The sequence below is a fragment of the Streptomyces neyagawaensis genome (assembly GCF_023516595.1).
In the GTDB taxonomy this organism is placed as follows: domain Bacteria; phylum Actinomycetota; class Actinomycetes; order Streptomycetales; family Streptomycetaceae; genus Streptomyces; species Streptomyces neyagawaensis.
Genome location: NZ_JAMGBG010000039.1, coordinates 56,290 through 171,632, shown reverse-complemented (window position 1 = coordinate 171,632; position 115,343 = coordinate 56,290). Strand labels below are relative to the sequence as shown.

Sequence of the window (115,343 nt, the reverse complement as noted above, 5' to 3'; positions counted from 1 at the left end):
GGCCGAGACGGCTCTGCAGTTCCTCGTTGGCGCGGGCGAGCTGCGCACGGGCCTCCTGGAGCCTGCGGGGCACATGGACGGCCCAGGAGGTGTCGCGGAAGAACCGCTTGATCTCGCCGACGATGTAGGGGACGGCGAAGGAGGTGAACTCGACCTCGCGGGACAGCTCGAACCGGTCGATCGCCTTGATCAGTCCGATCATGCCGACCTGGACGATGTCCTCCATCTCCTCAGGCCCGCGGCTGCGGAAACGCCCGGCCGCGTAGCGGACGAGGGACATGTTCATCTCGATCAGTGTGTTCCTGGCGTACTGGTACTCGGGGGTGCCCTCCTCCAGTACCGCCAGCTGATCGAAGAAGAGCTTCGACAGCTCTCGTGCGTCCTTCGGCGCGACCTTGGAAGGGTCCGCGATCTCCGGAACGTCCGCCGTCCGTCCAGTGGTCTGTACGGCCGTCGCCATCATCCGCCCCTCCCAGTCGATCGCCTTGTCCTCGCCGGCCCTTGGTCCGGCAAGCACGCGCATACCCCGGCCTCCGACGCGCATTCCTCCGACCTCAGAATTTTTTTCTCGGTCCGGTGCGGACGGGGAACCCGCGGGACGGTGGAGTCCTCCAGGTCAGACGGTGAAGCGGTCCGGGTCCGCGGCCCGCCCGTCGGCCGCCCAGGAGGCGGGCGGCTCGGCCGGCAGCTGTCCCGGCGCGAGCCACTCGTTCAGCTCCGCGTAGGACCGCTCGGTACAGGCGTCGACGCGTCGGCGGAGCATGTGCGGGCGCAGCTGACGCGGGTCGGTGACCCCCATGGCCGCCATGATCTGCAGGGCGCCGGCCACGGTGGCCTCCTGGTGGCGCCGGACGCGCGCCGTCCTGTCGGTGACGTCGAGGGCGCGGGCCCGGCGGGGTCCTGGGTCGTGACGCCCGTGGGGCAGGTGTTGGTGTGGCACCGCTGTGCCTGGACGCATCCGACGGCGAACATCATCGCCCGCGCGGCGTTGCCGTAGTCCGCGCCCTGGACCATGCGTTCGACCAGGTCGGTGCCGGTGGCGATCTTGCCGCTCGCGCCGATCCTGACCCGGTCGCGCAGGCCCACCCCGACGAGGGCGTTGTGCACGATGTGCACGCCCTCCGTCAGGGGGGTGCCGACATGGTCGACGAACTCCAGGGGCGCCGCGCCGGTCCCGCCCTCGGCGCCGTCGACCACGATGAAGTCGGGTGCCGTGCCCTCCTCCAGCATGGCCTTGCACACGGCCAGGAACTGCCGGCGTGAACCCTCGCACAGCTTGAACCCGGCGGGCTTGCCCCCGGACAGCTCACGCATACGGGCGATGAAGCGCACCAGTTCACGTGGCGTGGAGAACACGCGATGGTACGGCGGTGAGACGACCGTCCGCCCCACGGGCACGTCGCGGACCCGGGCGATCTCGGCGTTCACCTTGGCGCCCGGCAGCACCCCGCCGATACCGGGCTTGGCGCCCTGCGACAGCTTCAGGGACACGCACTTGACGTGGTCGTGGGCGGCCTTGTCGGCGAACTCGGCGGCGTCGAAACCGCCGTCCTCGGTGCGGCAGCCGAAGTAGCCGGTGCCGATCTCCCGGACGAGGTCGCCACCCGGACGCAGGTGGTACTCGGACAGGCCGCCCTCACCGGTGTCGTGGGCGAACCCGCCCGCCGCCGCGCCCCCGTTGAGCACGAGGACCGCGTTGGCGGACAGCGAGCCGAAGCTCATCGCCGACACGTTGAGCAGGGCCATGTCGTACGGGCGGCCGCAGTCGGGGCCGCCGATCCGTACGCGCGGCGGGTCGTCCGGCACCGGGCACGGCGCCATCGACGGGACCAGGAACTCGTGGCCGGGCCGGTACACGTCGCGTTCGGTGCCGAACGGCTCCTCCGCGTCGGTGCCCTTGGCCCTCTCGTAGACGATGCTGCGGACGTCCCGGTCGAAGGGGCGCCCGTCGAAGTTCCGCTCGACGAAGTACTGCTGGAGTTCCGGGCGTACGCGCTCCAGGAGGTAGCAGGCGTGGCCGAGGACGGGGTAGTCGCGCAGCACGGAGTGCCGGCGCTGGGTGAGGTCCCACGCGCCCAGCACACCCGTGCAGATGAGCGGGAACGCGGCGATCCACCAGCAGGGCGAGATCCCGACCGCCGCCGCCGTGGCCAGGCAGGCGGTCACCAGGGTCAGTACGACGATTCCGAGACGTGTCACGTCTGCCGCGTTGCCCGGTCGCCGGCGGCCATGCACGCGGCCGGGCGGGAACTGGTCGCTCCGGGTGAGGGACGGCGGCGGTTGCCGTGCCAGTCGAGCACCACGACCGTGGCGTCGTCCGTGAGGTTGCCCCGGCAGGCGTCGAGGACCGCGCCGGTCAGCCGGCGTACTACTTCTCTCGGGTGCAGGGCGCGGGTCTCGTGGACGAGGGCGATCAGGTCGACGGCCGCGGCGCCGCGGTCCTGCATGCCGTCGGTGAGCAGGATCAGCCGGTCCTTCGGGCGCAGGCGCAGCTCTTGGGCGCGGTAGGGGATGGGCGCGGCGACGCCGAACGGCAGGTTGACGGCGAGTGGGACCTCCTCGGCGGTGCCGTCGCGCAGCCGCAGGGGCCAGGGGTGGCCGGCGTTGACCAGTTCGCAGACGCCCGTGTCGAGGTCGACGCACAGCAACTGGCCGGTCGCCAGGCCGCAGTTGTGGCGCAGCAGTGCCTGGTGGGCCTGTTCGGCCTGCTTGACGGCGTCGCAGCCGCCACGACGCGCCCGCCGGAGCGCGCCGATCAGCAGGGTGGCCAGCAGGGCGGAGTCCGTGTCGTGGCCCATGGCGTCGGTGATGGACAGATGCAGGGTGTCGCGGTCGAGGGTGTAGTCGTAGGTGTCGCCGCCGATGTCGTCGGCCGGGACCAGCCCGGCGGCGAGGGTGAACTGGTCGGCCTCGCAGCAGGGCGCCGAGGGGAGCAGCTGGTGCTGGATCTCGGCGGCGAGGCTGGTCTCGGTGGTGCGCCGGCCCAGGTGGTAGAGATCGGTGAAGCGGCGGTCCGTGACGATGATGTAGGCGAGCGCGTGGGCCGCGTCGCGTACCTGGCGCAGCGCGGTGTCGTCGGCGGACTGGAGGGTCACTTCCAGCAGCCCGATGCAGTCGCCCCGGTTGGTGACCGGCGTGACGACGCGCAGTCCGTCCTGGCCGTCCGGCTCCACGTGTTGGCGCTGGCCGCGGAGCACGCCGTCGTAGACGCTGCCGTGCAGGGCGATCGGCTCGCTGTGGTCCGTGATGTCACCGCCGGGCGCGGCGAGGCGTACCAGCCGCCGGCCGATGAGGTCGGCGAACAGGAAGGAGACCCGCTCCGCACCGAACCGCTTCTGCAGATCGCGAGCCACCACGTCGACGGACTCCCCGGGCGGGGCCGCCTCCGCGGCGGCCAGCAACTCGCCCAGTTCAAGATCTCCACACTCCACGACAACCTCCTGTCGGTTGCCGCAACTTTTTCCCCGAGTTTGCGCGACATCACCCGATGTGCGACACGGCACGCGGTCCGAGGATCCGACGCGGCGCGGGATTCGAGCGGATTTTCACCTACGGAGTGTCACGGCCGGTGACGTCGGCGGCGGGGTCGTCGGGCAGGGCGATGCGGACGGTGATGCGCTTGCCGACCGGTTCGCGCCGCGCCTCGAAGCCGTGCGCGACGGCCATGACGATCTCCAGGCCGTGCTGCCCGACCCGGCCCGGGTCGGCGGCCCGGGCCACCGGGAGGACGGGATCGCTGTCCCAGACGGCCACCTCGACCATCGCGCCGGAGACACGCAGCTCCATCAGCACCGGACCGGGGGCGTATTTGCGCGCGTTGGTGACGAGTTCGCTGACCACCAGCTGGGTCAGTTCCATCGCGCGGGCGGACACCGGCACGCCGTGCTCGACCTGGACACGGGTGAGGAAGTCGACGGCGCTGTGCCGCGCCTGGGCGATGCAGGACCCGTCGCCGTCCAGGGCGACGGTGTCCTGGATCGGAGTGATGTCGGGCATCACACCGCCCTCGCCGTCAGGGACTGATTCCGCCGGGTCCACTTTGATCCCCCGTTCACCTGCCTGCGCGTACCCCGCACCATGACTCACATGCTCCCTGAGATCGACCCAGGCATTGAACACCTGTTCGCCGTACCATCGTGGCAGGGTGTCGAAGTACATCCTGTCGGAACCCCGAGCAGCCACCAGCCGAGCAGTCGAGGACACGAGCGGTGACAGACACCCATGGAGCAGCCCGTCCCGGTCGGCTGTCGATCGGTCTCACCTCCGTCGACGGCGTCCGGGTGGTGACGCTGCGCGGCGAGATCGACCATACGGTCAGGGAGCGGTTCACCGAAGCCCTGCTGCCCGACGGGGACGCGGGCGCGCGGACCGTGGTCGATCTCAGCGAGGTGACCTTCATGGACTCCAGCGGCGTCAACGTCCTCGTCGCCGCCCACCACGAGGTGAGCGGCGCACAGGGCTGGCTCCGCATCGCCGGCGCCCGGGACCCGGTGCGGCGGCTCCTGCACCTGGTCGCCCTGGACCAGGTCATCGCCTGTCATCCCACCGTCGAGGAGGCCCTCGCCGCGTGAGTCGCGGGTGCGTCCGGGACGACGGTCTGCCCCACGGGGCTGTGCCCTGGATGGCCAGGGGAAGGCGTTCGCTACCGCGAGCCTCCCTCCGGTCCCCGGCCGTTTCCGGGCTTCCGGCCCCAGGCGGTCAGCATGCCGGCCGAGAGCGCGGCGCATTCCTCGGAGCCCAGGTAGCGGACCGCCTCGTCGACGGCCGTGTCGTCGACGAGACCCGTGGCGAGCATCGCGGCTCTGCTCCGCTCCCACGTGTCCGCCCAGAAGCGGCTGATGGGGCTGCCCGGTAGCAAGGGCGGCACATGGATCTCGGCGGCCACGGGCCCGAGCCCCGCCTCCCGCAGCAGGTGCGGATACGACGGCACCCGCGAGACATCGGTCCCGATGGTGGCCCGCAGCCCCTGCCACATCGCCCGCATCACCCGGCTGTAGGGGGTGTCGGGCATCCGGTCGCCGGTCAGGTCGACCGCGTCGCTGAGGACCAGCACGCCACCCGGTTCGACGAGGTCGGCCAACGCCGGGATCAGGCGGTCGCGCTCGGGCAGGTGCATCAGTACGAAGCGCGCGTGGACGAGCCGGAACCGGCCGGACACGAAGTCGGGGGCGGTGATGTCGGCTTCCCGCACGTCGAGTCCCGGCACGGTACGGGCGCCGAGGAAACGGACGTCGCGGTCCACGGCGAGCACGCTCGCCACCCGGGCCTCCTCCAGGAGCCGCCGGGACACCGTGCCCGTGCCGGCGCCGACGTCCAGGCAGCGCCAGCCGGGGCCGACGCCGAGCGCCCGCAGCCGCGCCATGGTGATGTCGTCGTAGGCGAGCGCGCCGAAGTCGATGCGCTCGCCCTCGCCCGCCCGCCCCGGAGGGAAGACGGCCTCGCCGTAGCGGCCGGCGCCCGACAGCGGGTCGTCGCTGGGTTCCATGGTGCCGGGCCCCTTCGCACGGGAGGTGAGGACGTGCGGCCGTACCGAGGCCGCCGGTGCACCGATCCTCCCCGGGCGGCGGCGTGCGCGGCCGAGGCGCGCCCGCGCCTGAGCCGATCGGACCCGGACGGTGCCGGTCCCGCACCGTATGGAAATCGGTTGTACGGCGTGCGGGTCGGCGTCTAGGTTCTGCGGTCATCGACGTGTAGCTCAGCAGTAGAGCGCCGGGCTCGGGACCCGGAGGGCGCGGGGGCGGAACCTGCCACGTCGGCTTATGAACGACAACGCTGAGCAGCAGCACCTCATCGCGGCGCCGTCCTATGCGGCGGCCCAGCTGGCCAGGGCCTTCACCACCCGGCTGACCCACGAGGACGCCGACACCCGGCGCCGGGCCGAGGTGCGGGGGCAGCGCTGGCGGCAGGTCCTCGCGGGGATGGCCGCGGGCCGGCTGACGATCGGTTCACGCAACCCGGTCGCGGACCTCCCCGCCTGGGCGACCCCCGAGGTCGTGCGGGGCGGCTTCGCGACCGGGACCGCGAGCGCGGGCGGCCCGCTCCAGCCGTACGAGATCGAGGCCGCGCGGAGGTTCGGGGCGCCCGCCGAGCGGCGCGCGCTCTTCGCCCACTGCCTCACCGAGCCCGGACTGGCCTGGCTGTGGGGCCTGTTGGACAGCGGCCACTACGAGATCGGCGTCCCGGAGGAGGCGGCGCTGCTCACCATGGCGTGGCTGGTGCGGCACGAGGAAGTGGACGCGGCTCTCGACCTCGCGGCGGAACTGGAACCGTTCGCCGGCAGGCTGCGGTTCCTGCCCCGCCCGGCGGACGGCCCCGCACCGGACGCCACGGCGGTCCACCGGTACACCGTCTCCGACACCGTCGACACCCTGATCCGGCGGCGGCCAAACGCGGCCGTCGAGACCCAGCGCGAGGCGCTCGCCGTGTGGCAGCCGTTCGGCGACGAACTCCTCGCCCACTGGCTGCGCACCGCACAGGACGGCCGGGTCCTCGAAGCCACCCCGGACGATGACTGGCTGGCGGCCGGTGCGACGCTGCTCGACCGCTACCGGCGGCTCGCCGCGGAGCACACCCGCTGCACCAAGCACCGCAACGCCAAGTCGAACCTGGGCGTGCTGCGGGGCGCCCTGGAGGAGGTCGTCGCCGGTCGGCCGCTGGACGTGCGCAGGCTCGGCCTGCTGCGGCACGCGGTGGAGTCGATGGTGCGGCGACGCGGTCTGCCCGGGTCCCCCGCCCACACGGCGCTGCGCCGCGGCCAGGCGGGGCAGGCGGCCCTCCCCTCCCACCATGCCCTGGCCCAGTTGATGCTGCGCCGCCTCGCCGTACTCCCCCAGGACACCGGGGTCACCGATGTCGTCCCGCTCCTGCGCGCGGTGACCGAGGAGGAGGGCCGGGAGACGGGGCTGCCCGTCGGCGCCGCCGTGCCGCCCGTGATCGGCCGGGTCGTCGAGTCCGCGCTGAGTGCGCCGATCGGCACCCTCGTGGAGCGGGGCGTGGTCCCGTCCGCCGAGGTACTGGCCGAACTGGTACCGCAGTTGGTCGCGGCGACCACCGCGCGGTCGTACCGGGACGAGGCGCTGCGGGCGCTGATGACGGCGCACTACCGGGCGTTCCGCAACCGCCGCTCCCTGCTGCTGCTCAACCTGGAGCGGCAGGTGCGCGTGGAGGAACTGCCCTGGGTACGGGCGGTGTCGGGGCAGCGGTCCGCGGTGGTGGGCAGGGCGGACGGCGAGGGCACGCTCACCGTGCTGCGGCAGCTGGGCGAACTGGCCGTGCAGGCGTTCCCGGGGACCCTTCTGCCCAACCCCCTGGTCCGTGAGCTGGGTGAGCTGGGACGCGGGTGCGACCTGGGCGCCCCGTTCGTGGAGGAGTTGGCGGCGGACATCTTCATGGGGGCGTTCAGCCCGAAGTTCCTCACGGCGGCGCGGATCGCGGGCGACCTGCTGGGCGGGGGCTCGCTGTACGAGCGCTACTACGGCGTCGACTACGCGGCGATCCGCGATCTGGCGATCGCGGAGTCCGGCCCGGCCCCGGCCCGCTCCTCCGGCGCCCGAACGTCCCCCGGTTTCGCGCTCCTGTGCGCCGAGCGCGCGGGGACACCGCCCGGGTTCTGGTCGGTCGCCGCGAACGGCACGGTGATCGAGCAGGCGCAGATCCTCACCACGCACAACCTGGCCACGCTGGTCGGGCCGGTGGGCATCACCCCGCGGCCGGGCTGGGCCGACCTGGCGCGGCGCTGCTTCGTGACGGTGTGCCGGCTGACAGCGCGCGTCCATCACAATCCGCGCCCCCTGGGCACCCTCAAGGACGCGGCGTACGCCTGGCGCCAGATGCTGTTCCACCTGTCCCTCTGCCCGCCCGGGGAGCAGCGGCGGGTGATCGCCGGGCTGCCCGAGGAGACGACCCGTCACCCGGCCCATGTCGCGGCCCGGTTGGCACCGGCCCTGGCGGGCCTGACCCTGATCGCAGAGGGTGGCGCCTTCGACGCCGACGGGACGGCGGACGAGGGCCGGGCCCGACGCCTGCTGGGGTGGAGCGCCGATGGTCATTGGATGCGGAACGAGCCCCATACATAGGATGTCAATGAGTCAGCGGGCGGCGGAATAGGCGGCGTAGAGCACCAGTTGGGCTCAGCCATCCTCAATTTGCCTGTAACCATGGGATGTCATGGACGTAATCGCGTGGTATCCATACGTCCCATGAGACGGTCCTGGATTCTTCCCCTGATCACGCTGGTCGCCGCCACGTTCGGAGTGACAGCGGCGGGTGTGACCCCGGCCTCCGCCGCCCCGACCACCCCCTTGCGGGTCATGCCGTTGGGCGACTCCATCACCTGGGGCGTCGGAAGCAGTACGGGCAACGGCTACCGGGCCCCGTTGTGGAACAGGCTCGCCGCTGACGGCCACCCGCTGGACTTCGTGGGCACCGGGCGCGCCGGGTCGATGTCCGACCCCGACAACGAAGGCCACTCCGGATTCAAGATCCACCAGATCACCGCACTCACCGACGCCGCGCTGACCCGTTACCGCCCCAACGTCGTCACCCTGCACATCGGCACCAACGACCTCAACGAGAGCTACCAGGTCTCCACGGCCACGGCCCGACTGCGGTCGCTGGTCGACCGGATCACCGCCGCCGCCCCCGACGCGACCGTCCTCGTGGCCTCCCTGGTGGTGTCCACCAGCGGCTCGGAGGAGCAGTACCGGGCCGCGTACAACCAGGCCGTCCCCACGATCGTGCGGGACGCGCAGGCGGCGGGCAAGCACGTCGCGTACGTGGACATGAGCGCCCTCACCACGGCCGACCTGGTCGACGCCCTGCACCCCAACGACTCGGGCTACCAGAAGATGGCGGACGCCTTCCACCGCGGCGTGCGGACCGCGGACAGCGCCGGGTGGCTGAGGAACCCGGCTCCCGCGCCCGCGCGGGTGGAGTCGGGCATGGCCGGCAAGTGTCTCGACGTCAGCGGCGCGAGCACCGCCGACGGGACCGCCGTGCAGATCTGGAGCTGCGGCGGCGGCGCCAACCAGGTCTGGTCCGCGTACACCGACGGCACTCTGCGCTCCCTGGGCAAGTGCCTCGACGTGTCCGGCAGTGGGACGGCCAACGGCACCAAGGTGCAGCTGTGGACCTGCCACGGCGGCGCCAACCAGGTCTGGCAGCCCTACGACGGCGGCTACCGCAACCCCGCCTCCGGGCGCTGCCTGGACGTCCCGGGCTTCTCCACGACCGACGGCACCCAGCTCCACCTGTGGGACTGCCACGGCGGCAGCAACCAGAAGTGGACCACGCTGACCGCCGGCTGACCTTCCGTCGCACCGGCCGGACCGGGGTGGCGTACGCCCGGCACGCCACCCCGCCTCATCCGAACCGGCCTCCTCAGGGCCCGTCGTGGCCCGCGCCGGGAACCTCGATCGTCACGGGCCCCCGGGGTGGGGCCCGGCCCGCCGCCGTGGGCGGATGCCGTCACCGGACGTGCCGTGCGACGCCGGTCGCCTTCGCCATCAGCCACTCCAGCGGGCCGCGGGAGGCGTACCGCGACCAGACGGTCGCGAAGACCATCACCGCCGCGATGAAGCCGAGGAGGACGTGCAGCGGGGACCCCGGCAGTTCCTCGATGCCCAGGAGCTGGATGCCGACGATGTGGAGAACGTACGCCGTCAGCGACATCGAGCCGACCGCGACGACCGGCCGCGCCAGACGGCCCAGACGGGGAAAGGCGTCCATCGCGGACAGGCAGCCGGCCACGACGGCGATCGCCACCCCGGTGCTGGCGACGATCGACAGGGTCGTCTCACTGTGCGGGGAGGCGACCAGCAGCGCGTGGGCGCTGTCAAAGGGGTAGCCGCCCGTGTCGGACCACCACAGGTCACCGGGGTCACCGCCCCAGGTGGACGCGCCGATCGCCGCGTACGCGCCGGGCACGAGATGGATCGCCAGCCACGAGCCCCCGTAGCCGACGACCGCCAGCGCGACACCCGCCAGCGCAAGCCGTGCGCGGACGGCAGTGGCGGTGAGGTCGAGGCGGGCGACGGCCATACCGGCGATGACGAACGGAATCCAGGTCAGCGCGGGGTAGCTTCCGGTGAAGAGCAGCGAGACGGGCCCGTCGTAGCCGCCCTCCGGGCCGACCCCGCTGTCCAGGACCGTCTGCCGCAGCACGTACAACACCTGCGGCAGCACCAGCGCCGTGCCCGCCGCGATCACCGCGAGCGGACCCGCGCCGAGCCGGTACAGCGGCAGGACGAGGAGGAAGTACACGCCGTAGAAGGCGAGGATCACCTCGACCGGGGTGCCGGACATCGTCAGCGCCGTGCCCACGGCCAGCAGGATCACCGCCCGGATGACCACCTTGGCGACGGCCTGGCGGCCCGCCCGGCCCGTCTTCGGCACGCTGCGCCCAGTGATGAGCACGACGGCGAACCCGGCCAGGAACGCGAACAGGGCGGAGGAGCGGCCGTGGGCCAGCTCCATCAGGAAGCCGGTCACCCCGCCCTCACTGGGGTCGGGGCCGACATGGGCCGCGTACATGCCGAAGACGGCGAGGCCACGAGCCAGGTCCAGGCCGATCAGCCGGCCCACGCCGGGCGCACCGGGCTCGCCGCGCTCGCCGGGCGAGGGGTCGGCCGAGCGGGGTATCGGCGACGTGCCGTCTGCCGGGGGCGGCGTCATGCTCGGGGGCGGCTTGGTGGCTGAGTGCTGTGTCATGGCGCCAAGCCTGGAAAGAACGCGGGCCGTGGAGTATCCGGCGACCGGCCGTGCCACCCCTGCCGACCGGAGGGCGCTTCCCCACCGGTTGGCGGGAGGCGTCCTTCGTGAGAGTGACGAGGACATGACTCAGGAAGGCATGGAGCGACCGCCCGGTACACCGCTCCGCGGACCGCCCGACGCACCGCTCCGCACCACGGACCGCCGTCCGGCGGCCCGGCTCACTGCTCCTTCGGCGGAGCCGTGCTCTCCCGGAGGGTCAGGGTGGTCGCGAGCTCCAGTCCCACCTGCGGCACTTCCTCCCCGCGGCCGAGGGCGAGCGCCAGTTCCGTGGCGGCGGTCGCCATCTCGGCGAGGGGCTGGTGGACGGTGGTCAGGGGCGGATCCATCCATGCCACGGCCGGTACGTCGTCGAAGCCCACCACGCTGAGATCGTCCGGGATGCGCAACCCGAGTTCACGGGCGGCCTGGTAGACGCCGACCGCCTGCATGTCGTTCGCGGTGAACACGGCGGTGGGCCGGTCGGGCCGGGACAGCAACTCCCGTGCGGTCGTGTACCCGTGCTCACGGGTGAGCTGGGTCCTGACCACCAGGCGGGGTTCCGCCGGCAGGCCGGCCTCCGCGAGTGCGGACGTGTAGCCGGACAGCCGGGCGAGGCAGAAGGCGTGGTCGGGCCCACTGATCATCGCGATGCGCCGGTGTCCGAGTCCGATGAGGTGCCGGGTCGCGGCCTGACCGCCCCTCCAGTTCGTGGCGCCCACGAACGGCACGTCGTCGGGCAGTTCGTCGATCGGGTCAAAGACGACGAACGGAATGCCCCGCGCCCTCAGTTGCTCGCGCTCCGCCTCGGAGAGCTGGGCCACCGACAGGACGCAGCGGGGGCGTCGGCCGACGGTGTCGTCGATGGTCATGCCGGAGGTGTCATGGAGCCCGAACTCCGACACCAGCACACCGATCCGGTTCTTCCGGGCGACCCGTTCGACGCCGCGAATGATCTCCACGGCCCACATGCTCTCCAGTTCGCGGAACACCAGCTCCACGAGATTGCTGCGGTTCTTGGGCAGCTTGCGGTAGCCGTGCTGGTGGATCAGCTGCTCCACGCGGGCCCGTGTCTCGTCCGACACCCCGGACCGGCCGTTGAGCACCTTCGACACGGTGGGTACAGAGACGCCCGCGGACTCGGCGATGTACGCGATCGTCACCGATGCCGGTCCCTCGCCGCGCGCCCCGTGGTCCTCCGTCGAAGGTTGATCCGCTCGGTTGTCCGGCACGGTCGCCCTCTCCCCTCCCCTGGCCTGCTGCCCCGCCATTCTGGCACCTGGGGCCCGGGAACCGGCGATCGTCCGGCGCGCAGCGGCCGCGCCCCGCCGACGGCCGGCAGCCGGCAGCCGGCAGCCGACGGTCAGCGGCCGGCGGTCAACGGCCGGCGGTCAGCGGTCGAGGTGGAAGCGGACGGTGGTGCCGTCGGGTGCCGTGTGGAGGCGGACGAGGTCGGTGATGTGGTGGACCAGCAGCAGACCGCGTCCGCCCAGTTGGTCGCGTGCCGGGGGTCTGCGGCCGGCCAGGGGGTCGGTCAGCCGCCCGAAGTCGTGGACCTCGCAGACGATCTGCTCGCCCTCGGCCCAGATCCGCAGCGTCCCCGATCCACCGCCGTGCACCACGGAGTTGGTGGTCAGCTCCGCGACCGCCAGCGTCAGATCCTGCATCCGCGCCTCCGCCAGGCCGAGCCGGCGGGCCTCCCGCACCGCGAACGCGCGGGCCCACGGCAGCGCTTCCGCGTCGAACGGCAGAGCCGCCGCTCCGGGCGGGCCGGTGAGGGGCTCGTTGTAGCGGGCGACGACCTGCTCGGGCGCGTAGGCGGCGCTGGGCCGTTCGACACCGGAGTCGATGACGACGGGATGCGTGGCGCGGGCGTCGTCGAGCACCGCCGGGGTCAGGGCGTCCGCGTCGTACGGGCAGAGGATCGTCACCGCACGGCCCTCGAAGGCCGCGTTGATGAGGGCCTCGTGCTGGACGCACGCCGGGTACTCCGCCGCCGAGCGGCCGGCCCAGATCGGCTCCCCGATGATCCTCACCCGGCCGCCCGGGTGGGCGTCGGCGAAGGCACGCAGGACGCCGGGGATGATCCGCCCGGGGTTGCGGCCCGCCCGCGTCATGTCGAGGAACTCGACACCGGCGGCGTCGGCGCCCAGCCCGGCCTCGACGAGGGCGAGGCGGGGGCCCGGTACGGCGACCGCGACGGCCTCCCCGGCGGCCAGACCGTCCCGGAGGAACGGCACGGTGCCCGCCAGGTACTGCTCCTCACCGCGGTAGAACAGCGCCGGGTGCGCGAAAGGTCCTCTGTGGGCGGTCGTGGTCATCGCTCCGCCACCTCGATCGTCGCGAGGCCGGGCCAGAACAGCTCGAGGATGCGCGTCAGCTCCGGCGGCGGACGGTGCACGACGATACGGCCGGTGGTCAGTCGCTGCGCGGTGACCGCCAGCACCGCCGCGCCGCCCACGTCGATGGACATCAGCCCCGACAACTCCACGTGGGAGATGTCGCCATGGGTGCTCGCCACCTTCTTCAGGGCCTGTTCCCAGGATGAACGGGTGATCACGTTGATCTCTCCAGCGGCACGGATACCGGGGCGGCCGGACAGCGAACGGATCTCCAGCGCGGAGCCCCCGGGCCGCGGTGCCGGTGCCCTCTCGTCCTCGCCGTCGGCGGCATCCACGATCCCTCCCTGTGTCGGGTACCGGGGGGCGACGCTCCCCTGTCGCCGCTCACCGCGTCCCCGGAAACGACTGACCTCAAGACACGTCATCGTATAACCCGCCCGTCGGCCGGACCTGCTGGCGTGTCCGGCGTTTACGGGTGGGCTTTCGGGACAGTCCAGCGCCTGTCATGGACACAGGGGTTCGAGCGCCCGGTGGGACGGTCGACCGGCGGAGGGGGAACAACCGTGCTCCCGCACAGGACGGTGGCGCCGCTTACTCGGCGCCCTGACGGGCGTGGCCGTCGCGCTCGGACTCACCGCGGAGGTGGCGCAGCCCGCCGCGGCGGCCGACGGTACGCCCTGGGCCGTGACCGCCTACCACCACACCAGCGAGGCCGGTGACTGGATCGGACAGGGCTCCGCCGTCGCGTACACCCCGTCCACGGCGAGCATCACCGTCGAAAAGAGTCGGACCACGGTGCACCCACCGCTCCGCGCGAGTGCCGGCGCGCAGCTGGGCGAGCAGTTCGGCCGGAGCGCCCGGCGCTGGGGCGTACGGTGTGACGGGCGCGCGGTCTGACGTCACCAGCAGACCAGGCGTGATCAACGTGGTGAACGCGCTGCCGCAGGTCGCGGCGCCCGCCCTGCGCCGATCGTGACGTACCTAGGCGGCTACCGGGTGCTGCACCTGGTGGTGGCCGGGCGCAGTGATCGTCACAGGGCTCCGGCGTCCCGGGCCGTCCAGACGCTCGGGTAGATCGGCCGGAAGCCGAGCTCCCGGCGGATCCGCTGGTTGGACATGATCCCGAACCACGGGTCGGGGTCCGTGAGCTCCTGGAGCCCGGCGGGCGCCTCGACGCCGTTGAGCTGGTACAGCTCGACCGTCGTGACGGGGGCGTCATCGGCGATGTTGTAGATCCGGCCGGCGATGCCCGGCGCGTACAACAGACGCATCAGGCCCTGGGCGACGTCCGCGTGGTGGGCCATCTGCAGGCGCTGGTGCGGCGCCCAACGGGCGGCCCAATGCAAGGAGTTGGCGAGGTGCGGGTCGCCCTCGCCATAGACGAAGGGGAGCCGTCCGATGCGTACGTCCAGGCCCTCGAGGGCGAGCAGTTCGCGCTCGGCCTCGGCCTTGGACTCGGGGTAGGCGCCCCACATCTCGCCGCCCGGTCGGCTCTCGTCCGCCTCGGTCAGCGGGCGGCCCCGTCCGACGCCGTACACATTGCCCGTGCTGACCTGCACGAACCGCTCCACGCCGGAGGCCTGCGCGGCGCGGCCGAGGGCCACCGCGGCGTCCCGGTTGACGGCCCACGCCTCCTCGTCCGGCACCCCGCGGAAGGAGGCGGCGACGTTCACGACGGCGTCCACGCCGGCGAGCGCCTTGCCGAGTGTCTCCTCATCGCGCATGTCTCCTACGGCGACCTGGGCGCCCAGCTCCGCGAAGCGCTCGCCGCGGGCCGCGTCCCGCACCAGGACTCGCACCTGCTCGCCCGGCTGCCGCTGGACCAGCAGCCTCGGCACGAAGCGGCGTCCGATCTGTCCCGTCGTACCGGTCACCAAAGTCAGCATGATGTGCTCCTCACGCACTGTGTCGCTGTCGTCGGTGACCAGCCTCGGTGGACGCGGGGACGACCGGGAGAGACCTCCTCATCAGGGGATCGCAAGTCCCTGGATAAGCCGGCCGGCCTCCCGCACCCTGGAGAGGTGAACCGAGCCGACCTCGCCGACTTCCTGCGCCGCGCTCGCGCCCGCCTGGGCCCCTCCGACGTGGGTCTCACGGCCGGAGCCCGCCGCCGTACGCCGGGGCTGCGCCGCGAGGAGGTGGCCCAGCTGGCCGGCATGTCCGTGGACTACTACACGCGGCTGGAACAGTCCCGGGGCCCGCGCCCGTCCCGCCAGATGCTCACCGCGCTGGCCCGCGCCCTGCGCCTGACGGAGGACGAACGCGACCACCTCTTCCACCTCACCGGTGAAGAGCCGCCGCGCCGGGAGGCGACCAGCACGCACGTGCGCCCGGGCCTGCTCCTGGTGCTGGACCGGCTGCACGACACCCCGGCGATGGTGGTGACCGACTGCGGCGAGGTCCTGGCCCAGAACGCGCTGTCGCGGGCGCTGAGCGGAGACGTCCTCGCCCGCCCGCCCCGAGGACGCAACATGATCCGTCGCTTCTTCCTGGACCCGGCGGTCCAGGAGCTGTTCCCGCCCGAGGACCGCCCGGAGCGCGCCCGCGAGCAGGTCGCCGGCCTGCGAGCGGTGGCCTCGGCCCGCCCCACGGACCCCGAACCCGCCGCCCTCGTCGCCGAACTACGCGCCGCGAGCGAGGAATTCGCCCGCCTCTGGGACGAACACGAGGTCGCCGTACGCCGCGCCACCACAAAGCGCTTCCGGCACCCTGCGATCGGCATCCTCGAACTCGACTGCGAGGTCCTCCTCAACTCCGACCACAACCAGCAACTCGTCATCCACACGGCCCGCCCGGGCACGGAGTCGTCCGAGCGCTTGCAGTTGCTGCGGGTGGTGGGCTTGCAGGACCTGACGCCGACGAGCTCCTGACCGCGTGCGCGCGTTTTGACCGCGGGTACGGCCGAGACGCACGCCGACGCGCTGCGGGAGCTGTACCCGCGGGTCCGCCGACGACCGCGGTACGTCGCGGGTGCGCAACCGGCCGGCCGCGTGGCGGACCATCCGGTGCACAAGGACGTGTGATCATGCAGCCTGCGGACCTGGTGGCCGCGCCAGTCGGACCAGGATTCGTCCTCGTCCTTGGTGAGCGGATCATTGGTGAACCGCCCGCCGGCGCCGTCCTCGTAGGTGTACGAGGTGGTCAGATGCCGAGGAATCGTTCGCCTACTTGGAGGAGATCAGCGACCCCCTCACCCGTGACCAGGAGACCCAGCCCGACATGGCACCGGTCGGCGAAGCCGCGGACGGCATGCGGGCCGTACGCCTCGCCGGGGACCTGCGCCCCGACGTCGTCCTCATGGACGTCCGGAACCCCGGGACCGACGGGATCCAGGCAACCCGAAAGGTCATCCGGATCTCCCCGCAGAGCGAGAGGACTGCTCCTCACCACCTTCGACCTAGTCCACCCGGACGCCCACGACGCAGGTGTCGTCGTCCGTGTCCGACTTGCTGTAGGTGAGCAGGCGGTCCAGTTGCTGGTCGAGCGTGGGCGGGACCGTGCTCGCGGCCGTCAGCAGCTGGGCCAGGGACTCCTCCACGGAACGGTCACGGCGTTCGATCAGACCGTCCGTGTACATCAACAAGGTGTCGTCGACGGCCAGTTGGAGTTCGTGCTCCTCGTACGTCGCCTCGGGCACGGCGCCGAGCAGCAGGCCCTTGAGCAGGGGCAGCGGTGCCGCCTCGCCGTCGCGCACCAGGACGGGTGGCAGATGGCCGGCCCTCGCCCAGCGCAGGGTGCGGACCTCGGGGTCGTACAGGCCGCAGACCGCCGTGGCGGTGACGGCGCCGTTGAGATGGTGGGCCACCATGTTGAGCCAGGACAGCAGTTGGGCCGGTCCCGCTCCCGTCACGGCGAGGCCGCGCAGCGCGTTGCGCAGGACGACCATGCTGGTGGCCGCCTCGATGCCGTGTCCGGCGACGTCCCCCACGCACAGCAGCACCAGCCGGGACGGCAGCACGACCGCGTCGTACCAGTCGCCGCCGACCAGGTTCTGCGTCTCCGCGGGCCGGTAGCGGACGGCCACCCGCAGCCCGGGGGCCTCAAGGGGGGCCTGCGCGGGAGGCATGATCGCGTGCTGGAGCTGGAGGGTCAGCCGGTTGCGTTCGCTCGCCTGCTGCTCGGTGTGGGCGAGCTGGTCGCGGGTCGCGGCGAGGGCGACCTCCGTCCAGTGGTGGGCGGAGATGTCCTGGTAGGCGCCCCGTACGACGAACAGCCGGCCGTCGGAGTCGAGGACCGGTTCGGCCACCACGCGGATGTGCCGGGTGACTCCGTCGGGCCGCTGGAGCCGGAACGCCGTGGACGCGGGGCGGCGATGGTGCAGCAACGTGCGCAGGAACCTGCCGATGGCGACGGCGTCGTCGGGGTGGGCATGGGCGGGCAGCTCCTCCAGCGGGACCGGGCCGCCGACGGCGGGCTTGCCGTAGAGGCTGTAGAGCTGCCCGTTCCAGGTGATCTCGCCGGTGAGGAGGTTCTCCTCGAAGCCGCCGATGCGGCCGAGGCGCTGGGCGTGCTGGAGCAGACTCGCCAGACGGGCCGTCTCGTCCTCTATCCGCCAGATGAGCAGGACGCAGCCCCCGTGGCGGCTGATGTTGACGTCGGCGACCGCGGCCAGCGGCACGTCGTCCACGAGCGCGGTGAGCCGCATGCGGTGGGCGCGGAACGGCTCGCCCGTGGCGTAGACCCGTTCGACCTGGCCGAAGAGTTCGCTGTCCCCGGCGGCCATCGGGTAGGCCTCCAGCAGCAGGGCCCCGTTGACGACGCCGCGGGGCCGGCCGGCAGGGTCGAGGAAGCGCCGGTTGACGTGGTGGATGCGGAAGTCGACCAGTTCCCCGTCGGCGTCCAGGTGCGGGACGAGCACCAGCGCGGGGTCGTGGAGGCCGTCGGCCAGGTCCATCAGTTCGGCGACGGCCGGCAGGACGCCGGGCCGGGTGTCGCCGTCGGGCCGGCGCGGGACGTATGTCTCCAGCGTGTGTGCGCACAGCTCGGCCAGCGCCTCCACCTGGCGGACGATCTGCGGGGGCTGGGGCTCCAGCGGTGTGGGCCAGACGATCTCCAGCACACCGTGGATACGGCCGCCGGTGCCCGCGGGGAGGGCTACGCGGCCTCCGTCGGGGTGGTGGTGCCGGCCGATGGACGGCAGCCCGGTCTCCGACAGACAGCCGATCCACTGGCCCGTCCGCTCGCCGAGCCCGCGGCGTGCCACGGTCGCCACGCCCGGCGGCACATACCGCCAGCGGCCGGCCTCCGCCGCCGAGAACCCGGCGCTGCCCGCCAGGGTGAGGGAGCCGTCGGCGTCCAGCGCCCAGATGGCGACGGCCTCCGCGCCGAGCGGTGTCAGGGCGTGTTCGAGCAGGGAGTCGGCCACGGCCTGCGCGTCGTCCGCGGCCAGCGCCCCGCTCTCGGCGGTCCGCAGCCGTACGGCGAAGGAGTCGCGCCCCGCCTCGGTGGTGTCGTCGCGGTGCGCCGTGGTCGCGAGGAACGCGGTCGTCATCTCCGAGAGCCGGTCGCGCGAGGCCTGGTTGATGACCTCGACGGCGAACTCCAGGGGGGTCACGCCCGCCTGTTCGGTCAGTTCGGCGAGCTGCCGTGCCGCCTGGGCCGGCCCGCAGTGCAGGCGTTCGACGAGGATGCCCTTGGCCAGCTCGACCAGGGCGCGGCCGTCGGCTTCAGCCTGGGCGGCCTGCACCTCGCGGCGCAGGCGCTCGACGGTCGCGGCGAGCCGTCCGACCGGGGAGGACTGTCCTGTGCCGTCCTCTTCGCCTTCGCCCGGGCCGGTGACGGCCACCGCGTCACCGTCCGGGGCCGGGTCGGCGGGGGTCCGGGCGACGGTCGTCCCGGCGGTCCGGCCGACGGCGAGCAGATCGGTGCCCGCCGCCCGGTCGTCGGCTGACGGCTCGCTCGTCGGGGCGCCGAGGTCCGGCGGGTCTGTGGGCTGCTGGAGGTTGCTCACGGTTGGCCTGTTCCTGGGCTCGGGCGTCCGGGGACGCCAGGCGGTCGGCTGGTGCGCGCGGCGGGGCGGTTGCCCGTCACGTGGACAGCCAGCGTCGGACGCGGCCGATGAGGTCGTTGGTGTCGACGGGCTTGGTGACGTAGTCGTTGGCGCCCGACGCGAGACTCTTCTCCTGGTCGCCGGGCATGGCCTTGGCGGTGACGGCGATGATGGGCAGTTCGGCGTACCGGTCCATCGCGCGGATCTCCGCGGTCGCGGTGTACCCGTCCATCTCCGGCATCATCACGTCCATCAGGACGAGCGAGATCTCGGGGTGGGCGAGCAGCATCTCGATGCCCGTGCGGCCGTTGTCGGCGTGCAGGACCTGGAAGCCGTGCAGTTCGAGGACCCCGCTGAGGGCGAAGAGGTTGCGCGCGTCGTCGTCGACCACGAGCACGGTACGGCCGAGGAAGGCGTCGTCGACGACCTCGGCGGCCGGGCGCTGGAGGTCGTCGCCCCGGACCAGGGAGAGCACGTCGCCCGGCTCCTCGGCGGACAGGTGCAGGGTGATCCGTTCGCGCAGTTCGTCGAGGCTGGACAGGAAGTCCAGCGGGCGGCTCTCCGCGCGGGAGCGCAGCGTCTGCTCCTGCGCGAGGTCCACACGGTGTCCGGTGTGCACGAGGACGGGCACGCTGGCGAGCGCCGAGTCGCCCTCCATGGCCTCCAGCAGCCGGGCGCCCTCGCCGTCGGGCATGCCGAGTTCCAGGACGACGCAGTGGCAGGGGTCGGCGGCCAGGGTGCTCGCCGCTTCCTGCGCTCCCACCGCCGTGATGATGTCGATGGCGCCGAGCGGGTCGTCGGGGTCGGGCGCGATGTCCGCGACGGCGCGTTCGGCGACGAGGGTCAGCAGCCCGCGCGGCCGTTCCTCGACGACGAGGAGGCGCCGCCTGCGCCGTTCCGCCGTCACGGTGGGAGTGGTGTCCGGGCGGGTGGCCGGCGGGAGTTCGGCGGTGTCCGACTGCTCCACGGGCCGGGCGCCGCCCGCGAGCACGTCCTCGAAGTCGTCGCGCGCCACGGGGAGGTAGAGCGTGAAGGTGCTGCCCTGACCGGGTGTGCTGTCGACCGTGACGGCGCCGCCCAGCAGATGGGCGATCTCCCGGGTGATCGACAGGCCGAGACCGGTGCCGCCGTACTTGCGGCTGGTGGTGCCGTCGGCCTGCTGGAACGCGCCGAAGATCGCCTCCAGTTGCTGCTGGGGGATGCCGATGCCGGTGTCCTTCACCCGGAAGGCCACGACGGGGCCGCCGCGGAGGACGCCGAGGGGCACCTCCCGGTCGGCGGCGGGCTCGATGCGCAGTTCGACCCCGCCCTGTTCGGTGAACTTCACCGCGTTGGAGAGCAGGTTGCGCAGGATCTGCCGCAGCCGGGAGTCGTCGGTGAGCAGGTCGGCCGGTGTGCCGGGGGCGGTGGCCACCGTGAAGTCGAGGCTCTTCTGCGTCGTCATCGGCCGGAACGTCGCCTCGACGTACTCCAGCAGCTTGCGCAGCGGGACCCGTTCGGGGGTGACGTCCATCTTGCCGGCCTCGACCTTCGACAGGTCGAGGATGTCGTTGATCAGCTGGAGCAGGTCCGAGCCGGCCGAGTGGATGATGCCCGCGTACTCGACCTGCTTGGGGGTGAGGTTGCGGGAGGGGTTCTGTGCGAGCAGCTGGGCGAGGATCAGCAGGCTGTTGAGCGGGGTGCGCAGTTCGTGGCTCATGTTGGCCAGGAACTCCGACTTGTACTTGGACGCGAGCGCCAGTTCCTGGGCGCGGGTCTCCAGTTCCTGCCGGGCCTGTTCGATCTCCAGGTTCTTGGCCTCGATGTCGCGGTTCTGCGAGGCGAGCAGCGACGCCTTCTCCTCCAGTTCGGCGTTGGAGCGCTGGAGTTCGTCCTGCTGCACCTGCAGCTCGGCGGAGCGGGCCTGGAGTTCCGCGGTGAGCCGCTGGGACTCGTCCAGCAGTTCGTCGGTGCGGGCGTTGGCCACGATGGTGTTGAGGTTCACGCCGATGGTGGGCATCAGCTGGGCGAGGAAGTCCTGGTGGATCTGGGTGAAGCGGGTGACGGAGCCCAGTTCGATGACGCCGAGGACCTGGTCCTCGACCACGATGGGCAGCACCACCAGGGCGCTGGGCTCGGCCTGTCCGAGGCCGGAGGAGATGGTGACGTAGCCCGGCGGCAGTTCCTCGACGCTGATGGGCCGGCGGTTGCGCGCGGCCTGCCCGACGAGGGAGCGCCCGACGGGGATGCGGTCGGGCCGGTCGGTGTCGTCGGGGTAGCCGTACGAGCCGACGAGCCGCAGCTCGGGGCCGCGCTCGGTGTCCTCGGCGAGGTAGAAGGCGCCGTACTGCGCCGAGACCAGCGGCGAGAGTTCGTCCATGATGAGTTCGGCGACGACGGGCAGCTCGCGGTGGCCCTGCATGAGGCCGGAGATCCGGGCGAGGTTGGTCTTCAGCCAGTCCTGCTCCTGGTTGGCCCGCGTGGTCTCCCGCAGGGACTCCACCATGGAGTTGATGTTGTCCTTGAGGTCGGCGACCTCGCCCGACGCCTCGACCGTGATGGACCGGGTCAGGTCGCCCTCGGCGACGGCGCTGGTGACCTCGGCGATCGCGCGGACCTGGCGGGTGAGGTTCCCGGCGAGTTCGTTCACGTTCTCCGTCAGCCGCTTCCAGGTGCCCTCGACGCCCTCGACCTCGGCCTGCCCGCCGAGCCGGCCCTCGCTGCCGACCTCGCGGGCGACGCGGGTGACCTCGGCGGCGAACGACGACAGCTGGTCGACCATCGTGTTGATGGTGGTCTTCAGCTCCAGGATCTCCCCGCGCGCGTCGACATCGATCTTCTTCGACAGGTCGCCGTTGGCGACGGCGGTGGTCACGAGGGCGATGTTGCGGACCTGGCCGGTGAGGTTGTTGGCCATCGAGTTGACGTTGTCGGTGAGGTCCTTCCAGGTGCCGGCGACGTTCGGCACGTGCGCCTGGCCCCCGAGGCGTCCCTCGGTGCCGACCTCGCGCGCGACGCGGGTGACCTCGTCGGCGAACGCGGAGAGGGTGTCGACCATCGTGTTGATGACGTCCGCGAGGGCGGCGACCTCGCCCTTGGCCTCGACCGTGATCTTCTGCGAGAGGTCGCCGCGTGCGACGGCGGTGGCGACCTGGGCGATGGAGCGGACCTGGCCGGTCAGGTTGGACGCCATCACGTTGACGTTGTCCGTGAGGTCCTTCCAGGTCCCCGAGACGCCCCGGACGATCGCCTGGCCGCCGAGGTTGCCCTCGGTGCCGACCTCGCGGGCGACGCGGGTGACCTCGTCGGCGAACGCGGAGAGCTGGTCGACCATCGTGTTGATGGTGTTCTTCAGCTCCAGGATCTCCCCGCGCGCGTCCACGGTGATCTTCTGCGACAGATCGCCCTGTGCCACCGCGGTGGCGACCTGGGCGACGTTGCGGACCTGCGCGGTGAGGTTGCCCGCCATGAAGTTCACGGAGTCCGTGAGGTCACGCCAGGTGCCCTTGACGCCCTTGACGTCGGCCTGCCCGCCGAGGCGCCCCTCGGTTCCGACCTCGCGCGCGACGCGGGTCACCTCGTCGGCGAAGCCGGAGAGCTGGTCGACCATCGTGTTGATGGTGTTCTTCAGCTCCAGGATCTCGCCCCGCGCGTCCACGGTGATCTTCTGCGAGAGGTCGCCCTGGGCCACCGCCGTGGTCACCTGGGCGACGTTGCGGACCTGCGAGGTCAGGTTGCCCGCCATGAAGTTGACCGAGTCGGTCAGGTCGCGCCAGACGCCGGCGACACCGGGCACCTGGGCCTGGCCGCCGAGGCGGCCCTCGCTGCCGACCTCCCGGGCGACCCGGGTGACCTCGTCGGCGAACGACGACAGCTGGTCGACCATCGTGTTGACGGTCTCCTTCAGCTGGAGGATCTCGCCGCGCGCGGGAACGTCGATCTTCTGCGACAGGTCGCCCTTGGCGACCGCCGTCGCCACCTGGGCGATGTCGCGCACCTGGGTGGTCAGGTTGCCGGCCATGGCGTTGACCGAGTCGGTCAGGTCCGCCCAGGTGCCCGAGACCCCCGGCACCTCGGCCTGACCGCCGAGCGTGCCCTCGGTGCCGACCTCGCGCGCGACGCGGGTGACCTCCGAGGTGAACACGGACAGCTGGTCCACCATGCCGTTGAAGACCGTGGCGATGTCACCCAGCAGACCGTCGCCGTCGGACGGCAGCCGGGTGCCGAAGTCTCCGTCCCGTACGGCGGTCAGTCCGGCCAGCAACTGGCGCAGTTCCTGCTCGCCCGGGGCCCGGTCGGTGGCCTCGATCGTCTTGCCGCTCATGCGCACCCTCGTTCCGCTCCCCAAGAGCCCTCACCCCGAGGACTCGGAACCCGCGCCGGGCCCCTGGCGAGGCCCGCTCCTCCTCGGCATTTCCGCAGTTCACGGATGAGCCGGATGGGAAAATCCGGTGAAGGTTAACTCAATGGTCGCGCCACGGCCAAAGCCTCCTACGGAGATCTCGGCCGTCACGAAAAGACCCCGCACCGAGGGGCATACATCGAAGAACAAGGGGCACTCGGGGTGGTTAGGCCCGGCCGTCCGGTCGGCGCCATGGGCGCGCCGCCGGCGGCCTCGGGGCGCTATTTGACCGACCCGGCCATGACCCCCTGCACGAAGTGCCGCTGGAAGGCGAAGAACACGACCACCGGCACGATCAGCGACAGGAACGCGCCCGGCGCCAGCACGTCGATGTTGCTGCCGAACTGACGGATCTGCGACTGGAGCTCCACCGTCAGCGGCTGGGAGGCGCTGTCGGCGAACAGCAGCGCCACCAGCATGTCGTTCCACACCCACAGGAACTGGAAGATGGCGAGGCTCGCGATCGCCGGCCGTCCCACCGGCAGGACGAGCCGGGTGAAGATGCGCCATTCGGTTCCCCCGTCCATCCGGGCCGCCTCCAGCATCTCCTTCGGGATCTCCGCGAAGTAGTTGCGCAGCAGGAACACGGCGAACGGCAGCCCGTAGGAGACATGGAAGAGGACGACACCCGGGATCGTGCCGAACAGCCCGAGCTGGCCGAAGAGTTTCGCCACCGGCAGCAGACCGATCTGCACCGGCACCACCAGCAGAGCGACCACCAGCAGGAACAGCGTGTCACGGCCGGGGAAGTCCAGCCAGGCGAAGGCGTACCCGGCGAGCGCGGCGATCACCACCACGAGCACCGTCGTGGGGACGGAGATCAGCACGGTGTTCCAGAACGCCTTGGTGATGCCCGCGTTCTCCAGCAGCGCCGCGTAGTTGTCGAAGGACAGCTGCCCGGGACTGGTGAACGTCGTCCACCAGCCGCCCCTGGCGGTGTCCTCGGCGGACCGCAGGGACGACAGGAGCAGTCCGGCCAGCGGGGTGAGCCAGATCAGCCCGATGACCACCAGGAAGGCCTGGACCAGGCTGTTGCCCAGTCCGCGCCGGAGCGCGCCGAGATTCATCGCTGACTCCCTCGGAATCGACGGACGTTGAAGACCATGGCCGGGATCACCAGCAGCAGGAGCAGGACCCCGAGGGCGCTGCCCAGGCCCTGGTTGTTGCCGCCGCCGAAGGACACCAGCCACATCTGGGTGGCCAGCACGGTCGCGTCCTCCTGCACGGGTCCGGGCGCGATGATGTAGACGAGGTCGAACACCTTCATCACGTTGATGACGAGGGTGACGAAGACCACGGTCAGCACGGGCGCCAGCAGGGGCACGGTGATCCGCCGGAACACCTGCCACTCGTTGGCGCCGTCCATCCGCGCCGCCTCCAGCGTGTCCCGCGGCAGTGTGGACAGGCCCGCCCCGATGAGCACCATGGCGAAGCCGGTCCAGATCCACAGGTAGGCGCCGATGATCGCGGGGGTGACGAGCGCCGGGCCGAGCCAGGAGACGCCGTCGTAGGGCGGGGCGAAGTTGGAGCCGGGCAGCGCGACGGTGTACGTGCCGTCGGCGAGGCCGGCGAAGCGGAAGGAGCCGTCGGCCGCGGTGGTCGTGCTCGCGATGGTCTTCCCGTCGCGCACCGCCTGGACGGTCATCCGGGGCAGTCCGCTCTCCTCGGGGTCGACCCGGCCGGGCTCTCCGCCCCCGCCGCGGGTGAAGTCGAGGTAGACGACACCGCGCAGCTCGCCGGGGGCGGCCTCACGGGCGGCCGCCGTACGGGCCGGTCGGGCGCCCTCGGGCAGGTCCTTGGGCGCGACGCCGACCAGGCCGAGGGAGACCGTGTCGCCGGGTGACACCGTGGTGCTGGTGCGGTAGGAGCCGTCGGCGCCCGCGCTGAGGCCCTGTCCGTCACGGGCGCGGGCCGTCGGGTACGACGAGGAGCCCCGGAAGGCGTCGTGGACGCCGACCACCGCCGCGTTCAGGACGCCCTTGTCGGGGTCCTCGTCGTAGGCGAGCCGGAAGATGATGCCGGCGGCGAGGAAGGAGACGGCCATCGGCATGAAGAGGAGCAGCTTGAAGGCGGTGGCCCAGCGGACCTTCTCGACGAGCACCGCGAGGATCAGCCCGAGCCCGGTCAGCAGGGCCGGCGCCACGACGACCCAGATCGCGGTGTTGCGGACCGCCTTGAGGGTGGCCGGGTCGCGGAACATCTCGGTGTAGTTCTCGCCGCCGACGAACCGGGTGCCGCTGGCGTCGAAGAGGCTGCGGCCCACGGAGAACAGCACGGGGTAGACGACGAGCGCGCCGAGCAGGAGCAGGGCGGGGAAGACGAAGAGGAGGGCGACGATCCGGCCCCGCCGCCGGGCGCGCCGTTGACGCACGGCGGGCTCGGCGGCGGGGGGAACGGCCACCTTCGTGGCAGTGGCGGTCATCGCGGTCAGCCCTTGTACGCCTTGGCCGCGGCGGCCTCCAGCTGTGCGGCGGTCCCCTTCGGGTCGGACGGGTCGCGCAGGAAGTCCTGGAGGATCTTCCACTCGCCGGCGCCCTTGGTCCCGCCGAAGGCGGCCGGGGCCTGGTCGGACATGTCGAAGCGGACGGAGTCGCCAGCGGCTATGAGGGACTTGGCGGTGGTGCGGGTGACGTCGTCGCCGTAGGCGGCGGGGTCGACCTTCTTGTTCGGGGAGAGGAAGCCTCCGGCCTCCGCCCACACGGCGGCGGCCTCGGGCGTGGCCAGGTACTCCAGCAGGGCCATGCCGGCCTTGGTGTTCTTGCCGTCCTTGAGGACGACGGCCGCGTCACCGCCGCTGACCACGGGTGCCTTCCCGCCGCCGACCGGCGGGAAGGGGAAGAAGTTCGCGTCCTCGCCGATCTTCCGGCCGAACTGGTCCTTGGCGACGCCGGCGACGAAGTCGCCCTCGTAGACCATGCCGGCCTCGGGCTCGGGGCCGAAGACCTTCTCGACGGAGCCGGGGAAGTCGGTGTTGAGGGCGCCCTTCTGCCCGCCCTGGAGCAGCTGCTTGTCGCCGAACAGCTCGCCGAGCGTGGTGAGCGCGTCGACCACGCTGCCGTCCGTCCACTTCAGCTTGTGGGCGGCGAGGGCGTCGTACTTCTCGGGGCCGGCCTGGGAGAGGTAGACGTTCTCGAACCAGTCGGTGAGCGTCCAGCCGTCCTGGCCGGCGACGGAGAAGGCGGCGAGACCCGAGTCGGAGACGGTCCGCCCGGCCTTCAGCATGTCGTCGTAGGACTTCGGCGGCTTGACGCCGGCGGTGTCGAGGGCGTCGGGGCTGTACCAGACGGTCGACTTGTGGGCGGCCTTGAAGTACAGGCCGTAGAGGGTGCCGTCGACGCTGCCGTAGTCCTTCCAGACGGTGGCGTAGTTGGCGTCGACGGACTTGCGCGTGGTGCCGGACAGCGGCTTGAGCCAGCCGTTCTGTGCGAACTGCTGGAGCACGCCGACCTGCGGGACCATCACCACGTCGGGGGCGTTGCCGCCCTCGATCTTGCTGCCGACGACGGTGGAGACGTTGTCACCGGTGGAGACGAACTGGGTCTTGGCGCCGGTCTTCTCGGTGAAGGCGTCCAGCACCTTCTGGAAGTTCTTCTGCTCGCTGCCGGACCAGACGCCGGCGACGGTGACGGTCTGGCCGTTCAGCGCCTTGTCGCCGCCGCCCGCGGCGACGGGGCCGCCGCCTCCGCAGGCGGTGGCGCCGAGCGCCAGGGCTAGGGCGGTGCAGCCGGTGAGCAGGGTGGTACGTCGTCGCATCATCGTTGATGTCCCTTCGGAGCGGGGGAATGGACGGTGTGAGGGGTGTGGGGGCTCAGGAACCGGCGTCGTCGCCGATCCACCAGGCGGCCGTGGAGCCGGGGAGGACCCCGGCCGGGCAGGGGCCGCTGGACAGCAGGGGGGTGCCGGCGACGGGCGCGGGCGAGGGGGCGGTGCCGAAGTTGACGGCGCAGACCAGGCCGTCGCCGCGGACGAAGCCGAGGACGCCGGGCTGGGTGTCCAGCCAGCGCATGTCGCCCTCGCCGAGCTGGGGCAGGGCGGCGCGCAGCTGGAGTCCGTCGCGGTAGAGGTGCCAGAAGGAGCGGGTGTCGGCGAGCGCGCGGTCGGTGGCGTACTCGGCGAAGTACTCGGGCTGCGGCAGCCAGGGCTTGGCGCCCTCGACCCCGGAGGTGAAGCCGAACGGCGAGGCCTGGCCGGACCACGGCAGCGGCACCCGGCAGCCGTCGCGGATCCGGGCGCGGCTGCCGGTGCGGCGGAAGATCGGGTCGGTGAGCACGTCGTCGGGCAGGTCGACGACCTCGGGCAGGCCCAGCTCCTCGCCCTGGTAGATGTACGCGGCTCCAGGGAGCGCCAGCATCAGCAGGGCGGCGGCGCGGGCGCGGGCGGCGCCGAGGCCGCTGCCCTCGACGGGCTCTCCGTAGCGGGTGACCGTGCGGACCTGGTCGTGGTTGTTGAGGACCCAGGTGACGGTCGAGCCCGTTCCCGCGATGTCCTGCATGGCCTCTGTGATGACCTTGCGGAAGGCGTCGGCGTCCCAGGAGGCGCTCAGCAGGTCGAAGAAGAACGCCTGGTGGAGTTCGTCGGGGCGGACGTACAGGGCGTGCTCGCGTGCCGTGGGGACGGAGACCTCTCCGACGAGGAGCCGCTCACGGCCGTCCCGCTCGGTGTACTCCTCGCACACCGCCCGCCAGTGCCGCCACACGTCGTGGACCTCGGGCTGGTTCCAGGCGAGCGGGTTGACCGAGTCACGGGTGCGGGCGTCGGCCTCGGGGTCCGGCGAGTCCGGCAGCTCGGGGTGTTTGAAGAGGCCGGCGGCGACGTCGATGCGGAAGCCGTCGACGCCCCGGTCGAGCCAGAAGCGCAGGACGCGGTCGAAGTGGGCGCCGACCTCGGCGTCACGCCAGTTCCAGTCGGGCTGCTCGGGCGTGAACATGTGCAGGTACCACTGGCCGGGCCGGCCGTCGGCCTCGGTGACGCGGGACCAGGCGGGGCCGCCGAACATGGCGTGCCAGTTGTTGGGCGGCTCGGCTCCGTCCGCTCCCCGCCCGTCGGCGAAGTGGAAGCGGGCGCGGGCCTCGCTGCCCGGCGCGGAGGCCAGGGCCTCGCGGAACCACGGGTGATCGCTGGAGCAGTGGTTGGGCACGATGTCGAGGAGCACCTTGACGCCGAGCCGCCGGGCGGCGGCCACCAGCAGGTCGAACTCGGCGAGGTCGCCGAAGAGCGGGTCGACGTCGCAGTAGTCGGCGACGTCGTAGCCGTGGTCGTGCTGCGGGGAGGGATAGAAGGGGCTCAGCCAGATGCCGTCGACGCCCAGCTTCTTGAGGTACGGCAGTCCGGCCCGGACCCCGGCGAGATCGCCGACGCCGTCGCCGGTGCTGTCCAGGAAGCTGCGGACGTACACCTGGTAGATCACTGCGTCACGCCACCAGTGACGCGATTCGATGCGCTTGGAGCTCACCCCGTTGGCCTGTCTGTGCGAGCTGACGGTTATGCATGCATGTTATGTAGGCGTTTCACGGGGGTGTCAACGAATGAACAACAGGTATCTGGAAGCTGGGCCTTTATATACGGATATTCCATCCCAGACAGAGGCAGGTCGATACGCGGGCGTTACCTAACATGTAAGTAGGAAGGTGGTGTGCGACGGGGAGAGGGTCAGCCGCGGCGGGAGATGTCGGCCAGCTCCCGGGTGAGCCGGCGCACCGCGGCCTCGGGCGTCGAGTGGCCCGTCATCGCGTCGTGGACGACCGCCTGCACGACCATGCTGACCTGGTCGTAGCGCGGGCTCTTGGGGCGCGGCGCGGCCGCGAGAACGCTTCGGCGCAGCGTCGGCAGATAGGGGAACTCCCGGATCAGTTCCGGGTCCCGGTAGAGGTCCGCGCGCACGGGGGGCAGCGCACCCCGGGTGAGGACCTGCCGCTGGACACGCTCACTGGTGAGGTACGTGATCAGGCGTGCGGCGGTGTCGGCGTGATCGGCGTGCGCGTTGACGGCGAGGTTGGAGCCGCCGAGCACACTGGTGCCGGGCCCGTCGGGGCCGGGCAGCGGTGCGGCGCCGATCTTCCCGGCGACCGCGGAGCCGGGGGCGGAGGCGCCGACGTAGGCGTAGGGCCAGTTGCGCAGGAAGAGCAGCCGGCCGTCCTGGAAGGCCTGCTTGGACTCCTCCTCCTTGTACTCCAGCGCCTCCCGGGGTATCCACCCGTCGCGTACGCCGCGGGCGAGGAACCCGATGCCCTCGCGGGCCGCCGAGCCCACCGTGACGCGTTCGCCCTCGTCGCCGAGGATCGTGCCGCCCGCCGAGTAGACGGCCTCGGCCGCGTTGACGGTGAGGCCCTCGTAGGGCAGGAACTGGCCGGCGTAGCCGTCGAGGCCGTGCTCGGGAGCGATGGTCCGCGCGTAGTGCTCCAGCTCGGCCCAGGTGCGGGGCGGCGGGACGCCCTCCTCGGCGAGGACGTCCTTGCGGTAGAGGAGCAGACCGGCGTTGGTGACGTAGGGGACGGCGTAGAGGCGTCCGTCGTATGTCGCCGTGTCCACGACCGGCCGGAGGAAGCTGCCCAGCGGGAAGCGGTTGCGCGGCAGCGGGCGGATCCAGCCGGCGGCGGCGAACTCCGAGGTCCAGGTGACGTCGATGTTGAGCACGTCGAAACGGCCGCGGTCGCCGCCGCGCAGATCGGTGATCATCTGGGCGCGGGTCTCGTCCGCGGAGTCCGGCAGTTCGACGAGGGTGACCCGCTCCCCGGGGTGGGCGCGGTTCCAGCCCTCCAGGAGGGGGCCGAGGTAGCCGGTGAGGTCGCCCGCGGTGGCCAGGGTCAGCGGACCGCGGCCCCGGAGTCCGCCCTGGGCCTGCGCGCCGGAGGCGCCGTAACCGGCCAGGACGACCGCGAGAACAAGCAGGCCCCTACCGGCGGCGCGTATCCACCGCATAGGTTCCTCCCTGTGCACCCGGCACCGGGCACCTTCGCCCGGAGTCAGAGGCTATGTATACCCGTTAGGTATGGGCGATACTAGGGCCTGGAACACAATACGAGGCTGCGAGGAGGACAGCTCGAGTGCGCCTGCCCCTCCTGGCCTTGCTGGCGCGCGGCCCGGCCCACGGCTACGAGCTCAAGCAGGACCTTGAGCAACTCCTGGGTGCCGCGTACCCTCAGCCGAACATCGGCCAGATCTACGTCACCCTCGGCCGCCTCGAGAAGTCGGGTCTGATCGAGGGCGAGGAGGTCGAGCAGTCGAGCAGGCCCAACAAGAAGATCTACCGCCTCACCGCTGCCGGGCAGGAGGCGCTGAGCGCCTGGTACGAGGAGACGTCGGACGAGCCGCGGGTCCGGGACGAGTTCTTCATGAAGCTCGCGCTCGCCCCGCAGACCGGTCTCGCCGACCAGATCGTCCTGATCAACCGACAACGGCGCCACTACCTGAACACCATGCGCAATCTGTCGAAACTCGCCACGGCCGACCACCGGGACAACCGCATCGCCCAGCTGCTCATCGAGGGCGCGATGCTGCATCTCCAGGCCGATCTGGACTGGCTGGAGCGCTGCCAGGAGGAACTGGAGAAGCCGGAATGAGCGACGCGCACACTGCTGTGCTGCGGGCCGAGGGCCTCGTCAAGACCCACCGCGGGGAGGGCGCGCCCGCCCACGCCGTGCGCGGGGTGGACCTGTGTGTGCGGCGCGGCGAGTTCGTGGCCGTCACCGGCCCGTCCGGCGCGGGCAAGTCGACGCTGCTGCATCTGCTCGGCGGACTCCAGCGCCCGGACAGCGGCAGCATCTGGCTGGACGGCGAGCGCACGGACGCCTACAGCGAGGCCCGCTGGGCCGTGGAGCGCCGCCGCCGTATCGGCATCGTCTTCCAGTTCTTCAACCTGGTCTCCAATCTGTCGGTCGCGGACAACGTGGAACTCCCCGCGCTGCTGGCCGGGGTCCCCGCCAAGCGGGCCCGCGCCGAGCGGGCGGAGCTGCTGGCCGAGCTGGGGCTCGCCGGCAAGGAGCGCAGCATGCCGGGTGAGCTGTCGGGCGGCGAGCAGCAGCGCGTCGCACTGGCCCGCGCCCTGGTCAACCGCCCTCCCCTGCTGCTGGCCGACGAGCCCGCGGGCAGCCTGGACAGCAAGGGCACCCGTGAGGTGATGCGGCTGCTGTCGCGTTTCCACCAGCGCGGCCAGACGATCCTGCTCGTCACCCACGACGCCCGGCTGGCGAGCGCCGCGGACCGGGTGATCAGCTTCTTCGACGGCCGCATCGCCGACGACGTCGAGCTGGACGGCGCCCCGTCGCCCGGCGCGGGAGTGCCCGCCGTGCTGGAGCTGAGGGACTGACGGATGCGAGCCATGTTGCGCTGGGCGCACTCGGATCTGCGCAGCCACCGGGGCGAGGCACTGTTCCTGGTGCTGGCCACCGTCGGCATCGTGACGTCCCTGCTGCTGGCGACGGCGCTCTTCGGGTACGCGACGAACCCCTGGCAGCGTCTCTTCACACAGTCCCGCGGCGCCCATGTGTGGATCCACACCGCCCCCTCCGCCGAGGTGTCCGAGCTGGCCCGGCTGGCGGGCGTCGAGGCCGCGGCCGGCCCCTACCGGACCGCAGACACCACGGTCACCTCCCGCGGCACACGCGCCTCCGTCGAACTGCGCGGCACCTCCGAGCGGCCCGAGGTGGGCCGGCCGCTCCTCACCTCGGGCCGGTGGCTGGATCCCGGCCGCCCCGACGGTGTGGTGCTGGAGAGCAGCCTCGCCCGGACCCTGCTCGCCGGCCCCGGTGACGTGCTGTCCCTGCCCGGCGGCACCGGGAAACTGACCGTGCTGGGCGTCGCCGACAGCGCCGAGCCGCGCTACCGCAAGGGCGAGCGGCCGGGCCTGGTCTGGGCCCCGCCGGCCGCCCTGCCCCGCACCGCCGCCGAGCAGGGCCAGGTCATCGGGCTGCGCCTGACGGACCCCGACGACACCGACTACGCCGTCCAGCGGGCCGTCACCCTGCTCGGCGCCGGTGCCGTCAGCGAGGTCTCCGCCTGGCAGCAGGCGCGGGCCGAGGCGGAGGGCGACAACCGGCTGCTCGGTCTGGTGCTGGGGCTGTTCGGGCTGGGCGCGCTGGTCGCCGCCGGTCTGGCCGTGCACGGGGCGATCGGCACCCGTATCCGGGGTCATCTGCGGGACATCTCGATCCTGAAGGCGATCGGGTTCACGCCGGGCCAGGTGGTGCGGATCTTCCTGCTCCAGCATCTGGCGTACGCGCTGCTGGGTGCCGTGGTCGCGGCGACGCTCACCCAGGTGCTGGGCCCGCTGCTGCCCGGACGGCTCGGGGACGCGGTCGGCCTGTGGCAGGGCATGCCGGGGCACACCGCCGCCCTCGTCGCGGTGCCGGTGGGAGTGGTGCTGTTCATCGGGGCGACGACCGGGCTCGCGGCCTGGCGGGCGGGACGCGTGCCCCCGGTCCCGGTGCCGCGGACCGCCGTACCCGCCGGCGGACGACTGTCGGGGGTGGCGCGGCGGGCGCTCGGTCACGGGCTGCCGCCCGCGCTGGTCCTCGGCGGGCACCGCGCGTTCACCCGCCGCGCGCGGTCCCTGGCCACCATCGCCCGTCTCGCGCTGCCGCTGACGCTGATCGTGGTCGCGATGAGCGCGTGGACGACCATCGACCGCTTCCACAGCGAGCCGGAGCGGATGGGTCTGGCGGCCGCGCTCACCGTCCGCGCCGGCGACGGCCTCGGCGACGCGAAGGCTCGGGCGCTCCTCGCGCGCAACCCGGAGGTGGCCGCGGCGCATCCGGGTGTCGAGGTGGCGGCCCTGGTGGCGGGCCAGACGGCCACGATCGCGTTGCGGGGCCTCGGCACGGAGGCGGAGCCGTACCCGTTCACGCTGGCCGAGGGCCGTCCCGCCCGCGGTCCCGACGAGGCGGTGGCCGGGCAGGGGCTGCTCGACCTGCTGGACGTGGCGGTCGGCGACTGGGTGCGGCTGACCGTGGCCGGCCGGCCCCAGATCCTGCACATCGTGGGCCGCAGCATCGAGCCGGACAACGCGGGCCGGACCATCTCCACCTCGCTCGACACCCTGCGGGAGAACGACCCCGGGCTGCGGCCGACGCTCTACCAGGTACGGCTGCGCGACGGGGCGGATGCCCAGCGGGTGGCCGCCGAACTGACCGCGGCGGCCGGACCGGGTCGGCTGGACGTGCACACGGTGACGAACCCCGCCGACGGTCTGTCGCCGCTGCGCGGTGTCGTCGTGGGCCTGCTGGGGGTCCTCGCGCTCATCGGGCTCGTCGAGCTGCTGACAGTCATCGGCGGCACGGTCCGCGAGAGTGAACGGGATCTGCTGGCGTTGAAGGCGATCGGGCTGTCGCCGCGGCAGATCACCGGTATCACCGTCACCGCCACCGGGTGCACCGCCCTCGCCGCGACGGCGGTCGCCCTGGCGCTGGGACTGCCGCTCGCCCACTGGCTGATCGACGCGCAGGGCAGCTCCAGCGGCCTCGGGGCCGGGATCGCCCGGGGCCCCTCCCCCGCCGTTCTGTCGCTGTTCGGCGCGGCGGCGGTGCTGGGCGCCCTGGCACTCGCGGTCCTGCCCGCCCTCCGCGCCGCCCGCCGCCGCCTCGCGGACACGCTGGGCGCGGTGGCGTAGCGCGCGGGCTCCCGGCCGGGGGTCACCCGCCCGCGCGGCGGCCCGGTACGGGTTGCCGGGACCTCACCGGCCGACGGGGTCCGCGCTGTTGCCGTCGGTTCAGCCGGGGTCCGCGCTGCGCCGTCGGCTCGCGGGTGCGGCGATCTCACCCGTCGGCGGGATCCCCGCTGTTGCCGTCGGTTCAGCCGGGGTCCGCGCTGCGCCGTCGGCTCGCGGGTGCGGCGATCTCACCCGTCGGCGGGATCCCCGCTGTTGCCGTCGGTCCGCGGTGCGGCGGTCTCACCCGTCGGCGGGATCCGCGCTCTCCGGTCGGTCCGCGGGCCTCACCGGCCGGCGGGCGGTGTCCGTACGCTTCCGTCGGCTCGCGGGTGCGCGGGCCGCGAGGGCCTCCAGGAGGAGGTCAACGGCGTCCTCGAAGGCGCTGTCGGCCATGCCGGGCAGTGCGCCGCGCGCGGCGGTCAGCGCCGGGAACTCCTCGGGGTCGAGATCCTGGTAGACGTCGCGCCAGGCCCGCTGGTCGGCCTCCCGCTGCTGTCGGGGCAGCGCCGCGAACGCCGCGTCCGTGGCCGCGTGGCTGAGCACGGTGTCGATGAAGGCCAGGTAGAGCCGGACGGCCGTGGCGGTCTCGAAACCGGCGGACATCAGCAGGCCGATGCCGGTCTCCACGGCCCGGATCTCGTTCTTCCGCCGGGTCACCCGGTGGGCGGCCAGGGCTGCCGCCCTGGGATGCGCGAGATATCCGGCGCGGACCCGCAGGGCCGTCTCGCGCAGGGAGGCCACCCAGTCGCCGCCGGGCTCGAACCCGTCCATCGCGTCGCCGATGAGCCGGTCGGCGATGGCGAGCACCAGGTCGTCGGTGTCGTGGAAGTAGCGGTAGAGGGCGGAGGGGTCGCAGCCGAGGGCCGCACCGAGCCGCCGGACGCTCAGCGCCTCGGGCCCGTGCTCACCGATCAGCCGCAGAGCGGTCTCGACGATCAGGTCCTCTGAGAGCAGGACCCCGGAGCGGGTGGGTCGGCGGCGGCTGCGCTCCTGCGGGACACGGCTCGGCATGCCGGTCGTCCTCTCCACGGGGTCGGGCACGGTGTGCCCGCAGTGAACGGCCGTCGACCCCCTTATGTCAACAGCATTGACGCAAGAGGTCGGTCGGTTGTTCCATCGCATTCCCGCGCGGCCCTTCCTTCCTCCGTCTCCCTCCCGCGAGGAGCCTGCCATGTCATCCGTGCCGTCCCCGGCCTCCCCGCCCCGGCCCGTCCCGCCCCACTCCGGCGCCCCCGCCCCGGCACCCGCTCTGAAGCGTTCCCTCGGCGTCGTCGACGGTGTCGCCATCGCCGCCTCCAGCACCGCGGCCACCACCAGCATCGCCATCGGCATGGGCACGATCGGCTCCATCGTGGGCCTCCAAGCGCCCGCGCTCCTGCTGCTCGCGTTCCTGCCCGTGCTCGGCATCGCCACCGCCTACGCCCGGTTGAACCGTTCGGAGCCCAACTGCGGCAACGGCTATGTGTGGGTCGGCAAGTCCCTCGGACCGTGGCCGGGCTTCCTGACCGGCTGGGTCACCCTGGTCGGCTCGATCATCTTCTGCGCCTACACCAGCGCGATCATGGGTTCCGTCGTGCTGATCCTCGCGGGCAAGGCGGGGCTGCGGAGCGTCGCCGGGGTCGCTCTCGATCCCACGTCGACGGGGGTGACGACGGCGGTCGGGCTGGTCATCCTGCTCGCCCTCGCGGCCCTGGCCGTCACGGGGCTGCGCGCCGCGGCCCGCTTCCAGTTCGCCCTGCTCGTCTTCGAGTACGCGGTGCTGCTGGGGTTCTGCGGCTGGGCCCTGGTCACCGGCGGCCAGGACTTCTCCCTGTCCTGGTTCAATCCCCTCGAGATCCCCGACGGCACCGCCTTCGCCCAGGGGCTGGTCCTCGCGGTGTTCTTCTTCTGGGGCTGGGACGCGGCGTTCAGCGTCACCGAGGAGACGAAGAACCCGGGCGACTCGGCGCGCGGCGGCTTCATCGCGCTGTTCGCGATGCTGGGTCTGTTCCTCTTCGCCTCGGTCGCCTTCCAGCGGGAGATGAGCCTGGCCGAACTCATCCGCAACGGCCCACAGGCGCTGCCCTATCTGGGCGCCAGGCTCGCCGCCGAGCCGTGGGCCACGCTGCCCGTGCTGGCGTTGATGTTCTCCGCGATGGCCTCCGTCCAGGCCACCCTGATCCCGACGGCACGTGGGCTGCTCGCCATGGGCCGCGACCGGACCATGGGTCCCGTGTGGACCCGTGTCCACCCCCGGTACGGCACCCCGGCCGCCGCGACGGCCGTCGTCCTCGGCGTCGCCACCGTGATCGCGCTGCTCGCCGTGGCGATCCCCAAGCTGAGCGACATGCTCCTGGCCGCCGTCAACGCCAGCGGTCTGCTCGTCGCCCTGTACTACGGCCTCACCGCGCTCGCCTGCGCGGTCCGCTTCCGTTCCTCCCTGCGCTCGGGCCCGCGTGAGGCGCTGCTCGGCGTCGGGGTGCCCGCCGCGTCCGGGCTGGTCCTGCTCGGCCTCGGCTGCTACCTCGGGTCCTCGTACGTGACGATGAGCGACCACTTCGAACTCAGCCCGGACAACGGGTGGTTCATGTTCTCGCTGCCGGCCGCCATCGTCCTCGCCGGCCTCGCCATGGCCGCGGTCGCCAAGTACGTGCGCCGGTCGTCGTACTTCACCACCGGGCGCGGCACCGACGCCGAGGCGATCACCCTGCCCATGGACCGCCAGGCCGTCTGATCCCGGGTCCGTTGCCCCGCGCCTCCCCTCCCCTCCCCCCACACACACCTTCTCCTCCCCCCTCCCTGCTCCCCCTCCTGTTCCCCCTCGTTCACCTCGCCCGAACACCGTCGTCTCTCCTGGAGTTCCCGCCTTGTCGCAGTCCCGTGTCCCGGCCGCCGCCGATCTGGTCCTCACCGGCGGCCCCGTCCACACCGTCGACCCCGCCCGCAGCCGCGCCTCCGCGGTGGCCGTGCACGAGGGGCGGATCATTGCCGTCGGCCACGACGAGGTGCACGCCCTGATCGGGCCGCGCACGGAGGTCGTCGACCTCGCCGGGAAGCTGCTGCTGCCAGGCTTCCAGGACGCCCATGTGCACCCGCAGGGCGCGGGCCTGGAACTCGGCCTGTGCCATCTCGGCGACACCGTCGATCCCGCCGAGTATCTGCGCAGGATCGCGGAGTACGCCGACCGGCACCCGAACGCCGAGTGGATCACCGGCGGGGGCTGGTCGCTGGAGGCGTTCCCCGGCGGCGCCCCGACGGCGGCGGCCCTCGACGCGATCGTCCCCGACCGGCCGGTGTTCCTGCCCAACCGGGACCATCACGGCGCCTGGGTGAACAGTGTGGCGCTGGAGCGGGCCGGCATCGACGCCCGTACCCCGGACCCCGTCGACGGCCGGATCGAACGTGACGGCGACGGCCGGCCGACCGGCATGCTCCAGGAGGGTGCCGTCCACCTCGTGGGCCGGCTGGTGCCCGCCCCCACCGCGGAGGAGCAACTGGCCGCGCTGCTGCGGGCCCAGAGTGTGCTGCACTCCCACGGTGTCACCGCCTGGCAGGACGCGATCGTCGGCGCGTACGCCAACATGACGGACCCGGCGCCCTCGTACCGGACGGCTCTGGACCGGGGGCTCCTCACCGCCCGGGTGGTCGGCGCGCTGTGGTGGGACCGGGAGCGGGGTGCCGAGCAGATACCCGAACTCGTCGCGCGGCGGGAGGAGTTGAGCGGGGACCGGTTCCGCGCCGGCACGGTGAAGATCATGCAGGACGGCATCGCCGAGAACCACACGGCGGCCATGCTCGACCCGTACCTCACCGGCTGCGGCTGCGCGTCGGGCACCAGCGGCATCAGCTTCGTGGAACCCGGCGAACTCAAGAAGTACGTCACGGAACTCGACGCGCTCGACTTCCAGGTCCACTTCCACGCGCTCGGCGACCGCGCGGTGCGTGAGGCGCTCGACGCGGTGGAGGCCGCCCGGGCCGCCAACGGCAACCGGGACACCCGCCATCACCTGGCGCACCTCCAGGTCGTCCACCCCGACGACGTCCGGCGTTTCCGGGCGCTGGGCGCGGCCGGGAACCTGCAGATGCTGTGGGCCGCCCACGAACCGCAGATGGACGAACTCACCCTGCCGTTCCTGGGGGCCGAACGCGGTGCCCGCCAGTACCCGTTCGGGGATCTGCTGCGCGCGGGGGCGACCCTCGCCGCGGGCAGCGACTGGCCGGTCAGCAGCCCGGACCCGTTGCAGGCCGTCCATGTCGCCGTCAACCGCGTCTCCCCCGACGCGCCCGACGGCACGCCCGAGTTCCTGCCCGGGCAGCGTCTCGACCTGGGCACCGCCCTCGCCGCCTACACGGCGGGCAGCGCCCATGTGAACCACCTGGACACCCTCACCGGCAGCATCACCGTCGGCAAGGCAGCCGACCTGGTCGTCCTCGACCGGGACCCGTTCGCGGGCCCGCCGGAGGAGATCGCGGCCACCCGGGTCCTGGAGACGTTCGTGGACGGCCGCCGGGTCCACGCGGCGCCCGACGCCTGACGGCCGGCCGGGAACCGGGCTTCAGGGCATCGAACCGTCGGAGTTCCAGGCGATCATGAGAAAGACGGCGAAGGCGGCGAACACGGCGAGGAAGAGCACGGCACCGCAGGTGGTCGCGGCGAGCTTAGCCCGGGCCGGAGGCTTCGCCGTGGCGTGCTCCGGCCGCTCGGGCAGATAGTGCACGGTGACGATGTCGCCCTCGACGGTGGTCGAGGGACCGTCTTCCTCGTCGAAGCGGATGAGGCGCCCGTCGCGGGTGGTGAACTCGTAGACGTGGTGCAGCGTCGTATGCACCGTGTTGTTCCCGCCGCCGCTCGTCGTCGTGTAGGTCCTGACGCAGCGCGCCTGGGCGGTGATTCCTCTGGTCCAGGCGTCGTTGACGCGGCGGGAGCGGCGGACCAGAGCGACGGCCGCGCCCACCGCGAAGACGATCAGGAGGATGGGTACGAGGTTGAACAGAGCTTCCATGGGGTCCCCAGGAGGACGTACGCCGACTCGATGACGGGCATACGGGAACATACCGGGACGATTCATGAACACTTCCGCACACCGGCCGGGAAGCCGCCGTGTTCACCCGCCCATACACCCTGAGCGCGGTGACGGACCCGCGGCCCCGGCACCAACCAGCAGGCCAAGCGCGGCAGCCGACTCCGTGCCGCGGGCGCGCCCCGCTGCGTCGCCATGCCGTCCGTGGGCGGCGTGAGGATGAGCGGCGGGGATCCGCCGATCGGGTGCCATTGCCCCACGGGAGCCAGGGGCGGCATGGACACCATGCCAAGCGCAACGCCCCGACACCGACCATGAATTGGGGGCCGGGTCGGCGGGTCCGCGCAATTCCGCGCACGCGGCGTGCCGATGAGTTCCTCCAGGGTCAAAGGCCCCAAGGCGCCGGGACGGCCTCCGCACGTCCCGCGGAGTGCTGGAACGGTCCGGACCGAACCCTTCACCGGTCAGGCACACCCCATGCCCGCGCACCGCTTCGCGCACCGGCGGCACGGCGCCCGGCGCCGAGGAAGCGCAGGAGGCTCATGAGTACGGCTGTCGTGGTGGGCAGCGGGCCGAACGGTCTCGCCGCCGCGGTGTTCCTCGCCCGGGAGGGTGTCGAGGTCACCGTCCTGGAGGCCGCCGACACCATCGGGGGCGGCACCCGCACCAGCGAACCGACCCCGGGGCTGCTGCACGACCACTGCTCCGCCACGCACCCCATGGCCGTGGGCTCGCCGTTCCTGAGTGGCCTCGACCTCGGCAGGCACGGCCTCACCTGGTGTCTGCCGGAGATCGACTGCGCGCACCCGCCGGCCTCCGGCGCGGCCGGGGTCCTGCACCGCTCCGTGGAGGAGACGGCCGAAGGTCTCGGCGGTGCCGACGGACGCCGCTGGCTGAAGGTCTTCCGGCCGCTCGCGGACGGCTACGACGCGCTGGCCGAGGATCTGATGCGGCCTCTGCTCCATGTGCCGCGGCATCCGCTGCGCCTGGCCGCGTTCGGGCCGCGGGCCCTGCTGCCGGCGGCCGCTGTGGCCCGCCGGTGGCGGTCGGAGCCGGCCCGCGCTCTCTTCGCCGGGGTGGCCGCCCACGCGTCGAGTAGCCCGCGGGGAGGCTGCCGGTGAGACGCGGCGCCGGTGTGGGCCTCAGTCGGCCGGGCCCGGGAGGTGGTCGTCGGGGACGATGTGCACGGCGGCCTCCTCCGCGCCCGCCGCTCCGCCGTCGATGCCCTCGTCCTCGGCGACGAGTTCCTTCGTGGTGTCGGGGTGCGCGCCCTCGTCCGGTGCCACGAGGCGACCGGCACGGTCCGCGCCGGCCTCCGGGTCGACGGGTTCGCCCTCGCCGCCGGGAAGGTCGCCGACCCCGTCGCCGGGCGGGACCGTCACATCGGGGACCTCCTGACGCAGTCGTTCGTCGAGGGACTCGCCCTCGTGCTGCTCGGCGGCCGTGGTGCCGGTCTTGGAGACGCCCAGTGGCCTCTCGGGCGGGGAGTAGCCCTCGTCCAGCATGTCGTCGTAGGTGCGCTCGTCGACCGCGTCCTGGAGATCCAGCGGGGCGGCGTCCTCCTGCTCCTCGTTGCCGCCGGTGGGCTGGTAGGCGTCGGTCGCCGGGTTCTCTTCGCTCATGGTCGCCTCCCGTTGGCGGTGACTGGTTCCTGTCCCCGTGCGGAGTACCGAGGAGCGGCGGTGTGACACCCCCGTCTCAGCTGTTTGGCCGGGTGTACCGGGGAAACCCGGACCTCGTCCTCCCCGCCCCTCACGAGGATGAGGACGGCGGGTGAGGGAAGTGACAGGGCGAGCGGGAGGAGGGTCTGCCATGACGAGCCCTGACCCCGAGCCGAACCGGACCACCGGCCTCGAACCGGGTGGCGGAGTACCCCCGGGCGAGACGCCGCCCGCCGAGGGCGGGACCTCCGGCGTCGCCCGTCCCGACCCGCCCGCCGTGCGGCGCAAGGGATGGGGTGCCCTGCCTCTGGTCCTGATCATCCTGCTCGCGGCGGTGATCGCGATCGGTCTGATCGGCATGGCGGTATCACTGATCGTCCAGTGAGGCGCGGCCCGTTCCCGTCCGCGGCCCGCAACGTTTCCACGGGCCGCGGACGGGGACCCGCACGCTGTGGTGGCCTATGGAGCAGAGGAACGGGTGCGGATGCCCGTTCTGCGGGCCGGATGGTCGACGCAGGCATTCGTGCACTGGCCGTTCCGTCCCGACCAGGTACAGGCCCTCCTGCCGGAGGGCCTTGAGGTGGACACGTACGAGGACACAGCGTGGGTGAGTCTCACGCCGTTCGTCATGGCCGACGTCCGCACCCCCGGCCTGCCCGCGTCGGCACGGGGGCTCCCTACGTTCGCGGAGACCAATCTGCGGACCTATGTGCGGACGCCGGACGGGCGGGACGGGCTGTGGTTCCTCTCCATGGAGGTGGGCAGCCCGCTCATGCTGGCGGCCCGCGCCGTCGGCGCCCCGTACCGGCTGGGCCGGCTGCGGACCTCGCGGGACCTGACGGCCGTGTCGTACGCCGGTACCCGGTGGAGCGGCGGGGCCTCGTACCGTCTGGTGGTCCGGCCCGGTGAGCCGATCAGACCGGCCGAGCGGGACGTGTGGCTGACCTCGCGCTGGCGGGCGTACACCAGCCGGTTCGGCCGGATCTGGGAGACGCCCGTGGAGCACGAGCCGTGGCCGTTGTGCGAAGCCACCGTGGACGCGGTCGAGGAGACCCTCACGACGGCGGCGGGGCTTCCCGCGCCGGGCGCCGAGCCCCTCGCGCACTTCTCACCGGGGGTCAGGCACGTACGGCTCGGGATGTCCCGGCCCCGCCCCAGCACGGAGGACGCCGAGGGCCGCGGCACGCGCGAGCGGAGCCGGTGACCGTGCGCCGCCGTGGCTCCGGGCGGCTGGACTTCGCCTGGGGCTCCGGGCGGCTGGACTTCGGCTGGGGCTCCGGGCGGGTGGTCTTCGAAGGGTGGATCGCGGGCCTCGGCACGTCGTCAGGGACCCGTGTCGTGGTGGGGCTCTGGGAGGTGTCACCGTTCGGGCCGTTCGGGGACGTGATGGTCGAGCGGGCGGACGGACACCGGCTGCTGCTGGCGCCGACCCGGCGGACGGCGGACTTCATCGCCGGCACCTACCGCTTCGACGAGGTGCGGATCGTGCCGGTCGACGTGCGCCGCAGCCGGGAAGCCTGGACGGTCCGGGCCGGGCCGCTGGATCTGAGGTTCGCCCTCGGCCGGAGCGGTCCGCTGGGGCTGCTGCTGCGCGCCGTACCGGGCGCTCTTGCGCGGCGGCCGACGTGGAGCGCCCTGACCGACCTCCCCGCCCGGCTGCTGCTGCGGGGCGTGCGGACACGCGGCAGCGCCGGCTCGGGGCGCCGCGAGTGGTACGGCGCCAGGGATCTGCGGCCGGTCCGTACGCTGTCGGCGGCCTTCGCGGGGGACGACCTCGGGACACCGGCGCCCGTCGATCCCCCGGTGCGGTTCGGGTTCGGTTCGGTGCCCCGGAACTCCGGCGTCACCCGCGTCGTCACGACGGTGGCACCGGTCCGGGAGCGCCGACCGGCCCGCACCGACCTGCCCGCGCCGACCGGCGGACAGCCGGGGGCGGATGACGTGGGCCGGCTGTCCCCCGGAGGGCGACGCGGCGTTACCGGCGGCGCCGAGCGGGCACTCGCGCCGCATGAATCCAAGTCGCCCCCCGCTCGGGGACAGCTCGCTCGCGGCACTCGTCAAGGGATACAACTGGCTGCCCGACCTCAGGAGCCGCACCGCCGGACCGCTGGTGCGCGTCCGTGTCATGGGTCAGCACGCCGTCGCCCTGTGCGGCCCGGAAGCCGTGCGGTTCTTCTACGACGAACGCCATGTGGAACGCGCGACGGCGCTCCCCGGACCGGTGCTGAGCACCCTGTTCGGCCGCGGAGCCGTGCACACGCTGGACGGGACGGCCCACCGGGTCCGCAAGGACATGTTCCTGTCGCTGCTCACCGGCCGGGAGGCGGTCGCCGGCCTGGTGGACGAGGTCACGTCCGCCTGGGACGAGGCCGTGGACGCGTGGTCCGGGCAGCCGTCGGTGGTCCTGTTCGACGAGGCGAGCCGGGTCCTCACCCAGGGTGTCTGCCGGTGGGCCGGCATCCCCCTCGACGACGCCGGGGAGACGGCCCGCGACCTGGTCGCCATGGTCGACGGCTTCGCCACCGCCGGGCCCCGGCACTGGCGGGCCCGCCGCGCCCGGAGCCGCAGCGAGGCATGGCTCGCCCGCCTGGTGGAGGACGTACGGGAGGGTGCCGCCCCGGCGCCGGCCGGATCGCCGCTGGAGGCGGTGGCACGGCACCGGGACGCCGACGGCCGGACACTCGACCCGCACACCGCCGCGGTCGAACTGCTCAACGTCGTCCGCCCCACGGCCGCCGTGTGCTGGTTCGTCACCTACGCGGGACACGCGCTGCACTTCCGGCCGGAGATCCGCCAGCGCCTCGCCGAGGACGACCCCGCGTACGCCGTGGCGTTCGCCCACGAGCTGCGCCGCTTCTACCCGTTCGCGCCCTTCATCGGCGGGCGCGCCGTCGCCGACCTGGAGTGGCAGGGGGAACGGATCCCCGCGGGCACGCTGATCCTGCTCGACCTGTACGGGCAGAACCACGACCCCGACCTCTGGGACCGTCCCCTCGTCCTCGACCCCAGGCGCTTCCTGAAGGGGCCGCCCGACCGCGACACACTCGTCCCGCAGGGCGGCGGCGACCGCGCCACCGGTCACCGGTGCCCCGGTGAGGACGCCACGATCGCGCTGCTCGCGGCACTCGGGCCACGGCTGGCCCGGTTGGAGTACGACGTGTCGGCCCAGGACCTCAGGATCCCGCTGACCCGCATCCCGGCGCGGGTGCGCAGCGGCTTCGTGATGGAGCGCGTCCACGTACCGATGCGGCCCCTCGCCACGAGCCGGGCGGCGGGGTAGGGCGTCGTCGAGGACCTCGGAAGGAAGGGACGCAGGCCGATGATCACCGCGAGCCATGTGCGTGAACTGTTGGAGCGTGAGGACGACGCCACACTGGTGCTCTCGCGGGGACGCGCCGAGGTACTCTCCGCCCGGGAGCCGGCCGCGGCGGGCGAACAGGACGTCCTGCGGGTCATCTCCGGCGGCGAGTTGAGGGAACGCCTGGCGGCCGACCGGTCGGCGCCGGACGACCTCCACGCGGTGGCGGCGACGCTCGACGCGATCGTGACGGAGCAGGGCGGCTGAACGGAGCGCGGCGGCGACGGTGGGGACCCACCGGGGCGTAGACCCACCGGGGCGTCGCCGCACCTCGTGCCGGCCGCACCTCGTGCCGTGGGCCGGGAGCGGCGAACCCGCCGCTCCCGGCCCCCCGTGTGTCAGGCGGTCCGGCCGATCCGGCGGCCGGCGGCGGCCACCCCCGCTCCGACGAGCGCGACGGTGGCCGTGCGGCGCAGCGCGGTGCGGCGCCGGCCGCCCCAGCCGCCGTGCACCGCGCCCTCTCCGGATGCCGGGACGTGCAGCGCGCCGTGGGTGGCCGGGGCCGCCTCGTCGTGGGAGAGATGGGTCTTGTCGGTCTGCCGCGCCATCGCCCGCTCCGCGACGGCCGGAGACCTCCGCGCCTGCCGTACCAGGGCCTTGCCCGCAGGTCCGACGACGACCTCGCGCCGGGGGTGCCGGACCAGGTCGACGACGGCGTGGGCGACCCGCTCGGGGCTGTACACGGGCGGCATGGCGAGCACCCTGCGCCCGGTGAAGTTGGCCGCCTGCTCGAAGTGCGGGGTGTCGATGGTCGCCGGCATCACCGTGCACACGTGGATGCCTTTCACGCCCTCCACCCGCAGTTGCTGCCGCAGACTCGACCCGAGGCCCTGCACGGCGTGCTTCGACATGCTGTACGGGTGGCTGTACGGCTGGGCGACGGCGCCCGCCACGGACGAGATGTTGATCAGCGTGCCCCGGCCCTGCGCGCGCATCACCGGCAGCGCCGCCCGCGCCCCGTACACATAGCCCATCACGTTGACGTCGAGGACCTTGCGGAAGTCCTCGATCGGTACGTCCTCGAAGCGGCCGAAGGCGTTGACGGCCGCGTTGTTGACCCAGACGTCGATCCGGCCGAACTCCCGCACGGCACGCGCGGCCAGTTCCTCGACCGCGCCGACGTCCGTGGTGTCGGTCGGCACGACCAGGGTCCGGGCCCCGCGGTGCTTCCCGCACTCCTGTGCCGTCGCCTCCAGCGCCTCCTCGCGCCGCGCGGCCAGCACCACCGCGCACCCCTTGCGGGCGAACGCCTCGGCCGTGGCCCTGCCGATCCCGCTGGACGCCCCCGTCACCACCACCACGTGATCCCGCAGTCGCATCGCGTACCTCCTCGTACATCGCTGTATCCGGCTGTATGAGCTGTTCGGCTGTGTGCCGCTCTTCCGTATCCGGTGCAGCCGGCCGTCTCGGGCGGACGCGCCCTTCGTGGCCGCCGCCGGCGCACGGGTACCCGAAACCACGCGGTCACCTCCGCCGGCCGACGACCGGGCATGGCCGCCGCCGCGCCGGCCGCGCGCGGCAGCCGTCATCGCCGCCGCCCGGCTGATTCACGCCGGGGGCGGCCGGGTACCCGGCACGCTCACGCGCGGATCCCGCTGCGCCGAGACGGGTCTAGGTGGTGCCGCCATGACCGAGTACGAACGTTCCCGCACGATGCCCGCACAGCCCGAGCACGTGTTCGACCAGGCTGCCAATGTCGACCAGCTGGACGCCTGGTTGCCGGACGCCCTGCATGTGGAGGCCGCCGGTCTGCCCGCCGTCACCGTGCACGAGGACCGCACGGACGAGGACATGGCCGCGCTGCTGCGCGCCCGGCGCGAGCAGATGCGGCTGGAGTGGGGCACGCGGGGGCGGTCGAGCTACACGGGGTGGCTCCAGGTCGCCGGTATCGACGGCGGGGCGAGCGAGGTGACGGTCCATCTGTCCTTCTTCGACAACAGCCACGATCCGGGCGAGCAGGCCGTGGCCGACGCCCTCGACACCAGCCTGCGGCGCCTGGAGGAGCAGGTGCGGCTGCGCGTCGAGCACACGGCGGGCTGACACCGGGACACGGCCACAGCCCTCGCCCAAGCCATGCCCCCGCCCTCCCCGTCGACACGGCCCACCCCTCCCCGTCGACACGGCCCACCTCGCCCCGGCCCCCTACCCTGGACCCGCCCCGGGCCCCACCGCGGACCCGCCGCGGACCCGCCCCGGGCCCACCCTGACCCGCCCCGCCCCTCGCCGGAAACCCCGTCTCCACCCGTGGGTGGAGAGGACACCTCCACCCACGATCCTCCCTGCCTCCGATCCCCTGACCTGCGCTTCCGCCTAACTTGACGGGTACAGGACTTCCCCGTTCCCCGGAGGCGACCATGTCCGAGTCCGTCAACGCGCTGGTGATCGTCGCGGTCGTCGGGTGGGTGGTCGTACGGCAGTTCCTGGCGCAGCGGATCGACCTGGACCGGCGGTGGTGGGTGCTGCCCGTCGCGCTGGCCGTGCTGGCGGTGCGGGAACCGGGGCTGCTCGACGGACGGCATCCGGTCGCCGCCGCCACGCTGCTCGGCGCGGAGGTGGTGGTGGGGCTGCTGACGGGCCTCGGCTGGGCGGTGACCCCGCGTGTGTGGCGGGCCGCGGACGGCTCGGTGTGGGCCAAGGGCACCGGGGCCACCGCACTGGTGTGGCTCGGCGGGGTCGCCGCGCGGGCCGGGCTGTACGGCGCCGGGGCGGCGGCCGGCGTGGAGCAGGGCGGCGGCGCCCTGCTGCTCGGGCTCGCGGTGACCCTGCTGGCCCGCGGCGGGGTGCTCAAGTGGCGGGCCTGCGGCCTGGAGCCGACGTACCGTGATGCCGGCCGAGTCGTCATCTCCCCCGCCGCCGCCCGGAAGGACCGTGTGTGAGTCGTCGTACGACCTGGACGAGCTGGCCCTCTCGGGAGGCGCTCTCCCGGGAGGGCGCCACGCGGTACGGGCGGCTGCGCGCCTGGACCGGACGGGTCTTCGTGACCGGGCTGCTGCTGTGGCGCGGGATCTCGGAGCACCCGGTCCTGTCCTGGCGGACGCTGTTCGACGTGGTCGCCGTGATGGGCTGCGTGCTGGGTGTGTGGGCGTTCTTCCGGCTCACCCTCGCCCGGCGGGTGTGGACCTCCCTGCTGATACTCCTCGCGGCGGCGGGCCTCGCCGTGGCGGCGCGGGCCGTGGGCTTCGACGTGCTGGCGGTCGTCGTGTGGTGCGGTGTGGTCGTCGTGGCGCTGCGGCGGCTGCCGTGGGCCGCCGCGGTTCCCGTGGCCGCCGGTGCGCTCGCCGGCTACGCCGTGACGGCGGACGACCCATGGCCCACGACGGCCGCGACCGCGGCCGGGCTCTTCCTCCTCGGCCACGTCCTGCGCCTGGACGCCGAGGCGCGCGGGAACGCCCTGCGGCTCCGACTCCGTGAACGGGCCGCGCTGGAGGCCCAGGCGGAGGCCGCCGCCCTCACCGAACGGGCCAGGATCGCCCGCGAGATGCACGACGTCCTCGCCCACAGCCTCTCCGCCCAGTTGGTCCACCTGGAGGCGGCCCGGCTGCTGATCGAGCGTGACGCCGAGCGGGAGCGGATCCTCGAACGGGTCGTCGCCGCCCGGGCCATGGCCCGTGAGGGCCTGGCGGAGACCCGTCAGGCGCTGTCCGCGCTGCGGGGCGAGACGGCTCCGGTGGAGGAGTACCTGCGTGATCTGGCCGCCCTCACCGAGGCGACCGCCGTGGAGGTCGGCGGTGAACGCCGCGCGCTGTCGGCGGAGGCCGCGCAGACGGTGCGCCGGGTGGCCCAGGAGGCCCTGACCAATGTGCGCCGCCACGCGCCCGGCGCCCGGGTGCGGCTGCGGCTCGCCTACGAGGACGCGCATGTCGCCCTGGAGGTACGGGACTTCGGCGCCGTGCGCGATCCGGGCCGCGACGGCGGCGGTCCGGTCCCGGCCGGCTCCGGGTACGGTCTGATCGGGATGCGGGAGCGGGCCGAACTGCTCGGCGGCACCCTGGAGGCGGGACCGGACGAGGAGGGCTTCGTGGTGCGGCTGCGGGTGCCGGCGTGAACGAGGGGGCCGGGAACGCCAGAAGCAACGACGCGACGACGGGGAGCGGCCGGACGGCGCGGGTGGTGGTCGCCGACGACCAGACCGTGGTGCGCGAGGGCATCGTGATGATCCTCGGGCTGCTGCCCGGCATCGAGGTGGTCGGTTCGGCGGGCGACGGCGAGGAGGCCGTACGGCTCGTCGCCGAACTCGCCCCGGACGTCGTGCTGATGGATCTGCGCATGCCCCGCTGCGACGGCGTCGAGGCGACCCGTCGTGTCCGCGCCGACCACCCCGGTACCGAGGTCGTCGTGCTCACCACGTACGCCGACGACGACTGGCTCTTCCCGGCGCTGCGGGCCGGGGCGCGCGGCTATCTGACCAAGGACGCCGACGGCGACGAGATCGTACGGGCGGTCCATGCCGTACTGGACGGGGACGCCGGTCTGTCCCCACGGATCCAGCGGCGTCTGCTGGAGCAACTGGCCCACCCGGCGCCGGATCCTGCGCCCGCCGCGCTCCCCGACGGGCTGACCGCCCGTGAGGCCGAGGTGCTGGCCCGTATCGCCGACGGGCTCAGCAACACGGAGATCGCCCGCGCCCTCCATGTCTCCCCGGCCACCGTCAAGACGCACATCAACAACCTCTTCGCCAAGACGGGCGTCAAGGACCGGGCGCAGGCGGTGCGTTACGCGTACCAGAAGGGCCTGACGCGTCCGCCTCAGGCGTAGTCGGCGCCCGGCCGACTTCCGCCGGATGGGCGGACCGTCGCGGTGGTCCGGCGCGTGACGGATGTCGACCTGAGGGGTTGACGGGGTGGTGGGGGGCGGTCACCTTCGAAAGCACATGGCCTGGGAGCGCTCCCACACTCCGCACCCGTCCGTCCGCGTGTCGAAGGGATGTCACATGTACGTGTCTCGCCCCTTGCCCCCACCGTCCCACCTCTCCCGCAGGACCCTGGTCGCGGCCGCCGCCGCGGGGCTCGTCACCGCGGCCCTCCCCTCCCCCGCGCGGGCGGCCGCCGACGCACGGGCCGTGTTCCACACCGTGGGCCGGGTGAAGGAGGCCGCCGACGGGATGGTGCAGTACACCTGGCCCGGCGTGTACTTCGAGGCGCGGTTCCGGGGCACGGGCATCGGGATCGTCCTCGACGACACGAACAACGACTACGACGTCCGGATCGACGGGACGACCGCCGCGACGCTGGTCACGCCGGGCCGCACCGTGTCCTGGCTGCGCGGCCTGTCCGACACCGAGCACACGGTGCGGCTGGTCAAGCGCACGGAGAGCCCGTGGGCGGTGGGACGGTTCGGCGGGTTCACGGCGGCCCCAGGCGGGGCGATCCTCGGCGCGCCCCGGGCGCGGACCCGGCAGATCGAGTTCATCGGCGACTCGTTCACCGCCGGCTACGGCAATGTCTCGCAGACACGGGACTGTTCGGGCAACGGCGGCGTCAACCGGAACAGCAACGCCGATCTCGCGTTCGGCTCGCTGATCGCGCGCAGGCTCGACGCGGACCACCAGCTCAACGCGATCTCCGGTCGCGGCATGGTCCGCAACTACAACGGCGGCGACCCGGGCGTCAGCTACCGCACGTTCTACGAGCGGGCCCTGCTGAACGTGGACGGCGACGTGTGGAGCAAGCCCGACAGCTGGCGCCCCCAGGTCGTCGTGATCGGGCTCGGCATCAACGACTTCTCCACCCCCTTGCGTCCCGGTGAGCGCTGGGCCACCCAGGAGGCGCTGGTCGCCGACTACGAGAGCGCCTACCACGGGTTCCTGGACCGGCTGCGGGCGCGCTACGGCCCCGGCACGTTCCTGGTGGTGTCGGCCACCCGGCCGTTCGCCGACGCGACCACGAGGATCGTGCGGGAGCGCAACCGGCGGGGCGACGACCGGGTCCGCCACTTCTTCTTCGGCGACGCGGCCCTGGACCTCCTCGGCTGCGACTGGCACCCGTCGCTCAACGACCACCGGACCCTCGCGAACCTGCTCACCGAGTTCGTGGCGCGCCTTCCGCTGCGCTGGTAGCGGGCGGCCGGGCCCCTTCGCGGCCGGGGTTCACGCCGGCAGGGCCTGCCCCGGCCGCAGTGCGTCGAGGAGACCCGCGTGGTGGAGTCCGGCCACGGGGGCGAGGAGATCGGGGTGGCGCAGCAGCGCGGCGGCCCGGCGGTCCTGGACGTCCGGATCGAGCAGCCGGCGGAAGGCCACGGGGGAACCGGCGGTGTGGTGGGTGCCGGCGAGGGCGGTCACCGCGGCGCCGGCCAGGGCGGGGTCGGTGAGCAGGCAGGCCGCCCAGCTGGCGACGACCTCGTCCACCCAACTCCGCCAGGCGTGCTCGTCCTCCGCCGCGGGGTCCGTCTCGTCGGCCGTGTCATCGGCCGTCTCGTAGCCGGTGATCCAGTCGAGCCGGGCCGAGCCGCCGGGTCCGGACATGCCGACGAGGCCCGCGTCCATCGGCGTGGGGTAGCGCAGCCAGGCGGCCACGGTCACCGCCTGCCGGGCCTGGGCCTCGCAGAGGGCGGAGTCGATCGCGCCGCCGCCCGCCGGATAGGCGCGGGTCAGCCACTGGGCGGTCGCGGCGATGAGGGGGGAGAGATCTGCGTGCACTGGGCCGTCCGGGGTACTGGGGAGCGCGCACCGAAGAACGTAGCCGGGGAGCGCCGCGACGGAAATGGCGCAGGCCACGCAGCGGACGTGTCCTCGGCCACAGAGGCCGGCCCACCTGACCACCAAGGGATCAATACGTCGATACCGGACACGAAAGGGGTTCACTGGCCCCCTTCGGGCCCGCCCGCGGCAGACGGCCGGGACAGGCGGAAAGGAGCGAGTCATGGGACACGGCGGAAACGTCGTCGAGGAACTCAAGACCGACCACCGCGAGGTGGAGGAGCTCTTCGGCAAGATCGAACAGCTGCCCTCGGGGCACGCCAAACGCAAGGTGTACGCGGACCAGGTCACCATCGAGCTGATCCGGCACTCGGTCGCCGAGGAGGCGTACCTCTACCCTGCGGTCCGTGAGCACGTGCCCGACGGGGACGCGATCGCCGACCGTGAGCTGCAGGACCACGCCGAGGCCGAGCGCCTCATGAAGGACCTGGAGCGGTGCGAGGCCGACGACCCCGAGTTCGACCGGCTGATCACCCAGCTCATGACGGAGATCAGGAGCCATGTCCGGGACGAGGAGAGCAATCTCTTGCCCCGGATGACCCGGTCCTGTCCGGCGGAGATGCTGGACCGGCTGGGCGACAAGGTGCGGACGGCCAAGAAGACCGCGCCGACCCGGCCGCACCCGTCCGCGCCGGACAAGCCCCCGGCCAACAAGATGCTGGCGCCGGGCATGGGTTTCGTCGACCGGCTGCGCGACGCGATGACCGGCCGCGGCAAGGAGTCCTGAGGCACCGGACGGCGGCCGGTACGGACTCGGGGGCCCGGGGCGGATGTCCGCCCCGGGCCCCCTTGTCATCGGCCTGAGGCGATGCCGGCCATGGCCTCGACGGTCAGGTCGAGTTCGGCCTCGGTGTTGTAGTAGTGCGGGGAGAGGCGCACCAGCGGGTGGACACCCCGGTGTTCGGTGTCGAACTGGGTGTGCTCGGGGACGGTGTACGTGACGTTGATGCCGTGCCCCGCCAGGGTGGCGGCGACCTCGGCGGCGGGCACGCCGTCGACCTTGGCGGTCACGATGGCGCAGCGGTGCGCGCCGAGGTCGTGGGTGGTGACGCCGGGCAGGGCGTCGAGGCGGTCGCGCAGATACGCGCCGAGGGCGAGGGCCCGTTCGCCGATCCGGTCCAGGCCCAGGTCGAGGGCCTGGCGTACGGCGGATTCGAGGCCCAGCACATTGGCGTAGCCGGTCTCCCAGCTCTCGAAGCGCCGGGCGCCCGGCTGCCAGGTGAAGCCCCGCTCGCCGTCCCAGGTGGCGGCCTGGATCTCGATGACGTGCGGCTCCAGGTACTCCAGTGCCTCGGGCCGCACCCACAGGAAGCCGGTGCCGCGCGGACCGCGCAGGAACTTGCGGCCGGTGGCGGTGAGCAGGTCGCAGCCGATCTCGGTGACGTCGACCGGGAACTGCCCCACGGACTGGGTCGCGTCGAGCAGGAACGGCACCCCGGCGGCACGGGTGATCCGGCCGATCTCGGCGGCCGGGTTGATCAGGCCGCCGCTGGTCGGCACATGGGTGACGCCGACGAGCCTGGTCCGCTCGTCGATGAGGTCGGCGAGGGCGGCCGTGTCGAGCTGCCCGTGCTCGTCGTCGGGGACGACGACGATCTCCGCGCCGGTGCGGCGGGCGATCTGGAGGTAGGCGAGGACGCTGCTGCCGTACTCGTCGCGGCCGGTGAGGATGCGGTCCCCGGGCTTGAACGTCAGGGAGTAGAAGGCGGCGTTCCAGGCATGGGTGGAGTTGTCGAAGAGGGCGACCTCCTCGGGCCGCCCTCCCAGCAGTCGGGCGATGTGGGTGTAGGTGGCGTCGATCCGTTCCCTCTCCCGTGCCGCGGCCTCGTAGCCGCCGATGGCGGCCTCGAGTTCCAGGTGGGAGGTGACGGCCGTCAGGGTCTGCCGGGAGAGCAGGCCGGCTCCGGCGTTGTTGAGGTGGATCCGGTGGGCGGTGCCCGGGGTGTCCCGGCGCAGTGCGTCGACATCCATGGGGCCCATCCTTCCCGGCCGTCACCGCCGGGTGAACTCTGCGCGCCCCGGTTCCTGGACCGGTCGTTGTCACCCGGGGAGCAACTCCGGGCCCGGGGGACTCAACTCCCGCAAACGAAACGGCGATCACGCCGGACCTCCGCCGTCGCGCTGCCATATTCGGAAGCCACTTCGGAGGTGGCTGTGACGCTAGAGGTGACGACATCCCGGACGAGGCGGCCCGCGGAACGCACGCCGACCCGCCTGCCCGAACCCACCGCCGGCCCGGTCGGCGTCCCCACCGCCGGCCCGGTCGGCGTCCCCACCGTCGGGCGGGTCCCGGACCGCACCGCAGACCGTGTGCGCGAGCTGGCGGAGCGCCGGGCGCTGGCGACGGCTCCGGGCGGGCCCAGGAGACGCGGTGAGTACGGCGCCCGGGAGCGGATCGATCTGCTGCTGGACGCGGGCTCGTTCACCGAGACCGGCCTGTTCGTACGGGCTCGGCCCACCGGCGACGGCGCCCACCGCCCCCACGGTGACGGGGTGGTCACCGGGCACGGCACGATCGACGGCCGCCCGGTCTGTGTGTTCGCCCAGGACTCGACGGTGTTCGGCGGCAGCATGGGCGAGGCGTTCGGGGAGAAGACCCTCGCCCTGATGGACCTCGCCCTGAAGACGGGCTGCCCGGTCGTCGGGCTCAACGACGGCGGCGGCGCCCGCATCCAGGAGGGCGTCACCTCGCTCGCCCTCTACGCCGAGCTGGTCCGCCGCAACGTACGGGCGTCCGGGGTGATCCCGCAGATCTCGGTCGTCCTCGGGCCGTGTGCGGGCGGGGCCGCCTACTCCCCCGCGATCACCGACTTCACGGTGATGGTGGACGGCGCCTCGCACATGTTCGTCACCGGGCCCGACGTCATCGAGACCGTCACCGGTGAACGCACCAGCGCCGAGGAACTGGGGGGCGCCCGCACCAGCAACACCGTGAACGGCAACGCCCACTTCCTGGCCGCCGGCGAGGTGGACGCCCTCGACACCGTACGGGACCTGCTGTCGTACCTGCCCGCCAACAACCTGGAGCGGCCTCCGCGGTACGCGCCGGGGGCCGCGCCCGACGGGGCGGTCCTGGACACGGTGGTGCCGGACCGGCTCGGGCAGGCCTACGACATGCGGGACGTGCTCCGCGCGGTCGTCGACGACGGTGAACTGCTGGAGGTGCAGGAGCTGTTCGCGCCGAACATCGTCTGCGCCCTCGCGCTCGTCGAGGGCGCCCCCGTCGGGGTGGTCGCGAACCAGCCGCTGCACGCCGCCGGGGTCCTCGACATCGACGCCTCCGAGAAGGCGGCGCGGTTCGTGCGGTTCTGCGACGCGTTCGGCATGCCGCTGCTGACCTTCGCCGACGTCCCCGGCTATCTCTCCGGCGTCCGGCAGGAGCAGGCGGGCATCATCCGCCGGGGCGCCAAACTGCTGTACGCGTACGCCGAGGCGACCGTCCCGAAGGTCACGGTGGTGGTGCGCAAGGCGTACGGCGGCGGCTACGCGGTGATGGGCTCCAAGCACCTCGGCGCCGACATCAACCTGGCCTGGCCCACCGCGCGCATCGCCGTCATGGGCGCCGAGGGCGCGGTGGGCGTCCTGCACCGCCGTGAACTCGCCGCGTCGGCCGACCCGGAGGCGCTGCGGGCCCGCCTCGTCGCCGCGTACGAGACGACGCACGGCACGCCGTACCTCGCCGCCGAGCGGGGGTACGTCGACGCCGTCATCGCTCCCCGCGACACCCGCTCCCACATCTGCCGCGCGCTGCGCGCCCTCGGCGGCAAACGTGCCGCGACGCCCGAGCGGCGCCACGGCAACATCCCCCTCTGACCGGCCCGTCCGCCCCCGCAAGCACCGCCCCGCGACGTGAGGAGCCACGCCCGATGGACAGCCGCCGTCCCCCGTCCGCACCCCCGATCCGGAGTCTGCCGGAGTACGTGGGGCACTGGGCCACGACCACTCCCGACCGTCGGGCGTTCACGTTCGTCGACCATCCGGCCCCGCACTCACGGGGCGTCCACCGCACGCTGACCTGGCGGCGGCTGGACCTGCGGGTGCGGGCGGTGGCCGCCCGGCTCGCCGAGGAGGCCGCGCCCGGGGAGCGGGTCGCGGTGCTGTGCCCGCAGGGGACGGACTACGTCACCGCGTTCCTCGCGGCGCTCACCGCCGGGCTGGTCGCCGTACCGCTGTACCCGCCCGGTCTGCCCGGCCACGGCGACCGGCTCGCTGCCGTGCTGGCCGACGCGGACCCGGCCGTCGTCGTGACGACGGGCCGTCTCCGGGACGAGGTACGGGAGTTCCGCGGCGACCGGGCCCCGCGGATCGTCGCCGCCGATCAGGTGCCCGACGCCGCCGCCGGCGGGTGGCGGCCCGAGCCGCCGGACCCCACGGCGGTCGCGTACCTCCAGTACACCTCCGGCTCGACCCGCACCCCGGCCGGTGTGGAGATCACCCATGCCAATGTCGTCGCCAACGCCCGCCAGGCGCTCACCGCCTACGGGGCCGACGCCCAGCCGGTGACCTGTGTGGGCTGGCTGCCGCTGTACCACGACATGGGGCTCGTGCTGAGTGTCGCGGCGCCGGTGGTGCGGGGGGTGCTGTCGGTGCTCATGGACCCGGTGGCGTTCCTGCACGAGCCCGTGCGCTGGCTGCGGTTGCTCGCCGCGCATCCGCGGGCGCTGAGCGCGGCCCCCAACTTCGCCTACGACTACTGCGCGTCGGCCGTCACCGAGGCGCAGAAGGCGGGGCTGCGGCTGGACGGGGTGGCCGCGCTGATCAACGGCAGCGAGCCGGTGCGGCCCGGTACGGCCGACCGTTTCCACGCCGCGTTCGCCGCGCAGGGGCTCCCGGCCGGGACGCACTGCCCGTCGTACGGGCTGGCCGAGGCGACCGTCTTCGTCAGCGCGGCCCGGCCGGGCGAGCCGGTGCGCGGTATCGCGCTCGACCGTGACGCCCTCGCCACCGGCAAGGCGCTGCCCGCCCGGCCCGACGATCCGCGGGCGGTGCTGCTGGCCGGCTGCGGCACCCCGGCGGGCCAGCGGGTCCGGATCGCCGACCCGGTGTCCCGTACCGCGCTGGCGGAGGGGGAGATCGGCGAGATCTGGGTGCGGGGCCCCAACGTGGGGCGCGGCTACCGGAACCAGGAGCGGCAGACGCGGCGGGTGTTCGGCGCCCTGTTCGCCGACTCCGCCGACGGTCCCGGCGCATGGCTGCGCACCGGTGATCTGGGGACGGTCCTGGACGGGCAGTTGGTCGTCACCGGGCGGCTGAAGGACCTCATCGTCGTCGACGGCCGCAACCACTACCCGCAGGACGTGGAGGCCACCGCCCAGGACGCGCACCCGGCGCTGCGACGCGACCGGCTCGCCGCCCTCGGTGTCCCCGGCGACGCGGGCGAGCGGGTGGTGGTCGTCGCGGAGCACGTCCGGACCACGACCCTCGCCGACCTGGACGTCCCGGCCGTGACCCGCGCGGTGCGCGCCGCCGTCTCCGCCCGCCACGGGCTGCGCCTCGCCGACGTCGTGCTGGTGCCGCCGGGCACCGTGCCCCGAACGTCCAGCGGCAAGGTGGCGCGGGCCCGCACCCGCGAGCGGTATCTGGCGGGTGCCTGGGCGGAGGTCTCCCCGTGAGGGCCGTCCGGGACGTCGACGAGGGCGAGTTGCGGCGGCTGGTCGCCGAGCGGGTGGCCGCCTGGACCGGTGCGGCCGCGGCGGACGTACCGATGGACCGGCCGCTCGCCGACCTCGGCATGTCCTCACGGGACGCGGTCGTCCTCGCCGGGGACCTGTCGCGGGCGACGGGCCGGGACCTGCCGGTCACCCTGGTCTGGGAGGCGTCGACCGGCGACGCCCTGGTGGCCCGGCTGTGCGGTACGGCGACGGGGGTAAGGCCGCCGGTCGTACGAGCCCCGGTGCCGGCCGCGCCGGGCGAGCCGATCGCGGTCGTCGGGGTGGGCTGCCGGCTGCCGGGCGGTGTGCGCGGGCCCGGCGACTACTGGCGGCTGCTGACCGAGGGCGTCGACACGGTCCGCCGGGTCCCGGAGGACCGCTGGCGTGACTTCACCGCGTTCCCGCCCGCCGACGCCCAGCCGTACGGCGGGTTCCTCGACGACATCGCCGGGTTCGACGCGGACTTCTTCCGGATCACCCCGCGCGAGGCGGCGGTCATGGACCCGCAGCAGCGGATCCTCCTGGAGGTCGTCCAGGAGACCCTCGACCACGCCGCCGTCCCGGCCGCGTCCCTCGCGGGCACCGCCACCGGGGTCTTCGTCGGGATCTCCGCGCCCGAGTACGGGCAGCTGACCGGCGCCGACCCGGCGGCCGTCGACCCCTGGGCGCCGGCGGGCGGGGCGCTGAGCGTCGCGGCGGGCCGGCTCGCGTACGTCCTCGACACCCGTGGGCCCAGCATGGCCGTCGACACGGCCTGTTCGTCGTCGCTGGTCGCCGTGCACCACGCGTGTGTCAGCCTGCGCACCGGCGAGAGCGACACGGCGATCGCCGCCGGGGTGAACCTGCTGCTGTCCCCCGCGGTCACCGTCGCCTTCCGGCGGGCGGGCGCCCTCGCGCCGGACGGGCGCTGCAAGCCGTTCTCGACGGCGGCCGACGGCATCGGGCGCGGCGAGGGATGCGCCGCCGTGCTGCTGAAACGGCTGTCCGACGCCGAACGGGACGGCGACCGCGTCCTCGCCGTCATCCGCGCCACCGCCGTCAACTCCGACGGCCGCTCCAACGGCCTGCTGGCGCCCAACCCGGCCGCCCAACGGGACCTGCTGGCCACCGCGTACGCGCGCGCCGGCCTCGCCCCGGCGCGCGTCGACCATGTCGAGGCGCACGGCACCGGCACCCCGCTCGGCGACCCGATCGAGGCGGGCGCGCTCGCCGCGGTGCTCGGCGCGGACCGTGACCCCGACCAGCCGCTGCTCCTGGGCTCCGTCAAGGGCAACCTCGGGCATCTGGAGTCGGCCGCCGGGATCGCCGGCCTGGTGAAGACCGTGCTCGCCCTGCACCACGACCTCGTCCCGCCGTCGCTGCACTGTCTCGCCGAGGGCAGTTCCCTCGACGACGTACGGCTGCGGGTCGTGACCGAGCCCGAGCCGTGGCCCCGGTACGGCGGTACGGCCACCGCGGGGGTGTCGGGGTTCGGGTTCGGCGGCACCAACGCCCATGCCGTGCTGGAGGAGTGGCGGCCCGGCGCGCTGCTGCCGCCCCCGGCCGACGCGCCGACGGCCCGCCTCCACGTCCTCTCCGACACCGACCCCGCGCGCCTGCGGGACACGGCGGCCCGGCTCGCCGACTGGCTCGGGACGCCCGAGGGCGACGCCACACACCTGGCGGACGTGGCCCGCACACTCGCCGGACGCGCCGGCCGGGGGCCCGTCCGCGCCGCGATCGTCGCCCGCGACCGGAACGAACTGGTGGACGGCCTGCGGACGTTGGAGCAGGGGCGGCCCCGCCCGCAGGTCGTGACGGGCGACCGTGACCTCGTCGGGCGTGGACCGGTGTGGGTGTTCTCCGGGTACGGCAGTCAGTGGGCCGGGATGGGGCGCCGGCTGCTGGCGGAGGAGCCCGCCTTCGCGACCGCCGTGGAGAAACTCGACGGACAACTCGCCCCGGAGTGCGGCCTGTCCCTCCACGACCACCTCGCCTCCGGTGACCCGCTCGATCGCCTGGACGTCGCCCAACCCGTGTTGTTCGGTCTTCAGCTGGCGCTCGCGGAGCTGTGGCGCGCGTACGGCGTCGAACCGGTCGCCGTCATCGGCCACTCCCTGGGCGAGGTGGCCGCCGCGGTGTGCGCGGGGGCGCTGGACGTGGCGGACGCGGCCCGCGTGGTCGCCGTACGGGCCCGGCTGCTCGGCGGACTGCACGGCGGGGCCATGGCGGTCACCGACCTCGCCGACGACGAACTCGACGCGCTGGAGCGGGACTTCCCCGGCGTCCATGTCGCCGTGCACTCCTCGCCCACGCAGAAGGTGGTCACGGGCGAGGACGCGGCGGTGGCCCGGCTCGTCCGGTCCCTGGAACGGGAGGGGCGCGCCGTACGGGCCATGCGGGTGACCGGGGCCGGGCACTCCCCCCAAGTGGAGCCGCTGCTACCCGAGTTGACGGACGCCTTGGCCGACATCCGGGGCGGGCGGCCCCTGATCCCCGTCCACTCCACCGTCCTCGACGACCCGCGCGGCGACTGCCGCTTCGACGCCGCGCACTGGGCGGCCAACCTGCGGCGCCCGGTCCGGCTCGACCGCGCCGTCGCCTCCGCCGCCGCCGACGGCCACACGGCGTTCGTCGAGATCTCCCCGCACCCGGTCCTCACCGGAGCCCTCACCGACACCGCGCCGGGGGCCCTGGCCGTGGGCTCCCTCCACCGCGACGCCGACGGCTCCGCCGGTTTCCTCGCCCGTCTGGCCACGCTGCACACAGCCGGCCTGCGCCTACCGCTGCCACCGGGCCGGGTCACCGACCTCCCGGGGCCACGCTGGCGCCATGTACGGCACTGGTGGACTGACGGACGGGGCGGGAGCGGCGCGGCCGGGCCGAGCGGGGGGTCGGCGGACTCCACACCGACGGCTGCCGGGTGTGCGGAGAAAATGCCCGGCGCGAGGGCGATACGTGTCGGCGAGGAGGCGCGGGGCGCAGACAAGGTGGGCAACACGGAGGAGGCGGGTGGCGGGGAAGAAGTGGGCGGCGCTGTGGAGGCGCGGGGCGCGGAGGGCGCCTCGGTCGTCGCTCGGCTGTGCCACCACATCTCCGTCGTGACGGGACACCCGCCGACCCGTGTCACACCGGCCACCGCCTTCGCCGACCTCGGCCTCGACTCCTTGATGGCCGTCCGCATCCGGGCCGGCCTGCAACGCGACTTCGGCAGGGAACTGCCCCTGCGGGACCTGCTGGGCGCCGCGACTGTCGAGGAGACGGCGGTACGCATCCAACGGGCCCTGACCGGGACCGAAGAGGCCGGGGCGGTGCCGCACCCGGCCCTCATCGGGGCGCCGACGCCTCCGCCGCCACCCGCAGAAGGGCCGCTCTTCACCGCACCGGGGGCGCTGAAGGCTCCGCGTCCGGCCGTACCGGCGACTCACCGGCCGGACGGGCAACCGACGCCGCAGCCCACCCGACCAACACCGCAGCCCGCCCAACCGGTGCCGTCGGTCGTCGCGATGGCCGCCGGGCAACCGCGTCAGGCGGCCCCGGCGGCCGGCTGCGGCCTTCCCTCCCCCACCCGGCCGACCGTCGTCGCGGGCGTCCCCATCCGGGCCCTTCACCGCACCGGCTCCCGGCCGCCGCTGTTCCTCGTCCACGCCGCCGGCGGCACCACCGACGTCTACCGGGGGCTCGCCGAGCGGCTCGGCGCGGTGCGGCCGGTGTACGGGCTGGAGCGGATCGAGGAGGCGCGGACGGTGGTCGAGAAGGCGCGCCGTTACGTCGAGGCGGTGACGGCCGTGCAGCCCGACGGGCCCTGCCTGCTGGGCGGTTGGTCGTTCGGCGGCTTCGTCGCCCAGGAGGCCGCCCGGCAGCTGACGGCCTCCGGCCGGGACGTCGGGCTGGTCGCGCTCATCGACTCCGTACGCCCCCTCCCGGAACCGCTCGGGCAGACACCCGCCGACCGGGTCCGCAGCCACTTCGCCGGCTTCGCCCGGCATGTCGCCGAGACGTACGGGGTGCGGCTGCGGCTGCCGTACGACGAGTTGGCGGCGACGGACGACGACGGTGAGCGCGTCGACACCGTGCTGCGGGCGCTGCGCGAGTCCGCCGACGTGCCCTCGGCCGCCCTGGAGCACCAGCGCGCCTCCTACCTGGACCTGCGGATCGGGGAGGCACACCGGCCGGGCCGCCACGACGGGCGGGTGGTGCTGTACCGGGCCACCGAACCCGCCCCGCACACCGTGCGCGACCCCGCGTACGAGCGGGACGACGAGGCGCTCGGCTGGGACGAGGTGTGCCCGCGGCTCAAGGTCGTCCCCGTCGCGGGCCACCACCTGTCGCTGCTGGACCCGCCGTACGTCGACGAGATCGCCGCCCATCTGCGGCGCGAACTCGACGAGGAGACCCGCTGATCCCGAACGAGGAGAGCCGCCATGCCCCACCATGACACCGGGACACCCCCACAACCCGCCGGAGCCCCGCCCCGGGCGACCGCCGTCCCCGACCGGGCCCCGGGCCGCGCGCCCAGCCGCGCCCCCGACCGCTCCGCCGCACCGTCCCGCCGTGCCGTGACCCGAGCGTCCGCCGCCGGCGGTCTGGCCGCCCTCCTCGGCGCGGCGGGCACGGCCACCGCCGAGGCCGCCACGGGCCGTTCGGCCGGCAGCCACGCCACCACCGCCCGCGCCGCCGCCCGAGTCACCTCCCCCACCCCCACCCCGCGAACCGTCACCACCTCCTCCGGAGCGGCCGCCACCCGCCTCGGCCCCCGCACCCTCGACGTCTCGCTGCCCTCCGCCGCGCTCGGCCGCAGCGCGCCGGTGCGGCTGATCCTGCCGTCCTCGTTCGGTACGAGGCCCGACCGGACGTACCCCGTGCTGTACCTTCTGCACGGCGCCCACGACGACTACACGTCCTGGACCCGGGAGACGGACATCGAGGCGTTCACGGCGGGCCGGGAGCTGATCGTGGCGATGCCGGACGCGGGGCCCACCGGCATCCCGACGGCTTGGCGCAGCGGCGCCGATTACGAGAGGTTCCAGCTGGTCGAGGTGCCGGCGCTGCTGGCCCGTGACTACCGGGCCTCCGGTGTCCGTGTCGTCGCCGGGGTCTCGACCGGCGGTTACGGGGCGATGGCGCACGCGGCCCGGCATCCGGGGATGTTCACCGCGGCGGCGTCCTACAGCGGCATCCTCGACACGACGGCCCCCGGTGTGCCCACGCTGATGGACGCCATCGTGGCCCGCGAGAACCTGGCGCCCCTGTCCCTGTGGGGCAACCCCTTCCTGAACGCGCTGACCTGGCGGGACTTCAACCCGCGCTCCCGTGCGGCGGGGCTGCGGGGCACCGCCCTGTATGTGTCGGGCGGCAGTGGGGTGGTCGGCGGCGTCGGCGACTGGCTGCCGGAGGCGCTGGAGAGCGCGCTGTGGCCGTCCGCGCACGCCTTCACCGACACGCTCGCCCGGCTCAGGGTCCCGGTGACGACCCACTTCTACGCGGGAGGAGGGCACAGCTGGGCCTACTGGAAGCGGGAGTTCACCGCGTCGTGGCCGATGCTCGCCGGTGCGCTGGGGGTGCCGGCGTGAGGGCGGTGCCGTCGGGGCACGGAACGGAGCGCAGGGGACATCCGTCCAACCCGGGACTTGTCCCTCGCCCCACGGGCACCGGCCCGCGAGTGAGCCGCTTCCGGGTGAAAGGAGGGCCGGCCGTGGCTGCCCCCACCCCGCCGCACGGCCCCGCCGCCACCCCCGTACCCCCCGATCTGGCCACACTGCTGCGCGACCACTTGGAGGCCGTCGCCGACGAGGTGGAGGCGGAGGTGCGCAGACAGGTCCCGGAGTACGCCCGGCCGGCGGACGGGACGCACCGCGCGCACCTCAGGGCGGGTGTCGTGCAGGCGCTGACCCTGTTCGTCGACCACATCGCCGATCCCCTCGGCCAGGGGGCGGCGATCACCGCGACGTACTACGAACTGGGGCGCGGCGAGGCGCTGGAGGGCCGCGGTCTGGAGGCGTTGCAGTCCGCGCTGCGGGTCGGCGGTCTGCACGCGTGGCGGCTGATGGGCCGTACGGCGGAGAACCTGGGCCTGGACTCGGGGGTCGTGGCGGCGCTGGGCGAGCTGGCGTTCCGGACCGTGCACGAGGTCGCCGAGGCGGCCGCCGCCGGTTACGCGGAAGCCCGGCCGCACAGCGCGGAGGAGGTGGAGCGGCGCCGCAAGCGGCTGCTCGACCTGCTGCTGGGCGGGGGCCCAGTGTCACCGGAGGCCGTGCAGGACCTGGCGCACGGGGCCCGCTGGTCGGTGCCGCGGCAGGTCGCCGTGGTGGCACTCGCGGCGACCCCGGAGCAGCGGGAGGCGGACCGTCCGCTGGCGGCGGCCGGGGCGCTGGTCGACATGGATTCCCGGCCGCCCCGCATGCTGGTGCCCGACCCGGACGGTTCCGGACGCTTCGGGGGGCGGGCGTTCACCCTGGCGCTGCGCGGCAGGCCGGCGGCGATCGGTCCGACGGTGCCCGTGACGGAGGCCGCCCGTTCGCTGCACTGCGCGACCCGGGCCCTCGGTCTGATGGGGCGCGGCATCCTGCCCCGGCAGGGCGTGGTGCGCTGCGCCGACCATCTGTCGACGCTGCTGCTGTACGGCGACGAGGCGATGCTCGGGCACCTGCGGGCGCGAGCGCTGGCCCCGCTGGACACGGTGTCGGAGGGGCAGCGCTCACGGCTCGCGGAGACGCTGCTCGCGTGGCTGCTCGGCGGCAGCAACGTGCCCGAGGTCGCCGCCCGTCTCCACATCCACCCGCAGACGGTCCGCTACCGCCTGCGGCAGCTGGAGAAGCTCTTCGGTGACGCCCTGCACGACCCCGACGCGCGGCTGGATCTCATCCTGGCCCTGCGCGCCGAGTCGCTCGGCGACCAGGACGCCACAGCCGCGCCATGACCGCGGCGACGCCCGCGGCCCGCGCTCGTATGCGACCGCACTCACCGTGCCACAAAAAGCCGGGGAAATTCTGAATTCCCGGCCATAACAGAGGAACTGGCAGAGCGAATACGTTCGGGGACGTCCTTTCCCACGGCGCGTAAAGCGCCCCACCCGCAAAGGATCCCCATGCGTATCCGCTTGTGTCTCGCCGCGCTCTCACTCGTCGGCGGGGCCGGACTCGTCACCCTCTCGGCACCCGCGGCGACGGCCGCGGCCTGCACGGACCTCGATGTCGTGTCAGCACGCGGCACGTTCGAGCCGGGCACGCTCGGCTTCATCGTCGGCGACCCGGTGTATTCCGCGCTGCGGCAGAAAATCAGCGGCAAAAGCCTCTCCAGCTACAAGGTGAACTATCCCGCCGACCTTTCCCCCACGTCGGCCGCACAGGGCAACGCGGATCTGGTGAACCACGTGAGGAGTCAGGCCGCCTCCTGCCCGAATCAGCGTTTCGTTCTCGTCGGCTATTCGCAGGGCGCGAACGTCGTCGACAATTCGATCGGGATCAGCAGTGCCGGCGCGGTCGTCGGAAGTCCCATCGTGGCCACCATCCCGGCCGCGCTCGAACCGAGGGTGGCGGCGGTGCTGTTGTTCGGCAACCCGATCCGGGCCATCGGCAAGAGCGTCACCGGCGTCTACCAGAGCCGCACCATCGACTTCTGCGCCGCCGGCGACCCGATCTGCGAGAGCGGCGGCGGTGACGTGGGCGCACACCTGAGCTACCGGAACAACGCCGACGCGGCGGCCGCCTTCGCCGCGGGCAGGGTCTGAGACCGCCTCCGGCCCGGTTCCCCGCGTCCGGGCCGGACGGGCGGCCGTACGGGCCGTACCGGCCGGTGACAGGGCAAAGGGCCCGGGAGGAGCTTCCTCCCGGGCCCTCCTCCCATGCCGGCGACGCGTAGTTGGGCTCGCGGGCGAACGCCGCGAGGCTCGTGGAAACGGGTTCGGGCCGCCGCCCGTCGTTCTGGACGGGCGCGACGGTCAGGACGTCGAGGTGCTGGTAGCCGGGCGCGATGACGGGGTCGAGGTCGGCGGGGACGCGGCCCGCGAGGAGTCCGTCGCCGGCGAGGACGGTGAGGGTCGGGTCGGCGGTGAGACCGTCGGGGTGGACGATCAGCCGCTCCACCTGGGGCGAGCCGGAGAGTTGGAGGTCGGTGACCAGCTTGGTGGGGAAGTACTGCTCAATGAAGTCCAGCGGCTGCTCGGCCAGGCTGCGGGCGAGTTCCTGGATGTCGGTGACCTCCTTGCCGGCGTCGGTGAACGGCGTTCCGTCGGCGGACCGGTATCCGGGGTCGTCGGGGTCGCCGACCCGGTCGTCATTGCGCCAGGTGTAGAGGGGCCCGCCGGGACGGTCGGGGATGGCCTTGTACTCGCCGCCGAACAGGCCCGGTCGGCTCGCACCGCCGTTGGCCACGGGGAAGCTCTTGTCGACGACGGGGCCGCCGTCGAAGAAGCCGACGCTGCTCCGGAGGAAGGCGAGTGGTACGGAGTGGTCGTCCATCAGGGCGCCGAGGACCGCCTGGTTGGTGAGCCGGAAGTCCCGCACGGCGGGCGTGCCGGTGAGGAAGGCGGCGGTGTCGCTGCGACTCGTGTTCATGGGTGGGACGGTAGGACCGCGAGTACCTTCCGCCCCGCCCGTGCTCACAAGAACGCAGCGGCCGGTGGCGCCTTTGTCGTCCGGCACCAGCTCCCGCCACGCCGCGGTTCCGTCGGCTCGTTCAATGCCGCCCTCCGTCTTGACGTGTTCATTTCCGTCATCAAGCATGCCCAGAGCGCGATTCCTTCTGATCGGTTCTGTTCAGCTCTGTGTTCTGGAAGGGAGTGCCGTGTCCCAACGGCATCGCATCGTCCGGGCCTTGGCGCCCATGCTTCCCCTGGTGCTGGGCGCGGGCCTGGTGGCCGCGCCGCCGGTGGTCGCGGACACACCGGCCCCGGCGGCGCGGAGCGGAGTCACGGTACGGATCGATCCCTCGTACCGGCAGCAGGAGTTCGAGGGCTGGGGCACGAGCCTCGTCTGGTTCGCCAACGCGACGGGCCGCTATCCGGAGCCCATCCGAAGACGACTCGTGGACATGCTGTTCGACGACGACGGACTCGCCCTCAACATCGCGCGCTACAACATCGGCGGCGGCAACGCCCCGGACGTCCGCAAGGACTACATGAAGACGGGCGCGACCATGGAGGGCTTCTGGAAGGCCCCCGAGGGAACCACCCGGCAGGACATGGAGTGGTGGGACCCCGTGAACCCCGACCACTGGAACTGGGACGCCGACGCCGGCCAGCGCTGGTGGGTGGACCAGGTCAAGGACAAGGTCACCAAGTGGGAGGCGTTCAGCAACTCCCCGCCCTGGTTCCAGACCGTCAGCGGCTATGTCTCCGGCGGCTTCGACGCGAACACGGACCAGATCCGCGCGGACCGCGTCGACGAGTTCGCCGCCTATCTCGTGCGCGTCACGGAGGAGTTGGAGAAGGCGCACGGCATCGACTTCGACACGATCGCCCCCCTCAACGAGCCCAACACCAACTACTGGGGCACCCAGATCGGCGCGAACGGCCAGCCCACCGGAGGCCGCCAGGAGGGAGCGCACGCGGGCCCGGCGCTCCAGCAGAAGGTCGTCCGCGCGCTCGACAAGGCGCTCGACGGGGCGAGGACCGACGCCGAGATCTCGGCGATGGACGAGACCAACCCCACGATCTTCACCCAGAACTGGAACGCCTACGACGCCTCCACGCGGGCGGCCCTCCCCCAACTGAACGTGCACACCTACGGCACCGGGATGCGCACCAGCGCCCGCGACATCGCCAAGGGCGCCGACAAGAAGCTCTGGATGAGCGAGGTCGAGGGCACCTGGGGGACGGGCACCGACTTCACGGGCATGGAGCCGGGGCTCGGCATCGCCACGCGCATGGTCGACGACATGCGGGAACTGGAGCCGTCCGCCTGGGTGTTCTGGCAGCCGATCGAGGACGCGATCCCGCAGGCCGCGGCGGGCAAGAACTGGGGCAGCGTCCACGTCCCGTTCAACTGCACCGCCGACGACACCCTGGAGACCTGCCCGATCCGGGCCAACTCCAAGTTCCACACCATCCGCAACTTCACCCATCACATCCGCCCCGGCGACCGGTTCGTCAAGGTCGACGACCCGTCGAGCGTCGCCGCGGTGAAGAAGTCCGGCCGTGCGGCGACCGTGGTCCACGTCAACAGCGGCACCACCGGCCGCTCCGTCACCCTCGACCTCTCACGCTTCGGCACGGTCTCCCCCGGAGCCACCGTCACGCCCGTGGTGACCAGCGCCGACGGCGCTCTCGTGCACGGCACCCCGGCCGGGGTGACCGACCGTTCGGCGACGCTCGACGTCCCCGCCAAGTCGGTGACCACGTTCCTGGTCAAGGGCGTCAGCGGGGTGGCGAAGGACGCCGCCCTGGTGCGGCCCGGTCATGTCTACCGGCTCCAGGGCGCCCAGAGCGGCAGGTCGCTGACCGCGTCGCAGGACGGCACCGGCGTCGTCCAGCGCACGAACGACCCCGGCAGCGCTCGGCAGTTGTGGTCGGTGCGGCAGCTGACGCCGGGCACCGGCAACCGTGAGCGGTACACCCTCGTCAACGCCGCCACCGGCACGCGCCTCGCCGTGCGCGACAACCAGGCCGTGCTGGAGGACACGGCGGCCGGCGAGGTCCCCGACGCCGCTCAGTGGATCATGTCGACGACCGGCGACGGCACCTGGACCTTCGTCAACGCCGCCACCGGCCGTCTGATCGACGTCACGGGTCAGTCGTCCGCGGACGGCGCCAAGGTGTCGACGTACACACCGACCTCGGCGGCCAACCAGCGCTGGGCCGTGACCGACGAGACGGTGCTGCGCACCGAGCGGGCCGAGGTGTTCACCGTGCCGGGGCTGCGGCCGACGATGCCGGAGACGGTGACGCCGGTGTTCCGGGACGGTGCCCGCGGCTCCCTGCCGGTGGTGTGGGACCTGCCCTCGGACCGGCGCTGGAAGAAGCCCGGCACGGTGCGCGTCGAGGGCGAGGCGACCGACGCGCTGGGCCGCACGCTCCGGGCGAAGGCGCTCGTCACCGTCGACACGATCGCCTCGACACTGCCGGGCCGCGCCAAGACCCATGCCGGCGGTACGCCGGAACTCCCGGCCACGGTCATCGGCGTAGGCCGGCACGACGGCCGCACCCGTCTCCCCGTGACCTGGGAGGAGGCCCCCGCCGGGGCCTACGCCAAGGCCGGTGTCGTGACGCTCTCCGGTACCGCCCGGGTCGTCGGCGGCGATGAGGTCGACGCGACCGTGCGCGTCCAGGTCACCGAGGCCACGCAGACCAACATCGCTCCCGACCCCGAGGTCTCCGTCGACGCCACGTTCACCGAGAGCGGCTACTCGGCGGAGCGGCTGCGCAACGGCGACCGGTCCGAGAAGGCCTGGTCCAACTGGAGATCGGGCACCAAGAACCCCTCCGACACCCTCACCTTCACCCTGCCGAGGACCCACGACCTGACGCGCGTCGTCGCCCACTTCCACCGCGACGGCGGCAACGTCTCCTTCCCGGAGAGCCTCAAGGTCCAGGTGCGCGCCTCCTCCGACGGGCCCTGGACCGACGCGAGCGACTCAGTCCCGGTCGGCACCGAGGGCACCCCGGTGATCGACGTGCCCCTGGACGCGGGACCGGCCACCGCCGTCCGCGTGGTCATGACGGCCCGCCCGGGCGGCTACATCACGATGAGCGAGATCGAGGTGTACGCCAAGGGCCCCGGCCGCTCCGCGGACCCCGCCGCGGCCTCGATCGAGGTGGCGGGCGAGCCGATCGCGCCCTTCGACCCGGACACGACGGCCTACCGCGTCACCACGGCCCACCCGCACCGGGCGGTGGTCACGGCCACGGCCCGCGACCCGTACGCGACCGTCACCGTGGACCGCACGGGCACGGGCGACCGGACGTCGGCCGTCGTCACGGTGACCTCCGAGGACGGCTCCCGGACCCGCGGGTACCGGATCGACCTCGTACGCCGCTGAGGCCCACCCCCCGCAAGGGGCCGCGTCGACCGGACCGCTCGCCACCTTCCCGCCCGCCCCCTCGTGGACGACGGGCGGGAAGATGTCGCAGCGCCCAGTGGGACTCCTCTAGCGGGACTCCTCCAGGAAGGTGCGGGCCACGTCGCCGGCGCGGGTGAACCAGTCGGTGAGCACGGCGAGTTCGTCGGGGGTGTAGCCGCCGAAGAGTTCCGCGAGACGCTCGTAGAACGGGCCGTAGAGGGTCATCGCCTGCTCGACGGCGGTCGGCTGGGCGACCACCAGGACGCGGCGCCGGTCGGCCGGGTCCGGCTTGCGGGCGACGAATCCCCGGCCCTCCAGGCGGTTGAGGACGCCGGTGATCGCACCGGTCGTGACATGCGCACGAGTGGCCAGGTCACCGGCGGTGACCGGGGTGTTCCCGGCCTCCAGGACATAGGCGAAGCAGACCAGGTCGGTGACGCTCAGGCCGAACCGGCGCGCGAACTCCTGCTGTCCCACGATCATCGTCGCGATCATGCGGTCCATGGCCCCGATGGCGTCCGGGACGGTGGGGTGACGCTCGGCCTCCATTGAAATGTGCCTCCGGGACAGGCTAGATTCCTTAGCTACTAAGACATTACCGTCCGGCGCCGTAGGCGTGGCCACGGCGCGCCGTGGCGCGCCCCGGCGCGCGAGGGGAGCAGACACATGAGTCTCTACGACGAGGGCCACACCGTGGCCGGCTGGACGGGTACCGCGATCGGCACGGCCGGTTCCGTGGCGCTCGGCATGGGTGTCTGCGGCTGGGCTCCGGGCATCCCTCTGGGCATCGCCGTCTCGGTCGCCGCGCTCCTGGTCACCTGGGTCCTGCACCTCGCGGGCTGGGGCAAGCCGCCGGGGCCGCGGCCGAGGGACCAGTGGGCTCTCGGCGTCCGTGACCGCTCCGTCCGCGGCGGCCACCCGGGCTGCCTCGGCTGCCGTATGGCCGGCCGCCGGGGCCTTCGGACGGCCGGCCTCCCCGAGCCCGCCACGTCGAGCACGGCCGCGTCGGCCGCCACCGGCACGGCCGCGGTCTCCACGGCCGACTCGTCATCCTGAACCACCCCGGTCACGGCCTCCGGGGGTTCGACTGTGGTCGGCACCGGTAGCGCAGGCCCTTGCCCACGATCCGGAACCGCTCACGGCCTGCCACCGAGAACGGCTCGGGCAGGTCGAACGCCTAACGCGGCTCCGGGTCCAGCGCGGACGTGACCAGCGGGATCCGGCAGCGGCCGCCCCGCGCGCGACTGCGGGCGGCCTCCACCTCGGACGGCCGAGCGTGAACTCCACGCGCGCGTGCCCCGACCGCCGGCGCACCTCCGCGCAGTGCCGCTGGAGCCACATCCGCGCCGCGACCTCGCCGACCAGGCCGGCCCTCCGCCGGCCCGAATTGTCAGAGGTCGTTGCTAATGGCGTGCGACACAAGCTGTTTGACGAGACGTCATCTCACCGGCCACCACACGATCACCATCAGGTCATCTGTCCCGGACTATTGACTCGCATCACCACAGTGGCGATTCTCGTCACATCGCTTGTGCCAGCCATGACAAAACCGGGCCATGGCGTCGTGGTGTGCGCGCGTCCCGCAGGGTCTGGCCGATCGACCGCGCTTCCCTCGACCAAGGACGTGACCGATGACCTGGACCCGACGCGCCCACCACAGACGCAGACCCCTCATGGTGCTGACGCTGTTCCTGACCGCGATGGGCATGCTGCTCAGCCCGTCGGCCAGTTCGGCGGCCACCGGCGACTGGTGGCAGCCCACCGCGCGGCCGACGCCCGACTCCCAGATCAACGTCACGGGCGAACCGTTCAAGGGCACGAACGCGGCGGGCGAGGTGCGCGGCTTCGTGGACGCGCACAACCACCTGTTCTCCAACGAGGCGTTCGGCGGTCGGCTGATCTGCGGCAAGGTCTTCTCGACGTCCGGCATCGCCGACGCCCTGAAGGACTGTCCCGAGCACTACCCCGACGGCACCCTCGCGATCTTCGACTACATCACCCACGGCGGCGACGGCAAGCACGACCCGGTCGGCTACCCGACGTTCAAGGACTGGCCGGCCTACGACTCGATGACCCACCAGGCCAACTACTACGCCTGGGTCGAGCGCGCCTGGCGCAGCGGTCAGCGCGTCCTCGTCAACGACCTCGTCACCAACGGGATGATCTGCTCGGTCTACCCGTTCAAGGACCGAAGCTGCGACGAGATGACCTCGATCCGGCTCCAGGCGAAGCTGAGCTACGACCTCCAGGCCTACATCGACGCCCAGTACGGCGGCACCGGCAAGGGCTGGTTCCGGATCGTCACGGACAGCGCACAGGCCCGTGAGGTCGTCGCGCAGGGCAAGCTGGCGGTCGTGCTGGGCGTCGAGACGTCCGAGCCGTTCGGCTGCAAGCAGATCCTCGACATCCCACAGTGCAGCAAGTCGGACATCGACAAGGGCCTCGACGAGCTGTACGACCTGGGTGTGCGCAGCATGTTCCTGTGCCACAAGTTCGACAACGCGCTGTGCGGCGTCCGCTTCGACGAGCACGGTCTCGGCACCGCCATCAACGTCGGCCAGTTCCTGTCGACCGGCACGTTCTGGCAGACCGAGAAGTGCAAGGGCCCGCAGAAGGACAACCCGATCGGCGACGCCGCGTCGAAGGCCGAGGCGGACCTGCCCTCGGGCACCGAGGTCCCGGAGTACGACGACAACGCCCAGTGCAACGTGCGCGGCCTCACCGACCTCGGTGAGTACGCCCTGCGCGGCATCATGAAGCGCAAGATGATGGTCGAGATCGACCACATGAGCGTCAAGGCCACCGGCCGCGTCCTCGACATCTTCGAGGCCGAGTCGTACCCGGGCGTGCTGTCCTCGCACAGCTGGATGGACCTGAACTGGACCGAGCGGGTCTACTCCCTCGGCGGTTTCGTCGCCCAGTACATGCACGGCTCGGAGGAGTTCAGCGAGGAGGCCGCGCGCACGGACGCCCTGCGGGCCAAGTACGACGTGGGGTACGGCTTCGGCACCGACTTCAACGGCATCGGCGACCACCCCGCGCCGCGCGGCGCGAACGCCTCGAACCCCGTGAAGTACCCCTTCAAGAGCGCCGACGGCGGCTCGACCATCGACAAGCAGACCACCGGGCAGCGCACCTTCGACTTCAACACCGACGGCGCCGCCCACGTCGGCATGGTCCCGGACTGGATCGAGGACATCCGGCTCGTCGGCGGCAAGGGCGTCGTGGACGACCTGTTCCGGGGGGCCGAGTCGTACCTCGACACCTGGGGCGCGTCCGAGGCGCACAAGGCGGGCGTGAACCTCGCCAAGGGCGCCACGGCCACGGCGAGCGCGTCGGAGTCGAACCCCTTCACCAGCTACCAGCCCGGCCGGGCCGTGGACGGTGACGGCGGCACCCGCTGGGCGAGCGACTGGAACGACGACCAGTGGTGGAAGGTGGACCTCGGCTCCACCCACACCGTCAAGCGGGTCACCCTCGACTGGGAGCGCGCCTACGGCCGGTCGTACCGGATCGACGTCTCCACCGACGGCTCGAACTGGAAGACCGTGTGGTCCACGACCTCGGGTGACGGCGGCCTCGACACGGCCACGTTCTCCGCGGTCCCCGCCCGCTATGTTCGAATGCAGGGGGTCGACCGGGGCACCGACTGGGGCTACTCGCTCTACGAGGTCGGCGTCCACGGCGGCTGACCGCACGCACGGGGGAAAGGGAACCACATGGCACGCCTGCCGTCGGCCGAACGCCGCAGACAGCTGACCGAAGCGGCGATCCGCGCGATGACCCGGGACGGCGTCCCCAGGACGACGACCCGGTCCATCGCGGCCGAGGCAGGCGTGTCCCTGAGCGTCTTCCACTACTGCTTCGCCTCGAAGCAGGAGCTGATCGAGTCCGTCATCACCACCATCACCGGCCACTACGTGGCGCTGGTGCGGGAGGCGATCCGTCCTCGGGAGACGCTCAGGGAGACCGTCCGGGCCGGTTTCCAGGCGTACTGGGACCATGTGTCCGCCCACCCGGGCGAGCACATGCTCACCTACGAGCTGACCCAGTACGCCCTGCGGGAGCCCGGGTTCGAGCACCTGGCGCGGCGCCAGTACGAGATGTACTGCGACACGTACACCGAACTGATCGACCACCTGCGCCGCACGATGGACTTCGAACTGACCGTCCCCGTCCCGGTCCTGGCCCGCTATCTGGCCGCCATGACGGACGGCCTCACCCTCAACTTCCTGGTCCTGGGCGACGACACGACCTGGACGAACATCCTGGACACCATCACCGACCACGTCTCCGGCCTCGTCCGCGAGAAGGCCCGACCCTGAGGGGCCGCCGCGCATTTTTGCCCAACCCCTGCACGGATAGCCTGATTTGGATAGAATGACCTGATCGACATGGCCGTCGTCCAAGGGGGAGCGCACATGGCCGGTCAGTTCGAGTATCGCCAGACGGGGAGCCGCACCACGTGGCGACAGTCGGCGGAGCGCACACCCACCTCACCCCAGGCCAGGGCCACCGAGCGCACACCCACCTCACCCCAGGCCAGGGCGACCGAGCGCACACCCACCTCGACCTACCCGGCGGCCCCCGTCGTGCCACCGGCGGAGCCGACCCAGCTCCACCACCACTTCGTCGTCTTCAAGAAGGCCGTCTCGGGTAGTCAGATCGCCGTCAACAACGGGAGCGTCCACCAGCATCAGGTGATCCATCAGGTCGTCCAGGCTCCGAACGTCACCCCGGACCAGGTGCGGGCCGTGGCGGACGCCGTCGGTGCGCTGGTGGTCGGTGCGCGGACGCTCGACCCCGTGCGGCAGGCCGCGCGGGAGCTCACGGCGGAGCTGGACCGGCCCGTGCCGGACCTGGACCGGCTGCGGCGGGCCATCACGCGCTTCGTCGCCGTGACCGTGGCCGCACTGGACTCGACCGGTGGCGGTCGCGCCTCCCGGACCAGGGCGCTGGCGAACGTCCTGCGCCCGCTGCTGCCCGCCGCCTCCGCGGAGGGCGGCCTCCATGGCTGACGCAGGCGGGCCGGTGTTCCACGGGCCGGTGCACAACAGCCAGATCGCCTGGGGGAGCCAGGAGGTCACACAGACCCAGCACATCGCCGCGGGACCGGCCGCCCTCGACGACCTCCAGGCTGCCGTGCGAACCCTCCTGGACAGGATCGGCGAACTCGGCCTCTCCCCGGCGGACGCCGTGACCCTGCGCGCGGACGCGGGCGAACTGCTGGACGAGGCCGCGGCCGACGAGCCCGACCCGGGCCGCCTGCGCCGGCTCCACGCACGCGTCAGGGCGGTGCTCGCCGCCCTCGCGACGGGAGCGGTCACCGGCGCGGGCGCGGGCGCCGCCCAACTCGCCCAGAGCATGCTCGTCGACGTGCAGCGGGCCCTCCCCTAGCCCGCGCGGCCGCCGACGGCCGACCGCCGCAGACGTCCCGTGGCCGCCCTCGTTCAGCGGGCCGACGTCGCGATCAGTTGGTCCAGGAGGCCGATCAACACGTCTCGGCAGGAGGCGCGTTCGCGGGCGTCGAAGAGGAGGACCGGGGTGTGCTCGGGCAGGGCCAGCGCTTCGCGGATCTCGTCCGGTTCGTAGGGGTGCTCGCCGTAGAAACCGTTGACGCCGATGACGAAGGGGATCTTCCGGCGTTCGAAGAAGTCGATCGCCGCGAAGCTCGACTCCGGTCTGCGGACGTCCACGAGGACCACCGCACCGAGCGCGCCGATCGCCAGGTCGTTCCACATGAACCAGAACCGCTGCTGCCCGGGCGTACCGAACAGATACAGCACGAGGTCGTCCCCGATGCTGATCCGCCCGAAGTCCAGGGCGACCGTGGTGGCCTGCTTGTCGGGGATGCCGTCGAGGTCGTCGACGCCGAGTCCCGCCGTGGTGAGGGGTTCCTCGGTGCGCAGCGGGACGATCTCGCTGACCGACCCGACCATGGTCGTCTTGCCGACGCCGAATCCGCCGGCGATGAGTATCTTCACCGCGTCGGGAGCCGGCATCCCCTGTGGGGTGGGGTCAGAGGCGGCCAAGGCCGTCCCTCACTTTCTTCAGCAGGTCCAGGTCGGGAGTGCGGGAGATCAGCCGCGGCTGCCGTACGGTGATCCGGCCCGCCTCCAGCAGGTCGCAGAGCATGATCGCCACCACGCTCACCGGAAGGTCGAGCCCGGTGGCCAGCTCCGCCACCACGATCGGCTTGGCGCAGAGTCTGAGAATCCGGGTGTGCTCGGGCTGCGGCCGGGCCGCGCCGACGGGCTGCGGGTCCACCGCCGTCACCGTGGTGAGGAGGGTGAAGTCGCTCCGACTCGGTCTGGTCCGGCCGCCGGTCAGGGTGAACGGGCGGACCAGCCGGCCCGCCGCGTCGCCTCCGTTCACCTCACTCGCCGCTGTCCGCGACGACCACGCCCGCGCGCGGGGCCGCGCTGAGGTGCTCGCCGATCTTCTTCACCAGCATGTTCATCTGATACGCCACCACTCCGACGTCCGCGCCCTGCCGGGTGAGGACGGCGAGGTTGGCGCCGGGCCCGGCGTTGGTGAGGATGAGGAAGGCGTTGCCCATCTCTATGAGCAGCTGACGCACGGGACCGCCGCGGAAGTCCATGCTGACGCCCTTGCTGAGGCTCATCAGCCCGGAAGCGGTCGCCGCCAGCCGCTCGGCGTCGTCGCGCAGGAACGCGGTGGACTTGCTGACGACCAGCCCGTCCTCGGAGAGCACGACGGCGTGGTCGACCTCGGCGACCCGGTCCACCAGTCCGGTGAGCAGCTGGTCGAGCTGGCTGTGGGTGGCGGGGATGGGGCGTGTCATCTGTGTGTCCTTCATGAGCGGGCTGCGACGGGGGAGTCGATGGGGACGTCAGGTGCCGGAGGCGGGGATCCGGTCTCCCGGGTCGACGGAAGCGGAATCCTCCCCCAGTACGTACTCGGGTTCCGCCTCGTCGTCACGTGCCTGAAGTGTTCCGCGCTGGAAACCGGCGAGCGAGGAGGCGGCTCGCTCGGCCGTGAAGTCGTCGCCGTCGCCGTCGGGGCAGGGCGCCGTCTCCTCCTTCAGCTCGGCCGCCAGGCTGGTCTGCGGCACCCGCCGGGGCAGCGGGATCCGGCCGCCGTTCGTCCGGGCCGAGGACTCGCGGGCCGCGCTCCTGGTGCCGTTCGCGGCCGGGGCCCCGGGGGTCCGGGTGGGCGCGGCGGGACGGTCCTCCGGCTCTGGCTCGGGCTCGGTCCGTACGGGTTCGGGCTCGGCGGCGGCGACCCGCCGGGCCACGAGGGAGGACCGCACGGGCGGCTCGTCCTCGTCGGTGCCGTCCCTCTCGGGTTCGGGGGCCTCGTGGACGACGATGTCGTGCGGGATCAGCACGATCGCGGTGGTGCCCCCGTACGGCGAGGCCCGCAGGGTGACGGCGATGCCGTGCCGGGTGGCGAGCCGGGCGATGACGAACATGCCGAGCCGGAGGTCGTCGGCGAGGGCCACCACGTCGAACTGCGGGGGCACCGCCAGCTGGGCGTTGAACGCCTCGTAGTCCTCCTCGGACATGCCGAGCCCGCGGTCCTCGACCTCCAGGACGAGGCCCTTCGCCACGATCGCGGCGCGCACGCTCACGGGGCTGGGGGCCGGCGAGTACGAGGTGGCGTTGTCGATCAGCTCGGCGAGGAGGTGGATCACGTCGGCCACGGCCGGCGGGGCGATCCACACGTCGTCCTCGGTGTGCACCTCGACGCGCTGGTACTGGGCGACCTCGCCGACGGCGCTGCGCAGGATGTCGATCAGCGCGACGGGCTCGGTCCAGGTACGGCCGGGCCGCTCACCGCTGATGATGACGAGGTTCTCCTCGTATCGGCGCAGCTGGCTCGCGGTGGAGTCCAGCTCGTACAGGCCCTTGAGGATCTCCGGGTCCTGGTGCTGGCGCTCCAGCTTGTCGAGCTTGGTGAGCTGGAGGTTGACCAGGTTCTGGCTCTGCCGGGCGATGCCGAGGATGACGCGCTGGAAGCCGCGCCGGGTGTCGGCGAGTTCGACGGCGGTGTGCACGGCGGTGCGCTGGGCGGCGTTGAACGCCTTGGCGACCTGGCCGAGCTCGTCGGTGCCGTAGTCCAGCGGGGCCGCCGCCGTGTCGACGTCGACCTTCTCGCCGCGCTCCAGGCGGGCGACGACGTCGGGCAGCCGCTCCTGGGCGAGGCTGAGCGTGGCGGTCCTCAGGCCGCGCAGCCGCAGCGACAGGGAACGGGTGATGCGCCACGACATCACGACGCACAGCAGCAGCGCGGCGAGCCCGGCGGCGCTGAGCGAGCCGGCCTTGATGAGCAGTCCACGGGCCTCCTCGCCACTGCGGTCCAGCAGGGCGCTGGTCTGCTCCCGGATCAGCTTCTCGTACTGGAGGGAGAGGCTGTTCATGGTGGTGTCCCAGCGGTCCTGGGAGTCGGGCAGCGCGGTCCTGTGGTTCTTGCCGGTGGCGTGGGCGGAGAGGATCTGGTCCTCCACCGCCAGGAGGTTCTGCCAGTCCTTGTCCTGGACGATGCGCTCGACCTCGCTCTTCACCTCCCCTTCGAGGGAGGGCACGAGCTGGTTGTCGACCAGCCAGCGCCGGGCGTTGACCACCTGCGCGAAACGCTCACGGGAGGCGTCGTCGAGTTCCCCGGCGGGCCAGTTCAGGGTGAGGAGGGCGTCCTCCTGGGAGACCAGCTCCGCGGCCTGTTCGAGGGTGACGAGCGGGCCGGCCTGGGAGGTGAGGTCGCCGTCGTCGACCTGGGACAGCTCCTGGAAGGCGTGGATCTGGCCGTCGATGATCTCGGTGTACTGGTCCAGGATCTGCTCGGGGGTGATGTCGGTGGGGTTGTCCACCTGGCCCCGGTAGTACTCCAGGCTGCCGGAGCCGGCCATCACCGAGTACAGCCGCTCGCCGACGCGGTCGGGGGCGTCCTCGATGGCGTCCGCCTTCGCGGCGAGCCGGGTGACCGCCGCGTCCGTCTTCCCGCGCTGTTCCTCCAGGGCCGCCCTGGAGCTGCCGGGGGCGGCCATGTAGGCGGCGGAGAGGACCCGCTCCCGCTGGAGGGCCAGGGTGGCCTCGGTGCCCATGGCGCCGGTGGACTTGCTCAGCCCCGTCTGTGCCCGCAGCCGCAGCCCCTCGGAGAACATCTGCGTCGTCGTCATGGCCCAGCTCGCGGTGAGCGTGACGCTGGGTATGAGAGCCAGCAGGATCAGCGAGAGACGTATGGAGCCGAGACGGCGCCGGGCGCCGGTCCTTGAGGGCATCGTCGTCCTTGGGCGGTTGCGGGGAGCGGAAGGGGTTCGGGGGCGGGCCTTCGGCGGCCGAGGGTGGTGGGTGGTCACCCGTCAGCACGGTGCACAGGGGATGCGCAGGATGTTATCCGCACAAGTGAACGCGTGCGTCCGGGGAGGTCGAAAGCTTGGTGCCGCCGTTACCGGACCGTTCCGGATGGTTGGGATCCGTGGTGAACCCGTGTCCGAACGGAGGGTTCCGTTTGGTGTTCGCGGCGGCCGCGTGAGGGCTGTGCGCCCGGTGTGCGGGCGTGCCGTTCGTATCGTGTCCGGGCGGGGCGTCGGCATCGCGTCAGCGGGTGCCGTTCGCGGCGAATTTCTCGATCCCGGCGATGTTCTTCCTGGTCACGAAGGCGGGGCCGGTGAGCACCGGCTCCACACCGCCGCCGCTGATGTTGCCGTTGGTGCGGTAGAGCCAGAGCCCGTCGACCGCGAGGTAGCCCTGGAGGTAGGGCTGCTGGTCCACGGCGAACTGCACGGCACCGCTCCTGACGGCCTTCACCAGGTCCGCGTTGAGGTCGAAGGTGGCGACGTCGGCCCGGCCCCCGGCGTCCTTGACGGACTCGACGGCGGCGAGCGCGTACTGCGCCCCGAGGGTCACGACCTCGTCGATCGAGCGGTCCTGGCGGAGCCTCGCGGCGATCACGCCGGTCACCTGGTCCATGTCGGCGCCGTCGACGTAGAGGTTCTCGGTCTGTCCGCCGAAGGTCTTGCGGACGCCGGCGCAGCGGGCCTCCAGGGCGACGTTGCCGCGTTCGTGGATGACGCAGACGGCGTGCCGGGCGCCACGGGCGTCCAGTTCCTTGCCGAGCGCCCGTCCGGCGACGGACTCGTCCTGGCCGTAGAAGCCCAGCAGGCCCTGTGACCGCCAGGCGTCGATACCGGAGTTGAGGGCGACGACGGGGATGCCGGCCGCGCGGGCCTCGGCGACCGCGCCGCGCATGGCCCCGGGTTTGGCGAGGGTCACCGCGATGCCGTCGACCTTGTCGGCTATCGCGTTCCGCACCAGCTTCGCCTGGCCCGCGGCGTCGGGGTCGCTGACGAAGGTCAGGTCGATGCCGTCCTTGGCCGCCGCGGCCTCCGCTCCCTTGCGCACCCGGTCCCAGAAGGCGTCCCCCTCCGCCCCGTGGGTGATGAGGGCGACCTTCATCCCGCTTCCGCCCGACCCGCCCGACGCCCCGTCACCCTCGTCGGAGTCGGCGCCCGTGAGGACGGAGCATCCGGCGACGGTGAGACAGACGGCGGCGGCGAGGGCCGCGGCGCGGAACAGGAGGGAGGAACGGCGGGCGGCGGGGGCTGGGTTCATGAGGGTGCGGCACCTCGCTGTGCGGCCAAGGCGGGACGTCGGGGGGCGAAAACGCCGCGATCACCGCGCTGACGTGCGGTGACTGGCTGACTTTCGCTGGGCGGAGCCAATCGCGTGTGACGCCCGGTAGTCAAGTGACCAACGAAATCGATGTATTGCTGTGACAGGTCGGACGCGACCGGTGCACACGTGTCACCCATCGGGAATCCCGCAAATCCGGCACCGCTCGGATCCGGCCAACTTCCCATCCTGTCGAGGAGGAGTGACGGGGCCGCGCGCAACGTCCTCGCAACCTGACGGGGCGTTGACTGCGGCCATGGATGTGGTCCCGCGTGTAGAGCTGACCCCCGCGGCCGCCGACCTGCTCCGGCGGCTGCGGGTGGCCCACGGCCCGCTGATGTTCCACCAGTCGGGCGGCTGCTGCGACGGCAGCGCCCCCATGTGCTACCCCGACGGCGAGTTCCGTACGGGCGACTCGGACGTCCTCCTCGCGGAACTGGAGGTCGACGGCGTCGACGAGGCGGTGGGCTTCTGGATGTCCCGCGGTCAGTACGAGGTGTGGAGCCACACCCGGCTCATCGTCGACGTCGTCCCCGGCCGGGGCAGCGGCTTCTCCCTGGAGGCACCCGAAGGAGTGCGTTTCCTGATCCGTTCCCGCGTCGTCGGCCCGGAGCCGCCGCCCGGCCGGTAGTCGTCTGGTGCACTTCCCCTGGGTCCTGGGACGGTTGACGAGACATCAGGGGGCACCGTGACACGTCGTGGCGGACGGTTCAGGGCGGTACTGACGGTTCTCTCGGCGTGGAGTGTGCTCACCGGCGCGGCCCTCGTGGGCGCGGCGCCGGTCACCGCCGCGCCCCGGGCCGCCGACCTCGCGCCGGGCGTCGCGTACATCGAGTTCGATGTGACGGGCGCGCAGGGTGTGGCGCACGCCCATGTGCTGAGCGTCGACCTGCGCGATCGCCGGGTGGGTGTCGGCCTGCTGTACCCGGGCGCGGTTGCCGCACGGCAGACGGTGTCCCGGATGGCGACCGCCGCGGGTGCCGTGGCCGGGGTGAACGGCGACTTCTTCAACATCACCGAGGTCCAGCACCCGGGTGTCACGGCCACGGGCGCCTCCGTGGGCCCGGCGATCGCCCGCGGACAAGCCCTGAAGGCCGCCGTACCGGACGGCCAGCGCTTCGGCCCTGCCCTGCCGCCCGGCACCAGCACCAAGGACGTGCTCGGCGTGACGGCCGACGGCGTGGCCCGCCTCGACAGCATCGCCCTCGACGGTTCCGTCACCACCGCCGGGGACGTCCTCCCGCTCGGCGGCCTCAACCAGTACGCCCTGCCGGTCGGTTCCGTCGGCGCGTTCACCTCCGACTGGGGCACCGTCTCCCGGATGCGGGCCGTGTGCGGCACCGACACCGACCGGGCGGCACCGTGCAGCACCGACGTCCACGAGGTGCTGGTCGCCGACGGCCGGGTGGTCTCCGTCGCGCCCGCGCCCGGCGGCGGTGCCGTCGCGCCCGGCGCCACGGTCCTCGTCGGCCGTGAGGCGGGCGCCCGGTGGCTGCGCAAGCTCTCCCCCGGCGACCCGGTCCAGGTGCGCCACCGCCTGGTGGCGGCGACGACGGGCACCGCCTACGCCTTCGCGCTCGGCGGCTACCCGGTCCTGCGGTCGGGCCGGCCGCTGCCGGGCCTCGACGACACGGTCTCGGCGGTGCGCACGGCCGCCGGTGTCGCCGAGGACGGCCACCGGCTGCTGCTGCTCGCCCTGGACGGCGCCCCCGCCCACCGGTCCGGCCTCACCATCGCCGAGGTCGCGGAGGTGATGCGGGGACTGGGCTCGGACGACGCGTTCAGCCTGGACGGCGGCGGCTCCTCCACCCTGGTCGCCCGTGCCGCCGGCGAGAGCGCCGTGACCGTACGGAACCACCCCAGCGCCGGCGAGGAACGACCCGTGCCGAACGGGATCGGGGTGTTCACCCAGCCGTGACGGCGGAGGAACGGGTGGGGGCCCGGCTCAGGGTTTGAGGCTGCTGACGATGTCCGCCGTGGCCGTGATGCCGTTGTGGATGGTCGGCGCGAGGCTCGTGCTCGCCATGGAGAACCCGAGCAGCACACAGACGGCGGCGTGCGAGAGCTTCAGCGCGCCGTTGCGCATGAAGACCACCGCCAGGATCACGAGCAGCAGCACCACAGAGATGGAAATGGCCATCGTCAACCTCCTCCGCCACGTCCACTTCGCGGCATTCGGCCGCAAGTGTGGCGTAGCGGAGGGTTGGTCCGTGCGGCTGACGTGTCCGCCGAACGTGTGGTGTCGGCCGTGTCGCGCCCCCGTGGCCCGGGCGCGGTCCGAACGACGGGCCCTACAGAGCCCGGTGGGTGTCCAGGAAGGCTTCGAGGCCCGCGAGGTCGTCGGTGTTGAGGTGGTCCACGCCCGCGGCGAGGAGTTCGCCCCAGACCGCGTCCCGGTCCGGACCCGCGACGTCGGGCGTGGCCCAGAACCGGACCCGCTGTCCGCGCCCGTGCGCCGTGGAGACGAGGGCGCGCAGCTTGGTCCGCTCGGCCTTCGGGAACGAACCGGCGCCCCGCCAGGTGAAGTTCAGCGACCAGTTGTCGGAGATCAACGGGATGAGGGAGGCGGGCGCGGGTGTCGCGCCCACCAGGTCGGCGAGCCGCCCGTCGTAGAAGGCGTGCCGCACGGTCTGCGCCTCCATGGGGACGCGGGCGGCCCGGTCCCCGGAGATCACGGCCGTCACCGGTCCGGGATGCACCCGGCCGTGCGCGTAGGTCGTGAAGAGATGCCGGTGGCGCCGCAGTTGCCGGTCGAGTTCCCGATAGGTCGCGGCGCCCTCGGTCTTGATGTCGATGAGGAGTTGCAGTGGCCCGCGGTGTCCCCGGTACACGGAGCCGTGGTGGGCGCGGACCCGGGCGGCGAGCGGCGCCAGGTAGAGGGATTCCAGGGTGCGGGCGGGGTCGAGGTCCTCGGGGTCGTGGGCGACGAGGAGTCGGCCGTCGACGAGGAAGATGTCGGCCTCGACGCTGCCGAAGCGGTGGTCGAGGGCGTCGAGGAGGGGGCGCGGGTGCTCGTAGTCGTTGTGCGCGTGGGCCCGCCACAGCGGTCGGGGGCGGCGCCGGCGGTCCTCCGCCGCGAGGGCCTCGGCGGCGGGGAGGGCGAGTGGTCCGGCGAGGGCGGCGCCGAGGGTGGTGAGGGCTCTGCGGCGGGTGGTGAGGGCCATGCTCTGCCTCCCTTGAGGTGGCGTACGGGACCCCAGCGAGTATGGGGTCCCTTACCGCGCAAAGAGCATGTACGGGCCAGGAGTTGGCCGGACCGCCGTCGTGTGTTCACCCCGTCCGTGCGGGGCGCGCGGAAAAGCCCGCCCCAGGTGGGACGGGCTCTCCGCGCTCTTCCGCGCGCTTCCGCGTGCTTCCACGTGCTGCCGCGTGCATCCGCTTGCTGCCGTGGCGCCTTCCGTCGATGGCTGACCGGGGCCGGCGGCGGCTGACGGCGGCTCAGGGGGCGCGCAGGTCGACCAGTTCGGCCAGTGCCTCCCGGTGGGCGCCCGCGGTGCCGTACGCGATCGCGTCGGCCTTGGCCCGCTTGAGATACAGGTGGACCGGGTGCTCCCAGGTCATGCCGATGCCGCCGTGGAGTTGCAGCGCCTCCTCGGCCGCGTGGACGGCCACGGGCGCGGCGAACGCCTGGGCGACGGCCACCGCCACGTCGATGTCGTCGCTGCCGGTGGCGAGCGCGTCGGCCGCGTTGCGGGCGGCCGCCCGCAGGTTGACGACCTCCAGCCACAGCTGCGCCAGCCGGTGCTTGAGCGCCTGGAAGCCACCGACGGGCCGGTTGAACTGCTTGCGTTCCTTGAGGTACCGGACCGTCTCGGTCAGCGTCCAGTCGGCGAGCCCGAGCTGCTCGGAGGCAAGCAGCCCGGCCCCGGCGCGCAGGGCCCGGCGTACGGCGGGCTCGGCGTCGCCGAGGAGGCGGCCGGGCGCCCCGTCGAGGGCGACCGTCGCCAGGGGCCGGGTCAGGTCCAGGGACGGCTGCGGGGTGACGGTCGCGGCGGAGGCGTCGACCGCGTACAGCCCGCCGTCGTCGGCGGGGACGAGCAGCACGTCGGCGACGGCCGCGTCCGCGATGCCGGTCAGCTCGCCGTGCAGGGCGCCGCCCTCGAACCGTACGACCTTGTAGGCACCGCCGGCGGGGACGTTCAGCGCGACCGCGAGGGCGCCGATCCTGCGGCCGGAGGCCAGTTCGGCGAGCAGGTCGTCGGCGGCGCAGGCCAGCAGGGCCTCGGTGGCGACGACGGCGCTCGTGAGGTACGGCAGGGGGGCGACGGCACGCCCCAGCTCCTCCAGGACGACGGCGGCCTCGCGGTGGGTGGCGCCCTGGCCGCCCCGGTCCTCGGGCACGAGGAGTCCGGCGAGGCCCATGCCCTCGGCGAGCGCCTTCCAGGCCGCCGTGTCGTGCGGGGCGTCCGTCTCGACGCGGGCGATGACACCGGCCGCGTCGCAGTGGTCGGCGAGCAGGTCGCGGACGGCCGCGCGGAGGGCCTCTTCCTCCTCCGTGTACAGAAGGTCGGTCATCGGGCGAGGTCCTTCCAGGCGACGTCCTTGTCGGTGCGCGGCTCCGAGGGCAGGCCCAGGACGCGCTCGGCGACGATGTTCAGCAGGACCTCGGTGGTCCCGCCCTCGATGCTGTTGCCCTTGGAGCGGAGGTAGCGGTAGCCGGCGTCGCGGCCGACGAAGTCGACCAGCTCGGGGCGGCGCATGGTCCAGTCGTCGTACAGCAGGCCCTCCTCGCCGCGGAGTTCGACTTCCAGGCCGCTGATCTCCTGGTTGAGGCGGGCGAAGGCGAGCTTCATGCCGGCGCCCTCGGGGCCGGGCTGACCGGCGACCAGCTGCTGGCGCAGCCGCTCGGCGGTGAGGCGGGCGGCCTCGGCCTCGACCCACAGCTTGAGCAGCCGCTGGTGGAGGTCGTGGGTGCGCAGTTCGGGGCGTTCGCGCCATGTCTTGGAGACGGGGCCGATCATGCCGCCCTCGCGGGGCAGCCGCATACCGCCGATGGCGACGCGTTCGTTGTTGAGGGTGGTCTGGGCGACCTTCCAGCCGTCGCCGACGTCGCCGAGGCGGCGGGAGTCGGGGATGCGGACGTCGGTGATGAAGACCTCGTTGAACTCGGCCTCGCCGGTGATCTGCCGCAGCGGCCGGACCTCGATGCCGGGGTCGGTCATGTCGCAGATGAAGTAGGTGATGCCCCGGTGCTTGGGCACGTCCGGGTCGGTGCGGGCGATGAGGATGGCCCAGCGGGCGACATGGGCGCTGGACGTCCACACCTTCTGCCCGTTGACGACCCAGTCTCCCCCGTCCTCGCGGACGGCGCGGGTGCCGAGCGCGGCGAGGTCGGATCCGGCGCCGGGCTCGCTGAACAGCTGGCACCAGACCTCCTCCCCGGTCCACAGGGGCCGCAGATAGCGCCGCTTCTGCTCCTCGGTGCCGTAGGCGAGGATCGTGGGCGCGGCCATGCCGAGGCCGATGCCGATCCGCCGGGGGTCGTTGTCGGGGGCGCCCTCCGCCGCCAGGTCCGCGTCCACGACGGCCTGGAGGGAGCGGGGGGCGCCGAGGCCGCCGAGGCCCTCCGGGTAGTGCACCCAGGCGAGCCCGGCGTCGAAGCGGGCGCGCAGGAAGTCCAACCGGTCGGTGGTGGCGGGCGGGTGCGCGGCCAGCAACTCGGCGGTGCGGCGCCTCAGTTCGGCTGCGTCGGTCATGCGGCGGCTCCGTTCTCCGGTGCGGGCACCACGACGACCCGGCCGGTGGTGACACCGTCCGCGACGCGCTGGACGGCGGCCGCGGCCCCGTCGAGCGGCACCCGCTCGCTCACCAGGGGCTTGACGACGCCACGCGCCGCCAGTTCGGTGAGCTGTTCGTGGCAGTGCTGGACCAGCTTCGGGTTCTTGGTGTTGTACAGGCCCCAGTGCAGGCCGAGGATCGAGTAGTTCTTGACGAGGGCGTGGTTGAGGCCGGGGCTCGGGATGGTGCCACTGGCGAAGCCGACGACCACGATCCGGCCCTCGAAGGCGACGACCTTGGTCGACTGCGTGTAGGCCTCGCCGCCCACCGGGTCGTAGATCACGTCGGCACCCCGGCCCCCGGTGGCGTCCTTCACGGCGGAGACGACGTCCTCGCTGCGCCGGTCCACCACCACGTCGCAGCCCAGCTCCCGGGCGACGGCGGCCTTGTCGGCGCCGCCGACGACCCCGATGACCGTGGCGCCGGCCGCCTTCCCGAGCTGCACGGCCGCGCTGCCGACCCCTCCTGCGGCAGCGTGGACGAGCAGGGTCTCCCCCGCTTCGAGGCGGGCCCGGCGGTGGAGGCCGAACCAGCCCGTCTGGTAGCCGATGTGCAGGGCGGCGGCCTCCGCGTCGTCCAGCGCGTCGGGCGCCGGCAGCAGGGCCGCGGCGTCCGCCACGGCGTACTCGGCGAAACCGCCGTACGGCAGCGCCGGGGTGGCGATGACCCGGCGGCCGTCCTCGGTCTCGCCACAGATCTCCACGCCGGGCGTGAACGGCAGCGGCGGACGGACCTGGTAGTGGCCGCGGGCCATCAGGACGTCCGGGAAGTTGATGTTCGCTGCGCGCACCTTCAGCAGGACCTGGCCGTCGCCGGGCGTGGGCCGCTCCACGTCCTGGAGCCGCATCACCTCGCTCGGCTCGCCGTTCTCGTGCACTTGCCATGCCTGCATGCGGTGCCTCCACGGGACAGCTTCGTCGGACCGGGGTCGACTGACATCCGCATACTAAGCGGTCGCTTGCCCTCCGGGGAACAGTCGGCGGACAGTAGCGTGCGTCACGGGCGGGCGGGCTTGGCCCGGACGTGCATCCGCTCCCCCTGCGGCCCGAACAGGCTGAGGAACTCCGCGGGCGCCTCGCCCGCCGCCCCGAACCAGTGGGGCACCCGGGTGTCGAACTCGGCGGCCTCCCCGGCGGTCAGCACCACGTCGTGCTCGCCGAGCACCACCCGGAGCTTCCCCGAGAGCACGTACAGCCACTCGTACCCCTCATGGGTGCGGGGGTCGGGGACCTGGGGCCCCTCCGGCTCGACGCGCACCTTGAAGGCCTGGAGGCCGCCCGGCTGGCGGGTGAGCGGCCAGTACGTGCGCCCGTGCCGCACGATCGGCTTGGACCGGACCCGCGGATCACCGACGGGCGGCTCCCCGATCAGTTCGTCGAGCGGGACCTGGTGGGCCCGCGCGATCGGCAGCAGCAGCTCCAGGCTGGGCTTGCGCAGCCCCGACTCCAGCCGGGAGAGGGTGCTCACGGAGATCCCGGTCGCCTCCGACAGGGCCGCGAGCGTCACCTCGCGCTCCTTCCGCAGGGCCCGCAGTCTCGGCCCGACCCCGGCGAGCACCTCGTCCGTGCCGCTCGCCCCGTCACTCTTCTCGCTCATGCGGCCATTGCAGTTTCAGCAAAGGGGTTTGTCAATGCAGCAGCTCTCGGGGGACCTTCTCCGTGGAGGTGGTCACCATGACCCAGCAGTACGAAGTGATCGTGATCGGCGGCGGCGCGGCCGGACTGTCCGCGGCCCTGGTCCTCGGCCGGGCCCGCCGCCGGACCCTGGTCGTCGACGCCGGGGAGCCCCGCAACGCGCCCGCCGCCCACATGCAGGGCTACCTCTCGCGGGACGGCATGCCGCCGCAGGAGTTCCTCGCCGTGGGCCGTGAGGAGATCGCCCGGTACGGCGTCGACCTCGTCCGGGGCCGGGCGGTCGACGTCACCCGCGACGAGGACGCGGACGACGCCGCCTTCGCGGTGACCCTGACCGACGGCCGGACCTTCCACGCCCGGCGCCTGGTCGTCGCCACCGGCCTCCAGGACGAACTCCCGCCGATCCCCGGCCTCGCCGAGCGCTTCGGACGGGACGTGCTGCACTGCCCGTACTGCCACGGCTGGGAGGTGCGGGACCAGGCGTTCGGCGTGCTGGCCACGACCCCCATGAGCGTGCACCAGGCCCTGATGGTCTCCCAGTGGTCCAAGGACGTCACCCTGTTCCTGCACACCGTCCCCGAGACCGACCTCTCCGACGACGACCTCCGCCGGCTCGCCGCGGCCGGTGTCCAGGTCGTCCCCGGCGAGGTGGCGACACTGCTGACCGAGGCCGACCGCCTCACCGGCGTCCGCCTCACCGACGGCACCACCCACCCCCGCCAGGTCCTCTTCGCCGCCCCCCGCCCCCTCCCCCAGACCGCCCTCCTCGAACACCTGGGCGCCGACCTCCACGAGACCCCCTTCGGCTCCTACCCCGTGGTCGACGCGACCGGCCAGACCTCGATCCCCGGCATCTGGGCGGCGGGCAACGCCATGGCCTTCTCCGAACAGGTCATCAACGCGGCCTCCTCCGGCTACCGGGCGGGAGCCACGATCAACGGAGACCTCCTGATGACGGACCTGGACAGGCAGAGTCCGGCGTAAGTGACAAGGCCCCTCGGGGTGGCTGAGCGGGCAACCCGCAGGGCCATCGCGGGCCGCACCGCGAACGACGGACCGCAGCCCTCTCCCTCAGGGGCGCGGGGAACTGCGCGAACGATCGGCCCGAAGGGCCATCGAGGGGCGCGGGGAACTGCGCGACCAGCCCCCACCCACCCGCACCCGCCGTCGCACCCCCGCGCCCCCACCCAGTAGGCACCCGCCCAAACTCCGTAGGACCATGGCTGCATGCTGTTCGCCCAGCTAGCCCACCTGTCCCACCAGGTAGCCGCCACCTCGGCCCGCTCCCGCAAGACCGCTCTGCTCGCCGAGCTGTTCCGGGAGGCGGACGCCGAGGACGTGCCGATCGTCATCCCGTACCTCGCGGGACGTCTCCCCCAGGGCCGTCTCGGCATCGGCTGGAAGGTCCTCGACCAGGACATCGCCCCCGCCGCCGAGCCCACTCTGGCCGTACGCGACGTCGACGCCCGTCTCACGGAGATCGGCGGCGTCACGGGCACCGGCTCGCAGGCGGAACGCCGGCGCCTCGTGGGCGAGTTGCTCGCCGCGGCCACCGATGTCGAGCAGCGCTTTCTGTTCGGGCTGCTCACGGGCGAGGTCCGGCAGGGCGCGCTGGACGCGGTGGCCGTCGAGGGCCTGGCCTCGGCGACGGGCGCGCCCCCCGCCGACGTCCGCCGGGCGGTGATGCTCGCCGGCTCGCTCCAGACGGTGGCGCAGGGGCTGCTCGCGGACGGCCCGTCGGCCCTGGAGAGGTTCCGGCTCACGGTGGGGCGGCCCGTCCTGCCGATGCTGGCGCACAGCGCCTCCTCGGTCGCGGGGGCCGTGGAGAAGCTGGGCGCCTGTGCGGTCGAGGAGAAGCTGGACGGCATCCGCGTCCAGGTCCACCGTGACGGCCCCGACGTACGCCTGTACACGCGGACCCTCGACGACATCACCGACCGCCTCCCCGAACTGACGGCGGCGGCGCTGGAGTTGCGGGGCGAGCGGTTCATCCTCGACGGGGAGGTGATCGCGTTCGACGAGGCGGGGCGGCCGCGTTCCTTCCAGGAGACCGCCGGGCGGGTCGGTTCGCGGCTGGACGTGGCGACGGCGGCCGAGCAGGTGCCGGTGTCGCCGGTCTTCTTCGACGCGCTCTCCATGGACGGCCGGGACCTCCTCGACCTGCCGTTCACCGAACGCCACACCGAGCTGGCCCGGCTCGTGCCGGAGCCGATGCGGGTCCGGCGCACCCTCGTGCACGGCCCCGACGACCTCGCCGAGGCGGAGCGCTTCCTCGCGGACACGCTCGCGCGGGGCCACGAAGGGGTCGTGCTGAAGGGCCTGGACGCCGCCTACAGCGCGGGGCGCCGCGGTGCCTCCTGGCTGAAGGTGAAGCCCGTGCACACCCTCGACCTGGTGGTGCTGGCCGCCGAGTGGGGCCACGGGCGGCGCACCGGCAAGCTCTCCAACCTCCACCTCGGCGCGCGCACCGCCGACGGCGGCTTCGCGATGCTCGGCAAGACCTTCAAGGGCATGACGGACGCGATGCTGACCTGGCAGACCGAGCGGCTGCGGGAGTTGGCCGTCGAGGAGAAACGCTGGGGTGTGACCGTCCGCCCCGAACTCGTCGTCGAGATCGCCTACGACGGCCTGCAGCGCTCGACCCGCTATCCGGCCGGTGTCACCCTCCGTTTCGCGCGCGTGATCCGCTATCGCAAGGACAAGACCCCCGCCGAAGCCGATACGGTCGAGACCCTGCTCGCCGCACACCCGGAGGTCACCCGGTGACGACGCCCAAGCGCAGTGCCGGTCTGCTGCTGTACCGCCGCACCGAGCGCGGCGTCGAGGTGCTGCTGGGCCACATGGGCGGCCCGTACTTCGAGCGCAAGGACGCGGGCGCGTGGTCGGTGCCGAAGGGCGAGTACGAACCCGACGAGCCCGCCTGGGAGGCGGCGCGCCGCGAGTTCCGTGAGGAGCTGGGGCTGGAGCCGCCCGACGGGGAGGCCGTACCCCTGGGCGAGGTGCGGCAGACCAACGGCAAGATCGTCACGGTGTGGGCGATCGAGGCCGACCTGGACCCGGCGACCGTGGTGCCGGGGACGTTCCGGATGGAGTGGCCGCCGAGGTCGGGGCGGATCCAGGAGTTCCCCGAACTGGACCGGGTGGAGTGGTGTGACCTGGAGCGGGCCCGCGCGGTGCTCGTGAAGGCGCAGACCGAGTTTCTCGACCGGCTCTCTGAGCACTCGGGCTGAGCCCGCGTTGCGGCGCGCGTCGCCGCGCGGGAAGGTCGAGGGACAGCCCACGCAGGAGGTCAGGCATGCCCATCGCGACGGTGAATCCGGCGAACGGCGAGACGCTCAAGACGTACGAGGCCCTGGGCGAGGAGGAGATCGAGCGTCGGCTCGCGACGGCCGACCGCACGTTCCACACGTACCGGACGACGTCGTTCGCGGAACGCGCCCGACTGCTCCGCGGGGCCGCCGACCTCCTGGAGGAGGACGCGGAGGACGTCGCCCGCGTCATGACGACCGAGATGGGCAAGCCGGTCAAGCAGGCCCGCGCCGAGGTGGCCAAGTGCGCGAAGGCGATGCGCTGGTTCGCCGAGCACGCGGAGGTCCTGCTCACCGATGTGGAGCCCTCCGACGCGGACGTGAAGGACTCCGGTGCCTCCCGCGTCCTGGTCCGCTACCGCCCGCTCGGCCCGGTCCTCGCGGTGATGCCGTGGAACTTCCCGCTGTGGCAGGTGATCCGCTTCGCCGCGCCCGCCCTGATGGCCGGCAACGTGGGTCTGCTCAAGCACGCCTCGAACGTGCCGCAGACCGCCCTCTACCTGGAGGACCTGTTCCGCCGGGCCGGCTTCCCCGAGGGCTGCTTCCAGACCCTGCTCATCAGGTCCGGCGCCGTCGAGGGCGTCCTGCGCGACCCCCGGGTCCGGGCGGCCACCCTGACCGGCAGCGAACCCGCGGGCCGGTCCGTGGCCTCCGTCTGCGGTGACGAGATCAAGAAGACGGTGCTGGAGCTGGGCGGCAGCGACCCGTACATCGTGATGCCGTCCGCGGACGTCGACCGCGCGGCGCGCACCGCGGTGACGGCGCGTGCGCAGAACGCCGGTCAGTCCTGTATCGCCGCCAAGCGGTTCATCGTGCACGCCGATGTGTACGACGCCTTCACCGAGCGTTTCGTCGAGGGCATGAGGGCGCTGAAGGTCGGCGACCCGCTGGACGAGGACACCGATGTCGGGCCGCTCTCCAGCGAGCAGGGCCGCGAGGACCTGGAGGGCCTGGTCGACGAGGCCGTGGAGAGCGGTGCCACGGTGCTGTGCGGCGCGGAGCGCCCGGACGGGCCCGGCTGGTACTACCCGCCGACCGTCCTCGCCGACATCACCCCCGAGATGCGCGTCCACCGCGAGGAGACCTTCGGTCCGGTCGCCACCCTGTACCGGGTCGCCGACCTCGACGAAGCGATCGCAATCGCCAACGACACGCCCTTCGGACTCAGCTCGAACGTATGGACACAGGACGCGGCCGAGGTCGACCACTGTGTGCGGGACCTCGAGGCGGGAGGGGTCTTCGTCAACGGAATGACCGCCTCACACCCGGCTTTCCCGTTCGGCGGGGTCAAGCGGTCGGGTTACGGACGTGAGCTGTCCGGACACGGAATCCGGGAGTTCTGCAACATCACCACCGTGTGGCACGGGGCGTGAGCGTTCCGCGGTTACCATCCCCGTTGTGAACCGCGAAGTGACTCTGCCTCTGATCGTCGACGACCGCGGGACCCTTCAGGTGGCCGCCGCCGATGTCAGCAAGCTGCTGCGAACGGTGGGCGGACGGTGGCTGCACCTGGTGGAGGCGGGCGCGGACGATCTGGACGAGGACACGGTGGCCGCGCTGACGATCGAGCTGGCGAAGCTGGCCGACCGTATCGACGTGGCGTGCATCGCGCACAGCAGTGGTGCCGTGTCCGGCTGAGCCGGCCCCCTTCCGCCCCTGTCACAGGCGGGCGAGTGTGCTCCAGAACATGGATTCGTAGCTCTGCAGCAGTCGGCCGTGGCGCTGGGCGAGCCTCTCGTCGAGCCGGCCCGCTTCCCGGCCCTCCTCCACGGCCGTCCGTGCGCTCTTGTCCAGGTCGGGGGACGGCTCGGCGAAGAAGTCGAAGAACGCGCACGTCTCGTCGGTGAGGTCGTAGTGGTGGCGCAGGGCTCGCGCGATCGTGGCGCAGTAGCCGCCCCAGGAGGCGAAGTTGGCGGTCAGGGCGAGGACCGCGTCGGCCGGCGCGGCCTCCAGCGCCAGGCGTGCGACGTACGACGGGTAGGCCTGGCAGCCCGGCAGCGGTTCATGGGCCGCGGCCCGTTCCTCGTCCACGCCGCAGGCCCGCGCGAACACCGTGAGGTGGCCGGCCGCGACGGCCTCGCCGTCCGCGAGCAGCCGGAAGAACGCGGCGCTCGCGGGGGCCTCGGTCGCCGCCCGCTGGGCCAGACGGGCGAAGGAGCGGTGGTCGGAGGCGATCACCAGGTGCTGTTCCATGGCCAGCACGGCGAGGGTGGCACGGTCGGCCGTCCCGGCGGCGATGAGCGGCAGCAGGGGGTTGTCGTCGGGGGCCGGGGCCAGTTTCGCGGTGAGGGTGTCCAGCAGGTGCCCTGCCGTGCGCGTCATGGCGTACTCCCGTCGGTTCCGGCGGTGGCGCTGTGCCTCTTCGACCATGGCACGGCCGCCCGGTCCGGAGTAGGGGGCGGTGCTCCGTGCGGCTTCGCCGGTCCGGAGTAGTCCGGCGCGAGATCGCCGGGCCGACGGGTGATCGTGGGTACTCCACCGCATCACCGCGTGCCCGGGCCGAGGGCCCCTTCCGGACAGCGAAAGCAGGCGTTCCCCATGCGTGGCGACACATGACGACGAGCGAAGAGACCCTGGGCGCCCCGCCGGTACGGCACTGGCCCGTCCTGAGGCTGAGCGGGGTCGACTTCGACCCCGTGCTGGCAGAGCTGATGCGGGAGGGCCCGATCAACCGGATCCAGCTGCCCAACGGCGAGGGCTGGGCATGGCTGCTGACCCGTCACGACGACGTACGGCTGGTGACGGACGACCCCCGGTTCAGCCGAGCGGAGGTGGCCGGCCGTCAGGTCACCCGGTGGGAGCCGCACTTCGCCCCGCGGCCCGGTGCGATGACCTTGGCCGACACGCCGGACCACGCCCGGCTGCGCCGTGCGCTCGCCCCGGCCTTCGACGCCCCGGGCATCGCCCGACTGCGGGCGACGGCGCGGCGGAAGCTGGAGGCGACGGTGGACGCGATGCTGCGCGACGGCCCGCCCGCGGACCTCGTCGCGCGGGTGCTGGAGCCGTTCGCGGTCACTGTGGTCTGCGACCTGATGGGGGTCCCCGAGGCGGACCGCGAGGAGATGCGGGTACGGAACCGGCGGATCCTGTCCCTGACGGACGGTGCCGAGGCCGGTGAACGGGCCGAGCGGGACATGAGGGCGTACTTCGCGACGGCCGTCACCGAGCACCGGGACTCCGGCGGGGAGGACGTCGTCTCCCTGCTCGGCGCGGCCGTGGGCCGGGGGGACATCACCCAGGAGGAGGCGTCGGCGCTGGCCGTTTCCCTGCAGATCGGCGGTGAGGCCCTCATCCACAACACGGGTCGGATGTGTTTCGTCCTGCTGAGCCGCCCCGACCTGCTCGCCCGGCTGCGCGAGGAGCCCGGGCTGCGGCCGCGCGCCGTCGAGGAACTGCTGCGGTACGTCCCGCACCGCAACGCCGTCGGCCTGTCCCGGATCGCTCTGGAGGACGTGGTCCTCCACGGTGTCCGCATCCGGGCCGGCGAGCCGGTCTATGTGTCGTACCTGGCCGCCAACCGTGACCCGGAGGTCTTCCCCGACCCCGAGCGCATCGACTTCGACCGCGACCCGAACCCCCATCTGGCCTTCGGGCACGGCGCCCATGCGTGCGTGGGCGCCGGCCTGGCCCGGCTGGAGGCCGAACTGGTCGTGGACGCGCTCCTGGACCGGGTGCCGGGCCTGCGGCCGGCGGTGCCGCCCGCCGAGGTCCGCTGGCGGCGCGGCGCCCTGATCCGCGGCCCCGAGGCCCTCCCGGTCACCTGGTGACCGTCACCCCGGGAGCGCGGCGCGTCTCATCGGTCCCGGGGTGCTATCGGATGGACATCCCCGAGACGGTGCGGGCGATCACCAGCCGCTGGATCTCGCTCGTCCCCTCGAAGATCGTGTAGATGGCTGCGTCCCGGTGCATGCGCTCCACCGGGTACTCGCGGGTGTAGCCGTTGCCGCCGAGGATCTGCAGGGCCTGCGCCGTCACCTTCTTCGCCGTCTCGCTCGCGAACAGCTTCGACTGCGAGCCCTCGGCGGCGGTGAACGGCTTGCCGTTGATCGCCATCCAGGAGGCCCGCCACACCAGCAGCCGGGCCGCGTCCACGGACGTCCGCATGTCCGCCAGCTGGAACGCGACGCCCTGGTTGTCGATGATCGGCCGCCCGAACTGCTCACGGGTCTTGGCGTACTCCAGAGCGACCTCGTAGGCGGCGCGGGCGGTGCCCACGGCCATCGCCCCGACGGCGGGCCGGCTCGCCTCGAACGTGGCCATCGCCGCGTTCTTCACCCGCTCGCCGCCGGCCTTGGCCCGCTCGCGGGCCCGCGCCAGGCGCTCGTCGAGCTTCTCCTTGCCGCCGAGGAGGCAGGAGCCGGGGACGCGCACGTCCTCCAGGACGACCTCGGCGGTGTGGGAGGCACGGATGCCGTGCTTCTTGAACTTCTGGCCCTGGGACAGGCCGGGCGTGTTCGGCGGGACGATGAAGGACGCGTGGCCCTTGGAGCCGAGTTCGGCGTCGACCACGGCCACCACGACGTGGACGTTGGCGATGCCGCCGTTGGTCGCCCAGGTCTTCGTGCCGTTGAGGACCCACTCGTCCTTGGCCTCGTCGTAGACCGCGCGGGTGCGCATGGAGGCGACGTCGGAGCCGGCGTCGGGCTCGGAGGAGCAGAAGGCGGCCACCTTGACGTCGTTGGCGTCGCCGTACATCTGGGGGATCCAGGTGCCGATCTGCTCCTCGGTGCCGTTGGCGAGGACGCCGACCGCCGCGAGGCCGGTGCCGACGATGGAGAGCGCGATGCCGGCGTCACCCCAGAACAGTTCCTCCATGGCCATGGGGATGCCGAGGCCGGTGGGGTCGAAGTACTGCTGGGCGTAGAAGTCGAGGGAGTAGATGCCGACCTTGGCGGCCTCCTGGATGACCGGCCAGGGCGTCTCCTCGCGCTCGTCCCACTCGGCGGCCGCGGGCCGGATCACATCGGCGGCGAATCCGTGCAGCCAGTCGCGGACCTCTCGCTGTTCCTCGTTGAGTTCCATCGTGAACTCGGCCATGACGCCTCCAGCACTGCACTAAGATGTTACCTGCGGTAACGCGAGTCTGTTACCGGTCGGTAGGAAAAGTCAACTCCCGGGTCGCCCTCGGTAGCCCGTTCGATCGTGACGTGTCCGTCAGTGCTACTTTGCGCAGGCGTCACCGAAATCTGTACTGGGGGAGAGACATGGACACCACGCAGTCGACCGACCAGGAACGGTCCGCCGACCGCCGTCGGCGCGAGCTGCTGGAGGCCGCGGACCGTGTGGTGCTCCGCGACGGCCCCGGGGCGTCGATGAACGCCATCGCCGCCGAGGCGGGCATCACCAAACCCATCCTTTACCGCCACTTCGGCGACAAGGGCGGACTCTACGCCGCGCTCGCCCAGCGTCACACCGATGCCCTCCTGGACTCCCTGCGGGCCGCCCTGGACGCCCCGGCGGAGCGCCGGGAACGCGTCGAGGCGACCCTCGACACCTATCTCGCGGCCATCGAGGCCCGCCCTCAGGTCTACCGCTTCCTGATGCATCCCGCCGAGGGCGGCCAGCCGGGGGGCGACCAGGGCTTCGACGTCGGCAAGCTCTCCGCGCCCCTGCTGCGGCGCATGGGCGAGGAACTGGGCACGGTCATAGAAGAGCGCCTCGACCTCGGCCCGGACAGCCGCCGGCTCGCACGGATCTGGGGCCATGGCATCGTGGGCATGATGCACGCCGCGGGCGACTGGTGGCTCGGCGAACGCCCCTGCACCAGGGCCGAGTTGGTCCGCAGCATGGCCGACCTCCTGTGGGGCCGCCTGGCGGCCGCGGGCGACAGGGTGGGCGGCCCGGGCTTCTGACCCCGGCCGCTTCGGAACCGGCGTGGGGCGCCGCGCGACCAGCGACGACGCACCCGCGCCCTGGCCCGCGCCCCCGCCCGCGCCCGCGCCCGCAGGCATGTCAGCCGCCCCACGGCGCCTTGGCGATCTTCCGCCGCACCACGGAACGGCGCCACCCCGAGAGGTGGTCCACATACACCCGGCCGTCGAGGTGATCGCACTCGTGCTGGAGGCACCGCGCGAAGAACCCGGTCCCCGGCACCCGTACACGGTCCCCGTCGACCGTGTACCCCTCCACCACGGCCTCGTCGTACCGTTCCACCCCCGCCTCCAGCCCCGGCAGCGACAGACAGCCCTCCGGCCCGCGCAGCAGGATCCCGTCCGCCGACACCAGCCGCGGGTTCACCACATGGCCGAGGTGGCGCTCGTCCTCGTCGTCCGGGCAGTCGTACACGAACACCCTCAGCGCCCGGCCCACCTGGTTCGCGGCCAGACCCACGCCGCGCGCCGCGTACATCGTCGCGAACATGTCCTCCACGAGCCGCTCGAGTTCGGGACCGAACTCCGTGACTTCCTCACACGGGGCGTGCAGGACGGGGTCCCCGAGCAGTGTGATGGGGAGAACGCGCCCTCGGGCGCCGGGAATCGAGCCGCTTCGCATGGGCGCAAGAGTACGTTCGGACCCGATATCGCCGGTCCCGTAGGTGCTACCGGCCCGGCGAGATTCGGGCGCGTGAGTGGATCTCGATAGGCTTTGGTCCACACGTTGCCGGGACTGGGCGCGGCGCTGTACGCAAGGAGGATCGAGAACTGATGGCAGGCAACTCGGACCCGCTGACGCCGCGGGCCAAGCTGGCCGTGACGGCGGGCAAGGCGGTCGCGGCGGCATCTCGTGCCGCGGGACGCGGTAGCGGATCGGTGATCGGCGGCCGGGTGGCCCTCAAACTCGACCCCGATCTGCTCGCACGACTGGCGCAGAACCTGGACGTCGTCCTGGTCTCCGCCACCAACGGCAAGACGACCACGACCCGGCTGATCGCTGAGGCGCTGCGCGCCGCGGGCCCCGTCGTGTCGAACGCGCTGGGCGCGAACATGCCCGCGGGCATCACCTCGGCGCTCGCCGGCAACTCCGACTCCAAGTTCGGTGTCATCGAGGTCGACGAGAAGTACCTCGCCGGTGTGGCACGGGACACGGACCCCAAGTGCATCGCGCTGCTCAACCTCTCGCGCGACCAGCTGGACCGGGCCGCCGAGACCCGCATGATGGCGGAGGCCTGGCGCGAGGGCCTGGCCGGCACCAAGTCCGTCGTCGTCGCCAACTGCGACGACCCGCTGGTGGTGTGGGCGGCGTCGTCCTCCCCCAACGTGGTCTGGGTCGCCGTCGGCCAGATGTGGAAGGACGACGCCTGGTCGTGCCCGGCGTGCGGCGGTGTGATGCAGCGCCCGGGCGACGACTGGTTCTGCGGTGAGTGCGGTTTCCGCCGGCCCACCCCGAGCTGGGCGCTCTCCGGCGACCACGTCCTCGACCCGCACGGCTCGGCCTGGCCGATCCACCTCCAGCTGCCGGGCCGCGCCAACAAGGCGAACGCCGCCTCGTCGGCCGCCGTCGCCGCGGTCTTCGGGGTTCCCCCGCAGGTCGCCCTGGAACGGATGTACCAGGTACAGGCCGTCGCCGGACGCTATGACGTGGTGCAGTTCATGCAGCGCGATCTGCGGCTGCTGCTCGCCAAGAACCCGGCGGGCTGGCTGGAGACGTTCTCGCTGATCGACCCGCCGCCGTCGCCGGTGATCCTGTCGGTGAACGCGCGCGGCGCCGACGGCACCGACACCTCCTGGCTGTGGGACGTCGACTACACGCGGCTGACCGGTCACCCGATCTTCGTGCTGGGCGACCGGAAGCTCGACCTCGCGGTGCGTCTGGAAGTGGCGAACCAGCACTTCCAGGTGTGCGACAGCCTCGACCAGGCGGTGCAGATGTGTCCGCCGGGCCGGATCGAGGTCATCGCGAACTACACCGCGTTCCAGGACCTTCGCCGCCGCGTCGGCAACTGACCACGAGGACTCGAGGGGAACTCATGAGTGACAACAGCCTGCGGGTCGTCTGGGTCTACCCGGACCTGCTCAGCACGTACGGCGACCAGGGCAACGTGCTGGTCGTGGAGCGCCGGGCGCGTCAGCGCGGCCTGGACGTGGCCCGGCTGGACGTGCGCAGCGACCAGCCGATCCCGACCTCCGGCGACATCTACCTGATCGGCGGCGGCGAGGACCGTCCGCAGCGGCTCGCGGCCGAGCGGCTGCGCCGCGACGGGCATCTCTACCAGGCGGTGAACAACGGCGCGATCGTGTTCGCGGTGTGCGCCGGCTACCAGATCCTCGGCCACGAGTTCGTCAACGACCTCGGTCAGCGCGAGCCGGGCCTCGGTCTGCTCGACGTGACCACGGTCCGCGGCGAGGGCGAGCGGTGCGTCGGCGACGTCCTCGCGGACATCGACCCGCGTCTCGGGCTGCCCCAGCTGACCGGGTTCGAGAACCACCAGGGCGTCACCCACCTCGGCCCCACCGCCCGCCCGTTCGCGAACGTGCGGCTCGGCAAGGGCAACGGCACGGGCGACGGCACGGAGGGCGCGTACAACGACACCGTGTTCGGCACCTACATGCACGGTCCGGTGCTCGCCCGGAACCCGCTGATCGCCGATCTGCTGCTGAAGTTGGCGCTCGACGTCAACGCGCTGCCGCCGACCGACGACCGCTGGTTCGAGGCCCTGCGCAACGAGCGGATCGCGGCGGCCACCGAGCCGGCATAACGGGTCCGCGCGGACCGGCCCGGACGGCGTCGGCCGAGGTCCGCGCACCTTCGGCGAGGTGGGCCGAGGAGCTTGAGAAACGGTTCCTCAGTGCCCGTACCGAAGCCCGTCTGACACCGCCCCCGCTCAGGTGTGACAGCCCGTCTGACCAGGCGTGCGCTCACCTGTGCGGGGGCGTCCAGCAGGCGGACGCCCGCTACGGTCCGGCCCCCCGGCGCCGGTAGGGTGGCGGGGATTCCGCCGGACAGCGTGGTCCGGATCCTGCCCACGTTGAGAAGGTAATTCGGGCTATGCGCATTGGTGTCCTCACGTCCGGCGGCGACTGCCCCGGGCTGAACGCCGTCATCCGGTCCGTCGTGCACCGCGCCGTCGTCGACCACGGCGACGAGGTCATCGGCTTCCGGGACGGTTGGAAAGGCCTCCTGGAGTGCGACTACCTCAAGCTCGACCTCGACGCGGTGAGCGGCATCCTGGCTCGCGGCGGCACGATCCTCGGTTCCTCCCGGGTCCAGCCCTCGCATCTGCGGGACGGTGTGGAGCGGGCGAAGGGCCATCTCGCGGAGCTCGGCCTCGACGCGATCATCCCGATCGGCGGTGAGGGCACGCTCAAGGCGGCCCGGCTGATGTCGGACAACGGCCTGCCCGTCGTGGGCGTGCCGAAGACCATCGACAACGACATCGCGGTCACCGATGTGACGTTCGGGTTCGACACGGCCGTCGGTGTCGCCACCGAGGCCCTGGACCGTCTGAAGACCACCGCCGAGTCCCACCAGCGCGTCCTGGTCGTGGAGGTCATGGGCCGCCACACCGGCTGGATCGCCCTCCACTCCGGCATGGCGGCCGGCGCGCACGCCATCGTCGTACCGGAACGGCCCTTCGACATCGAGGAGCTGGCCGCGCGGGTCGGCGAGCGCTTCGAGGCGGGCAAGCGCTTCGCGATCGTCGTGGCCGCCGAGGGCGCCAAGCCGAAGGCCGGGTCCATGGACTTCGACGAGGGCGGCAAGGACATCTACGGCCACGAGCGGTTCGCCGGCATCGCCCGGCAGCTCTCCGTCGAGCTGGAGGCGCGGCTCGGCAAGGAGGCGCGGCCGGTCATCCTCGGGCATGTGCAGCGGGGCGGTACGCCGACCGCGTACGACCGGGTGCTGGCGACGCGCTTCGGGTGGCACGCGGTGGAGGCCGTGCACCGCGGGGAGTTCGGCAGGATGACCGCGCTGCGGGGCACGGACATCGTGATGGTGCCGCTCGCCGAGGCGGTGGAGACGCTGAAGACCGTTCCGGAGGAGCGGTACGACGAAGCCGAGTGCGTGCTCTGAGTGACGCGAGCGCTGTACCGCCCCCGGTCGCCGACGCGGCCGGGGGCGGTTCTAGTCTGGTGCCGGACAGACAGCGCTCAACCCCCACGAATCAGGAGCCGGCGTAATGGATCACAGCGGGCACGGCACGGATCTCCTGCCCTTCACCCTGGGGCGGGGGCTCGGGTGGTCGGCGGACCCGTTCTTCCTGGTCGGCTGTCTGCTGGCGCTCGCGCTGTACGCGTGGGGCGTCGTCCGGCTCGTCCGGCGCGGGGACAAGTGGCCGGTGGGGCGGACCGTCGCGTTCGTCGCGGGTGTGCTGATGATCATGCTGGTGATGTGCACCCGGCTGAACGACTACGGGATGGTCATGTTCAGCGTGCACATGGTGCAGCACATGGTGATCAGCATGCTGGCGCCGATCCTGCTGCTGCTGGGCGCGCCGATCACCCTGGCGCTGCGGGCGCTGCCGACGGCGGGCAAGGGCCGCAAGGGGCCCCGCGAGCTGCTGCTGATGTTCCTGCACAGCTGGTACATGCGGATCGTCACGCACCCTGCGTTCACGATCCCGATGTTCATCGCGAGCCTGTACGCGCTGTACTTCACCCCGCTGTTCGACTTCCTGATGGGGTCCAGGCCGGGGCACATCGCGATGATGGTGCACTTCCTCGCCGTGGGCCTGTTCTTCTTCTGGCCGATCATGGGCGTGGACCCGGGCCCGCACCGGCCGGGCTATCTGATGCGGATGCTGGAGTTGTTCGCGGGGATGCCGTTCCACGCGTTCTTCGGCATCGCCCTGATGATGGCGTCCACGCCGATGGTGAAGTCGTACGAGAACCCGCCCGCGTCGCTGGGCATCGACGCGCTCGCCGACCAGAACGCCGCCGGCGGCATCGCGTGGGCGTTCAGCGAGATCCCGTCCGTGCTGGTGCTGCTCGCGCTGCTCTTCCAGTGGTACGGCTCCGAACAGCGCCAGGCACGGCGCCAGGACCGGGCGGCCGACCGGGACGGCGACAAGGAACTCGAGGCGTACAACGCCTATCTGGCCTCACTCAACGCACGCGGCCGCTGAGCCCTTCTCGTGGCCTCGGGGTCACTCCCCCTTTCCGTGACCCCTATTCTTTTGTTCGACCCCACGACCGCACATTCATATTTTTCTTGACTGAAGGGCTTTTCCCTTCAGTAGCATGATGCGTGAGCCCCGCTTCCGCCCTGCGGGGTGACGGGGGAAACCGCCGGGGGGAGCGGTCATGACAATTCACGTATGCCTGCGAACGTGTTTGCGAAATGCCGGGAAATCGGCCGTCCGTAGGATAGCCGTTCTCCTGGTGGGCGCAGTGGTCCTCAGCGGATGCGCTGACTCCGGTCCGGCGCTGCTCCCGGTGCGGGCGGTCGCCGCGGGCGTGGCCTCCCTCGCCCCCTTCTTCGACGAGGACGCCGGGCTGGGGCGGGACCAGAAGAACCTCACGTCCCGTGAGCCGCACAGCGGACTCCAGCAGGGGAACGCGCCCGGCCTCTACGGCGGAACGCGGAAGCGCCCGAAGATCTGCGACATCGCCAAACTCGAGCGTTTTCTGACGGATCCCGAAAACCGGAATAAGGCTCAGGTCTGGGCCGACATCGTGGGCGTGAAGGTCGACGGAATCAGCGATTATCTCGACGACCTCACTCCCGTTCTCCTGCGCCACGACACGCTCGTGAAGAACCACGACTACAAGAAGGGCGAAGGCGTCCCCTTCGACGCGCTGTTGGAAGCGGGCATCGCCGTATTGGTGAACGAACAGGGGCTGCCTGCTGTGAAGTGCAGCTGCGGAAATCCCCTGCGGACGTTCGACGACGACCCCGAGCGCATCGATGTGAAGTTCGACGACCGCAACGACGAGTGGGAGAGCTACGACGAGTCCTCGACGGTCGTGGTGAAGCCCGCGCCCGAGCAGCTGAAGGAGATCAAGCTCGTCGACGTCGAGGACCCCGGCCAGGGCATCAGCCGGGACGTCGGTACCGCGGGAGAGTCGGACGAGACGTTCGACGCACGTGAACGGCGGACGGTGCCGGAGGTTGCGGGGAAGTCCTTCGGTGAGGCGAGCGCGGCCCTGGCCGACGACGGCCTCGCGGTGGTCGTCGAGGGGGACGAGATGCCGCCGAGCGACGCTCCCGTGACGGGGTCCAGTCCGGGAGCGGGTGCGAAGCGGGAGTTCGGCGACGCGGTGACGCTGACGGTGGACTGGAAGCCGACGGATGTGCCGCCGACGGACGGCGGCACAGGGACCGGGACCGGGACCGACACGGGTGCGGCTTCGGAGGGTTCAGGATCCGACTCCGGCTCCGGATCGGGGAGCACGGACAGCGGCTCCGACTCCGGCTCCGGATCAGGCAGCACGGACAGCGGCTCCGACTCCGGCTCCGGATCAGGCAGCACGGACAGCGGCTCCGACTCCGGCTCCGGATCAGGCAGCACGGACAGCGGCTCCGACTCCGGCTCCGGATCAGGCAGCACGGACAGCGGCTCCGACTCCGGCTCCGGATCAGGCAGCACGGACAGCGGCTCCGACTCCGGCTCCGGATCAGGCAGCACGGACAGCGGCTCCGACTCCGGCTCCGGATCAGGCAGCACGGACAGCGGCTCCGACTCCGGCTCCGGATCAGGCAGCACGGACAGCGGCTCCGACTCCGGCTCCGGATCAGGCAGCACGGACAGCGGCTCCGACTCCGGCTCCGGATCAGGCAGCACGGACAGCGGCTCCGACTCCGGCTCCGGATCAGGCAGCACGGACAGCGGCTCCGACTCCGGCTCCGGATCAGGCAGCACAGACAGCGGCTCCGACTCCGGCTCCGGATCAGGCAGCACAGACAGCGGCTCCGACTCCGGATCGGATTCGGGATCCGGTTCAGGGTCGGGTTCGGGTTCGGGGTCGGGTTCGGGTTCGGGTTCGGTGGGGTCTACCGACGGCGGGATCCCCTCGCCGAGCGAATCCACGCCCACGCCCGAACCGACCACCCCGACGCCCACGCCGGAGCCGACCACTCCAACCCCGACACCCACCACGTCGAGTGCGGCCCCACCGGACCCCACCCAGTCGGAGGAGAGCGATCCGCCCGTCGACCCGCCGGTCGATCCGCCGGTGGATCCGACGAGCAGTGATCCCGAGCCGTCCGGGGACACCCCGTCCGAGGACCGCGGTGGCCCGGGAGGTCCCGGCGGCGACACCGGAGACCCCGTCGAGGACCCGGCCCAGCCCGTATGGATCTGAACCCTGGGGAGTGACCGATGCAGTCCGAAGCACCGGAGTCGGGAGTCGGCCGCGTCATCGCCGACCGCTACCTGTTACTGAACCGCCTGGGCAGCGGCGGAATGGGCCATGTCTGGCTCGCCCACGACCAGCAGCTGGACTGCGAGGTGGCGCTCAAGGAAATCGTGTTCCGCGACCCGGACGAGGAGGAGCAGGACCGCGCCACCCGGGTCGCGCGGGCCCGCGCGGAGGCCCGGCACGCCGCCGGGCTGCGCGACCACCCCCACGTCGTCACCGTGCACGACGTCCTCGAACACGACGAGCTGCCGTGGATCGTCATGGAATACGTACCCGGCGCCCTGGACCTGAAGGCACTCGTCACCCAACGCGGCCCGCTCGCGCCCGCCGAGTGTGCCCGGATAGGGCTCGCCGTCCTGGACGCGCTGACCGCCGGGCACGAGCGCGGCATCATGCACCGGGACGTCAAACCGGCCAACATCCTGCTCGCCCCCGACCGCACCGGATCGCCGTACGCGCGCGTCCTGCTCACCGACTACGGCATCTCCGTGCAGCCCGACACCCAGGAGACCCGGTACACCCGCTCCAACATGCTGGTCGGGACCACCGGGTATCTGGCGCCCGAACGGGCCCAGGGCGGGCCGCCGACCGCCGCTGCCGACCTGTTCTCGCTGGGCTGCACGCTGTACTACGCCGTGGAGGGCTTCGGCCCCTTCGACCGGGACTCCGGGATCGCCGCCCTGACCGCCGTCGTCCTGGAGGAGCCGCGTCCGGTGCTGCGCGCGGGCGCCCTGGAGCCGCTGCTGGCCGCGATGCTGGCCAAGGACCCGGTGCACCGGATCACCGCGGCCGACACCGAGGTGGCCCTCGCGGCGATCGTGACCCCGCGGGCCCACCCCCGCACCGATCCGGACCTGGGGTCCCAGCCGCAGTGGGCGAGCGGGGCCCTGCACACCGTGGAGCCGGAGGTGCTCGCCTCCCGGCACCCGCACGAGGCGCCCTGGCCCGCGCCCACCGCGACGCCGGAGAACCACTCCGACTGGGCCTCCCCCTCCTCCGACCACGGCCCCGCCCACCCCTCCCGCCGCTCCCCCGGCGCCCGCACCGACGGTCGACGCCGTCATCACCGGGCGAAGGCCCTGCTGGCCGGCATGGCGACCACCCTCGGTCTGGCCCTGCTGGTGAGCGGGATCATGTACGGGCTGGAGAACCTGCCGGACCTCCGCACACTCGGCGGTGGCACCGGAAGCGGCGCGAGGCCCTACGGAGACGCCATCGGGCTGACGCGGGCGCTCAGGAACGGCGACTGCGTCGACGCCGACTGGTCGGGCGTCCCCTTCACGGACCAGCCCCGGCTCACCGTCGTGGACTGCGGCGAGGGCACGGACGGGCAGGTCATGGCCGTGTACGAGGCCGGATCCGCCGAGGACGCCCGCAGCGGCGGGGCCGCCCAGTGCGACCGGCTCACCAAGGAGGCCGACGGCCTGCTCGCCGACACCCGCGGCTACGCGGTGGTGCCGACCGCCGACGGCTTCGACACCGCCGGACAGCGCGTCGCCTGCCTGCTGCTGGGCACCCACGGACCGGTGCACGGCCCGATCGGGGAGCACCGGCCGATGGGCATGGTGTTCACGGACACGGCCACCATGCAGAAGCGGGACTGCCTCGACGAGCTCTCCCTCGACCGCGCCAAGCTGGTCCCGTGCGACGGGCCGCACGACCAGCAGGTGCTCGCGTTCCTCCAGGTGCCCTCCGATCTGAAGCTGAAGGACGCGAAGCGCGAGGGAGCCGACATCTGCCAGAAAGAGGTCCCGCCCAAGGAGTACGGCTACCCCCACGACACCTATGAAGCCGCTGTCTGGGTGGGAGACAGTGGATGGCATTCGGACTCACATTTCGTCGTCTGCACCGCGATGCGCCAGGACAGGCGCACCATGGAGAAGGACGAACCATGAGGAGGGTGTCGCGATGCCCAGTTCGACTAAGGCCATGGGGGTGCTCACCGTGGGTGGGCTGGTCGCGGTGACGGCCTACACCGTGGCTCTCGGAAGCAATGGCTGGCTGTGGTTCGGATGGGTCGTCCTCGGCCTGCTGACGCTGGGGATGGTGGCATCGCGCACCTGAGACGAGCGCACCTGACACGCACGCACGCTGGGGCGCACACTGTGTGATCCTCAGGCTCGGGGTATTCCCCCGTCCGGGTGTACGCCCGGCTGGTATTTCGGCAGCCGGGCGGTGATCTTCATGCCTGCGCCGACCGCGGTCTCGATGACGAGGCCGTGGTCGTCGCCGTACACCTGGCGGAGCCGTTCGTCGACGTTGCTCAGGCCTATGCCGCCCGAGGGGCTCGTCTCGCCGGAGAGGATGCGGCGCAGTACCTCGGGGTCCATGCCGACGCCGTCGTCCTCGATGACGACGAGTGCCTCCGCGCCCGCGTCCTGGGCGGTGATGCTGATGTGGCTCTTGTCGAGCCGGCCCTCCAGACCGTGCTTCACCGCGTTCTCCACCAGGGGCTGGAGGCAGAGGAAGGGCAGGGTGACGGGCAGGACCTCCGGGGCTATCTGCAGGGTGACGGAGAGGCGGTCGCCGAAGCGGGCCCGGACCAGGGCCAGGTAGTGGTCTATGGCGTGGAGTTCGTCGGCGAGGGTGGTGAAGTCGCCGTGCCTGCGGAACGAGTAGCGGGTGAAGTCGGCGAACTCCAGCAGCAGTTCGCGGGCGCGCTCGGGGTCGGTTCGGACGAACGAGGCGATCACGGCGAGCGAGTTGAAGATGAAGTGCGGGGAGATCTGGGCGCGCAGGGCCTTGATCTCGGCCTCGATGAGCCGGGTGCGGGACTGGTCGAGGTCGGCGAGTTCCAGCTGGACGGAGACCCAGCGGGCGACCTCGCCGGCCGCGCGGACGAGGACGGCGGACTCCAGAGGGGCGCAGGCGACGAGCGTGCCGTGGACGCGGTCGTCGACCGTGAGGGGGGCGACGACCGCCCAGCGGACCGGGCAGTCGAGGATGTCGCAGGTCAGACGGAACGCCTCGCCCCGGCCGGTCTCCAGGGGACCGGCGAGACGCTCCATGATCTCGGCGCGGTGGTGCTCCCCCACGCCCTCCCAGACGAGGACCGACTCGTGGTCGGTGAGGCACAGCGCGTCCGTGCCGAGCAGGGTGCGCAGCCGCTTGGCGGATCTGCGGGCCGTCTCCTCGGTGAGGCCGGCACGCAGCGGGGGCGCGGCGAGCGTCGCGGTGTGCAGGGTCTGGAACGTGGCGTGCTCCACGGGCGTACCGAGGCCGCCCAGGCTTCTGCCCGGCCGGGCCGTCCGGCGACCGAGCCAGAAGCCGGCCGCGAGGAACGGCAGCACCGCGACCAGGAACCCGGCCAGGAATCCGCTGACTTCACCGCTCATCGTTCACCTCCTGCAACTGGTACACCGCCCACGGCTCGCGGGTTCCCGGTCCACCGCGCAAGGGCTTCCGGCCCACCGCGGCGGGTTCCGTTCACCGGCGCCACAGTTCGATCTCCTTCGAGGCCGCTCCGGGCTGGCCGCCGACCAGTTCCTCCGGCAGATGGAAGCGGGCCAGGATCGACGAGGTCTCGGCCGGGACCCTGCTCGGTGTGGCGAGGGAGACCAGGACCATCGTCAGGAAGCCGAGCGGGACCGACCAGAGGGCGGGCCAGGCGAGCAAGGCGTGGAACGCGCCGGTGCCGGGGTAGCCGGCCATGGTCGCCGCGACCGCGAGCAGCGCCGCTCCGCCGCCGGCGAGCATGCCCGCGGCGGCCCCCGGCGGGGTCAGGCGCCGCCACCAGATGCCGAGGACGAGCAGCGGGCAGAAGGACGAGGCGGACACGGCGAAGGCGAGGCCGACCGCGTCGGCGACGGGTAGTCCGCCCACCAGGACGCTCGCCGCGAGGGGGACGGCCATGGCGAGGACCGTGCCGAGCCGGAAGTGCCGTACCCCGCGCGCGGGCAGCACGTCCTGGGTGAGGACGCCGGCGATGGCCAGGGTGAGGCCGGACGCGGTGGACAGGAACGCCGCGAACGCGCCGCCCGCGACGAGCGCGCCCAGCAGATCGCCGCCGAGTCCGCCGATCATGCGGTCCGGCAGGAGGAGTACGGCCGCGTCGGCGTCCCCGGTGAGGGTGAGTTCGGGGGCGTAGAGCCGGCCGAGGGCCCCGTAGACCGGGGGAAGGAGATAGAAGGCGCCGATGAGGCCGAGGACGACGACCGTGGTGCGGCGGGCGGCGACACCGTGGGGGCTGGTGTAGAAGCGGACGACGACATGGGGCAGGCCCATGGTGCCGAGGAACGTGGCGAGGATCAGCCCGTAGGTGGCGTAGAGGGGGCGTTCCTCGCGGCCCTCGGCGAGGGAGGTGGACATGCCGCCGTTGCTGCCTCGGTCGGCGACGGGCACGGGGTCGCCCTCGGTGAAGGTCAGCCGGGTGCCCCGCTCGACGCGGTGGGTGCCGGCGGGCAGGTCGATCCGTTTCTCGTCGTGGCGGCGGCCGTCGATCGTGCCGGACACCGTGACGATCAGCGGCTCGGCGAGCTTCAGGTCGAGGGTCGCGTCGACGCGGACGACCCGCTGCTCGCGGAAGGACGCCGGTTCGTCGAAGGCGTGGCGGGGAGCGCCGTCGCCCTTCCAGGCGAGGACGAGGAAGAGCGCGGGGACCAGCAGGGCGGTGAGTTTCAGCCAGTACTGGAACGCCTGCACGAAGGTGATGCTGCGCATGCCGCCCGCGGCGACGGTCGCGGCGACGACAACGGCGACGATGACCCCGCCGAGCCACTGGGGCGCGTCGGTGAGCACGTTCAGGGTCAGTCCGGCGCCCTGGAGCTGGGGCAGCAGGTAGAGCCAGCCGACGCCGACGACGAAGGCGCCCGCGAGCCGCCGTACGGTCTTGGAGGCGAGCCGGGCCTCCGCGAAGTCGGGCAGGGTGTAGGCGCCCGAGCGGCGCAGCGGGGCGGCGACGAACAGCAGCAGCACGAGGTATCCGGCGGTGTAGCCGACCGGGTACCAGAGCATGTCGGGGCCCTGGACGAGGACGAGGCCCGCGATGCCGAGGAAGGAGGCGGCGGACAGGTACTCGCCGCTGATCGCGGCCGCGTTGAGGCGAGGGCCGACGGTGCGGGAGGCGACGTAGAAGTCGGAGGTCGTGCGGGAGATGCGCAGACCGAACGCGCCGACGAGGACGGTCGCCACGACGACGAGGGCGACCGCGGGGACGGCGTAGTTCTCGTTCATGCGGGCTTCTCGCTCACGGGCTTCACGTTCATACGGGCGTTTCGTTCATGCGGGCTTCTCGATCATGCTGGGTTGTCGTTCATGCTGGGCTTCCGGTCGGCTCGGGCAGGGGGGTCTCAGCGGTCCTCGACGAGGCGTACGAGGTCCTGTTCGTTGCGTTCGGCGCGCCGTACGTGCCAGCGGGCGAGGAGGACCAGCGGGGGGTAGATGCCGAAGCCGAGGACGGCCCACTCCAGGCCGGCGCCGTCCGGCATGGCGGCGAAGACCAGCGGCAGCGGGGCGACCAGCAGGACCAGGACCGCGAACACCCCGAGCGCGGCCCGGAGTTGGCTGCGCATGAGGGAGCGGACGTAGGTGTGGCCGAGGGTGGTCTGTTCGTCGATCTCGGTGCGCGGGCGGTGGTGGCCGGAGCGGAGCGGGTGTCTCCCGCCCGGGCGCCGGGGGTGCGGGAGCGTGCGGCGGGGCACGCCGGTGACGACGACGCGCCGTTCGGTGGGGTCCTGGGGCATGCCGTCTCCTCAGCCCGTGGTCCGGCGCATCAGCAGATCGCGCAGTTCGCGGGCGTGGCGGCGGCTGACCTGGAGTTCCACGGAGCCGACGAGGACGCTGACCGTGCCCGCGTCGAGGCGGAGTTCGCCGATGTGGCGCAGGGCGACGAGGTGGCGGCGGTGGATGCGGACGAAGCCGCGGGCGCGCCAGCGTTCCTCGAGGGTGGAGAGCGGGATGCGGACGAGATGGCTGCCCTGCGAGGTGTGCAGTCGGGCGTAGTCGCCCTGGGCCTCGACATGGGTGATGTCGTCGACGGCGACGAAGCGGGTCACTCCGCCGAGCTCGACGGGTATCTGGTCGGGGTCGGGTTCGTGGACCGGTATCGGCGGGGCGGCGCCGCGCATCTGGGCGGCTCGGCGTATCGCCTCGGCGAGCCGTTCCCGGCGGACGGGCTTGAGGACGTAGTCGACGGCCTTGAGGTCGAAGGCCTGCACGGCGAAGCCCTCGTGGGCGGTGACGAAGACGACGAGCGGGGGCCGGGCGAAGCCGGTGAGGAGCCGGGCGAGGTCGAGGCCGTCGAGTCCGGCCATGTGGATGTCGAGGAAGACCACGTCGATCGCCTCGGGTCCGGCGGGCCCGGACTCCAGGGCGCGGTTGATCCGGCGCAGGGCTTCGGTGGCGTCGCCGGCGCCCTCGGCGCTGCTGATCCGCGGATCCGCGTTCAGCAGATACAGCAGCTCCTCGAGGGAGGGTTTCTCGTCATCGACGGCGAGCGCGCGCAGCATGAACCCGGAGTGTAGGAGTAATTCGTACGACTGCACACGTCCGCGCGCCGGAGGCCTTCCGGGTACGCGCCGCGGGCACGGGTCGCTGGATACAGTGCCCGCATGAACAGCAAGTCAGCGGCGTTCGACGAGCTCGATCGCAAGATCATCACGGCGCTGATGGCGAACGCGAGGACCAGCTTCGCCGAGATCGGCTCGGCCATCGGGCTGTCGGCCACCGCGGTCAAGCGGCGGGTGGACCGGCTGCGGGAGACCGGGGTGATCACGGGGTTCACGGCCACGGTGAAGCCGGCGGCGCTCGGATGGCGCACGGAGGCGTACGTGGAGGTGTACTGCGAGGGCGCGGCGCCGCCCCGGCGGCTGGCGGAGGTGGTGCGCAACCATCCGGAGATCACGGCGGCGATGACGGTGACCGGGGGCGCGGACGCGCTGCTGCATGTGCGGGCCGTCGATGTGGAGCACTTCGAGGAGGTGCTGGAGCGGATCCGCACCGAGCCGTTCATCCGGAAGACGATCAGTTACATGGTGCTGTCGCACCTCCTGCCCGAGGCTCCGGAGGCCGCCGCCACCCACGACGCACCGAACGTGCGCTGAGCGGCTTCCATACGCAGCATCACTGCGTGAACACGCAGCGCTTGTCGCTTGTCGGGCGTCTGTCCTGATTCCTACCGTGGTGTCATCCCCAGCCGACACCGCAGGAAGCGGAGAGACCCTCTGTGCCCGACAGCCGTGTGCCGCGCCTTCGGCGCTTTCTCGTCTGCGAACCCAGACACTTCGCCGTGCAGTACTCGATCAATCCCTGGATGCATCCGGACACCCCCGTGGACGTCGACCTCGCCCGTGAGCAGTGGCAGGCGCTGATCCGCGCCTACCGGGACCACGGCCACACCGTGGAGACCGTGGAGCCGGTGGCGGCGCTGCCCGACATGGTCTTCGCGGCCAACTGCGCGCTCGTCCTCGGCGGCCGTGTCCTCGGCTCGCTGTTCCACGCGCCGGAGCGGCGCCCGGAGTCCACCGCGTACGACGCGTGGTTCGAGGGCGCCGGGTACGAGGTGCACCGGGCCGAGTCGGTGTGCGAGGGGGAGGGCGATCTGGTGCCGGCCGGTCGCTTCCTCCTCGCCGGGACGGGTTTCCGGACCACGCGTGAGGCCCACCGTCAGGCGCAGGAGTTCTTCGGCGTCCCGGTGATCAGCCTCCAGCTGGTGGATCCGCGGTTCTACCACATGGACACCGCCCTGTTCGTGCTCGACGACGGGGAGGACGGCAACATCGCGTACTACCCGGAGGCGTTCTCCCCCGGCAGCCGCGCGGTCCTCGCCCGGCTGTACCCGGACGCGGTGATCGCCACCCGGGAGGACGCGCTGGCCTTCGGGCTCAACTCGGTGTCCGACGGCCGCCATGTGTTCATCTCGTCCCGCGCCAAGGAACTCGCCGACCAGCTCGACCGGCAGGGCTACGTGCCCGTCCCGCTCGACCTGTCGGAGTTCCAGAAGGCCGGCGGCGGCATCAAGTGCTGCACGCAGGAGCTCCGCCCGTGAAGCTGGAGACCCGGCCCCCGTTCCACCGCCCGCCGCGGGCGTTTCGACCCATGACCCAGGAGGCCCGCTCATGACCGCTCCCGTCCGTACGCGTTCGTCGGCCGACCTCATCCGTGCCGAGGAGCCCGTCCTCGCGCACAACTACCATCCACTTCCCGTCGTCGTCGCCCGTGCCGAGGGCAGCTGGGTCGAGGACGTGGAGGGCCGCCGCTATCTGGACATGCTGGCCGGCTACTCCGCCCTCAACTTCGGTCACCGCCATCCGGCGCTGATCGAGGCCGCGCACCGCCAGCTGGACACGCTGACGCTCACGTCGCGGGCCTTCCACAACGACCGGCTGGCGGAGTTCGCGGAGTCCCTGGCCGAGCTGACGGGCCTGGACATGGTGCTGCCGATGAACACGGGCGCCGAGGCCGTGGAGAGCGGCATCAAGGTGGCCCGCAAGTGGGCGTACGAGGTGAAGGGCGTCCCCGCGGACCGGGCGACGATCGTGGTGGCCGCGGGCAACTTCCACGGCCGTACGACGACGATCGTCAGCTTCTCCACCGACCCGGAGGCGCGGGGCGGCTTCGGGCCGTTCACCCCGGGCTTCCGGGTGGTGCCGTACAACGACCTGGCCGCGCTGGAGGCGGCCGTCGACGAGACGACGGCGGCCGTGCTGATCGAGCCCATCCAGGGCGAGGCGGGTGTGCTCATCCCCGACGAGGGCTATCTGCGCGGGGTGCGGGAGGTGACCCGGCGGGCCGGGTGCCTGTTCATCGCGGACGAGATCCAGTCGGGTCTGGGCCGTACCGGCCGTACGCTCGCGGTCGACCACGAGGACGTGGTGCCCGACGCCGTGCTGCTCGGCAAGGCGCTCGGCGGTGGCATCGTCCCGGTGTCGGCGGTGGTGGCGCGCCGGGAGGTGCTGTCCGTTCTGCGGCCGGGCGAGCACGGGTCGACGTTCGGTGGGAATCCGCTGGCCGCGGCGGTGGGCTCGGCGGTGGTCGAGTTGCTGCGGACCGGGGAGTTCCAGCAGCGGGCGGCCGAGCTGGGCGTCGTCCTGCGGGACGGGCTGACGGCACTGGTCGGCCGGGGCGTGGTCGGCTTCCGGGCGCGGGGCCTGTGGGCGGGCGTCGACATCGACCCGGCGATCGGCACGGGCCGTGAGATCAGCCGACGGCTCATGGACCGGGGGATCCTCGTCAAGGACACCCATGGCTCGACGATCCGCCTGGCACCGCCGCTGACGGTCACGGCCGCGGAACTCCGCGCGGCGCTGGAGACGCTGGGGGAGGTGCTGCGGGCGGGTTCCTGATCCGGGGCCCGTCCCGCTTCGGCACCCCGCCTCCCTGCGGACAGCCGCTCCCCTTGTGGGGAGCGGCTTCTGCCGGTCGGTGGGTCCGGTGAGCTGGTCGGCGGCGAAGAAGGGTCGTCCGAGGCCGCCGGCCCGCCCATGCGGGTGGGGACCCAGCCGGGGTCGACCGCGTGGCTGGAGGTTCCCTCCCAGCGGGTCGCGCTGTCCAACACCGAACGATCCCGGCTGATCGTCTTTGCCGTTTGTGGCAGGTCGGGGCCCTCCTTACCGCCGGTACTACGGGCTACGATCAATCCTCGGCACCGCAGGACGAGGCTCACCAGCGCGCAAGCGCCTGACGCAACGTCAGTACAGTCAGCGAGGAGTCGGATGAGGCCGATCGGACCTGCCCTCACTTGGCGACGGGCTCAGTACGGTCGCGTCCGCGGATGTGCGCTGTGACCTGGCGGAACACGTCCATAGAGCCGATCCGGTAGAGCGAAGGGGACGCCGTGTTCTATTACCTGCTCAAGTATGTGCTTCTGGGTCCGCTGCTGAGGCTGGTCTTCCGGCCCCGCATCGAGGGTCTCGAACACGTGCCGTCGTCGGGCGCGGCCATCGTCGCCGGAAACCACCTGTCCTTCTCGGACCACTTCCTGATGCCGGCGATCCTCAAGCGGCGCATCACCTTCCTGGCGAAGGCCGAGTACTTCACCGGGCCGGGCGTGAAGGGCCGGCTGACGGCGTTCTTCTTCCGCAGCGCGGGTCAGATCCCCGTCGACCGCTCCGGGAAGGAGGCCGGTCAGGCCGCGATCCGCGAGGGGCTCGGGGTGCTCAGCAAGGACGAGCTGCTCGGTATCTACCCGGAGGGCACGCGCTCGCACGACGGCCGCCTCTACAAGGGCAAGGTCGGCGTGGCGGTCATGGCGCTGAAGGCCAAGGTGCCGGTGATCCCGTGCGCGATGATCGGCACGTTCGAGGCGCAGCCGCCGGGCAAGGTCATCCCGAACATCCACCCCGTCGTGATCCGCTTCGGCAAGCCCCTCGACTTCTCCCGCTACGAAGGCATGGAGAACGAGAAGGCCGTCCTGCGGGCCATCACCGACGAGATCATGTACGCGATCCTCTCGCTCTCCGAGCAGGAGTACGTGGACCAGTACGCGGCCGTCGTGAAGGCCCAGGAGGCCGAGGCCGCGGCGAAGGAACGCAAGGAGCGGAGGGAACGCAAGTTCCCGCGTCTGCCGCTGAGTTGACGCGGGTGGCGCGGGCGATGCGGGCGGTGCGGGGGACGCCGGTGGGCCGACGGCGAGGCGTGGGTGCCGCTATGTCACCGCGTACACGATGCCGTTGCCGCTGCTGAGGTAGAGCACCCCCTCGGCGAAGGCGGGTGCCGCGTTCACGGGGCTGCCGGTGGGGAACGTCCACCGCTTCCCGCCGGTCTCGGCGTCCACGGCGTACAGGTTGCCGTCACCGCTGCCCGTGTAGGCCACCCCGTCGACGACCGTCGGCGCGCCCACGAACGGTTCCTTGCTGACGCGGGTCCTCCACCGCCGCTTGCCCGTGCGCGCGTCCACGGCGGTCAACTCGCCGACCCCGCCGCCCAGGTAGACCGTCCCGTCGACGACGGTCGGCGCGCTCACGAATCTCTCGGCCGCGAACCTCCACCGCCGGTCGCCGGTCCCGGCGTCCAGCGCGTAGAGATACCCGTCCTCGCTGCTGAGGTACACCGCTCCGTCAGCGACCGCCACGACTGAGTCGAGCAGACCTCCGGTGGTGAATTCCCACCGCCGCTTGCCGGTGGCGGCGTCCAGCGCGTACGCGGTACCCCGCAGAGCGCACGCGTAGACAGTCCCGTCGGCGACGGTCGGCGCCTCCTCCACTCGGCTGCTGGTGGTGGATTTCCACCGCTGTGCACCGGTGCCGCTGTCGACGGCGTACACGTGGCCGTCCTGGTCGTCGCGGTATGTTGCGCCGATGCCCTTCGGGAGCCTGCCCCCGCCGCCGACGTACACCAGGCCCTCGGCGACCGTCGGCGGTGAGCTTCTGCCCTTGCCGGTGCGGAACTTCCACCGTTGTCTGCCCGTGTCCGCGTCCACCGCGTACAGGTTGCCGTCCTCACTGCCCACGTAGACCGTTCCGTCGGCGACCGCCGGCGCCGCGTTCACGTTCCCGCCGGTTTTGAACGCCCAGCGCATTTCGCCGGTGCCGGCGTCCAGCGCGTACAGGAAGTCGGTCTCGGTGCCGACGTACACAACGCCGTCGGCGACGATCGGCGACGCGTAGACGAGGCCGCCGGTGATGAATCTCCACTTCTCGGCGCCGGACGGGGCCGCGGGTGAGGGCGATGGTGTGGGTGTGGGGGAGGCGTCGGTCCTTCGGCTGGGGCCGGGTGAGCCCATGGGTTCCTTGGCGGAATCCCGGTCGCTGAGCTTCCAGCCGGCGAAGCCGAGCCCTGCGGCGGCGGCAGCGCCGAGGCCACCGACCAGGGCCCGCCGACGGGTCGGGCCGGCGGCGCGCGGCGCCGGGGACGGGGACGGGGTCGGGGTCGGGGTCGCGCCGGATGCCACCGCTTCCGGGTTCTCGGAAGGGGGCTGGGACGGGGCTGGATCCGGAGTTGGTGCTGGTGTCGGTGCGAGGGGTACCGCCGGTGGAGGGGGGAGTGCGGGGCTCTGCACGGTGGTGCGGGCGTGCACGCTCGCGGCGACCGGAGCGGGCAGCCAGCCGGGCCGGGTGGGCGGATGCGTGCCCGCCTCCCCCGCGACGTGACCTCCGGCGACCACCTCTCCCGTGACCCCTCCGGCGTCGGCCTCTGCGACAGTGCCCCTGTCGGCCGTCTCGGTCTCCCCCGGCGTCTCGGCGGCAGCCTCAGCCAGTTGTGCGAGCAGTGTCGCCACCGTGGGGCGGCGATGGGGCTGCTTGGCCAGACAGCTCGCCACCAAGGGCCGTAGCCGGGGCGGCAGTCGGCTCAGATCCGGTTCCTCGTAGACGACACGGAAGCCCAGGGCATGCCCCGAGCCCGCCCCGAACGGCCCCGATCCCGTCGCGGCGAAC

The 115,343-nt window shown here is 72.5% G+C and carries 93 protein-coding genes, 1 tRNA gene and 5 pseudogenes (2 of these 99 only partly in view); 54 read left to right on the top strand and 45 right to left on the bottom strand.

The genetic code is table 11. The features are described 5' to 3' along the window. The 4 genes and pseudogenes from M8J73_RS18705 to M8J73_RS18690 all read right to left on the bottom strand — a co-directional run. On the bottom strand, positions 1-463 hold the 5' portion of the coding sequence (locus tag M8J73_RS18705) for an RNA polymerase sigma factor SigF (RefSeq protein ID WP_055542691.1). The gene continues 380 nt to the left of window position 1, outside the view; the window shows 463 of its 843 coding nt (coding positions 1-463); it begins with the start codon at positions 461-463; its stop codon lies beyond the left edge, outside the window. Between the two features lie 153 nt (positions 464-616). Then, a pseudogene (locus tag M8J73_RS18700) lies at positions 617-2,199 on the bottom strand (FMN-binding glutamate synthase family protein). Continuing rightward, positions 2,196-3,431, bottom strand: coding sequence for a PP2C family protein-serine/threonine phosphatase (locus tag M8J73_RS18695; protein ID WP_055542688.1), 1,236 nt, complete (start codon positions 3,429-3,431; stop codon positions 2,196-2,198). The pseudogene M8J73_RS18700 and the gene M8J73_RS18695 overlap by 4 nt, the downstream one beginning before the upstream one ends. Before the next feature lie 118 nt (positions 3,432-3,549). Further along, entirely contained in the window at positions 3,550-3,996 is a 447-nt protein-coding gene (locus M8J73_RS18690) for an ATP-binding protein (protein ID WP_055542692.1), read from the bottom strand. A gap of 212 nt (positions 3,997-4,208) precedes the next feature. On the opposite strand from M8J73_RS18690, the gene M8J73_RS18685 reads away from it, so the two are divergent. Beyond that, entirely contained in the window at positions 4,209-4,571 is a 363-nt protein-coding gene (locus M8J73_RS18685; protein WP_055542689.1) for an STAS domain-containing protein, read from the top strand. 71 nt (positions 4,572-4,642) lie between these two features. Here the strand turns inward: M8J73_RS18685 and M8J73_RS18680 are convergent, their stop codons facing one another. Further along, complete coding sequence (locus M8J73_RS18680) at positions 4,643-5,485, bottom strand: class I SAM-dependent methyltransferase (RefSeq protein WP_249828824.1); 843 nt, start codon at positions 5,483-5,485, stop codon at positions 4,643-4,645. A gap of 199 nt (positions 5,486-5,684) precedes the next feature. Here M8J73_RS18680 and M8J73_RS18675 point away from each other — a divergent pair. The 3 genes from M8J73_RS18675 to M8J73_RS18665 all read left to right on the top strand — a co-directional run bounded on the left by M8J73_RS18675 (position 5,685) and on the right by M8J73_RS18665 (position 9,305). Beyond that, positions 5,685-5,756: transfer RNA gene (locus M8J73_RS18675), tRNA-Pro, on the top strand. 3 nt (positions 5,757-5,759) lie between these two features. Then, positions 5,760-8,075, top strand: a complete 2,316-nt coding sequence (locus M8J73_RS18670; protein WP_055537050.1) for a hypothetical protein — start codon at positions 5,760-5,762, stop codon at positions 8,073-8,075. 123 nt (positions 8,076-8,198) lie between these two features. After that, positions 8,199-9,305 carry an SGNH/GDSL hydrolase family protein gene (locus tag M8J73_RS18665; protein WP_055537051.1) on the top strand — a complete coding sequence of 369 codons (1,107 nt, stop codon included), beginning with the start codon at positions 8,199-8,201 and terminating at the stop codon, positions 9,303-9,305. 160 nt (positions 9,306-9,465) lie between these two features. Here M8J73_RS18665 and M8J73_RS18660 read toward each other — a convergent pair whose 3' ends face one another. The 6 genes and pseudogenes from M8J73_RS18660 to M8J73_RS18635 form a co-directional block, all read right to left on the bottom strand. Further along, positions 9,466-10,707: a DUF418 domain-containing protein gene (locus M8J73_RS18660; protein WP_240500963.1), complete on the bottom strand. Its 1,242-nt coding sequence runs from the start codon at positions 10,705-10,707 to the stop codon at positions 9,466-9,468. A gap of 221 nt (positions 10,708-10,928) precedes the next feature. Then, a complete protein-coding gene (locus M8J73_RS18655) occupies positions 10,929-11,909 on the bottom strand; it encodes a LacI family DNA-binding transcriptional regulator (RefSeq protein WP_240500965.1) in 981 nt (326 codons plus the stop codon). Positions 11,910-12,137: 228 nt separating this feature from the next. Continuing rightward, entirely contained in the window at positions 12,138-13,067 is a 930-nt protein-coding gene (locus M8J73_RS18650; RefSeq protein WP_055537054.1) for an anti-sigma factor RsbA family regulatory protein, read from the bottom strand. Next, on the bottom strand, positions 13,064-13,423 hold the full coding sequence (locus M8J73_RS18645) for an STAS domain-containing protein (protein WP_055537055.1): 360 nt from the start codon (positions 13,421-13,423) through the stop codon (positions 13,064-13,066). The genes M8J73_RS18650 and M8J73_RS18645 overlap by 4 nt, the downstream gene beginning before the upstream one ends. A 463-nt stretch (positions 13,424-13,886) precedes the next feature. Then, positions 13,887-13,997 (bottom strand): annotated as a pseudogene (locus M8J73_RS45760) (DUF6247 family protein); the annotation flags it as partial. Positions 13,998-14,119: 122 nt separating this feature from the next. After that, a complete protein-coding gene (locus M8J73_RS18635) occupies positions 14,120-14,974 on the bottom strand; it encodes an NAD-dependent epimerase/dehydratase family protein (protein ID WP_055537057.1) in 855 nt (284 codons plus the stop codon). 135 nt (positions 14,975-15,109) lie between these two features. Here M8J73_RS18635 and M8J73_RS18630 point away from each other — a divergent pair, with 135 nt between their 5' ends. Then, complete coding sequence (locus M8J73_RS18630; protein ID WP_249828823.1) at positions 15,110-15,958, top strand: helix-turn-helix transcriptional regulator; 849 nt, start codon at positions 15,110-15,112, stop codon at positions 15,956-15,958. Between the two features lie 527 nt (positions 15,959-16,485). Here M8J73_RS18630 and M8J73_RS18625 read toward each other — a convergent pair. From M8J73_RS18625 to M8J73_RS18595, 7 genes are all read right to left on the bottom strand, one after another. Next, positions 16,486-18,873: a SpoIIE family protein phosphatase gene (locus M8J73_RS18625; protein ID WP_240500968.1), complete on the bottom strand. Its 2,388-nt coding sequence runs from the start codon at positions 18,871-18,873 to the stop codon at positions 16,486-16,488. Positions 18,874-19,114: 241 nt separating this feature from the next. After that, positions 19,115-23,380: a HAMP domain-containing hybrid sensor histidine kinase/response regulator gene (locus M8J73_RS18620; RefSeq protein WP_249828822.1), complete on the bottom strand. Its 4,266-nt coding sequence runs from the start codon at positions 23,378-23,380 to the stop codon at positions 19,115-19,117. A 299-nt stretch (positions 23,381-23,679) separates the two neighbouring features. Beyond that, on the bottom strand, positions 23,680-24,525 hold the full coding sequence (locus M8J73_RS18615) for a carbohydrate ABC transporter permease (RefSeq protein ID WP_055537062.1): 846 nt from the start codon (positions 24,523-24,525) through the stop codon (positions 23,680-23,682). Further along, complete coding sequence (locus tag M8J73_RS18610) at positions 24,522-25,880, bottom strand: ABC transporter permease (protein WP_055537063.1); 1,359 nt, start codon at positions 25,878-25,880, stop codon at positions 24,522-24,524. Before M8J73_RS18610 ends, M8J73_RS18615 begins: the two co-directional genes overlap by 4 nt. Before the next feature lie 5 nt (positions 25,881-25,885). Continuing rightward, complete coding sequence (locus M8J73_RS18605; RefSeq protein ID WP_055537064.1) at positions 25,886-27,214, bottom strand: ABC transporter substrate-binding protein; 1,329 nt, start codon at positions 27,212-27,214, stop codon at positions 25,886-25,888. 52 nt (positions 27,215-27,266) lie between these two features. Then, entirely contained in the window at positions 27,267-28,910 is a 1,644-nt protein-coding gene (locus M8J73_RS18600; protein WP_249828821.1) for a glycoside hydrolase family 13 protein, read from the bottom strand. A gap of 197 nt (positions 28,911-29,107) precedes the next feature. Beyond that, positions 29,108-30,376, bottom strand: coding sequence for an ABC transporter substrate-binding protein (locus M8J73_RS18595; RefSeq protein WP_055543201.1), 1,269 nt, complete (start codon positions 30,374-30,376; stop codon positions 29,108-29,110). A 125-nt stretch (positions 30,377-30,501) separates the two neighbouring features. Between M8J73_RS18595 and M8J73_RS18590 the strand changes: the two genes are divergently transcribed. Genes M8J73_RS18590 through M8J73_RS18580 form a run of 3 tightly spaced genes read left to right on the top strand, consistent with a single transcriptional unit; the run spans position 30,502 to position 34,061 of the window. After that, on the top strand, positions 30,502-31,017 hold the full coding sequence (locus M8J73_RS18590; protein ID WP_055543200.1) for a PadR family transcriptional regulator: 516 nt from the start codon (positions 30,502-30,504) through the stop codon (positions 31,015-31,017). Next, complete coding sequence (locus M8J73_RS18585) at positions 31,014-31,763, top strand: ABC transporter ATP-binding protein (RefSeq protein WP_055543199.1); 750 nt, start codon at positions 31,014-31,016, stop codon at positions 31,761-31,763. The genes M8J73_RS18590 and M8J73_RS18585 overlap by 4 nt, the downstream gene beginning before the upstream one ends. 3 nt (positions 31,764-31,766) lie before the next feature. Then, a complete protein-coding gene (locus M8J73_RS18580; RefSeq protein ID WP_249828820.1) occupies positions 31,767-34,061 on the top strand; it encodes an ABC transporter permease in 2,295 nt (764 codons plus the stop codon). Between the two features lie 279 nt (positions 34,062-34,340). Here the strand turns inward: M8J73_RS18580 and M8J73_RS18575 are convergent, their stop codons facing one another. Further along, positions 34,341-35,111: a helix-turn-helix domain-containing protein gene (locus M8J73_RS18575; RefSeq protein WP_249828819.1), complete on the bottom strand. Its 771-nt coding sequence runs from the start codon at positions 35,109-35,111 to the stop codon at positions 34,341-34,343. Positions 35,112-35,271: 160 nt separating this feature from the next. Between M8J73_RS18575 and M8J73_RS18570 the strand changes: the two genes are divergently transcribed. After that, the gene (locus M8J73_RS18570) at positions 35,272-36,813 is read left to right on the top strand and encodes an APC family permease (protein WP_249828818.1); all 1,542 of its coding nucleotides are present in this window, start codon (positions 35,272-35,274) and stop codon (positions 36,811-36,813) included. A 133-nt stretch (positions 36,814-36,946) separates the two neighbouring features. Then, positions 36,947-38,614: an amidohydrolase gene (locus M8J73_RS18565; protein WP_055541546.1), complete on the top strand. Its 1,668-nt coding sequence runs from the start codon at positions 36,947-36,949 to the stop codon at positions 38,612-38,614. Between the two features lie 21 nt (positions 38,615-38,635). On the opposite strand, the gene M8J73_RS18560 is transcribed toward M8J73_RS18565, so the two are convergent. Then, complete coding sequence (locus tag M8J73_RS18560; RefSeq protein ID WP_055541545.1) at positions 38,636-39,082, bottom strand: DUF3592 domain-containing protein; 447 nt, start codon at positions 39,080-39,082, stop codon at positions 38,636-38,638. 560 nt (positions 39,083-39,642) lie between these two features. On the opposite strand from M8J73_RS18560, the pseudogene M8J73_RS18555 reads away from it, so the two are divergent. Continuing rightward, a pseudogene (locus tag M8J73_RS18555) lies at positions 39,643-40,191 on the top strand (phytoene desaturase family protein); the annotation flags it as partial. Between the two features lie 51 nt (positions 40,192-40,242). On the opposite strand, the gene M8J73_RS18550 reads toward M8J73_RS18555, so the two are convergent. Continuing rightward, positions 40,243-40,722 (bottom strand): DUF5709 domain-containing protein, encoded by a 480-nt coding sequence (locus tag M8J73_RS18550; RefSeq protein WP_055541544.1) that lies wholly within the window; start codon positions 40,720-40,722, stop codon positions 40,243-40,245. Positions 40,723-40,912: 190 nt separating this feature from the next. On the opposite strand from M8J73_RS18550, the gene M8J73_RS18545 reads away from it, so the two are divergent. The 5 genes and pseudogenes from M8J73_RS18545 to M8J73_RS18525 all read left to right on the top strand — a co-directional run bounded on the left by M8J73_RS18545 (position 40,913) and on the right by M8J73_RS18525 (position 44,326). Beyond that, positions 40,913-41,146: a DUF6480 family protein gene (locus M8J73_RS18545; protein WP_249828817.1), complete on the top strand. Its 234-nt coding sequence runs from the start codon at positions 40,913-40,915 to the stop codon at positions 41,144-41,146. Positions 41,147-41,245: 99 nt separating this feature from the next. Continuing rightward, a complete protein-coding gene (locus M8J73_RS18540) occupies positions 41,246-41,965 on the top strand; it encodes a YqjF family protein (protein WP_079054967.1) in 720 nt (239 codons plus the stop codon). 80 nt (positions 41,966-42,045) lie between these two features. Continuing rightward, a pseudogene (locus M8J73_RS18535) lies at positions 42,046-42,627 on the top strand (hypothetical protein); the annotation flags it as partial. Positions 42,628-42,769: 142 nt separating this feature from the next. Next, on the top strand, positions 42,770-44,041 hold the full coding sequence (locus M8J73_RS18530) for a cytochrome P450 (RefSeq protein WP_055539965.1): 1,272 nt from the start codon (positions 42,770-42,772) through the stop codon (positions 44,039-44,041). A gap of 39 nt (positions 44,042-44,080) precedes the next feature. Beyond that, entirely contained in the window at positions 44,081-44,326 is a 246-nt protein-coding gene (locus M8J73_RS18525) for a hypothetical protein (RefSeq protein WP_055539966.1), read from the top strand. 131 nt (positions 44,327-44,457) lie between these two features. Here the strand turns inward: M8J73_RS18525 and M8J73_RS18520 are convergent, their stop codons facing one another. After that, the gene (locus M8J73_RS18520; protein WP_249828816.1) at positions 44,458-45,438 is read right to left on the bottom strand and encodes an SDR family oxidoreductase; all 981 of its coding nucleotides are present in this window, start codon (positions 45,436-45,438) and stop codon (positions 44,458-44,460) included. Between the two features lie 307 nt (positions 45,439-45,745). On the opposite strand from M8J73_RS18520, the gene M8J73_RS18515 reads away from it, so the two are divergent. From M8J73_RS18515 to M8J73_RS18495, 5 genes are all read left to right on the top strand, one after another. Beyond that, positions 45,746-46,159, top strand: coding sequence for an SRPBCC family protein (locus tag M8J73_RS18515; RefSeq protein ID WP_055543046.1), 414 nt, complete (start codon positions 45,746-45,748; stop codon positions 46,157-46,159). A gap of 314 nt (positions 46,160-46,473) precedes the next feature. Next, positions 46,474-46,995, top strand: coding sequence for a hypothetical protein (locus M8J73_RS18510; protein WP_055539558.1), 522 nt, complete (start codon positions 46,474-46,476; stop codon positions 46,993-46,995). Then, positions 46,992-48,164: a sensor histidine kinase gene (locus tag M8J73_RS18505; RefSeq protein ID WP_055539559.1), complete on the top strand. Its 1,173-nt coding sequence runs from the start codon at positions 46,992-46,994 to the stop codon at positions 48,162-48,164. Before M8J73_RS18510 ends, M8J73_RS18505 begins: the two co-directional genes overlap by 4 nt. Then, positions 48,161-48,874, top strand: coding sequence for a response regulator transcription factor (locus M8J73_RS18500; protein ID WP_055539560.1), 714 nt, complete (start codon positions 48,161-48,163; stop codon positions 48,872-48,874). The genes M8J73_RS18505 and M8J73_RS18500 overlap by 4 nt, the downstream gene beginning before the upstream one ends. A 175-nt stretch (positions 48,875-49,049) precedes the next feature. Then, complete coding sequence (locus M8J73_RS18495) at positions 49,050-50,174, top strand: SGNH/GDSL hydrolase family protein (RefSeq protein WP_206187871.1); 1,125 nt, start codon at positions 49,050-49,052, stop codon at positions 50,172-50,174. A gap of 30 nt (positions 50,175-50,204) precedes the next feature. Here the strand turns inward: M8J73_RS18495 and M8J73_RS18490 are convergent, their stop codons facing one another. Then, a complete protein-coding gene (locus tag M8J73_RS18490) occupies positions 50,205-50,753 on the bottom strand; it encodes a hypothetical protein (RefSeq protein WP_055539561.1) in 549 nt (182 codons plus the stop codon). A 223-nt stretch (positions 50,754-50,976) separates the two neighbouring features. Here M8J73_RS18490 and M8J73_RS18485 point away from each other — a divergent pair, with 223 nt between their 5' ends. Continuing rightward, positions 50,977-51,540: a hemerythrin domain-containing protein gene (locus M8J73_RS18485; protein ID WP_055539562.1), complete on the top strand. Its 564-nt coding sequence runs from the start codon at positions 50,977-50,979 to the stop codon at positions 51,538-51,540. Positions 51,541-51,605: 65 nt separating this feature from the next. Here the strand turns inward: M8J73_RS18485 and M8J73_RS18480 are convergent, their stop codons facing one another. Beyond that, positions 51,606-52,784, bottom strand: a complete 1,179-nt coding sequence (locus M8J73_RS18480) for an aminotransferase class V-fold PLP-dependent enzyme (RefSeq protein WP_240501363.1) — start codon at positions 52,782-52,784, stop codon at positions 51,606-51,608. Between the two features lie 195 nt (positions 52,785-52,979). Here M8J73_RS18480 and M8J73_RS18475 point away from each other — a divergent pair, with 195 nt between their 5' ends. The 6 genes from M8J73_RS18475 (at position 52,980) to M8J73_RS18450 (ending at position 64,172) form a co-directional block, all read left to right on the top strand. After that, positions 52,980-54,626, top strand: coding sequence for an acyl-CoA carboxylase subunit beta (locus M8J73_RS18475; RefSeq protein ID WP_372503970.1), 1,647 nt, complete (start codon positions 52,980-52,982; stop codon positions 54,624-54,626). 53 nt (positions 54,627-54,679) lie between these two features. After that, a complete protein-coding gene (locus M8J73_RS18470; protein ID WP_249828815.1) occupies positions 54,680-56,425 on the top strand; it encodes a fatty acyl-AMP ligase in 1,746 nt (581 codons plus the stop codon). Further along, a complete protein-coding gene (locus tag M8J73_RS18465; protein WP_249828814.1) occupies positions 56,422-60,846 on the top strand; it encodes a type I polyketide synthase in 4,425 nt (1,474 codons plus the stop codon). The genes M8J73_RS18470 and M8J73_RS18465 overlap by 4 nt, the downstream gene beginning before the upstream one ends. Before the next feature lie 21 nt (positions 60,847-60,867). After that, positions 60,868-62,016 (top strand): alpha/beta hydrolase, encoded by a 1,149-nt coding sequence (locus M8J73_RS18460; protein WP_249828813.1) that lies wholly within the window; start codon positions 60,868-60,870, stop codon positions 62,014-62,016. Between the two features lie 122 nt (positions 62,017-62,138). Continuing rightward, positions 62,139-63,362, top strand: a complete 1,224-nt coding sequence (locus M8J73_RS18455; protein ID WP_249828812.1) for a PucR family transcriptional regulator — start codon at positions 62,139-62,141, stop codon at positions 63,360-63,362. A gap of 168 nt (positions 63,363-63,530) precedes the next feature. Beyond that, positions 63,531-64,172, top strand: coding sequence for a cutinase family protein (locus M8J73_RS18450; protein WP_055536789.1), 642 nt, complete (start codon positions 63,531-63,533; stop codon positions 64,170-64,172). 133 nt (positions 64,173-64,305) lie between these two features. On the opposite strand, the pseudogene M8J73_RS18445 reads toward M8J73_RS18450, so the two are convergent. After that, positions 64,306-64,980 (bottom strand): annotated as a pseudogene (locus tag M8J73_RS18445) (hypothetical protein); the annotation flags it as partial. Between the two features lie 286 nt (positions 64,981-65,266). Between M8J73_RS18445 and M8J73_RS18440 the strand changes: the two are divergent. Then, positions 65,267-68,419: a glycoside hydrolase gene (locus M8J73_RS18440; protein WP_055536798.1), complete on the top strand. Its 3,153-nt coding sequence runs from the start codon at positions 65,267-65,269 to the stop codon at positions 68,417-68,419. Between the two features lie 108 nt (positions 68,420-68,527). On the opposite strand, the gene M8J73_RS18435 is transcribed toward M8J73_RS18440, so the two are convergent. Then, positions 68,528-68,989, bottom strand: a complete 462-nt coding sequence (locus M8J73_RS18435; protein WP_055536790.1) for a MarR family winged helix-turn-helix transcriptional regulator — start codon at positions 68,987-68,989, stop codon at positions 68,528-68,530. 117 nt (positions 68,990-69,106) lie between these two features. Here M8J73_RS18435 and M8J73_RS18430 point away from each other — a divergent pair, with 117 nt between their 5' ends. From M8J73_RS18430 to M8J73_RS18410, 5 genes are all read left to right on the top strand, one after another. Then, positions 69,107-69,496 (top strand): hypothetical protein, encoded by a 390-nt coding sequence (locus M8J73_RS18430; protein WP_055536791.1) that lies wholly within the window; start codon positions 69,107-69,109, stop codon positions 69,494-69,496. Between the two features lie 617 nt (positions 69,497-70,113). Further along, on the top strand, positions 70,114-72,132 hold the full coding sequence (locus tag M8J73_RS18425) for a galactose-binding domain-containing protein (RefSeq protein ID WP_055536799.1): 2,019 nt from the start codon (positions 70,114-70,116) through the stop codon (positions 72,130-72,132). Positions 72,133-72,159: 27 nt separating this feature from the next. Continuing rightward, positions 72,160-72,765 (top strand): TetR/AcrR family transcriptional regulator, encoded by a 606-nt coding sequence (locus M8J73_RS18420; protein ID WP_055536792.1) that lies wholly within the window; start codon positions 72,160-72,162, stop codon positions 72,763-72,765. A gap of 96 nt (positions 72,766-72,861) precedes the next feature. After that, positions 72,862-73,458: a hypothetical protein gene (locus M8J73_RS18415; protein ID WP_055536793.1), complete on the top strand. Its 597-nt coding sequence runs from the start codon at positions 72,862-72,864 to the stop codon at positions 73,456-73,458. Continuing rightward, entirely contained in the window at positions 73,451-73,837 is a 387-nt protein-coding gene (locus M8J73_RS18410; RefSeq protein WP_157873025.1) for a hypothetical protein, read from the top strand. Before M8J73_RS18415 ends, M8J73_RS18410 begins: the two co-directional genes overlap by 8 nt. Positions 73,838-73,890: 53 nt before the next feature. Here M8J73_RS18410 and M8J73_RS18405 read toward each other — a convergent pair whose 3' ends face one another. From M8J73_RS18405 to M8J73_RS18385, 5 genes are all read right to left on the bottom strand, one after another. Beyond that, entirely contained in the window at positions 73,891-74,442 is a 552-nt protein-coding gene (locus M8J73_RS18405) for a GTP-binding protein (protein WP_055536795.1), read from the bottom strand. Positions 74,443-74,458: 16 nt separating this feature from the next. Then, positions 74,459-74,815: a DUF742 domain-containing protein gene (locus tag M8J73_RS18400; protein ID WP_055536796.1), complete on the bottom strand. Its 357-nt coding sequence runs from the start codon at positions 74,813-74,815 to the stop codon at positions 74,459-74,461. Position 74,816: 1 nt separating this feature from the next. Further along, positions 74,817-75,245, bottom strand: a complete 429-nt coding sequence (locus M8J73_RS18395) for a roadblock/LC7 domain-containing protein (RefSeq protein ID WP_055514289.1) — start codon at positions 75,243-75,245, stop codon at positions 74,817-74,819. A gap of 48 nt (positions 75,246-75,293) precedes the next feature. Next, positions 75,294-77,681, bottom strand: a complete 2,388-nt coding sequence (locus M8J73_RS18390; protein WP_249828811.1) for a sensor histidine kinase — start codon at positions 77,679-77,681, stop codon at positions 75,294-75,296. A 319-nt stretch (positions 77,682-78,000) separates the two neighbouring features. Then, the gene (locus M8J73_RS18385; RefSeq protein ID WP_249828810.1) at positions 78,001-79,014 is read right to left on the bottom strand and encodes a substrate-binding domain-containing protein; all 1,014 of its coding nucleotides are present in this window, start codon (positions 79,012-79,014) and stop codon (positions 78,001-78,003) included. Between the two features lie 316 nt (positions 79,015-79,330). Here M8J73_RS18385 and M8J73_RS18380 point away from each other — a divergent pair, with 316 nt between their 5' ends. Together M8J73_RS18380 and M8J73_RS18375 are read left to right on the top strand one after the other, a co-directional pair. After that, on the top strand, positions 79,331-79,705 hold the full coding sequence (locus M8J73_RS18380) for a DUF779 domain-containing protein (protein ID WP_055539253.1): 375 nt from the start codon (positions 79,331-79,333) through the stop codon (positions 79,703-79,705). A 57-nt stretch (positions 79,706-79,762) separates the two neighbouring features. Beyond that, positions 79,763-80,992, top strand: a complete 1,230-nt coding sequence (locus M8J73_RS18375) for a phosphodiester glycosidase family protein (RefSeq protein ID WP_372503969.1) — start codon at positions 79,763-79,765, stop codon at positions 80,990-80,992. 27 nt (positions 80,993-81,019) lie between these two features. Here M8J73_RS18375 and M8J73_RS18370 read toward each other — a convergent pair whose 3' ends face one another. From M8J73_RS18370 to M8J73_RS18345, 6 genes are all read right to left on the bottom strand, one after another. Next, positions 81,020-81,214, bottom strand: coding sequence for a hypothetical protein (locus M8J73_RS18370; protein ID WP_055539255.1), 195 nt, complete (start codon positions 81,212-81,214; stop codon positions 81,020-81,022). A gap of 151 nt (positions 81,215-81,365) precedes the next feature. Beyond that, on the bottom strand, positions 81,366-82,238 hold the full coding sequence (locus M8J73_RS18365; protein WP_055539256.1) for a phosphatidylinositol-specific phospholipase C/glycerophosphodiester phosphodiesterase family protein: 873 nt from the start codon (positions 82,236-82,238) through the stop codon (positions 81,366-81,368). A gap of 274 nt (positions 82,239-82,512) precedes the next feature. Continuing rightward, on the bottom strand, positions 82,513-83,589 hold the full coding sequence (locus M8J73_RS18360; protein WP_055539257.1) for an acyl-CoA dehydrogenase family protein: 1,077 nt from the start codon (positions 83,587-83,589) through the stop codon (positions 82,513-82,515). After that, entirely contained in the window at positions 83,586-84,770 is a 1,185-nt protein-coding gene (locus M8J73_RS18355) for an acyl-CoA dehydrogenase family protein (protein WP_055539258.1), read from the bottom strand. Before M8J73_RS18355 ends, M8J73_RS18360 begins: the two co-directional genes overlap by 4 nt. After that, positions 84,767-85,744, bottom strand: a complete 978-nt coding sequence (locus M8J73_RS18350) for an NADPH:quinone oxidoreductase family protein (RefSeq protein ID WP_055539259.1) — start codon at positions 85,742-85,744, stop codon at positions 84,767-84,769. The genes M8J73_RS18355 and M8J73_RS18350 overlap by 4 nt, the downstream gene beginning before the upstream one ends. 104 nt (positions 85,745-85,848) lie before the next feature. Beyond that, positions 85,849-86,448: a helix-turn-helix domain-containing protein gene (locus tag M8J73_RS18345; protein ID WP_055539260.1), complete on the bottom strand. Its 600-nt coding sequence runs from the start codon at positions 86,446-86,448 to the stop codon at positions 85,849-85,851. A gap of 77 nt (positions 86,449-86,525) precedes the next feature. Between M8J73_RS18345 and M8J73_RS18340 the strand changes: the two genes are divergently transcribed. The 5 genes from M8J73_RS18340 to M8J73_RS18320 all read left to right on the top strand — a co-directional run bounded on the left by M8J73_RS18340 (position 86,526) and on the right by M8J73_RS18320 (position 91,432). Next, complete coding sequence (locus M8J73_RS18340; protein ID WP_249828809.1) at positions 86,526-87,470, top strand: NAD(P)/FAD-dependent oxidoreductase; 945 nt, start codon at positions 86,526-86,528, stop codon at positions 87,468-87,470. A 243-nt stretch (positions 87,471-87,713) separates the two neighbouring features. After that, positions 87,714-89,252, top strand: coding sequence for an ATP-dependent DNA ligase (locus M8J73_RS18335; RefSeq protein ID WP_055540959.1), 1,539 nt, complete (start codon positions 87,714-87,716; stop codon positions 89,250-89,252). Next, complete coding sequence (locus M8J73_RS18330; RefSeq protein ID WP_055540958.1) at positions 89,249-89,716, top strand: NUDIX hydrolase; 468 nt, start codon at positions 89,249-89,251, stop codon at positions 89,714-89,716. The genes M8J73_RS18335 and M8J73_RS18330 overlap by 4 nt, the downstream gene beginning before the upstream one ends. A 65-nt stretch (positions 89,717-89,781) precedes the next feature. Continuing rightward, on the top strand, positions 89,782-91,167 hold the full coding sequence (locus M8J73_RS18325) for an NADP-dependent succinic semialdehyde dehydrogenase (RefSeq protein ID WP_055540957.1): 1,386 nt from the start codon (positions 89,782-89,784) through the stop codon (positions 91,165-91,167). 25 nt (positions 91,168-91,192) lie between these two features. Beyond that, on the top strand, positions 91,193-91,432 hold the full coding sequence (locus tag M8J73_RS18320; protein WP_055540956.1) for a DUF6213 family protein: 240 nt from the start codon (positions 91,193-91,195) through the stop codon (positions 91,430-91,432). A gap of 21 nt (positions 91,433-91,453) precedes the next feature. Here the strand turns inward: M8J73_RS18320 and M8J73_RS18315 are convergent, their stop codons facing one another. Next, on the bottom strand, positions 91,454-92,116 hold the full coding sequence (locus M8J73_RS18315) for a thiaminase II/PqqC family protein (RefSeq protein ID WP_055540961.1): 663 nt from the start codon (positions 92,114-92,116) through the stop codon (positions 91,454-91,456). Positions 92,117-92,346: 230 nt separating this feature from the next. Between M8J73_RS18315 and M8J73_RS18310 the strand changes: the two genes are divergently transcribed. Beyond that, complete coding sequence (locus M8J73_RS18310; protein ID WP_055540955.1) at positions 92,347-93,561, top strand: cytochrome P450; 1,215 nt, start codon at positions 92,347-92,349, stop codon at positions 93,559-93,561. Positions 93,562-93,604: 43 nt separating this feature from the next. On the opposite strand, the gene M8J73_RS18305 is transcribed toward M8J73_RS18310, so the two are convergent. Next, positions 93,605-94,831, bottom strand: a complete 1,227-nt coding sequence (locus M8J73_RS18305; RefSeq protein ID WP_055540954.1) for an acyl-CoA dehydrogenase family protein — start codon at positions 94,829-94,831, stop codon at positions 93,605-93,607. A 167-nt stretch (positions 94,832-94,998) separates the two neighbouring features. Between M8J73_RS18305 and M8J73_RS18300 the strand changes: the two genes are divergently transcribed. Beyond that, positions 94,999-95,646, top strand: a complete 648-nt coding sequence (locus M8J73_RS18300) for a TetR/AcrR family transcriptional regulator (protein WP_055540953.1) — start codon at positions 94,999-95,001, stop codon at positions 95,644-95,646. Positions 95,647-95,746: 100 nt separating this feature from the next. Here the strand turns inward: M8J73_RS18300 and def are convergent, their stop codons facing one another. Then, positions 95,747-96,286: a peptide deformylase gene (gene def / locus M8J73_RS18295; RefSeq protein WP_206187963.1), complete on the bottom strand. Its 540-nt coding sequence runs from the start codon at positions 96,284-96,286 to the stop codon at positions 95,747-95,749. Between the two features lie 152 nt (positions 96,287-96,438). On the opposite strand from def, the gene M8J73_RS18290 reads away from it, so the two are divergent. The 7 genes from M8J73_RS18290 to M8J73_RS18260 all read left to right on the top strand — a co-directional run bounded on the left by M8J73_RS18290 (position 96,439) and on the right by M8J73_RS18260 (position 105,096). After that, entirely contained in the window at positions 96,439-97,677 is a 1,239-nt protein-coding gene (locus M8J73_RS18290; protein ID WP_055540952.1) for a Mur ligase family protein, read from the top strand. Between the two features lie 23 nt (positions 97,678-97,700). After that, positions 97,701-98,429 carry a type 1 glutamine amidotransferase gene (locus M8J73_RS18285; RefSeq protein WP_055522331.1) on the top strand — a complete coding sequence of 243 codons (729 nt, stop codon included), beginning with the start codon at positions 97,701-97,703 and terminating at the stop codon, positions 98,427-98,429. A gap of 290 nt (positions 98,430-98,719) precedes the next feature. After that, positions 98,720-99,745, top strand: a complete 1,026-nt coding sequence (locus M8J73_RS18280) for a 6-phosphofructokinase (RefSeq protein ID WP_055540951.1) — start codon at positions 98,720-98,722, stop codon at positions 99,743-99,745. A gap of 106 nt (positions 99,746-99,851) precedes the next feature. Then, positions 99,852-100,796, top strand: a complete 945-nt coding sequence (locus M8J73_RS18275; protein ID WP_055540950.1) for a cytochrome c oxidase assembly protein — start codon at positions 99,852-99,854, stop codon at positions 100,794-100,796. Between the two features lie 256 nt (positions 100,797-101,052). Further along, complete coding sequence (locus tag M8J73_RS18270; protein ID WP_249828808.1) at positions 101,053-102,975, top strand: DUF6777 domain-containing protein; 1,923 nt, start codon at positions 101,053-101,055, stop codon at positions 102,973-102,975. 17 nt (positions 102,976-102,992) lie between these two features. Then, a complete protein-coding gene (locus M8J73_RS18265) occupies positions 102,993-104,927 on the top strand; it encodes a serine/threonine-protein kinase (protein ID WP_249828807.1) in 1,935 nt (644 codons plus the stop codon). 13 nt (positions 104,928-104,940) lie between these two features. Then, positions 104,941-105,096, top strand: a complete 156-nt coding sequence (locus tag M8J73_RS18260) for a hypothetical protein (protein WP_107102705.1) — start codon at positions 104,941-104,943, stop codon at positions 105,094-105,096. A 50-nt stretch (positions 105,097-105,146) separates the two neighbouring features. Here the strand turns inward: M8J73_RS18260 and M8J73_RS18255 are convergent, their stop codons facing one another. From M8J73_RS18255 to M8J73_RS18240, 4 genes are all read right to left on the bottom strand, one after another. Then, positions 105,147-106,367 carry a sensor histidine kinase gene (locus M8J73_RS18255; RefSeq protein WP_055537441.1) on the bottom strand — a complete coding sequence of 407 codons (1,221 nt, stop codon included), beginning with the start codon at positions 106,365-106,367 and terminating at the stop codon, positions 105,147-105,149. A gap of 91 nt (positions 106,368-106,458) precedes the next feature. After that, complete coding sequence (locus M8J73_RS18250) at positions 106,459-108,204, bottom strand: sodium/solute symporter (protein ID WP_055537442.1); 1,746 nt, start codon at positions 108,202-108,204, stop codon at positions 106,459-106,461. Positions 108,205-108,320: 116 nt separating this feature from the next. Beyond that, positions 108,321-108,713 (bottom strand): hypothetical protein, encoded by a 393-nt coding sequence (locus M8J73_RS18245; RefSeq protein ID WP_055537443.1) that lies wholly within the window; start codon positions 108,711-108,713, stop codon positions 108,321-108,323. 9 nt (positions 108,714-108,722) lie between these two features. After that, positions 108,723-109,478: a LytR/AlgR family response regulator transcription factor gene (locus M8J73_RS18240; RefSeq protein ID WP_055537444.1), complete on the bottom strand. Its 756-nt coding sequence runs from the start codon at positions 109,476-109,478 to the stop codon at positions 108,723-108,725. Positions 109,479-109,580: 102 nt separating this feature from the next. Here M8J73_RS18240 and M8J73_RS18235 point away from each other — a divergent pair, with 102 nt between their 5' ends. The 4 genes from M8J73_RS18235 (at position 109,581) to M8J73_RS18220 (ending at position 113,545) form a co-directional block, all read left to right on the top strand. Further along, positions 109,581-110,072 carry an Lrp/AsnC family transcriptional regulator gene (locus M8J73_RS18235; protein ID WP_055537445.1) on the top strand — a complete coding sequence of 164 codons (492 nt, stop codon included), beginning with the start codon at positions 109,581-109,583 and terminating at the stop codon, positions 110,070-110,072. A 122-nt stretch (positions 110,073-110,194) separates the two neighbouring features. Continuing rightward, a complete protein-coding gene (gene ddaH / locus M8J73_RS18230) occupies positions 110,195-111,016 on the top strand; it encodes a dimethylargininase (protein ID WP_055537446.1) in 822 nt (273 codons plus the stop codon). A 70-nt stretch (positions 111,017-111,086) separates the two neighbouring features. Continuing rightward, the gene (gene rocD / locus M8J73_RS18225) at positions 111,087-112,313 is read left to right on the top strand and encodes an ornithine--oxo-acid transaminase (RefSeq protein WP_055537447.1); all 1,227 of its coding nucleotides are present in this window, start codon (positions 111,087-111,089) and stop codon (positions 112,311-112,313) included. Positions 112,314-112,804: 491 nt separating this feature from the next. Then, a complete protein-coding gene (locus M8J73_RS18220; protein ID WP_055537448.1) occupies positions 112,805-113,545 on the top strand; it encodes a lysophospholipid acyltransferase family protein in 741 nt (246 codons plus the stop codon). Between the two features lie 69 nt (positions 113,546-113,614). Here the strand turns inward: M8J73_RS18220 and M8J73_RS18215 are convergent, their stop codons facing one another. Then, positions 113,615-115,343, bottom strand: the 3' portion of a protein-coding gene (locus M8J73_RS18215) for a serine/threonine-protein kinase (protein ID WP_249828806.1). 617 nt of this gene lie beyond the right edge of the window; the window shows 1,729 of its 2,346 coding nt (coding positions 618-2,346); its start codon lies off the right edge, out of view; its stop codon occupies positions 113,615-113,617.

Bases quoted from the DNA above. Each gene is read 5' to 3' on its own strand.
- M8J73_RS18560 (WP_055541545.1), bottom strand. From the start codon at position 39,082: ATGGAAGCTCTGTTCAACCTCGTACCCATCCTCCTGATCGTCTTCGCG.
- M8J73_RS18435 (WP_055536790.1), bottom strand. From the start codon at position 68,989: ATGGAGGCCGAGCGTCACCCCACCGTCCCGGACGCCATCGGGGCCATG.
- M8J73_RS18545 (WP_249828817.1), top strand. From the start codon at position 40,913: ATGACGAGCCCTGACCCCGAGCCGAACCGGACCACCGGCCTCGAACCG.
- M8J73_RS18660 (WP_240500963.1), bottom strand. From the start codon at position 10,707: ATGACACAGCACTCAGCCACCAAGCCGCCCCCGAGCATGACGCCGCCC.
- M8J73_RS18485 (WP_055539562.1), top strand. From the start codon at position 50,977: ATGGGACACGGCGGAAACGTCGTCGAGGAACTCAAGACCGACCACCGC.
- M8J73_RS18405 (WP_055536795.1), bottom strand. From the start codon at position 74,442: ATGCCGGCTCCCGACGCGGTGAAGATACTCATCGCCGGCGGATTCGGC.
- M8J73_RS18280 (WP_055540951.1), top strand. From the start codon at position 98,720: ATGCGCATTGGTGTCCTCACGTCCGGCGGCGACTGCCCCGGGCTGAAC.
- M8J73_RS18690 (WP_055542692.1), bottom strand. From the start codon at position 3,996: ATGCCCGACATCACTCCGATCCAGGACACCGTCGCCCTGGACGGCGAC.
- M8J73_RS18635 (WP_055537057.1), bottom strand. From the start codon at position 14,974: ATGCTGACTTTGGTGACCGGTACGACGGGACAGATCGGACGCCGCTTC.
- M8J73_RS18240 (WP_055537444.1), bottom strand. From the start codon at position 109,478: ATGCTGCGCGCGCTCGCCGTCGATGACGAGAAACCCTCCCTCGAGGAG.
- M8J73_RS18390 (WP_249828811.1), bottom strand. From the start codon at position 77,681: ATGCCCTCAAGGACCGGCGCCCGGCGCCGTCTCGGCTCCATACGTCTC.
- M8J73_RS18525 (WP_055539966.1), top strand. From the start codon at position 44,081: ATGATCACCGCGAGCCATGTGCGTGAACTGTTGGAGCGTGAGGACGAC.
- M8J73_RS18480 (WP_240501363.1), bottom strand. From the start codon at position 52,784: ATGGATGTCGACGCACTGCGCCGGGACACCCCGGGCACCGCCCACCGG.
- M8J73_RS18245 (WP_055537443.1), bottom strand. From the start codon at position 108,713: ATGCCCCAGGACCCCACCGAACGGCGCGTCGTCGTCACCGGCGTGCCC.
- M8J73_RS18415 (WP_055536793.1), top strand. From the start codon at position 72,862: ATGGCCGGTCAGTTCGAGTATCGCCAGACGGGGAGCCGCACCACGTGG.
- M8J73_RS18255 (WP_055537441.1), bottom strand. From the start codon at position 106,367: ATGAGCGGTGAAGTCAGCGGATTCCTGGCCGGGTTCCTGGTCGCGGTG.
- M8J73_RS18260 (WP_107102705.1), top strand. From the start codon at position 104,941: ATGCCCAGTTCGACTAAGGCCATGGGGGTGCTCACCGTGGGTGGGCTG.
- M8J73_RS18410 (WP_157873025.1), top strand. From the start codon at position 73,451: ATGGCTGACGCAGGCGGGCCGGTGTTCCACGGGCCGGTGCACAACAGC.
- def (WP_206187963.1), bottom strand. From the start codon at position 96,286: ATGCGAAGCGGCTCGATTCCCGGCGCCCGAGGGCGCGTTCTCCCCATC.
- M8J73_RS18665 (WP_055537051.1), top strand. From the start codon at position 8,199: ATGAGACGGTCCTGGATTCTTCCCCTGATCACGCTGGTCGCCGCCACG.
- M8J73_RS18265 (WP_249828807.1), top strand. From the start codon at position 102,993: ATGCAGTCCGAAGCACCGGAGTCGGGAGTCGGCCGCGTCATCGCCGAC.
- M8J73_RS18680 (WP_249828824.1), bottom strand. From the start codon at position 5,485: ATGGAACCCAGCGACGACCCGCTGTCGGGCGCCGGCCGCTACGGCGAG.
- M8J73_RS18275 (WP_055540950.1), top strand. From the start codon at position 99,852: ATGGATCACAGCGGGCACGGCACGGATCTCCTGCCCTTCACCCTGGGG.
- M8J73_RS18585 (WP_055543199.1), top strand. From the start codon at position 31,014: ATGAGCGACGCGCACACTGCTGTGCTGCGGGCCGAGGGCCTCGTCAAG.
- M8J73_RS18605 (WP_055537064.1), bottom strand. From the start codon at position 27,214: ATGATGCGACGACGTACCACCCTGCTCACCGGCTGCACCGCCCTAGCC.
- M8J73_RS18530 (WP_055539965.1), top strand. From the start codon at position 42,770: ATGAATCCAAGTCGCCCCCCGCTCGGGGACAGCTCGCTCGCGGCACTC.
- M8J73_RS18540 (WP_079054967.1), top strand. From the start codon at position 41,246: ATGCCCGTTCTGCGGGCCGGATGGTCGACGCAGGCATTCGTGCACTGG.
- M8J73_RS18610 (WP_055537063.1), bottom strand. From the start codon at position 25,880: ATGACCGCCACTGCCACGAAGGTGGCCGTTCCCCCCGCCGCCGAGCCC.
- M8J73_RS18460 (WP_249828813.1), top strand. From the start codon at position 60,868: ATGCCCCACCATGACACCGGGACACCCCCACAACCCGCCGGAGCCCCG.
- M8J73_RS18345 (WP_055539260.1), bottom strand. From the start codon at position 86,448: ATGAGCGAGAAGAGTGACGGGGCGAGCGGCACGGACGAGGTGCTCGCC.
- M8J73_RS18340 (WP_249828809.1), top strand. From the start codon at position 86,526: ATGACCCAGCAGTACGAAGTGATCGTGATCGGCGGCGGCGCGGCCGGA.
- M8J73_RS18290 (WP_055540952.1), top strand. From the start codon at position 96,439: ATGGCAGGCAACTCGGACCCGCTGACGCCGCGGGCCAAGCTGGCCGTG.
- M8J73_RS18620 (WP_249828822.1), bottom strand. From the start codon at position 23,380: ATGAGCGGCAAGACGATCGAGGCCACCGACCGGGCCCCGGGCGAGCAG.
- M8J73_RS18285 (WP_055522331.1), top strand. From the start codon at position 97,701: ATGAGTGACAACAGCCTGCGGGTCGTCTGGGTCTACCCGGACCTGCTC.
- M8J73_RS18550 (WP_055541544.1), bottom strand. From the start codon at position 40,722: ATGAGCGAAGAGAACCCGGCGACCGACGCCTACCAGCCCACCGGCGGC.
- M8J73_RS18515 (WP_055543046.1), top strand. From the start codon at position 45,746: ATGACCGAGTACGAACGTTCCCGCACGATGCCCGCACAGCCCGAGCAC.
- M8J73_RS18650 (WP_055537054.1), bottom strand. From the start codon at position 13,067: ATGACCACGACCGCCCACAGAGGACCTTTCGCGCACCCGGCGCTGTTC.
- M8J73_RS18235 (WP_055537445.1), top strand. From the start codon at position 109,581: ATGAACAGCAAGTCAGCGGCGTTCGACGAGCTCGATCGCAAGATCATC.
- M8J73_RS18365 (WP_055539256.1), bottom strand. From the start codon at position 82,238: ATGGCCCTCACCACCCGCCGCAGAGCCCTCACCACCCTCGGCGCCGCC.
- M8J73_RS18615 (WP_055537062.1), bottom strand. From the start codon at position 24,525: ATGAATCTCGGCGCGCTCCGGCGCGGACTGGGCAACAGCCTGGTCCAG.
- M8J73_RS18385 (WP_249828810.1), bottom strand. From the start codon at position 79,014: ATGAACCCAGCCCCCGCCGCCCGCCGTTCCTCCCTCCTGTTCCGCGCC.
- M8J73_RS18350 (WP_055539259.1), bottom strand. From the start codon at position 85,744: ATGCAGGCATGGCAAGTGCACGAGAACGGCGAGCCGAGCGAGGTGATG.
- M8J73_RS18570 (WP_249828818.1), top strand. From the start codon at position 35,272: ATGTCATCCGTGCCGTCCCCGGCCTCCCCGCCCCGGCCCGTCCCGCCC.
- M8J73_RS18450 (WP_055536789.1), top strand. From the start codon at position 63,531: ATGCGTATCCGCTTGTGTCTCGCCGCGCTCTCACTCGTCGGCGGGGCC.
- M8J73_RS18380 (WP_055539253.1), top strand. From the start codon at position 79,331: ATGGATGTGGTCCCGCGTGTAGAGCTGACCCCCGCGGCCGCCGACCTG.
- M8J73_RS18310 (WP_055540955.1), top strand. From the start codon at position 92,347: ATGACGACGAGCGAAGAGACCCTGGGCGCCCCGCCGGTACGGCACTGG.
- M8J73_RS18250 (WP_055537442.1), bottom strand. From the start codon at position 108,204: ATGAACGAGAACTACGCCGTCCCCGCGGTCGCCCTCGTCGTCGTGGCG.
- rocD (WP_055537447.1), top strand. From the start codon at position 111,087: ATGACCGCTCCCGTCCGTACGCGTTCGTCGGCCGACCTCATCCGTGCC.
- M8J73_RS18300 (WP_055540953.1), top strand. From the start codon at position 94,999: ATGGACACCACGCAGTCGACCGACCAGGAACGGTCCGCCGACCGCCGT.
- M8J73_RS18395 (WP_055514289.1), bottom strand. From the start codon at position 75,245: ATGACACGCCCCATCCCCGCCACCCACAGCCAGCTCGACCAGCTGCTC.
- M8J73_RS18440 (WP_055536798.1), top strand. From the start codon at position 65,267: ATGCTTCCCCTGGTGCTGGGCGCGGGCCTGGTGGCCGCGCCGCCGGTG.
- M8J73_RS18580 (WP_249828820.1), top strand. From the start codon at position 31,767: ATGCGAGCCATGTTGCGCTGGGCGCACTCGGATCTGCGCAGCCACCGG.
- M8J73_RS18360 (WP_055539257.1), bottom strand. From the start codon at position 83,589: ATGACCGACCTTCTGTACACGGAGGAGGAAGAGGCCCTCCGCGCGGCC.
- M8J73_RS18420 (WP_055536792.1), top strand. From the start codon at position 72,160: ATGGCACGCCTGCCGTCGGCCGAACGCCGCAGACAGCTGACCGAAGCG.
- M8J73_RS18335 (WP_055540959.1), top strand. From the start codon at position 87,714: ATGCTGTTCGCCCAGCTAGCCCACCTGTCCCACCAGGTAGCCGCCACC.
- M8J73_RS18495 (WP_206187871.1), top strand. From the start codon at position 49,050: ATGTACGTGTCTCGCCCCTTGCCCCCACCGTCCCACCTCTCCCGCAGG.
- M8J73_RS18575 (WP_249828819.1), bottom strand. From the start codon at position 35,111: ATGCCGAGCCGTGTCCCGCAGGAGCGCAGCCGCCGCCGACCCACCCGC.
- M8J73_RS18355 (WP_055539258.1), bottom strand. From the start codon at position 84,770: ATGACCGACGCAGCCGAACTGAGGCGCCGCACCGCCGAGTTGCTGGCC.
- M8J73_RS18595 (WP_055543201.1), bottom strand. From the start codon at position 30,376: ATGCGGTGGATACGCGCCGCCGGTAGGGGCCTGCTTGTTCTCGCGGTC.
- M8J73_RS18430 (WP_055536791.1), top strand. From the start codon at position 69,107: ATGAGTCTCTACGACGAGGGCCACACCGTGGCCGGCTGGACGGGTACC.
- M8J73_RS18470 (WP_249828815.1), top strand. From the start codon at position 54,680: ATGGACAGCCGCCGTCCCCCGTCCGCACCCCCGATCCGGAGTCTGCCG.
- M8J73_RS18510 (WP_055539558.1), top strand. From the start codon at position 46,474: ATGTCCGAGTCCGTCAACGCGCTGGTGATCGTCGCGGTCGTCGGGTGG.
- M8J73_RS18425 (WP_055536799.1), top strand. From the start codon at position 70,114: ATGGTGCTGACGCTGTTCCTGACCGCGATGGGCATGCTGCTCAGCCCG.
- M8J73_RS18325 (WP_055540957.1), top strand. From the start codon at position 89,782: ATGCCCATCGCGACGGTGAATCCGGCGAACGGCGAGACGCTCAAGACG.
- M8J73_RS18670 (WP_055537050.1), top strand. From the start codon at position 5,760: ATGAACGACAACGCTGAGCAGCAGCACCTCATCGCGGCGCCGTCCTAT.
- M8J73_RS18305 (WP_055540954.1), bottom strand. From the start codon at position 94,831: ATGGCCGAGTTCACGATGGAACTCAACGAGGAACAGCGAGAGGTCCGC.
- M8J73_RS18370 (WP_055539255.1), bottom strand. From the start codon at position 81,214: ATGGCCATTTCCATCTCTGTGGTGCTGCTGCTCGTGATCCTGGCGGTG.
- M8J73_RS18520 (WP_249828816.1), bottom strand. From the start codon at position 45,438: ATGCGACTGCGGGATCACGTGGTGGTGGTGACGGGGGCGTCCAGCGGG.
- M8J73_RS18315 (WP_055540961.1), bottom strand. From the start codon at position 92,116: ATGACGCGCACGGCAGGGCACCTGCTGGACACCCTCACCGCGAAACTG.